The sequence below is a fragment of the Paenibacillus sp. 203 genome (genome assembly GCF_037027525.1).
Lineage (GTDB): Bacteria > Bacillota > Bacilli > Paenibacillales > Paenibacillaceae > Paenibacillus > Paenibacillus polymyxa_B.
Window position 1 is genome coordinate 576,716 of the sequence record NZ_JAXCHD010000002.1, and the last position, 90,097, is coordinate 666,812.

Consider the following 90,097-nt stretch of genomic DNA (forward strand, 5'->3'; position numbering starts at 1 on the left):
CCGTGATCCCCTGCATTCGCATCCACAATATCAATCGTATGAATTTCATCAAAGTAGTGCTTTTGAGCATAAGCCGTAAATACTCCAGTTACGCCTGGATCAAAACCGCTGCCCAGCAGAGCTGTAATTCCTGCTTTTTCGAATCTTTCTTTGTAGGCCCATTGCCAGCTGTATTCAAACTTCGGCGTATCCGGCGGTTCATAGTTCGCCGTATCAACGTAATGAACACCTGTCTCAAGGCAAGCATCCATTATCGTCAAATCCTGATAAGGGAGAGCCACATTGATAACTACATCCGGTTGAAAGCTTCGAATCAAGTCAATGACCATGTCGGTGTTGTCAGCATCAAGCTGAGCCGTTTGTATCTTCGTACGACCTCCACCCAGCTTCTCTTTAAGCGCATCGCATTTCTCAACAGTTCTACTTGCGATACAAATTTCTTCAAATACATCTGGGTTTTGGCAACATTTATGCACCACAACGCTGGCCACGCCACCGGCGCCAATAATCAATGCTTTTCCCAAAATAAATAACCTCCTTATTCCATACGCTAATCGCTAATCATTCTTGCAAACAAAATGATTATAAAGACATCCCACCAAATAATCAAGAAAAACGACAATTTGCTGTATCAAAATTCACAGGAACATGTCACAAAAACTTTACAAATCCCAAAATTAGGCATAAAAACTCCGTAAAGTGTGCAGAAAACCAACATTACCCCATACACTCCAGGGAAGTCAGAACGTATTTAACGGAAGTTTTTTTGAATCTAATGCTCATAGCCCTAAAGAGTTAATACTATCTTATTTCTAAACAAAAGACCACCCCTCCGCATCCTATGAAGAAGATTCATGGGGTGGTAAAATAATGGGCTGATAGCGTAATGCCTCATCTACGATCTCTGCTGGACTCAAGTCACGTTCATCCCAGTAGATCAAATTACTGATCCCCGGATGGGGCGTATTTTGCTTCACTATGGTCAGCATGCTGTCGATTTCCTCTTCTGTTCCCTCACCTCTGATGATTTTTCCCACTAACTCTATAAGCTCACTTCGGTCCAAATTTTGGAGTTCCTTTCTATCTCTATCCAGACTCATATAATTGCCCTCCTTTGTATTGAGTATGATCGGCATTGTGTGGGCCCATCCCTTCTTCTGTAAGCGCTATATGACCTATTATGGAGATTTAAGAAGTGTTTATGATAAATAAAGCCGCCCCCAGTATGGGAACGGCTCTATACAGTAATAAAGCTTGTTAAACCATGATTTTGCAAATATCGTTCGTGAATTCAACCGGATCTTGCAGTGGCAAGCCTTCGATCAGCAAAGCCTGATTATACAGTAATGCCGTATAGAGGTTTACCTTCTCCTTATCCTTGTCAAAAGCTTCTTTCAAAGAGTTGAACACCGCATGGTTTACGTTGATTTCCAGCACTTTATTCGCTTTGACATCGGCGTTATTAGGCATGGCGTTCAAGATTTTTTCCATCTCAATCGTCACTTCGCCGTCTGCGGACAGACATACCGGGTGTGTCTTCAAGCGCTTGGAGGCTTTAACACTGGATACCTTGCCTTCCAGCAAGCCCTTCATATACTCGAACAGCTCTTTGTTGTCGTTTTGTTCTGCTTCTGTTTCTTTCTCGTTTTCGTCAGGCTCAATGCCCAGATCGCCGCTCGATACAGATTTGAATTCTTTCTCTTTGTAGCTTAAGAGCATTTTAATAGCGAACTCATCAATATCATCGGTGAAATACAGAATTTCGTAGCCTTTGTCAGCCACCATTTCGGTTTGCGGCAGTTTTTCAATACGCTCATTGGACTCCCCGGAAGCATAATAAATATACTTCTGATCCTCTGGCATACGCGATACGTATTCGTCCAAAGTAACCTGCTTTTTCTCTGTAGAAGAGTAGAACATGAGCAGATCCTGGAGAGTTTCTTTATGTCTGCCGTAATCGTTGTAGACACCAAATTTTAATTGTCTGCCAAATGATTTGTAGAATTGATCATATTTCTCCCGGTCATTTTTGAGCAAGGTCAGCAATTGGCCTTTGATTTTACTTTCGATATTTTTAGCAATCAGCTTCAGCTGACGGTCATGCTGCAGCATTTCTCTGGAAATGTTGAGTGACAGGCTTTCGGAGTCAACCATACCTTTGACAAAGCTAAAATAATCCGGCAGCAGGTCAGGAGATTTTTCCATAATCAGCACACCGTTGGCATACAACTCCAGCCCTTTTTCATATTCCTTGGAGTAGAAATCAAACGGAATATTTTCAGGAATAAACAGAATAGCTTGGTACACTACCGCGCCATCCGCACTGACGTGGATATGCTGGAGCGGCTTGTCGTAGCCATAGCGTTTTTCCGCGTAGAAATTTTGATAATCCTCGTCGGTCAGCTCGCTTTTGTTTTTTCTCCAGATAGGAACCATGCTGTTAATACGCTGTTCTTCTTCGTAATCCTCGAACTCGTTGTCGCTTCCCTCTTTCAGACGCTTGCCTGTAATATCCATTTTAATCGGATAGCGGATAAAGTCGGAGTATTTTTTAATCAGTGCTTTTAAACGGTACTCGTCCAAATATTCATCGTAGGACTCATCTTCGGTGTTTGCCTTGATTTTCAGAACTATCTCGGTTCCGACCTCGTCCTTCTCAGCTGCCTCAATGGTATACCCGTCTGCACCTGTGGATTCCCATTTATATGCAGTATTGCTTCCCAAAGCCTTGGTAGTCACTGTAACCACATCTGCTACCATGAAAGCTGAATAGAAGCCAACGCCGAATTGACCGATGATGTCATGACCATCCTTGGATTCATTTTCATTTTTGAATGCCAATGAACCGCTTTTAGCAATAACACCCAGGTTATTTTCTAGTTCTTCCTTGGTCATACCAATCCCGGTATCACGCAGGGTTAGCGTTCTGTTATCCTTATCGGCAGTTACTTTGATATAATAATTTTCTTTGTCAAAGACCAGTTGTTCATCCGTCAATGCTTTGTAATAAATTTTGTCAATCGCATCACTTGCATTGGAGATCAGCTCTCTTAGGAAAATTTCCTTTTGCGTGTAAATCGAGTTAATCATCATTTCGAGCAGACGCTTGGACTCAGCCTGAAACTGTTTTTTCTCCATTCGGATATCTCCTTTCAAATATGAACCTATGTAAGGCCAGCCGATATGAGCTATGCAAACGATTCAACTTTGTTAGCACTCCCATCATTCGAGTGCTAGCCTACCTTTTTTATATCATTCCTCATTTTTTATGTCAATATCTCGGTCGGCTAAACATTAAAATTACATTTCAGGAAATCGCTAGTGTCTAATGTGCTTAAACATCACGTTAAACATTTCGACAGAAGATGGAAACAGCCCCTGTACATGGGGAAGCAGATTACTCCTGATCCGAAGCTCATCCTCATTCAAATGCTGTAGGTCTTCATGAAAGAACCAAACAATAGGATAATCGCCGTCCTTATGTCTGCTGCCTGCATTTAAACAAACGGGACCCTGGTCGTCCTCTGCTATTGCAAAAGGAATGTAGCCTGCTGACAGAAGAGGTGACCATTGATCAAGCAAATCATAAAATGCCTTTAAGCCTTGACCTACAGGCAGACGTGGGAACTCAACAAACGTACAATCGCTCCAGTATACTCCCGGGATGGACTCATTATCGAATTGTAAAGATACATAATGGTAGGACATGATAAAACTCCTCAACAGGGGCGGCAGCTCAAAATGGTATTTTTCCTCCATCTCCCGAACTTCCTGTTCAGTAATCTGTGAGAGGAGAGGCTTCCACTTGATCCACCCCTCCTCGTCAACATTCCCATCACGCATTTCCATCGGTACATTTTCTTCCACATCCATAAAAAAGGCTTCATCCATCTGAGCAAATAGTTCCTTCATGAATGTACGAATATCCGCTTTCTTGTCCATGTCTTCACACCTCTTTCCTCTCTATTCACATTTTGCATCATGGGTTAATGCCAAATGCCCTCTATCTGAAAATAGCATTGTAATCATGTGCTGCTACACTTTTTAAGTTCAGCTTATCAGAACTTGCTTTTATCACCATTTGCGGAATATTAGTATTACCAGCGCAAGGGCTCATAGTTCCGCCAGATCACCCAACGCGCTGTCTCGTGAATTGGAGCCGTGCCAATGCTATATTCCTCCTTCGTGCCGCTCTGCAAATCAATCAAATGAAGCATACCGCCATACGTTCCAACCGCCAACATACTTTCATCAGTTGTAACTGCCAGCCCGGATATCGTACTGCCGACAAAATAGTGCCAAAGTTCACGGCCCTCCCTGTCAACCAGACGGAGATAACCGTAGGCATCACCCAAAATAGATCCTTGTGTCAGCGCTGTTGAAGCGTATACTCGCATTTCTTCATTCATCATCGGCCATTCTTCCTTATTCTGAGCAAGACCCTGCTCCACCTCAGCAATCGACACTTAAATGGTGGCACCGTTGTAGAAATGACAGGCATTGTACCAGACGTCCAGATCATCTTTGGCAAATAGAGCATAATGCGGATAACTAGAACTTGGCTCCAATGTATGCACCGTCTTATCAGACAGATCCATAAGCATATGCTCACTCATCTGGCTACCGTAAGCAATCCAACGTCCATCCCTCGACACAGCTCCATGGGCCATATCCACAATCGTGTCTTCCAACTCTAGTTTTCTTCGTTCAGACGCCTTGGGATGGATCAAATCCACCTGATCATCAGCCAGCAAATAAACGCCGTAACCGCAAACCAGCAGAAGTCGCTGTCCATCGCCAAACGGAATCACTTCATCTAATATATCTTCAGGATGCTCCTCATCTCCCAAGCACTCCAGATCAGGAATGGATGCTTTTAAGCGGCCTTGTATATCCTTCCACTGAAAATGTGCTGTCTCTTCTCCTTGCAGATTTAAATCCGGTTGACGAACAATCCGAATCCCCTGTCCATCCACCAACGCAAAATAAGTCCCGTCCGGCGAACAGCCTACTCGATGCAGTCCGGGGATTTGCAAGATTCTATCTTTTCCCGTCACATAGATCGTCCCACGTTCCGGAGGATTGTCCGCATGTAGAATGACTTCATTGCCTCCATTCACAAAAGCTATCGGCCTAACGGCTTGCAAAGCCTCCTCGAACGCTGGTGTAAGCGGCCAAGACGCGGCTGGAATCTCTCGACGTAACTGCTCCATTTCACCAGCCTGATTCGCCTCCTGAATCATACGAAAAATATCTTTGGCCATCTTGGGGCGTTCGTCCTGGTTTGGCTCTGATTGCTCCTGCTGCCATTCACTTTCCATGCCGACTCTGACAAATTCATTCACATCTGCGGCATACCTTTTTCCTTCCTGTCGCCACTTTGCTGCCATTTCATGATTCAACCAACTCATTTGCTTCCCCCATCCAGTGTATGTATGCCCTGTTTGTTCTACAGGCTTTGTTCATTCTGTTAGGTGGTTTCTCGCCTTTGTCAGCACAGACCACAGGTCTGTCACTGCCTTCACCTCTTCATAGTCCAGAAAGGCATCTCGTTTGTCATAGTATTTTACCGCTATAATCACCATCTGAAGCGTCACTGGCTGTCCAGCAGCCTTAAGGACTTCCACAATACTTTCGAAGGTCGCCAACTCAAACCAGGTTTGAACCTGACGATCCGGCACCCACTTGGGAATATACTCGTCCTGTTCGTTGGTTACGACTGTACCCTCCTCTGCACATTCCTCTAGCCAATGCTCATCCCAATAATAAATCGGTGTGTGAACAGGGTCTTGATCCCATTGATCCACATTCACATATAACCAGTTATTATGCAGTTGCCCCACGCTACGCACCAATTCCTGTAATCCTTCAAATACACGATAAGACGGGCGCTCTCTGCGACGGTAATCCTCAAGTCTTGTCTCATACCTGCTCATCTCCAACCTCCCGCTTCCTATATCAGCTAAACACTCAAAATTCGCATAACATACATTTACAACTTATAAAACCCGATATAATTACAAGCACCTCGTAAAGTGTCAAGACTACATAAGGAGATTGATCTATTCATGAAAAGAATCACCGCACTTGTTATCCTGTCCTTGCTATTACTGGTATCCCCGATCTACGCTGCTGCCCCAGCACCTATGCTGGTCTATGTGGACCAGAGTAACCACTCCTTCATCCCGCTTCGTCTTCTGAACAGCTATGAAGGGATCACATTCAATTTAACGGCAGTGGACAAAAAAATAGAAATTGCGCAAGGCAATACTCGGATCACCCTATTTGCCGGGAAATCTACTGCCAAAGTGAATGATCAAACGGTCCATTTGCAAAATGCTCCTTTTACCGATAACGGTTCGACCTATGTCCCCTTGCAGTTCATCAGTCAATATCTAAACCTGCAAGTCTCATGGCAAAAGGAAACCTCAGCTGTACGCATTAAGCAAGGTGCAACGTCCGTCACGCTTCCGGTACATACTGGCAAGCTACCCGGAAACACTACACCCATTACGACAGCTCATAAAAGCTTCAAGGTCGGGTCTCGTACATTTTCCGCTAAGGTGGTCACCATCTCTATGCTCCATCCCAAGGTAAGCCTAGACGTGGCTCTAGCAGGCGATACCATTGGTAAAGTGGAAGACTTAAGCAGTCTCGCCAAACGTAATCAAGCGGTTGTAGCCATAAATGGTACATTCTTTGATGCCTATACCAAAAGCTCCTACAAAACGCCTTACGGCTACCTGGTCAGTCACGGAAAGATGTTGAAAAAAAGCTCCGGCGACCAACGGACGGTCTTCACCTACGATGCTAACCAATTATCTGAGCTGGTGTCAGGTTCTGCCTTTGAACAACGCTTAAGCCAAGGCAGCGTCGAAGGTGCCCTTCAAGCTGGGCCTCGTCTGGTCACCAACGGACAGGTTTCCCTAAATGTCAAAGCCGAAGGCTTCAAGGACCCTAAAATATTAACAGGCGGCGGCGCCCGCAGCGCACTCGGAATGAGTCGGGATCATAAGCTGATCCTTCTGACCACCAGCGGAGCGACTATTCCGCAGCTCGCCCAAATGATGAAGCAGGCTGGCGCTTATCAGGCCATGAATCTGGACGGCGGTGCTTCCAGCGGGCTGTATTACAACGGCTCCTACCTCACCACACCCGGCCGCCAAATCAGCAATGCCATTATTGTAAAGTATCAATAGAACGGATAAAGGGCTGTCTTCACGGATCTGTAAGCCGTGGGGATAGCCCTTTTCCATTTCCCCTGGCTTTGGTTGTTCCTGCTTCCACCTGTTCAGGCGGCATGTATGGCCATCACGTATTGGATCCTGCAATCTACAGTCGAATCAGACCTGTAAAGCTATTGCTGCCTTCGCTTCCATTTTTGATAGAAAGGTAAATACGGTTGTCTTCTCTGCTCGCCATGCATTCATAAAGTCCCGGTTGCACAGAAAGGAACGTCCCTCCCCATACGCATTCAGGCTCCAGTCCACCACTTGTGGCTTCCTCCCCTGCTCCAATAAATAGGTTGCCTGAGGGAACCTTCAAAAACAGTCGTACAGCAGGCTTGTCAATATGATCTGTCATCAAAACCTCATAGGTCCCGTCGGCTCCCAGATTCAAAAAAGCTACATTTCCCGCATTCAACTCGCCCAGCTCGTCCTCTTCGATGGACCACCAATCCGGATCATCGTCCAAACGATGCTTAAGAGCTTGCGTATCAAATAGGCAAAGAGTCGCCGTATCTGTTGTAAATTGAAATAGACTGCTTGCCATATTCATCATGCGATCCTCCTGATTTTGGTCAGCGAATTTCCGTTTTTCCACGTCTTACGCTATCCGTATTGCCATAGATTTGAGGGAAAATCTCCCTGTATGTAAAGTATAACAATGCTTGTAGGGCCAGACAACATATTGGGCTAACACCCATTCTGCATAAAAAGCCCTCCCTCACGATGTCGTGAAAGAAGGCCGATTTGTGGATTTAAGCGATGCTAACCTGCTGTTAGATCAGAAAAGACTTAGTAATAATTACCAACAAAATGAACAATACCAAAATCGCTCCTGTGGATGTCCATGCTCCACCGTAACCTACTTCACCCATGTCTGAATCCCTCCTTGCGTTAAAGCTTACTCTTATCGTATGAAGAAAAGCGGATAACGACAGGGCGAATCGGCAAGTTTATTTGCCATGGAAGGACTACTCAGAAAATGGACTGATACGTTTGAGATAGATCGCTAATGACTCTGGATGACAACTGGCAGAGAATGTCGTCCGTTCTTCGCAGTAGCCTGCTCACATCCTTGTACTTCATTTTTTGAAGGAGCGGGGTTTCTAACTGGGATGAAAGAAATTGAGTGGTGCCTATAAATACGACAACATCCAATCCGGGGTTGGTTTCGGTATGTAATAACTGCAGCAGGTCAGTCATGGACAGGAATCCGGGAGGGAAAAGGCTGTTGTTTTCTTTCATATATAGAGCTTTTAACATGGAGGTCAACGCCCAGTCACTTAGGATAATGCAACATTGGAGTTGGTTGTGCTTGTGCAGAATTCGGGCTAGTTTCATGTGGTATTGGGATAGAGTGTGGAAATCCGTTATTGAATTATGTAGGTGTTGTGAGGGTCTGGACGGTTGAGTGGGACTTGGTATAAAGGTAGAAGGAGCTTCTTTCATATCTATTCCTCCAGAGAATTTAAAGAATAGTCTTATTATACTTTAAAATAATACTTATAAATATTATTATTATTTATTATATTCATTATTCAATGTTTTCATTTGGATATCTTGTCTACACTTTTAGAATAGTGAGGTGTAGACGATGGAAGATAAAGAAGTTCTTAAATTAGTGGGTGCCAGAATACGTGCTTTGCGAAAAGAAAAAGGATTGTCTCAGGAGTCGCTTGGGGAAAAAGGCGGATTCCATTTTTCATACATAGGGCAGATTGAGCGTGGAGAAAAAAACGTATCTTTAATAAATATAGCTAAAATTGCTAATGCACTGGATGTTAATTTGATTCAGCTTTTTGCTTATGTAAATGAGGATATTAAGGTTACAAAACATGAAACTGATATACAAGAAATCGTAAAAATACTCCAAAAATCGAGTCCAGAGAAAGTACGCTTGGCGAGGAATGTGATACGGGAGATTACAAATTAAAAGGATTTTTTAGCAAAAATAAAGGAGCCACCTTTAGTTAACAAGGCAGTTCCTATTGCACTATTGTTTTACGTAAGTTCAATACCCTATCGAAAATTAAAATAATATATATATAGCCACTATTAACTTAATTTCAAGTTTCTTATATAAAAGCGCGAACTGAATTGAATACGAAATCACAAAGGATTCCCATCCATTAGGAAATTATTGGCTTCTAGGTGGTTTCTTGCGGTCATTCAATTTAGATTTTCTTTTTACCCTTTTTGTGGGCAATACCATACGAACATTTTTTAGCTTCGTTTTTCTTTGAGCATTATTTGTAATAAGGTTGACTGTAAAGTTCACGAAACCGCGTTGGATGTTAAGTGTTTTAAAACCAACTCTTCTACAATTATTGCATAGATTACCATTAATATTCCAGATCCAACATCCACTGAAATTATAATTAGGAACATGTATGGGGAAATTACCTGACCACACAAGATTTCTTGATACGCTCTCAGCGTAATAATATATTGTTCTATCCCCTACGTTGCCAGTAACAACTTCCCTCGTTTGACCAGGCGCCAAACGGTACCAGGTAGCCAATATACCAGTTTGTCCCACAAAGACAAACCCACACCTACTCGCGTGATAGAAAATGGCTACTTGTACGGTAGAATTGGTGCTGTTTCGAAAATAAAGACTCATTTTTTTTCACTCCCTCTTAATGCCATTCTACAATCCAGTGTATGCAAGAGTTGTAAAAGGGAAGTGGACAAACATAAAAGAGTCTTAACCTTTTTTTTAGGATATTCAGAAATTATGCTTTTTTAGAGTTTCCCGCCATCAGTTTGGCGAAACCATATGACCATATTGTTTATGTTATGGAATTCATTCAAAAGAATACTCCCACCTAATCTTGTAAAGATCAAAAAACACGTCCATATACGACGTGTTTTTTAATAAAATATCTTTAACTAATAAAACCTTTTAATTTCCCTAAACCCTTACTTCCAAATCTCGTCCGCAATCTCTTTAATGAAGGCAAGCTTTTTCCACTGCTGCTCTTCTGTCAGAATATTGCCCTCTTCTGTCGAAGCGAAGCCACATTGTGGGCTGAGGCAGATATGGTTGATGTCCACGAATTGAGTCGCTTCCTTAATGCGGTTAATGACCGTCTGCTTGTCTTCCAGTTCACCCGTTTTGGAGGAAACGAGGCCCAGTACGACCTGCTTTTGATCTTTCAGATGCTTAAGCGGTGTGAAATCACCTGCACGGTCGGTGTCGAATTCGAGATAGTAGCCGTCGATGTTGTCGATGCCGAACAGGGTTTCTGCTACAGGCTCATAGCCGCCAGAAGATGCCCAGGTGGAATGGTAGTTACCACGGCATACGTGGGTCGTTACGACCAAATCGGCTGGAAGATCCTTCACCGTTTCCTGATTCACACGGGCAAACAGCTTTTTGGTATCTTCCACATTTTCACCTGCATGCTGTCTAGCTTCCCAATAGTTTTTATCACAGAGCATCCCCCATGTGCAATCATCCAGTTGCAAGCTGCGGCAGCCCTCATTGTACAACGCTTGAATCACGGATTTGTAGGCTTTGGCGATATCCGTCACCAGTTCATCCAGATTGCTGTAATACGTGTCGGTTGTTTCTTTATTCTCTCCGCGCAACAGCTCGGCCAGGAATTGCGCAGGTGCCGGGATCGTTTGGCGCGCAATCGCATCCTCACCTGCTACTTGCTTCAGGAATTTGAAATCTTCAATGAAAGGATGACGGGAATGTCCGATTTTACCGGACAAGCGTGCGGTTTCCGCTCTTGTTTCCACACCTTGGAATTGGTAGCCGTTCGAAAGCTGTACCTTTTCCACACCGTCCAGACCCCACATAAAATCAAGATGCCACCAGGAGCGTCTGAATTCACCGTCCGTCACGGCTTGAAGTCCTACGGATTTTTGCTTTTCCACTAGCTTGATAATTTCGTTATCTTCAATCTTTCTCAGCTCGTCCGCAGAGATTTCATTATTTTGAAATTGAATTCTGGCGTCTTTAATCGCTTGCGGGCGCAGAAAGCTGCCGACCATATCGTGTCTAAAAGGGGTCACTTTACGTTGGGATGCATTATCAAGGATGCTGCTCATTAGGGTTATCTCCTTTTTCGCTTCTATAGTGAAGTTCTTGTAAGAAAGATAACATACATATTCAGTTATAAGGTAACTCCAATAAACTATAGCTAGTTATAGCCTAAGGCTATACCCAACCTATTATCCCCCTATCGCCTCATGCAGCGCTTCTACATAGACGGTGGCCAGCTTGGAGAGCGCAGCGTTTTTATGGCAAATCCATCCCACATTAATAGACTCATCACATTCCAGAGGGACGGAAATAATATCGTTACCGTTCAGATCCGCACTGATCACCCCGGTAGAAATCGTATAGCCGTTCAAGCCAATGAGTAGATTAAAGAGGGTCGCCCGGTCATGGACGCGAATGCTTTTGGGATGCGATAACGTACTGAGAATCTCCTCGGAAAAGTGAAAGGAATTGTACTCTCCTTGCTCAAAGGACAAATACGGATACGGATGAAGCTGGTCAATGGTCACGATAGACTGTCGGGATAGCGGATTATTGGCACTGATAAAAATATGTGGCTTAGCCGTAAACAGGCTGTTGAATTGCAGATTCGCATCTTTTAGCAGCTTGTTAATGACCTTGGCGTTAAATTCGTTCAGATACAGGATTCCGATCTCACTGCGCAGGCTTTTGACATCCTGTATGATTTCATGGGTTTTGGTCTCTCGCAAAGCCAATTCATACTCTTCTTGACCATATTGATTTACCAGATTTACGAATGCATTTACAGCAAAAGCGTAATGCTGCGTGGACACAGCAAAATGCTGTGGTGAAGGCTTGGCATCCAGATAGCGACTTTCCAGCAGCTCCGCCTGCTCAACGACCTGACGTGCATAACCGAGGAATTCCACGCCTTCCTTGGACAAAGAAATCCCCTTATTGGTACGCTCAAAAATGGTGATATGAATTTCTTCCTCCAGATCACGAATCGCGTTCGACAGACTGGGCTGGGAAATGAACAACCGCTTTGCCGCCTCATTCATGGAACCGCGATTGGCAACCTCAATGACATATTTTAATTGTTGTAAAGTCAATGCATGATGTCCTTTCCGTTTGTGTTTCTTCTATTATATAATACACGATCACACTTCTGGGAAAGGAGTAATTGGATGCTTGAATGAATTCAGACTCTCCCCAAGGCTATAAATACAAACACCCCCTCAAAATGGTAATATCCATTTTTCAAGGAGGTGCTTTTTCACGGCGGCTTTAATTAACGAATTTCACCGTTTGTGGAAATCAGCTTTTGATAACAATAGAAGCTTTGTTTACGAATACGACGCAGATCCTTGAGATCAAACTCCTCACGATCCACATAGATAAACCCGTAACGTTTGCTGAAGCCCTGATTAGTACTAACAAGGTCAATCGCAGACCACGGACAGAAGCCGAATACTTCTACACCGTCTGTAATTGCCAGTTGAATTATTTGGGTATCGCCTGCTTATCAGTAACAATGCAGAATAACAACACAATCATGCCAAAAAACTGCTAAACACTCGAATCCCTTGCGCTTAGCAGTTTTTAGGTTCATGCTTAACTCTCTTTCTCTTTGCAAAACACCTCTTTGGCAACCTGCATAGCTGAGGCTGCCCGGGGCCATCCTACATAAAAGGCAAGCTGCGTAATGACCTCAACCAGTTCTTCCTCCGAAATTCCGTTCTCCTTGGCCAGTTTCAGATGATAAGGAAGTTGATTTACATGCTCACACGCTACCAGAGCGGCAACGGTAATGAGACTCCGTTCCCTTAGAGATAGCTCACTTCTTCTCCATACATCTCCAAAAAGAACATCCTCCGTATAACCTACAAAAGCGGGAGCAAAATCACCGATGGTTTCCCTAACACTCGATCTGATCAATTTATGCTTCATACAATCATCTGGGCAAGTCCGTTGCCAAAGGACCAATCCTCTAATTCAGTCTCTACCAGTGTCACAAATACATCCTCCGGTCTAACCTTACATTCAATAGATAAGAGTTCCGCTAACTTTTGGTAGAAACTCTTTTTTAGTTCCGTAGTTCTACCCGATCCCATTGTAATTTGGATGTACAGCAGCTTGTCTGTTCTGGATACATTCAAATAATCAGGACTATAATAAAACTCACTTTGCTTATGAGCATGAAAAACCTGAAAGTAATCTTTTTCCGGAACCTGAAAATGTTCGATCAAAGCATTCATGATACAGCGACTAATCCAAGGCAACTCTTGCTCTGCGTATTGCTGCTCCATGTAGCCAATTCGTACAAATGGCATGTTCATCTCTCCTATTCGCTGGGATAAGATGATTGTACTCTCCTTACTTTCATCTGTATAATTGAAAATAATCATAAATATATTCAATTTTACCGATGGAGATGAACATGCGTGGATCTGAAAGAATTAACTACATTTCGTACCATAATCGAAGAAGGAACGTTTTCAAAAGCTGCTGCCAAATTAAACTACGCTCAGTCTACAGTCACGAACCAAATCCAGAGGCTAGAGAAAGAGCTGGGATTTCAGCTTTTTAAAAGGGGTTGGGATGCAGAGTTAACGTCCCCAGGCAAACTATATGCCGAGGAGATAGACGGGCTTATTCAGCATTGGAATTTTGTAATGGACCAGGCGAAGTCTCTGAAAAAGGAGGAGATTGGCACGCTCCATATCGGTGTGATTGAAACGGTGGCGGCTACCGTACTGCCCTTGGTTCTGCAGCAGTTTCGAGAGCATAAACCGAATATTACGTGCCATTTTACAGTTGGCAACACGGATGCACTCGCAAATGCTTTGGTGGACGGTAAGCTGGATTTTGCAATCTCCGGAGAACCTCACTCGATTCCTTCCTTACACTTTGAACCCGTATATCACGAACACATCGCCTTTATTGTGTCCCGTAATCACCCTTTTGCGGTAAAAAGTGAGCTTCATCTCAAAGATCTGTACGAGTACCCGCTTATCGTCGGAGGTAAGAACTGCTTTTACCATATACGACTGGAGAAAGAGCTTTCACGCTTTCCGTCGATGCCGTTTTTTTATACTGTCAGTCAAATTTCGTCGATCCCCATATTTGTAAAAACGATTCCATCAGTTGGAGTGGTTCTATCGTCAATGCCTTTGCCAGAGGAACTGGTCACCGTCCCCCTCCAGTTAACAGACCCGAATATCCCTATTGGACTGCTACAAAACAACCATCACCAGCAGTATATGTCTTCGGCCCGAAAGCTGTTTATACAGCTGGTTAAGGAGCTTTATAGGCTATAGCTCCAATGCAATAACTACTAATAAGCTACATCGGCAAAGCCGACACCTTTCCATAAAGAAAAAGCCGCCAAACACTCAGAGACCTGATGTTTAGCGGCTTTACTATTTTGATGGCCTAAGGAAAATGTGGCCCTCTTTTTATTTTTTCACTCTTGACATACCCGTTATTTCGCTTCGAGCGGTTTTTTCCACAGTCCTAGAATGAGCGCGGAAATCACGGAGCCAATCACGACTGCAAGCAAGAACAGCAAAGCATGATTGGCAAGAGCTGCTACAAAAATTCCGCCATGTGGAGCTGGAAGATTGATTTGCCAGAACTGCGTCAGACCACCAGCAATCGCTGAACCTACAATACAAGAGGTCAAGACACGCAGAGGATCGGCAGCTGCGAATGGAATGGCTCCTTCCGTAATGAAGGACAATCCAAGTACATAGTTCGTCAAGCCAGACTTGCGCTCTTGCTCAGTAAACTTATTTTTGAAGAACGTCGAAGCTAATGCGATCGCCAGCGGAGGTACCATACCACCCGCCATAACAGCCGCCATCATAGCACCGTTCGTGTTACCGCTGGAAGTAAAGACACCGATCGAAAATGCGTAAGCTGCTTTGTTAAAAGGACCACCCATGTCGATCGACATCATTCCGCCCAGGATCAGACCCAAAATAACTGCATTACCTGTTCCCAAATTGTTCAAAACATTAACAAGCCACGTATTAATACCACCGAAAATTGGATCGAACAGGTAGAACATAATCGCGCCTGAAATTAGAAGTCCAAATACAGGGTATAACAAGATTGGTTTTAAACCATCCAGTGCTTTCGGCAGACCTGCAAAAGCTTTACGCAGGAAGATCACCACATAACCAGCCATGAAACCAGCTGCCAGACCGCCAAGGAAGCCTGCATTAGAGTTTACAGCCATCAGACCCCCAACCATACCTGGCATCAGTGCCGGGCGGTCTCCAATGCTCATCGCGATAAATCCGGCCAGTATCGGAATCAGGAAGTGGAACGCACCTGTTCCACCGCCAATTGTCTGCAACAGTTGGAACAATGCATTGTCTTCTCCTGCCACTTGTTCAATCAAGAAGGAAATTGCTAACAAAATCCCCCCGCCTACAACGAATGGCAGCATATGAGAAATACCGTTCATTAAATCCTTATAGATTTTACTGCCCACGCTGCTCTTCTCCGCTTTCGACTCTTCAGCGCTGCTTTTACCTTCACTACGATAAATTGGGGCATCGCCGTTCAGCGCTTTGCGGATCAGTTCCTCAGATTTACGGATACCGTCGCTTACCGGTCTTTGCAATACAGGTTTACCGTCAAATCTGGCCATTTCAACCTTTTTGTCAGCGGCAACGATTACACCTTTGGCACGGCGAATTTCATCCGCTGTGAGTACGTTTTGCGCACCTTCCGAGCCATTCGTTTCTACCCGGATGTTAACACCCATTTCTGTCGCTTTCTTAATGAGAGCGTCTTCAGCCATAAACGTATGCGCAATGCCTGTAGGGCAGGCAGTCACCGCAACCACAAACTCGTCTGAATTCGGGTTACCAACGATAACATCCGGCGTTTTCTGTGCTTTGGCAGCCTCTTTCTTTGCTTCTTTTGCTTTCTTGGCTGCTTCTTCTTCCGCCTGCTTGGTATCAAACAGCTCGGATACTTCATCCGGTGTTTGCGTATTCATCAGTTTGTCAATGAAATCGGTATCAATTAGAAGCCGGGAAAGAGCCGCTAGTGTGCGAAGATGCGTATTTGCTGCTCCCTCTGGAGCGGCAATCATAAAGAACACTTTTGCCGGCTCACCGTCCAACGATTCGAATTCTACGCCTTTACTGCTTTTGGCGAAAACGACAGTCGCTTCATTCACGGCTTTAGTCTTGGCATGCGGCATCGCAATGCCGCCGCCGATTCCAGTGCTAGACTCTGCTTCACGTTTGTAAATCATTTCTTTAAACAAGGCACGGTCATTAATACGTCCACTTGCTTCGAGACTAGCGATAAGCTCCTCTATCGCCTCGTCTTTTGTCGTCGCCCGGAGGTCCATGATCATCGTTTCTTTAATCATCAGGTCTGTTATTCTCATTTTTCACACTCTCCTAAGTTCGATCAGCGTGTCGATACACGCATAATAAGCTCATGATGCAGCCGGATTACCGTTTTGAAATCGTGACTTGCGGTCGTAATTGTTCAATTTTCTCTCTAGTAGCCAGATCATCGGAAAACGCAGTTGCGCTTCCGGATGCCACTCCTGCACGGAATGCTTCGATCGGATCGCCATGAAGAGCCAGCGTACCCACGAATCCAGCAATCATTGAATCACCTGCGCCTACAGAATTTTTCACCGTACCTGCTGGTACATTTGCGTGATACACTTCATCTGCCGTAATGAACAAAGCCCCTTCTCCTGCCATGGAAATCAGTACATTTTTTGCACCTGCTTCCAGCAGCTTACGACCGTAAGTGACGATCTCCTCCTTTGAATGAATCGTTACGCCAAACAACTCAGCCAACTCGTGGTGATTCGGCTTGATGAGCAGCGGTTTATGAACCAGTGCCTTCATCAACGCCTCACCTGTGGTATCGATGACGAATTCAGCGCCAGTTTGCTGACATACGCTAATCAGCCGATCATAGAAGTCTCCTCCAAGTGACGGTGGAATACTTCCCGACAAGACGACAATGTCATTTTTCTGGAGCCCCGCCAGCTTTTGCACCAACGCATCGGCCTCTTGCTCACGAATCGCAGGTCCCAAACCATTAATTTCCGTTTCATCGCCATGCTTGAGCTTAATGTTAATCCGCGTGTCATCTTCGATCATTACAAAATCAGTTTTAATGGATTCTTCCCGCAATGTATTGTCGATAAACCTGCCTGTGAATCCTCCGAGAAAACCAATCGCCGTGCTATCTGCCCCCAACTGGTTCAGTACACGTGATACATTAATTCCCTTACCACCTGGCAGTTTTAAATCACGTTTCATCCGGTTCAAATCACCAAGCTTCAAATCATCAACTTCCACGATATAATCAATGGAAGGGTTCAGCGTTACTGTATATATCATTGTTATCCCTCGATTATCTTAGTTTTCTGAGCGATGGATCGGCGTGACCGTTCTGGCATCGATTCAGTAATAAGTATAGCTTCCTTGAGCTCGAACAGTTTGGCGAAGGTTACTTCTCCAATTTTGCTGGAATCGGCTAACACATACGTTTTGCCAGACAGCTGGTGAGCACGTCGCTTGATCAGCGCCTCTTCGGGATCAGGAGTTGTATACCCCATTTCCATATCCACCCCGTTCGTTCCTAGAAAGCACTTGTCGAATCGAAAATTGTCCAAATTTTGTAGGGCAATACTCCCGATTACGGCTTTGGTATGAATTTTCATCATCCCTCCCAGTAGATAGCTTCTGATTCTTTTGCTTACCAGTGCTTCTACGTGGGATAGTCCATTCGTCACGACCGTCACGTCTTTAGCTTCAATGTAAGGAATCATCGCCATCGTTGTTGTTCCCGCATCCAGATAAATACATTCGCCATCCAAAATTTCTTTGGCTGCTATACGGGCCACCGCGTTTTTTTCTTGAACGTTTTTGAATGTTTTTTCTTCCATGCCAGGTTCCTGACTTTTCTGATTCAGCAAGGTTGCCCCGCCATGAATCCGCTTGAGCAACTGACGGCTCTCAAGATCTATCAAATCACGCCGAATCGTTGACTCAGAAGCTCCCAACAGATCAGCCAATTCTTGCAACTTTACAACACCACATTCTTGTAAGCGCTGTATTATTAACTTGTATCTTTCTTCCGTCAGCATCATCATTCCCCCAACTGTTCATATCGTACCACAAACTTGACAAAAAACAATCACTTTTCTTCAAAAAGATTCAAAAAAATTCATTTCTAATTCATTTTTTTACAAAATGGTGAATTCCTGCTCCAATCATCATGATTGCGTTTACATTTTAAAGAAAATACATCTACTTTTATGTAAATTCATTCTTCTTACATAGGAATTCAGCAGTAAACGTTCAAAAACGTTCTAAAGCTTCCATCAATACTATTTTACCATTATGCGCACAATTCGTCCCCACCTTTTCTACTGCTCAGAAAAAGGCTAAACACGAGGACTGCTCCCCTTTGTGTTTAGCCAATCGAGACGCTTAGCGTTCAGCCCTTAACGATTCCAATGACGAAACCGTCATACCCCTTGCTCCCCACGGTTTGGATAGCTGTAGCTGTAATTCTTGATTCCTCAGCTAGCATATCATAAAACTTTCTTACTCCCTGCACACGAGGGTCTGTGCTATAAGCTTGAACCACTTCTCCTTCACGGATAACATTATCACCGATAATAACGGTGCCAGGATGTGAGAAGCGAAGTGCCCAATCCAGATAAAATGGATTATTGGGTTTATCCGCATCGATAAAAATAAGATCAAAGGGGGCAACTCTCTCCTCTTTCATCTGTGCTAACTGCTCTAAAGCGTCTCCCTCCCGAAGTTCCACTATTCCATCCAACTGAGCCAACGATATATTCGACCGGGCAATTTTAGCATGGATCGGATTGGCTTCCAGCGTAACGATTTCTCCATCCTCCGGCAACGCCCTTTCCAACCAGATTGTACTGTAGCCTCCCAAAGTACCGATCTCCAGCACACGTCGCGCTCCCTGCATTTGAGCAAGGATATTTAATAGCTTTCCCTGATTGGGGGCTACATCATGCGGAGGTAATCCCGCCTTTTGATTAGCAGCCAATACTTGTTCCAAGACAGCATCATGCGGAATCAGACACTCCGAGATATACTGGTCTACTTGTTCCCACGTATTCGTTGAATGCATTTGCTCCACTCTCCTTTGCCTTTAACTTACAATTTGATTGTAAATGAATTATTATTATAAAAATAATATATGTTTTTGCTTTATTCATAATTTAAATGTATGAGTCAATCGAAAAGAGAGGGAGTCTAGCCTTGAACCTGCATGCATTACGCTTATTTCACGTGGTCGCCTCTACAGGGAGTGTGACACGTGCCTCTGAACTTTTAAATATTAGCCAACCTGCGATTACCGCCCAGATTAAAAAATTTGAAAAAGAAATATCTCTCACACTGCTCATGCCGCAAGGAAGAGGGATTGCCTTAACGGATGCTGGTGAAAAACTTGCTGTACTCGCCAGACGGCTCTTTGCTGTCGAACAGCAAATCGAACAATTTTCACAAGATTATCGTGATGGAGCCCATGGTCATATCCGGCTAGCGGCTACTTATTTACCGGCTCATTTTCTCATTCCGGCCTGGATTGCAAAATTCAAACAACAATATGAACATGTTGAAATGACGATTAACACTACAAATTCCAACGATGCTTTGCAGCAGCTATTAAATATAGAAGTGGATTTGGCTATCTACGGAGGACTGCCCGAGCAGTATCCCGATACGATTCAGACTGAAGAATTATTTCGTGATGAATTGTGGTTCGTGGTGGCTGCAGATCATCGGTATGCAAATCAGCAGGTTTCTTTATTGGAAATGATGCATGAACCCTTTGTTATGCGTGAAAAGGGGAGCTCAACACGGGAGAGATTATTTTCCTTATGTCGAACCTATAATGCCCCCGCCCCCCAGGTCACCCTAAACTTCACAGGGCTGCATGAGGCGATTACCGCAGTTATTGCCGGATATGGTGCCAACTTTGTGTCCTCACTGGTCGTGCGTGAATATGTAGAACGTGGCGAACTGTGCCGGGTATATGTAGAAGACATCCAGCTTCTCAATTCAATCGCCATCTGTACCCGTAAGAACGAACCCCTATCTACCGCTACTCTAAATCTCATTCAGCTCATACGTAACCATTCCTAATGAGCATTAGGCACTGTGTACACTAGCGCTGTATTTTAAAATAACAAGAGCCATGACTGCGTGCATACCGCATTCATGGCTCACCTTGTTATGATAAATATTCACCGTCAATAATCTTCTCCAGATAATCTTCCGGCCGTGCAAGAAACTCGGCAAAGCTGCACACATCCGCATATTCCTGATGCTCCTCGTCATAATAACCCAGGCACTTCTGCTTCGGATTCCACACCAATATAACATCCGAGTAATTATCTACGTTTAGAGACAGACGCAACAGCATTTGCCGACCTATCTTCATCTCAACCGTATCTATGAATGAGAAGAACTCAACAAATTGAATATCAAGATCATTTTCTGGCAGGTTCTCTATCTGGAAGCAGACAGTATCGTATCTGGAAACATTGCTATCACAACAAGCATCAATGTCACTCCAGCGGTTAATCGTTACACAGCTATTGTCGTGCTGGGTGATATATTAGGAGGAGTGACCACCATCCCGGCACAAAGTTTTACAAATGATAGTGGTATTTCAGTCGCGGCAAACAGTCTTGTGGTTCCGACTAGTAAGCGGATACTACAATGTATTTGTAAATGGGACGTTGCAGCGAGGCGGATTAACAACGCTTTCTGCTACAAATCTAATTATAAATACAGGCCTGATTGTTGGTGCAATAGTAGTCATTGAGGTTATTAATTTCAAATCTAGTGCTTCCTCAACCTCTGTCAACAATGTCACAGTAACGACTACCATAAGCGACTAAGCTACGTAAAACAGGACAAACGCCTCTTTTTTATAATTTTATAAAAGGGTAAAATTTCCTTTGTAAATATGAAAAAGAGGGAGTTATTTCCATGCAATTCAATTTTGCGCATTTCCGATTTTATGTTATTGCACTGATCGCAGTGCTCATGCTTACCAGCTGCACCTCAAATAATGCTGCAACTACAGTCCAAACAAATTCTGATGTAGACAATGCGACTCATAGTACAACAGTGGTAGACAAAGAAAGTCAGCCTGTTTTACCCGTCACAAAGCCGCTGGCTCATACCGTTACCTCGGATAAGGATCTTGTGGCTCTTACCATTCCCGCTGGCTGGCGTAAATTTAAACAGGGACAACTGGATTCGGTGCTTAGTGTTTGTGACAAAGAAAAAAAGAACGTAGGTCTAGTTTTCCGTGTCCCCAAGTCAGCTTTTGCAAATAATATGACGCTCGACGAATTCGTACAGCAACGTGAAGAAATCTCCGCATTGGGTCTAGAAAACTTTAAGGCTGTGGATACTACCCCAATCCAGATTGATTCCACAACCGCCAGAACAGCCGATTATAGCGGGAAATACAATGGCCAACAGGTCTATTACTTCAGTGCCATGTTAGAGAGTAAGCAGCACTATCTTCAAGTATTAATCTATTCAAGGGGAGGCTCTGCAGTAGAACAACATCACGAATTTGCAACTATAGCCAGCTCCTTGAAAGTCTTAAGCGACTCACAAGTTAAGCCAGACCTTCGCTCAACAACTATTTTGAAAACATTTAAAAGTGAAGATGCCAAGCAACAAATTCGTCTCCCTTATATATGGAAGACTGGTTTAATTCTTAATCCAGATGCGCTAATTCAAGCCTGGTATGAAAAAAACGATGCATACATGACGATCATCAAGGATTGGAAATCCGAACTGCCGTATGAGAAATCCTCAATGATCACATTAAAAGATTACGCTGAGTTTTCAGCTCAATTAGTACTCAAAAGGTCTGGAAAAGGGATTATTTCGACGGGACCAGTAAAGGTCAATATAAACGGGAATCAAGGCTTGCAATACGAAGTATGGGTAGAGAGTGATAAAGTAAAAATTGTATATTTAATCACTTATTTGGAACATTCCGACTCATTCTCTCAAATTATTTTTTGGACGAGAGCTGATTATTACGATAATCAAAAATCTGAATTTCAAAGATACACCAAAACATACAGAGAAGAAGAAATATAGACATAATAAAATCCGCCAAACACTTAGGAATCTTTGTGTTAAGCGGATTTTGTCTATATGACTATCACAGCTTGAAATTCTAAAAGATTCCCCTTGTTTAGATAGGAGATGTTACTGTACATCCTTTTATTTTTTGTGGGCTAATAAGAGATTAACTATCGTATCCAATTGAAGTTCCAATGAATAAGGATCTTCCATCACAAACTCATCCTCTTTATCGCTGAATGAACCGTACATATAAACCTGTCCTTTTTTTACAGCCGGAAGGCCTTTCCATAGCTCACTATGCAGAATCTGGTTAGCCCCTTCATCTTCTGAACCGTATACAAAGATGTGATCTCCCATATACTCGGGTAAAACCTCAAGCGAAATATTTTCAAAACCTTCTTTCATGTTCAATGCCTTTTTGGTAGGTGGCAGCTTTAGCATCTGATAAATGGTCGGACTTCCGTAATTGCCGCCTTTCGCTGCCAAAACATATATCGATTTATTGGCGACTTGTACAATTGGAACCGTCTCTCCGTCTTTAACGATACCTTGAATTTTCGTTCCGGCCTCTGCAGCTTTCTTCTCATATTCAGTAATCCACTGCTCGGCTTCTTTCTGCTTGCCAAAGATTTCACTGATTCTGCGGAATTTATCCAGTGGCCCCGCTGTAGATTCGCCCTCCCAATACGGCAAGAACACAGTCGTTCCTACCTTTTGGTAGCTGTCGATGTTCTTTTCGATTGAACCGATAATTAAATCCGGTTGCAGAACGGTCAGTTCCTCTAAATCCATAGGAAAATCACCGAGATCCTTGATTCCGGCCAACTTCTCTTTGGGATATCCCGATTGATCAATCCAAGCCTCATTCAGCATATAGCTTCTGACCCCCACCGGAATAATCCCCAGTTTTAAAAGATGACCCATATACTGATCCGATGCCACTCGTTTCGGGTTTGCAGGTACTTCCACATCGCCTTTTAATGTCTTAACCGTTCTTGTCTGTGCTTGCACTGCCGCTTGTCCATCGCTGTTGGATGATGTCGCTGTATGATTAGCCTTCGTTTGCGAGCTTCCATTTGTATTCGTCGAAGCCGAGCAAGCTCCCAGCATCAATGATAAACACAACATAATCATCATGGCCGTTATTTTGACTCTTCCGTGCATGAATAAAAGTGGCGTCCGTCTGCATTAGCAGTTCTGCTGCTCGATCTGCTCTTACTTGGCCCAAGTAATGAATCGGACTGGTATGCATTTTACTTTTGAACAACCTTGATAAATGTCCAGTACAGCATTGTAGCTCCTCCGCAATGGACTCAAGTGTCATAGGCCGACTAAAATGCTCACGCATATAGGCTACAGCCTGCGATACAAGGTCGGACTTAAGAGGTTCGATGTCCTGCCCATACAACTGCTGCAACAACTCATATACAAATTGATGAAATAAGGCTTTAACATGCAGTTTGCCAAGTCCAGAAGCTTCACGCCATTCTTGCTCCAACAGCTTCACTTATCGTACAGGGGCAGCGGGTAATGAGGTGCAAAAGCATACTGATTCTGAAAAGGATTTTCCTTTTCAAGCATGCAGTACATGGAAACGCTCTACCCTGTGAATACTGTTATCCAACCGTACCCGTGCGCTTCCACGCACAGCATACAAGAACGCACTAACAGGAAGTCGATAGGTTCGTAGCTCCTCCCCTTTTTCCATCTTCTTATGACGAACATCCATCACCTGTATAAAAACATGATTCCACAGCAAAATGTGATCGCTCAACTTCATTACTACCGCTCAACCTCCATCCAAACCGTTCCTTCAGTTCTTATTCCGCCCTATCAGAATTAAATTCATTATAATTGATAATCATTCTCACAAGCAATCGATTGTATCTAACTTCCTCTGAACAGTTCAAATCCATTGATTATATATATGTATACATCAAAATATATGCAAAAAAAGCCCTGCAAAAGGGCTATCTTTCTTGCAATTCATTCTACTATCGATTGGAGCTCTACCTGTATGATTATGTTCCAAATCGTTTGCGGTACCCGCATTTTCGGCATAACTCTTCTACCGCTTCTCTCTTGGAGAATCCGAAGTACAGACGGTTTGCACGCTCCCCTTCCACAATGTCGGAAAAAGATTGTTCGTGGACGTTACCTAAATTAATGACACCTTCTCCATCAAGACAGCAAGGGACCACTGTTCCATCCACCAATACCGCCGCCTGGCTACGGAGTGCATGGCAAAAGCCTTTTCCGTCATCTTCCGGGGCACTGAGGCTCGGCCATTCAAATTCATGGTCCTGATTCAAATAAACATTTGGTGCGATTTTGACCCCACTGCCTGGTATCACCTTTTCCTCAATCCGATAGTCCAGTCCAAACTCTTGCTCCAGTCGTTCAAGTGTTTCCCGGTTGCGCTGACGCTGCACATTAGTCAAATTATCTTCAGTCAAGTTCCAGAGACGGAACGAAATAATGACATTGTGTTTCACCGCTTCTCTTACAAACCTGAAAATATTACCCAAATATCCTTCTCGATCCACGGAGCCTTCATGCCCGTCAAAACTGTGGAGAGAGAAGTTCATCTGACGCAGCGCTGGTTGCCCAAGCAGCTTATGTCCGGTCTTCGGCAGCAAGGTACCATTGGTGGTTATATTGACCTTCAAGCCTTTCTCATGAGCACTTTCCAGCAAAAGATCAATTTTCGGATGGAGCAACGGCTCTCCTTTTACATGCAAATAGATGTAATCCGTATGTGGTTTGACCTGATCAAGCACATTTCGAAAGACTTCCGGATCAATAAATTTTTTGACACGCTGTGTTTGAGGACAAAAGCTGCATGCGAGATTGCAAATGCTCGTTATCTCAATGTATACCTTTTTAAAAGTTTTCAACATGATTTCCCCATTCTAACCTTCATCCTGATTATCTTGTTTATGCTCACTAATCTTATGATTATAACGGGTTATCACCGACAGGTAAACTCTCCAGCCTCCCCTTGGTATGGGCATCAAATACTCGACACCTACGCCTATCTAAGATTTGATTTGATATTTTCTATTGACCCTAGGTCTGACCTAAGGTTTATAGTGGAGTTATTCAACTACCAGTAAGGAGTCCTGTCATTGAAAGAACACATTACGATCAGCCAGCTTGCTCAGCTCATGAATGTATCTGTACATCAACTGCGATATTTTGAAGAAAAGGGAATCCTGTATCCATCACATACAGAAGAAAATCAATATCGGATGTACGGGCTTCATGAGATTTATCAGCTTTCGCATATTTTATTATTACGCAAATTAAACGTCCCTGTCGGCCAGATTCTAGAATGTATGACTTCCTATGCTGCCGATGATTATAACCGGCTTTTAGAGCATTCGTTGCAGAAGGTACAGGCTGAAATAGCTAACTTGAAAATGCATGAACAGTTTATTCACAAAGTGCTAGAAGAACATGATAGCCTGACTCAGCGAAATGATGAATATCAGGTCAAACGATTAGGTCCCCGTCATTTAAAGCTATGGTTTGCATTGGAGAATGGTCAAGAGCTCACTGCCGGAAACTTATTTGAACACCGCCCTGCCCCACCTCGATTATTTGAAAATGACCTGCATTACTTGTCTGATGCCGGACAGGTAATGCTGTGTTATGAAACAGTGGATGTGGCTGACTATATTCTGGAAGAAGGCAACTATCTTTATAAGCATCTTTCCGTCATTGAAGAGCCTGAGATTGATTATGAAATTAAACAAATGGAACGATATGTAGCTCATCACCAATATAACTGGCAAAGCAGGATTGTCCTAGTAGAAAAATCTTATCTTTCGATGTTCGACAACAACAAGCTACAATACGAAATTCAGGTTAAAGTAGAATAAATCTTGGAGGGCGTTACATGAGTGCAAAATCCTTTGACATTGTTGCATACCAGAAACAAGACCATGAAGCTGTTTGCAGTCTTTTAGTCGAATCGTTTAAAGCAAAATTTCAATCTCTTGTTACACTGGAGGATCAAGCTATACAGCAGTTGTTAATGCAGGTTTGGGTTCAAAATCCTTATTCTACATCTATGAAACAATTTGTAGCCAAAGAAAACGAAGAAGTTATCGGTGTTCTTTCTCTTAAATGGAAACCCTCCTCCTCTTCACTTCCTGAAACAACCCCCATTTCTTTGGCTCCGCTCATAAAACAGTTTGGTTGCTTTAATATATTTAAATTTTTGACAGGTATGCATGCGCTGGAGTATCCCCCCGCTGCAGATGAGTGTTACATTGATCATCTGGCAATTCGTTCAAGTCATCGTAACCAGGGAATAGGACGCCGTCTTCTAGCTTTCGCACAGCAATTTACGGTTGAATCTGGTTTTCATACATTGACGCTTCATGTAGCGCATAAGAACCAAGGGGCTATCCGTTTGTATCACAAACTGGCGTTTGAAGCAGAACAATCCAAGTATAATGGGTTACGGCATTTTTGGTTCAAGGAGCCTGTATGGCATCTGATGAGTTGGAAAGGAACGAAATTGTAATCGAGGAGAGAGCACCATTGAAAAAAACATTCAAGCTTACTTTGGGTATTGCGGCAGCTCTGGCGGTTGCCTTAATACTCATCGTTCTATATCAAAATTCCTACAAGATGACAGAAGAAAAAATACAAATCACGACGCCTAAAGGGCTGTTAACAGGTACATTAGCTTTGCCTAAGAACTACTCGGAAAAGGTTGGATTGGTTGTTTTTGTGCATGGGGATGGTCCTATTAATGACACATATGATGATGGATACAAACCACTGTGGGAAAAGTTCGCCTCCAAGGGTTATGCCTCCCTGTCATTGAATAAGCCCGGTATTAATAGTGCCCCTGGCAATTGGCTGGGTCAAAGCATGGAGGACCGCGCACAGGAGATCCGATATGCAATAGACTGGGCGAGAACCTTGCCGATGATTGATAAGCAAAAAATCGGCCTATGGGGAGCCAGTCAAGCAGGATGGGTCATTCCGAAGATCGTTAAAGAGGAGCATGATATTGCATTCAGCATCCTTGTATCGCCTGCCGTGAACTGGATTTCCCAAGGACAATTTAATACCAGAAAAGAAATGGAAGAAGAAGGAGCTACTCCGCAAGAAATTCAAAAGATATTGAACTACGATCAAGAGATTCTACAGTTACTGAAAAAACATGCTTCTTATGAAGAATACCTAAGCATAGCCGATCCTGAGGATATGATCTCCAAAGAAAGATGGAGCTTTATAGGCAAAAATTTTCGGTCTGATTCCACCGAAGAATTAAGTCACTTCCATTCTCCTGTACTCTTGGTTCTGGCTGGCAAAGATATTAATGTAGATGTAAAGGATACCGAGCGAGTCTACCGCCAGAAAATACCCGCAGAGCTGCTGTCCGTTATTCATTTACCTGAAGCCGACCATTCCATGATGGATGAAAAAATCGCGCGTTCAAAATCTCTAACTTTTTTAACAGCCGTATTCGCCCCAAGAAAATTGGTGAATGACGAGTATCTCAAAATCCTTGCCGATTATGTCAATCAATGAAAACCCCATAACTGTTCTCGGTTAGACTGGGAATAGATCTATAAACAACAAAAAAACGGCATCTCTGCCGTTTTTTCTAAAGGATGGACTCTCAGGGACTCGAACCCTGGACCAATTGATTAAGAGTCAACTGCTCTACCAACTGAGCTAAGAGTCCATAATAAAAGTTTGGTGGAGCCTAGGGGGATCGAACCCCTGACCTCATCGCTGCCAGCGATGCGCTCTCCCAGCTGAGCTAAGGCCCCATCGTAAGTAAGTTAATCAACGTTTCAAGCGACTTCTATATCATATAAAATTTTTATTCCTGTGTCAATACTTTTATAAAAAAAATATAATCATCTTCCCACTTTGTCCCAAGAAAGATACAGTCAGCGATCAGTCGCTGGCTGTATCTTTAGATAATAGTGTTTTCAGTTCCTTCATAAACATATTGATGTCTTTAAACTGACGATAGACGGACGCAAAACGTACGTAGGCGACTTCATCCACTGGGTAAAGCTGTTCCATGACCAGCTCACCGATCTGCTGGCTATCCACTTCTGTGGCTGCTGTGTTGCGGATAGCATTCTCTACCTGGGATACGATCATATCCAGTTGCTCGACGGATACTGGGCGCTTCTCGCAGGCTCGAATGAGACCGCGCAGCATTTTATCACGACTAAACTCTTCACGGCTGCCGTCTTTTTTGATAACCATGAGCGGGGTTTCCTCCACCATTTCAAAGGTGGTAAAACGCCTGGCACACTGCTCACATTCACGGCGGCGACGGATGGACTTGTTATCATTCGCAGGTCGCGAATCCAACACTTTCGTGCCGTTGTAGGCACAATACGGACATTTCATAATCTCACCACTTTCTTTTTCCAATAAATTCCCGTAGATTTTTAGTAATAATTTTGTCAAAACAGATCATAATATGTTTACCATATCGCGAGGAGGTGAACAACAATGGCACAAGGAAACAATGGCAACTCCAACAATCTGGTAGTCAGCAGATCCTCCGGCGCTCTGGAGCAAATGAAATATGAAATCGCTCAAGAGCTGGGTATCAGCATTCCTCAAGATGGTTACCAAGGTAACATGACTTCCTATGAGAACGGTTCGATCGGGGGCTACATCACAAAACGCCTCGTAACGATCGCCGAACAACAATTGGCAGGTCAATACCAATAATCGCGGTAATAATGCAGAAATAACAAGATAAAGTGTATGGATGGGCTGCTAAAAACAGCCTGTCCTGCGCTTTTTTCATTTTAAAGCGAAAAGGCTCATCATGTCATTAACTTGTCATTTAAAAATCATTATAAATTTTCGTGTATTGCCTGTAGTAATAAATGACCCGCTGTACATAATGTCGTGTCTCACCAAAAGGGATTTGCTTAATGGACTCTTCTTTTCCATCCCACACTCCCTTATCCAGCCACTCTTGAACTTTACCCGGCCCTGCATTGTAAGCAGCTACGATTGCTACAGGATTATCCTGAAACTTTATGGATAGGTTATGCAAATACCAGGTTCCCAGCTCAATATTGGTGCCAGGCTCGTGCTTGACACTCTCCAGCGGAACCTTTTGAATCTGGGCGCTGTCCATAATCCAATTTGCCGTATTCGGCATAATCTGCATCAGGCCCAGTGCACCCTTATGCGACTGCTTGCTGGTTTTAAAATTGGTTTCTACGCGGATAATAGACGCCACCAAAAATGGGTCCACTTCATACGTTTGTGAATACTGCCGAATCTCATCCTTATATTGAATTGGATAGAACCAGGACATCCAATTTGAATTAAGGAACAGGATTAGGACAAACCCGACAAACAAAGTGAGCAGGACTCTTTTCTTTCGCAAAATGTTCATGCAAGTCCCTTCCGCTGCCAAAATTGATCAATTTGTCGTTTCGTCTCAGTCTGTGCTCCGCTATTATCGATAACGATATCGGCCAAGCTTTTCTTTTGTTCAATATCCATTTGTGCGGACAGCCTAAGTCCAGCTTGCTCCTCCGTCAGACCGTCTCTGAGCATCAGACGCTGGAGCTGAATATCACGCGGTACGTACACAACCATAATTTCCTCGTACAAGCTCTCCAGCCCGGACTCGTACAATAACGGGATATCTGCTAAAACAAGCTTGTCCGGCTGTTCCCGTTCATATGCTTCCATGCGCATACGCATTTCCTCACGAATAGCAGGATGGGTAATATCGTTAAGTGCCTGCCGTTGGGCAGGGTCTCCGAATACAATCTCACCCAGTTTTTTGCGGTGCAGGGTTCCGTCATTGTTCACTATAGCTTGTCCAAAATGCTCTATGACCGCCGCCAGCACCGGATGCCCCGGAAGCATGACTTCCCGGGCAATGGCATCTGCGTCGATCAGCAGCGCACCTTTGGCGACCAAAAGAGCCGACACGGTGCTTTTTCCGGTAGCAATACCTCCGGTTAATCCGATATTCATGCTCTTTCACCTCATAACAGCTTCAATATGCCCATCATAATCAGTAATAATGCCGGCAATACACCCAGCGCCTTCATAAATCGAAATGCTGATAGAAAGAAGCCTGCCTTCATCCCTGCAATCAAAAATGTTCCACTGAATAACGTAATAGCCAGCGCAGTAGACAGTGGCTGAAAACCAAGCATAGCTGCCCCGAGTCCCGCTCCGAACGCATCGACCGATAATGCAATGCCCAGCCAAACCGCTTCGGTAGCAGATATACTGCCGGAACGGTCCATATCCGCAGCAGACGGACTTCGAAGAATCCGAATAACAAGTCCCCATTTGCGGAACTCCAGAGAAAATAGCGTTCGCTCCTGCTGCTCCACAGAAGCTTCTGTCGACAGATCTTTTCTTGAACTGGGGAAAGACTCGGTATCAGCATCTTCTATACTCTTCTTCTCCCCAAGAACAAATCTGCTCACTGGATCAGTCTGTTCTGTAAGAAGCAGCCCCCGAGAGGCCTCCACTGAATCCTCTGACGAATCCTCTTTGTGGTGCAGAGCTTGAAACAAAGAGTAACAGCCGATACAGATCAGGATGACAGCGCCAAAAACGGTCGTATATACAGGAGACAGGACACGAGATAGTAATGCGCCCAATTGCATGGATATGCCAATCACCAAACCTGAACATACGGAGATGATAGCAATCGACAACAGTGGAATTTTCATTTTGCGCAAACCATATGTAACACCGACTCCGAAACTGTCCAAACTTAGCGCAAATGCCAGTAACAGCAGGCCTCCCCAATGATTAGCCACTCCAATTCCCTCCCATTGCGAAGGCAGGGCCTTATAACAACCGAAACCCTCCGCAGTATTGGTACTTGGAACAATATATGAGAGGGATGGGCTTGGGGTGACTGTGCAAGTCTTAACGCATAGGCTGACAGACCGGACAATGATGTGTGCCACGTCCGGCTACGACAGATTTTTCGATCAATGTGCCACATTTAACGCAAGGCTTTGCGTTACGTCCATAGATTTGCAATTGATGCTGGAAGTCGCCCGTTTTACCCTGTCCATTAACGAACGATTTAATGGACGAGCCTCCAACCTGAATCGACGCACCCAGCGTGGAGACAATAGCTTCATGCAAGACATGAAATTGGCTATCCGTTAGGCTTTTGGCTGGCTGTGCTGGATGAATCCCCGCCTTAAACAACGATTCATCTACATAAATATTCCCGATGCCCACCACATATGACTGGTTTAACAGCGCTGCCTTGATCGAAGTCGAACGAGTTCCAACAGCGACACGCAGCATTTCGGGTGTAAAGGCCTCGTCCATCGGTTCCAAACCGAGCTTGTTTAGCGGCTTTTCCAGCAAATCCTGTCCTGCCGGAAATAAGTGCATTGTGCCAAACTGGCGCACATCCTGATAACGCAGCTCCGTACCATCTTTAAAATGAAAGATGACATGGGTATGCTTTTCCACAGGATCATGTTGCGAATACAATCCATATCGCCCTTCCATTCGAAGATGGGAGACCAGCACCAGCCCGTCCAGCAAAATCCGCAGAAACTTCCCGCGTCTCTCAACCCCTGTAATCCGGTGATCGGCCAATTCCATCGCAAAAGCGTGGATATCATCGGGCCGTTGAATGATCCGCGGCAAATTAACGGTGACATGATCTATATGTTTATCAACGATAAGCTCGTTTAGCGTTCGTTTAATGGTTTCTACTTCCGGTAATTCCGGCATGATGTCTTCACCTCACCCTATATTATAACGGAAGCAGCGTCAAATTGGGACTATCTACTCATTGAAATATATTACTTGGCCTCATACCAATTGCTGCCATAGCTTACTTCGGCTTTGAGCGGCACAGCCAGCTTTAATGCGGCTTCCATGGTAGCCGGGACAAGCTCTTTCATCGTTTCCATTTCTTCAGGCGGAACCTCGAACACAAGCTCATCATGTACTTGGAGCAGCATTCTGCTGCGAAGTTTACGTTCACGTAAGACCTCATCCATCTGTACCATCGCCAACTTGATAATATCGGCTGCGGTACCTTGAATCGGCGTATTCATCGCTGTACGCTCAGCGAATGAACGCAGGTTGAAATTGCTGGCGTTAATCTCCGGTAAATAGCGTCTGCGTTCCAACAGCGTTTTTACGTAGCCGTCCCGCTTCGCATCCTTCACAATATCATCCATGTAACGGCGAACGCCTTGGAACACATCAAAATACTGGTCGATAAAACGAGCCGCTTCCTTCCGCGTAATATTCAAATTTTGTGACAGACCATAATCACTGATCCCATAGACAATCCCAAAGTTGACTGCCTTCGCAGAACGCCGCATATTAGAGTCCACATCTTCCGCTGCTACCCCAAACACATCGGATGCGGTCTTGGTATGGATGTCCATATCGTGGACAAAGGCCTCCTTCAAACGTTCATCATCCGAAATATCAGCCAGCACCCGCAGCTCGATCTGTGAGTAGTCTGCCGCCAAAATAGACCAGCCCGGTTCGGACGGAACAAATACTTTGCGGATTTTGCGTCCTTCTTCGAGACGAATCGGGATGTTTTGCAAATTCGGAAATTGACTGCTCAAGCGTCCAGTTGCTGCAACGGTCTGCCGGAAATACGTATGCACCTTACCTGTTTTCTCCGAAATTTCTTTCAACAATCCTTCGACATACGTCGATTGGAGTTTGGCAATGGTGCGGTACTGCAAAATATTTTGCACAATATCATGATAGGGGGCCAGCTTTTCCAATACCTCCGCATCGGTCGAGTACCCCGTTTTCGTCTTTTTAATGACAGGCAAACCCAGTTTATCAAACAAAATCTCACCCAACTGCTTGGGCGAATTCAGATTGAACTCTACTCCGGCAATGCTGTAGATTTCACCCACCAACGTTGCAATCTGGGCTTCAAATTCTTTCCCCAAAGCGCGCAGTTCTTCTACGTTCACCAAAATGCCCTGCTTCTCCATATCCGCCAAAATGCGGGACAACGGCATCTCCAGCTCATGAAACAGCTTGTGCATTTCCGTTTTTTCCAGCTCCGCCTGCTGTACAGGCACCAAAGCTTCAATCACCGCTGCCTTACGCGCCACATGATCGGAAAGTACAGCCACGTCAGGGACTTTATATTTAGCTCCTTTACCGAACACTTCTTCGTCTGGACGGATCGAAGACAAACCATATTTGGCTGCCAATCCGCTCAATGTCTGGTTTGCATCGGTCGGGTCCAACAAGTACCCTGCCAGTTGCACATCAAACTCGGCCCCTGCAAACTCAATTCCATGCCAGTGTAAAGCCAAATCCGTACGATGCAGATCATGACCACGTTTTTTTCGTTCAGGGTCAGCAAGCCATTCGCGAATAGGTGTAGCTGCACCGCTTTGCAGTACATCCAGCGTCATAAAATACTGCTGCCCCGTTGCGGCAAATATCAGACCTACGATGTCAGCATGATGCGGATTATCACCATGCGTCTCAACATGCAGCACATCCACATGATCCAACACTTCTACCAATTCGCTAATCCGCTGCTCATCCAGCACTGTTACGTCAGCCGCGGCTTCCTCTACGTCTACCCCAGTACTGCCAACCTCACCTGAAAAGGATAAACGCTCCAGCAAGGACTTGAACTCTAGCTTCGCCAGAGCTGGCCCGGCCGTTTCTGCTTGCAGCCCGCCAAAAGCCACATCTTCTAGCTGCTTGTCCAACGTTACATCCCGATAAATGGTCGCCAAATCTTTGCTCATTCGCGCATCATCGGCATGTGTCTCTACGCGTTCTTTCATTTTGCCCTTCAGCTCATTCGTGTGCGCCAGCACTTCTTCGACTGAACCGTATTGATGCAGCAGCTTGAGCGCTGTTTTTTCACCCACGCCGGGAATACCAGGAATATTGTCCGACGTATCGCCCATCAGACCCTTAAGGTCAATAATTTGCAGCGGCTTCAGGCCATATCGTTCCTGAATTTGCTCAGGTCCATACGTCTCCACCTCAGTAACCCCTTTGCGGGTCAAGCCGACTGTGACATGATCTGAAGCCAATTGAAGCATATCCTTGTCCCCGGTCACGACCAGCACATTGAAACCGGCTTCGTCCGCTGTCTTGGAGAGGGTGCCTATAATATCGTCCGCCTCATAGCCATCCAGTTCAAACTGAGCAATGCCGAAAGCGGTCAATAGCTCTTTCAGCAACGGAAATTGCTGGGACAGCTCTGGCGGTGTTTTCTCCCGTCCACCTTTGTAATCCTCGTATCCTTTATGGCGAAACGTTATTTTACCAGCATCGAAGGCAACCAGAATATGTGTTGGTTTGTGCTCCTCCAAGAGCCGCAATAACATCGTCGTAAATCCGTACACCGCGTTCGTCTGCTGCCCGCTCGAATTCGTTAACGGTGGCATAGCAAAAAACGCCCGGTAAATGATACTGTTACCATCTATAAGCATGAGTTTATCCATTTAGCACCTCGCAAGTTCATCAATGCATTCGTAACGTTCTTACGTTTTACGCATTTCTCTTCCTATCTTAACATACAAGACTCCTTTTTCAGAAAAAAACGGCTGCTTCCTAACCAAATTTGCCTTTTGCTCAAAGACAAGTCTGGGTCAGAAACAACCGCTATATACCTGAAAGCTCTACTGGTTCAAATCTGGTCTCTCCCCTGTCACGAGATATACAGTGCTTTCACCGATATTCGTAGCATGGTCACCAATTCGTTCAATGTATCGTCCTACAAGCAGTTGCAGCATGGCTTGTGAAGCCTCTGCCGGCTTTTCTACCATAAAGGCGTACAAATCGCTGATCATATGGCTATACATGGAATCTACTCGATCATCCTCTTTGGCCATTTTGTAGGCCAGATCTGTATTTTCATCCAAATAGGATTTGATCGCATCATCTATCATTTCTTTAACAATGGAAGCCATGTGCGGAATATCCACCAGCGGCTTAATGATCTGCTGCCCTTCCAAGCGAAGTGTCACCTTGGCAATATCAAGCGCCAAATCGCCCATTCGTTCCAGATCACTGGAAATTTTAAATGCAACAATGATCCGGCGCAAATCCTTTGCTACCGGCTGCTGGGTAATAATGAGCTTGGAACCCATATCGAGAATATTCTCTTCCAGCGTATTAAGGGATGCATCATTTTTGACCACCTGCTGAGCCAATTCTGTATTTTTGGTCTGCAAACATTCAATGGCCTGATCGAGCGCCTTCGAAACGTGTGCACCCATTTCGCGCAGTACGGCTCTCAGTTCATCTAACCCTTCATCAAAACCTTTTCTACGTATCATTTCGAAGTCACCCCTTCTGGCATATTCATCTGTAGGCTTTAGCCAAATCGCCCTGAAATATAATCTTCTGTACGTGAATCTTGCGGCGTGGAAAACATCGTCTGCGTATCCGCCGCTTCCACCACAACACCATTCAAAAAGAACGCAGTTCGACCGGACACACGCGCTGCCTGATGCATGTTATGCGTCACCATGACAATGGTATACGTGTCTCGCAATTCCTGAACCAGTTCTTCAATTTTCATCGTGGAGATCGGATCCAGCGCAGATGTCGCCTCGTCCATAAGCAAAATATCTGGCTGTACAGCAAGCGCCCGGGCAATGCACAACCGTTGCTGTTGTCCACCGGATAAACTCAGAGCAGAACGCTTCAGAAAATCCTTGACCTCTTCCCAAAGTGCCGCCTGCCGCAGGCTTTGCTCAACCAATTCGTCCAACTTGTCCTTTTGCCGAACTCCATGCAGACGCGGGCCGTAGGCCACGTTATCATAAATCGATTTGGGAAATGGGTTAGGCTGTTGAAAAACCATTCCCACCTGCTTACGCAGAGTTTCTACTTCCATAGTATCGCCGTATATATCCTGACCTGCGATACTCACAGTGCCTTCAATACGCGTTCCCGGTATCATATCATTCATCCGGTTCAGCGTACGCAGCAGGGTTGATTTGCCGCAGCCGGACGGGCCGATGAAGGCAGTTACCGTTTTTTCAGGAATATCGAGGTTTATATGTTTCAGCGCGTGAAATTTCTCATAATATAAATTCAGCTTATCGATCCGGATTACGGAATCATTCATGGATTTATGATCTCCTTCGTGTTGCAGTTATGATCCTCAAGCATTGCACCTGATTTGCACAATATGAAGATTATATAAGCTGTGTGTAAATTTAGTGTGGTGGATTTGTTAACGGTATGTAAAATGATCAAGAACTTAACATGAGCTCTAGCTCATGCGCTATTTCGGCTGCATTCAAAGCCGCTTCCTCTGCGGAACGGGACATTTCACTGTTTTTGGCTTCAATTTCATTGACAGCCTGCAGTAGTTTGGCAAAAGTTTGTGTTCCGGCAGAAATATATTGAGAGCCTGTATGAATCTGCTGCATACTCGTATCCGTCAGTTCAGCGGTGTCACGCAGCATTTGCTCGATATGGGTGAGTAAGCCTGTAATCTGCGTGGAAAAGGCTTTCGTCTGGAGTGACATATTCCGCACCTCTTGAGACACAATCTGAAAGCCTCGTCCGTGTTCGCCAGCATGCGCCGCTTCAATGGACGCGTTGATCGCCAGCAGTCCGCTATGATCTGCCAGTGCACGAATGGATGAGGTCATGCCCGCAATGTCATTCAGCGATTGGGTCAACGCCGTCATCTGCTCATGCTGGCGCTTCATTTGCTCCGTGACTGCACGATAGGAGAGCAAAACATCTTCCAGTTCTACTTTGCCACGGCGGGATAACTCACTCATTGACCGGGTTAGCCGCACACTGTCATCGGCCTCTTTAGCTGCATCCAGCACAGTCAGCTGAATACGCTGGACTCCGTCATAGCTATGCCGAATCACATCGCCCCGCTCTTCGTCCGCTTCTCTTTGCATTCGCTGCACAACCGACAGGATATCACGAATTGTGAGTACGCCGAGTAACCGTGTTCCTTCCTTAATCAACACACAATCGTAAAAACGCTGATCTTCACGCAACATCGCCAGTTCCACAATGTCCGATGCCTGGCTTTTCAGATCCACAATTAATGTATTGGGATCGGCAAATATGGCCGCAGGCTTGTCATAGAACAACGCCGCAGCAAATCTGCCCGTAAAATGGCGATTGTACGCATCTCTCATAATAATGCCCAATGGGAGATCATTTTTATCCACAACAATGACACAAGGTATATCCTCCTGTGTTTTCATAAGTCCTAACAGTTCTTTACAAGACATATCCGTACCAATGATCGGAACCTCCCGGCATGACACATAGGTAGTAATCGGCTTGTATGCTTCACGTTCAATCACGGCAGTGGAACTCGGCTGGGTCTTTGGTTCCGTTATCATCGTTCTGAAGTCCCCTTTTTTTAACTACTTGGAGTGACGGGAACATCATATCGGTCATTTGTTGATTCTAGCGTCTATTTTTGTTAATGAAATGTAAAATCACGAAATGGACACAAAAGTCGTCGGACACTTCCCTGGATAAAGAAAAACGCTCCTCATTTATAATAAATGAGAAGCGCTTCTTTTTTTATTTACAACCAGCTTGTACCCCACTCCACGGATCGAATCGATATGAACCGAGTCGGGATCCAGCTCCAGCTTTTTACGTAAGGAACTGACGTGCACATCCACGGTTCGTTGACCACCAATGTAGTCAAAACCCCAAACAGCATTCATCAGATCATCCCGGGTCAGGACCACACCCGGCTTGCGGGACAAATAAAGAAGTACCTCAAATTCCTTTGGTCTGAGGCTGATAGACTGACCTCCAAGAATGACTTCATATTTCTCAGGATAAATCTCCAGCTCGCCCAGTTGAATTTTGGAGCTATCTTTCTGATCAGACAGCACTCCTTCATCCCCGCCGGAAGTTCTTCGCAGCACAGCCGTTACACGTGCCAACAGCTCAGAAACGCCAAAAGGCTTCGTGATGTAATCATCTGCACCCGACTTCAGCCCTTGGACAACCTCGGCCTCGCCGTTTTTGGCCGTTAAAATAATGATAGGCGTTGTCAGCCCCTGATGGCGAAGTCTGCTCAGAATGTCCAGACCGTTCATTCCCGGCAGCATCAAATCCAGCAGGATCAAATCGTAGGATTCTCTGGAGGCTTTTTCAAACCCTGCACTGCCATGATCCTCCGTGTCCACTTCGAAGCCTTCTTGTATCAAATTGTAGGATAGCAATCTGGCAAGCGTTGGTTCATCCTCAATAACCAGCAAGCGTTGTCCCATAAATAACTTCATCTCCTGTTTACCTATTAAAGGCGCATTGGTCAAAATCCAGAAATCTTTTCCATACTCATGCGACACCCGTTTATTTTATCACGGCATTGTTAACAGAATGTAAAAAAGGTTATAGTTCATTCTTCCTGTTGCAATAGCGGTAATTCAACTGTAAATGTGGTACCCAATCCAAGCTCACTTTCCACCGAAAGGGTGCCATGATGCAAATCGACCAAGTGTTTGACGATCGACAATCCCAGTCCCGTTCCGCCAGAGTTGCGCGAGCGTCCTTTGTCCACCCGGTAAAAGCGTTCAAAGATACGTGGCAGGTCCTTCTTTGGAATTCCAATACCTGTATCACTGACTGTAAATACGACCTTTTCCGTGCCATTCTCCCGCTGGATCGTTAAAACCTTAATCTTTACCTTGCCACCATCAAGTGTATAGTTAATACCATTAGACAAAAGGTTCAGGAAAATCTGCTGAAGCTTATCTTCATCCGCCTCCATAAACAGCTCATCCGGGATATCCATGTGTAGCGTAATTCTTTTTTTGGCAGCTACATTGTTCAGTTTTTCCAGCAATGATTCTATGAACGACGAAACGTGCACCGGCGAGCAATCCAGCGGAGAACGCTTGGATTCAATTTTGGATAGCTCCAAAATGTCACCGATCAGCCGATTCAATCGTTCGCTTTCATCATATATAATTTGCAAAAATGAACGGGCCGTCTCCTCATCTTTAACCCCGCCACCGAGTAACGTCTCGGCAAAACCCTTGACTGCGGCAATTGGTGTTTTTAGCTCATGAGAAACGTTTGCCACAAATTCGCTCCGCATATTTTCCAACCGTCGAATAGCCGTAATATCCTGTAAAAGGAACAGCATCCCCCGGTATCCGCCTTCATCCTCATACATCGGAACACCATCCAGCAACACGAGTCTTTCCTCGGGATTGTACAAATGAACCTCACCATGCAGCCTTTCTCGGCTTTGTATGCTGCCCTCAATTAGCTTTGTGAGCTCATAGTGCTTCTTCAGCTCATGATACGGCTTGTCCGTCACCCGTTTACCCACGACACCGAGCATTCGCTCAGACTCACGGTTTACAAGCGCAATAGACTCACTTGCATCAATCATTAGAATCCCGCCTGTCATATTACTCATGACGCTCTGGAGTAGATCCTCATTGTCACGTATCGTTTTCATTTGGTTTTGAAGACTGTCAGCCATACGATTAATGGCTTCCCCCAGTTGCCCTACTTCGTCCCGGCGCTGCACACCAACCCTTGCGTCATAATCCAGTCCTGAAATGCGGTTGGCTACCCCTGTAATATGCTCAATAGGCGAGGTCAGACTGCGGGCAATACGATAGCTCACCAATCCAGCAGCAAGAAATAGCAACACGAGTCCAATCCCGATAGCCGTCCAGCCGCGGCGTACTCCCTCCTCCACCGCTTTCAGACTCATGGACAAACGGATATATCCGTCAAAGCCCTTGCCCGATACAACAGGCTCTGCAACGTATAGCATGTTCCGCTGCAAGGTTTCGCTGTAACGAATCGTGCGTCCGATTCTCTCTGTTGAGGCTTGCTGAATTTCTTCACGAGATGCGTGGTTTTCCATCTTACGCGGATCGCTTAACGAATCGCCAACCACCGTCCCGTCCTTGCGAATGAAGGTCACCCGCGATTCCGTCAAACGGGCAATTTCCTTCGCCTTTTGAGAATAATAAGAGACATAATCCGTACTGGACAGGGCATCTGCATTCACAAAAGGGAATGTAGCACGAAGCAGGTCTATCTCCCGTCCCATGTTCTCCTCTAGCACCTTCATATTCGAATTTTTAAAGATTTGTCCCATCGTGATTCCAGCAGCAAGGACAGATACGCCAATCAAAATCAGCATGATCAGGGTAAGCCTGAAACGAAACGATTTCATAGAAATTTGCCCATCCTTTTATGTAAGTTAATCTCATTCTACAGGCTGCCTACATTATGTTCCACTGTGAAAAGAAAAAAAGGCCGGAGCATAAGACTGCCCCAACCTTTTCCTTATCCTCTTATCCGTTTACAACTTCACCGCCATTGATATGAATAACCTGCCCGCTTACATAAGACGAATCGTCTGAAGCAAGGTACACATAAGCTGGCGCCAATTCTTCCGGCTGACCCGGGCGCTTCATAGGCTGTGCTCCTCCAAATTCGCTGACTGTCTTGGCATCAAAGGTAGACGGGATTAACGGTGTCCAGATCGGTCCTGGTGCTACAGCGTTCACCCGAATACCTTGATCCGCCAAATTGAGCGAAAGGGAACGAGTGAATGATGTGATTGCCCCTTTGGTGGAGGAATAATCAATGAGTGTCTTATTCCCAGCATACGCGGTAATCGATGTTGTATTGACAATTGTGCTCCCTTTCTTCAAATGCGGCAATGCTGCTTGCGTCAGGAAGAACATACCGAAAATATTCGTACGGAACGTGCGCTCCAACTGTTCTTTGGTGATATCCTCCAGCTTTTGTTGTGGATGCTGCTCTGCCGCATTGTTCACGACAATGTCGAGCTTGCCCAACTCATTAACCGTCTGTTGAACCGCTTTTTTGGCAAATTGATCATCTCCGATATCACCAGGAATCAATACGCATTTGCGCCCCTCCTGCTCTACCTGACGTTTTGTTTCTTCCGCATCCTTATGCTCATTCAAGTAGATGATAGCTACGTCCGCACCTTCTTTGGCATATGTGACAGCTACAGCCCGTCCAATTCCACTGTCCCCACCAGTAATAAGTGCAACTTTACCTGTTAGCTTGCCAGCGGCTTTATAAGTTGGTTTTTCAAACTGAGGTGCAGGCGACATTTTGGACTCAATCCCCGGTTGTTGGTCTTGATGCTGTGGGGGCAAAGTTTGCTGAGGTTGATTACTTTTAGGCATTGTACATTCTCCCTTCAAAATTAGATATTTTTTAGGATGCAACATTTGCATCCACTCTACTCCTGATTTACCACGCTAAGTTATTCGTTAAACGAAAAAAGAAAAATGTAGTTATTTGAGCACACAAAAAAACGGCCTATGCTTATTCAGCACAGACCGTTTTTTTCAATTTAGCATTTGTCATCATTGGATTATAGGCTCTCACCAAATGCATAATTAAATAATATGGCTGTATACCATTAAAATCGTAATTAGAATCATGAAGACAGCCAGCAGCGTGCTGAACATCCGCATTTTACCAGCGTATTGCGTAATCGGCTGTTGGTTACGAACCGCTTCCAGTGACAAGCGTAATGGCTTACCCATAGCACCAGCAATACCAGAAATGGCAAGAAACAACACCAACACAACAACGATCCATGCTACCGAATAAGAATCCCAAACAAAAATCATATAGATGCCGCTAATAAGTACAAGAATCAGTGCAAATTGAGCCAGACGGTTTAATAGCTGTACAGCCGATATCGTCCCTTCCTGCGCACTTGGAGCCAATTTGTCGATTTTGCCCACAACGAAGGGGAGCAATAAATAAAAACCCATCGCCAGTGATCCAATAATGTGAATAAAAAACATTCTTTATAACCTCCATTTCTTTGTTTTCTCACAAACTATTTTTCCATAGAACGATCATATTCCAACGAATGACTACCATCTTTTCAGTGTTTTGGGACATGCTTTTCTATGTAAGGATTTTTGAAAAATCCTCATGTAACTATCAATGCATATGAACTCTATTATACCGGGGAAGTGGTCCAAAGCAAAGGAAATAAGAAAGAAAACGAATAGATTCCTTATATTCCGTTTAAAAGTAAAAGAGGTGTCCGATGGCCATGACTATGGCTTGGGAACACCTCTTCAAGTAAAAGTATACCGTTTTAGTAGAAAATTGAATCTATACAGTAACTATTTTAATCACACTGCGGACCGATTCGGCGGATTGATCGAGCGCTGCTTTTTCTTCGGCTGTCAATTCCAACTCGAACACTTTTTCGATACCATTACCGCCAAGAAGTGTCGGTACGCCAAGGAACAAATCCTGATAGCCGTACTCTCCCTCCAGATAGGCAATGACCGGGATAATCCGTTTTTTATCTTTTACAATCGCTTCTGTCATCTGTGCAAGCGAAGCTGCCGGTGCATAATATGCGCTACCATTACCCAACAGGTTGACGATCTCACCGCCACCACCGCGTGTCCGTTGTACGATTGCTTCGATACGTTCCTGCGAAATCAGGGTTTCGATAGGTATACCTCCAACGCTGGAATAGCGTACCAGGGGCACCATATCATCACCGTGACCACCCATAACGAAGCCGCGTACGTCTTCGACGGAAACGTTCAGTTCTTGTGCAATAAAGGTACAATATCGCGCTGTATCCAGCACACCTGATTGGCCAATAACCCGATTTTTCGGGAATCCAAGCGTTTGATAAGCAGTATAGGTCATAGCATCTACCGGATTACTCAGAATAATGACGATAGAATCCGGCGCATACTTCTTCACGTTCTCACAAACGGATTTTACAATTCCTGCGTTCGTATTTACCAAATCATCACGGCTCATACCCGGCTTGCGTGCAATCCCGGCTGTAATAATGACGATATCCGAGTTAGCTGCATCCTCGTAACTGGAAGTGCCCGTGATCTGGCTGTCAAATCCCTGTACCGGACCGGCCTCCAAAATATCAAGCGCCTTGCCTTTGGTCGGATTCTCTAGTTGCGGAATATCGATCAGTACGATATCACCCAGCTCCTTTTGAGCCAGCAGCAATGCGGTAGTGGCACCGGTAAAACCGGCGCCAACAATGGATATTTTTTTACGTTGAATGGACAAGTGGTATTCCCCTTCCTTACAGGTTGCTAATAATGGTATCTGCGAACTCGGAGCATTTCACTTGTGTAGCACCATCCATCAGACGAGCAAAGTCATAAGTTACAATCTTCTTATTAATGGACGTCTCCAGCCCTTTATAAATCAGGTCAGCCGCTTCTTTCCAACCCAAGTGTTCAAGCAACATTACGCCCGACAGAATTACGGAACCAGGGTTCACTACGTCTTTGTCGGCGTATTTTGGAGCTGTACCATGTGTAGCTTCAAAGATAGCATGCCCTGTTACATAGTTAATGTTTGCACCTGGCGCAATACCAATTCCACCAACTTGGGCAGCAAGAGCATCGGACAGATAGTCCCCGTTCAGGTTGAGCGTAGCAATTACATCAAATTCAGAAGGACGAGTCAGTACTTGCTGAAGTGCAATATCAGCAATCGCATCCTTAATAATGATTTTGCCTGCATCTTCAGCCGCTTTTTGAGCTGCATTTGCCGCATCCTCACCGTCTTTTTCCTTGATTACATCATATTGGGCCCAAGTAAATACTTTATCTGCAAATTCTTCCTCAGCCACTTCATAACCCCAGTTTTTGAAGGCGCCCTCGGTAAATTTCATAATGTTACCTTTGTGTACGAGCGTGACACTCTTGCGTCCGTGGTCAACAGCATACTGAATGGCTGCCCGTACCAGACGCTTTGAACCCTCGGAAGAAACTGGCTTAATGCCAATACCAGAGGTTTCAGGGAAACGAATTTTGTTCACACCCAGCTCTTGTTGGAGGAACTGAATAACCTTTTTCACGTCTTCGGACCCTTCAGCATACTCGATCCCCGCGTAAATATCTTCTGTGTTCTCACGGAAAATAACCATGTCTACCAATTCAGGACGTTTCACTGGAGAAGGAACACCGTTAAAATAACGAACAGGACGCAGACATACGTATAAATCCAGTTCTTGCCGCAATGCCACATTCAACGAACGGATACCACCGCCAATAGGTGTTGTAAGTGGACCTTTGATGGCTACAATATACTCACGGATGGCTTCCAAAGTATCGTTAGGGAGCCATTCGCCGTATGTATTGAAAGCTTTCTCACCAGCGAATACTTCATACCAGGCAATCTTTTTGCTGCCGTTATATGCTTTTTCTACAGCTGCGTCCAGTACGCGCTTGGAAGCTTTCCAGATATCGCGACCTGTGCCGTCACCTTCGATAAACGGAATTACCGGATGGTTCGGAACCCGTAGTTGACCGTTATCAATCGTAATTTTTTCGCCTTCAGTTGGGAGCTCAAACTTTTCAAATTTCGCCATAAGTTCCTTTTCCTCCTCAGATATGAATGGGTACAGGACGAAAGACATGATCTTTATCACAGACAAAAACGTACATCTCTCGCCGTCCCCTCTATTGTACCTTATTTTTTAAATTCAGGGTATACAACCTCAATCTTCCTTCAACAAAGGGTTAGCGCAACTCTGGTGATACATATTTTTGATCCATTGGACCTGTATATTCGGCGCGAGGACGAATCAGGCGGTTATTTTCATACTGTTCTAAAATGTGTGCGGTCCACCCAGATACACGACTCACAGCAAAAATAGGTGTAAACAGGTCTCTCTTGATACCTAACTGGGTATACACAGAGGCAGAATAAAAATCCACATTGGGCTTCAAGCCTTTTTGCCCTGTTACAATTCCCTCAATTCGAACTGACATATCAAACAACGTTGTGTCGCCGTTCATTTCCCCCAGCTCGCGGGACATTTTGTGCAAATGCTTGGCACGCGGATCACCGTTTTTATAGACTCGGTGTCCAAAGCCCATAATTTTTTCGCGGTTATCCAGTTTCGCCTGAATATAGGAGTCCACCTGATCCAAGCCACCAATCTCCTCCAGCGTTTTGGCCACAGCCTCATTGGCCCCACCATGCAGTGGTCCTTTTAAAGCTCCAATAGCAGACGTGATTCCGGAATAAATATCCGACAATGTGGCTACCGTTACACGCGCAGCAAAGGTAGACGCATTTAATTCATGATCGGCGTGCAACACGAGAGCCTGATTGAACGCTTTAATAGCCGTCTCCTCTGGATCCTTGCCAGTCAGCTGATACAAAAAGTTTTCAGCGATGGAAATACCTTTTTTAGGCGCAATCGGCTCCAAGCCCTCGCGTATACGTGCTATAGCTGCCACAATGGTAGGCAATTGCGCCTGAAGCTTGACGGTTTTGGTCACATTAGATTCTCTCGACATATCATCCGCCTCTGGGTCATACAAAGCGAGAGACGATACGGCTGACCTCAAGGCAGCCATCGTGCTCAAATTTTTCGGATATAACTTTAATTGAGTAACAATTTCATCCGGAATAGCAGCGTATTCGCTTAACTGGTTGCGAAGCTCCTGCAATTGCTCTTTATCAGGTAATTTTCCAAACCACAACAAATAAGCTACCTCTTCAAAATCGGCGTTAACAGCCAAATCATCAATGTTATAACCCCGGTACGTGAGAACGCCATCTACGATAGAGCTTATGGAGGAAGTGGTCGCTACGATCCCTTCCAGACCTTTAGTCGCTGTCATCGTTACATCTCTCCTTTGTAAAAACATTGTGAACGGACTTGCAATGTAAACATTTTCAAAAGTAAGATATGTCTTTTAAATAGCTGAGTAATGTTAACGCCATATGTCAATATTTAAACCTTCTTTCACTATACTGGATTTTGTCGTTTATGTGAACATTGAGGGCTATTCCAACACATTCAAATGTTTTATCGCTTCCATAAATAAATTTTTGAAACCCCTTACAAAAAATATTGATTCATTTGCACTTTTTTACACAGGTCTTGTCTCCCCCCTTTCCCGCATATGTATAGTAGAGCATTTATTTTATGAAAAACTATCGTAAAAGAAAGGAGCCGTGAGAGCTTGAGCCGGTTAATCCTGAATCGCATATTTCGTGCTCTATGGGTGGCAATCGTGATTGTAGCTCTGTTACTGGGCATATATGTGCTTTTCCCTCTCGTCTATCCTTTCCTATTCGCCTGGCTTGTGGCTTATGCCATGAATCCACTGGTTAGTTTTCTGCGTAGCAAAGCCCGTATGCCACGTTGGACGGCTGTCACGGTCTCATTATTTGTATATTTAGGTGGAATTGCAATTATCCTATCTGCTGCAATCACCCGCATGGTCCGTGAAGTTATAAAGTTGGCCATGACTTTTGACGGACATATTGAGCGTTTTAAAAGTCTATTTATCGATTGGACACAAAGCGATTTGATTCAAAATGTAATTATTGAAATTAACCATTTCATCCGGGATAATCCAGATTACCAACATACCATTAACAGTAATATTGATAAGACAACTCAAACTGTCAGTTCGGCTGTCACTACGCTAGTCGCTCAATTTTTTAATGGAGTTTTGAACTTGCTGACCTCTCTGCCTAATATGGGAGCAGTTCTAATGGTTATTGTATTAGCAGCCTTTTTTATTAGTAAGGATTGGGACCGACATAGTCGGATGCTCTCAAACACGATTCCTGATACGATTCGCAAGCCATTGTCGGATATATGGCACGATTTGCGTAAAGCACTGTACGGCTATTTGCGCGCACAGTTCATTATCATATCCATTACGGCATTAACGGTCATTGTTGGGCTGTTCATATTGCGTGTGGAATCCGCCTTTACCATCGGTTTGATGATCGGGCTGGTGGACTTGCTACCTTATTTGGGGGTTGGCATTGTGATGATTCCGTGGATACTGTATGCGTATATGTCTGGTAATTTGGCACTAGGAGTAGGATTGTCGATCCTTTATATCATCCTGTTGATTGGACGACAGATCGTGGAGCCTAAGGTGCTGGCCAGCAGCGTGGGCTTGAACCCGCTTCCCACCCTCATCGGTATGTTCATCGGGCTCAAGCTGTTTGGCGTTTTAGGACTAATTATCGGACCTGTATCACTCATTGTCGTTGATGCACTGAATCGCGCGAATGTCATTCAGGACTTGCGCAACTATATTCTCGCTGGAAGAGTCCGCTAAATCAGGGATAGGAAAAACGGCAGCTCACGTCAAAACCGCCGAAACGTAATACTGCCGTTCTTCATTTTTTTCTCCAGCCACTTCAATAAAAACCGTCGGTACAACGCTCGTGTTAAAGGAAACACCAACGTAAAACCAATAATATCTGTTAAAAATCCAGGGATAAGCAGCAAACTCCCACCGAAAAAGACACATAATCCATCCAGCATTTTACGGCCGGGCATTTGTCCCCGGTTCATTTCATTTTTCGCATCGGCAATCACCTTACGACCTTCAAATTGCATCATGGCAGCCCCGATTAGGGTCGTCAGAATGATGAGTAAAATCGTTTTGCCCGCTCCAATCCAGTGACTTACCCATATAAACCCGTACAGCTCCGCCAAAGGAATGAGCAGCAGCAACAGCCACAGACGTTTACGCATCATCATGACTTCTGTCCCTCCCCGCCTGTAAAAGCAAACCTTAATGCAGTGTACAGCTCAGGTAGCGCCTGATCCAGTCGAACGGGCTTCCATTCGGTGTTCAACCATACGTGCCGTGTCATCCCTGTGACAAGCAATTCTCCCGGCAGCGTGTCTGCCTGGGTCCATACCTTTCCCATATACCTTTGATGCTCATCTTCCGTTACCCGTCGAACCTCATAGATATAGTTTAGACGTAATCTGGAGAAGTCCGTAATTGCAGTATAAATGGTAATTAAATCATCATATCGAGCAGGACTCGCATATTTCGCATTGATTTCAATAACTGGCAGCAAGACTCCTCGTTCCTCCATACTCCGATAGTTAAAACCCGCCTGTCGGATCATTTCGGTGCGCCCGATCTCAAACCAGTTCAAATAATTCGCATGATATACGACCCCCATCTGGTCGCTTTCCTGATAACGGACGCGTAGCGGTGCGCCATACCAGCGTAATTCCGTTTGTTTCTCCTCTTGAGTCATACAAGCTCTCCTATCTTTGTGCATCTTTATCTCTATTTTGCCCTCTCTCCATTAAACCATATTTACAGCCCGGGAACAAAAAGAGGGCAGACCGAACGGTCCGCCCTCTCCAATCATATATAATAATGCCTTTATTATTGTGGCAACGGCTTGGACAGTTTATAATATCCGCTATCCGAAGCCAGCTTGAGCAAGCTCTTAGCCTGGCTTCCCGCCCAGGCGTAACCAAGTCGTCTTTCCTCACTAATTTTCATGATGTCGGTATACTTTTTGCCATCCCGGTCTGAAAAGAAATATTTATTGTCTTCCACGTTATAGAACCGATACCACATTACGCTCGATGCGTCCTTTTGGAAAAACTCCGGACCTTGACGATTGTATTTGATACCGTCGATTCGGTTCGCGTCAAACCATTTCAAAGCACTCTGAGCCGCTTTTTTCACTTCAGCGGTTTGCGGCTGGGACATGAGAAAAGCAGTAATGCCTACTGATTCTGTAGTTGTTTTGGAAGGTAACTCAAATGCCCGGGCTTCAACAGATGCATAAGTAGCCGGATCGTGCTGTGCCCCCCAAATTGTTGGTGTACCATTATTTACAATTTGAGATTTAATTGTGTACTGGATACCTTTGTTTAGCGCTTGCTGAAGTCTGGAGCGGTAAGAGTTATCCAGAATATCGCTATCAAACGGCTGCTTCTTGTTCACAATATCGTCAGCCAAAACCATAACTCTGACCATCGCATCATCATTATAAGTTACAGCATCGGAATAATTACCACGTTTAGGGTATACTTGAGGCCAGCCACCTGAGGAATATTGAGAGGTTAGTACGAAGTCGACTGCTTTTTGTACACTGTTCTTAATATCTTTATTTTTGGTTTTTTTGTATACATCCGCTAAAAAACGAATCTCGGTTGTCGTGGCCTCGTTATCAAACGTTCCGAGTTCAACACCATCCTTGCTTTTCCATGTGGAGCGTGCAGCTTTGCCATCCCATTTAGATTTATAATTCTTTTCCATAGCTTTGAAGAATCCGCCATGCGGCAATTGCCAGGATACAATATTTAAGGCAAGCGTCGTATCCTTGGATATATTCCCCGTAGAAAACTTGCTAAAGTCGCGCATTTTGTTCAGGAGGCTGTCTGTATTCACAACAGCGGTTGGCTTCGCCACAGCCGACAGCCCAAATAATGGCTCACGATCCAAAACACCTGAATTTACATCACCACCATAAACGTCCCGTCGCACAGCTGAATCTGTGGTAAGTTCATAAGAAGCAGTCGCCGATTCACGTCCTGAATCATATGTAGTCGGCACCATCTCCTGTGCCGCAGCCCATGAGGGACTTAGGAGTCCTGACGTTACTGTAATTACCAAACTTGAAAGCGCTATCATCTTTACGGTTGGACACATCTTCTTCTTCATTTGAACCCTCTCCCTTATTTTGATTTGGGTAATTGTGTTCAGTTTAACCCTATTTACTCTTGCAGAAGATTCTTTTTGATAGCGAGGGGAACTAAACCACTATTTATGCATGATAAATAGTTAGTTGTATTATATGAAAATATACCCAAACGATCAATATATTTTAATTTACTAATAGATTAAAAAAGTTACAAAATGTTGAACACAATAAAAATCCTCTTACTAATGCTGGATTAGTAAGAGGATTTTACGTGCAGCTCATATATAGTAGGTCGATGAGCAACATCGCTTAACCAAATCGACCCATGATGTACTCCTGAGTAAGCTCATTTTCAGGATTCGTGAAAATATCGTTCGTTTTCCCATGTTCAACCAGACTTCCAATATAAAAATAAGCAGTATAATCGGAAATTCGTGCAGCCTGCTGCATATTGTGCGTCACAATAACGATGCGCAGTTCTTTTTTTAATTCGGTGATGAGCTCTTCTACCTTGCCTGTAGACACAGGGTCCAGCGCGGAAGCTGGCTCGTCAAGCAATAGAATTTTCGGCTGAACGGATAGTGCACGTGCAATGCAAAGCCGCTGCTGTTGCCCGCCAGACAGCGCCAGAGCGGAATCGTGAAGGCGATCCTTGACCTCATCCCATAATGCTGCTTTACGCAGGCTGCTTTCGACGATTTCATCAAGCTGTTTCTTCTTGCGCACCCCACGGTATTTGGGGCCGAAGGCGATATTATTGTAAATGGATTTGTAAAAAGGATTGGGACGTTGCCACACCATGCCAATTTGCTGACGCAGCTTGATCACGTCCGTTTCCGGTGCCGTCAAATCCTGTCCATCCATCCAGATATGTCCCGTTGTAGAGGAAGACGCAATCTCATCATTCATCCGATTAAGGGAGCGCAAAAAGGTCGATTTACCGCAGCCGGAAGGCCCGATCAGGGCAGTCACTGTCTGTTCCGGAAAGGCCAGATTCACTTTTTTCACAGCCTCAAAGCTGCCATAATAAATACTCAAATCCTCAGTACTGAACGGATGCGGCGGTTGCCCCGCAAGCTGTTCCGAACGCGTAGACTGAACGGATGTTGCTGGTGCGGCGGTTTTTACCGTTCGCGTAATCACATGTTCCATTGTTCTCCATCCCCTTTCTAATCCATACGTTTGGCAGCTGTCAGACGGCGGTATACAACTCTTCCGAACCATCTTGCACTCAAGTTGAATGCAAGCACAAGCAGCACCAGTACGGCAGAAGCGCCTGCAGCAATATCTTTGGAGTCGGGAGCAATCCCCTCACTGTTGACCTTCCAAATATGGACAGCCAATGTCTCAGCAGGTCGCATCGGGTTAATAGGCGATCTGGCATGCAATGGATTCCAATCAGTAAAATCAAGCGGCGGCGTACTCATCCCTGCTGTAAACAGCAATGCTGCGGCTTCCCCGAAAATACGGCCTGCGGCCAAAATGGTACCCGTAATCAAGCTTGGCAGCGCAGCTGGCAACAAAATGGAGGTGATGATTTTCCACTTGGACAGTCCAAGCGCAAGTCCAGCTTCCTTTTGCTCCTTCGGCACAGCTCGGAAAGCCTGCTCCGTTGTGCGAACCATCAGCGGCAGGTTAAATACGGCCAAAGCCAAGGCTCCTGATAAGAGGGAAAAGCCAAAATCAAACGTATTTACGATAAGTAGTAGTCCAAACAATCCGATGACGATAGACGGGAAGGAGGACAATACTTCGACGACAAGTCGTATAAAGTCCGTAATTTTCCCCGGCTTTGCATATTGCGCCATGTAAATACCTGCGCCCCAGCCAATCGGAATGGTGATAATCAAAGTTAAGATTAACAAAAATACGGAATTAAATAGTTGCGGGCCAATACCACCGCCTGCACGTAATGTTTGGGGAGCACTGGTTAAAAAGTCAAAAGAAATATGACTGACTCCGCGGGCTAAAATGAAGCCCAGTAATCCAACCAAAAGTGCAACAATGAACAAGGCGAAGAAACAGATTACAAATGTAGCGATCTTGTCGGTCGTTTTAGCTTTCATCAAACCCGGTTTCTCCTTTCAAGCAGCCTTACCAGCAGCACGAAAATGAATGTCATGAGCAGAAGAACAAGCGCCATGCTCCAGAGAGCATTGTTATGAACGGAGCCCATCGCTGTATTGCCCATGCTTAGTGTAATGACGCTGGTCAAGGTCGAAGCGGATTCCAGCAAGGAATGCGGTATGTGCGGAGCATTCCCGATTACCATCTGTACAGCCAACGCTTCTCCGAAGGCACGAGCCATACCGAGAATAATTCCTGTTAAAAGAGCAGGCAACAGCGTCGGAATAATAACACGGGCAATTGTCTGCCAGCGAGTAGCACCCAAAGCATAAGAGGATTCACGCAGCCCCCCCGGCAAGGAAGACAACGCATCTGCCATAATACTCGTTATCGTCGGCAAAATCATGACTGACAACACTAGGCAGCCTGCCAGAATGCCGATGCCTTGTCCTCCAAACACGTTCCGCAGCAGCGGGACGATCACGGTCAAGCCGACAAAGCCATATACAACAGACGGAATACCGGATAATAATTCAATCGCAGGTTGAAGGATACGTTTACCCGATTTCGGCACGATTTCCGTCATAAATAAAGCCGCACATAAGCTGAGTGGACTGGCAATTAAAGCCGCCAGTATGGTTACTGCAAAAGAACCCGTAATAAACGGAAGCGCGCCGAAGGACTTAGGTTCGCCATCCGGGCTCCATTTGGTTCCAAAGAAAAACTCTCGCAGACTGACTCCATTCACCGCAAATGTAGCTACACCTTTGGAGGCAACAAAATATACGATGGAGACAATGACTGCAACTAAAAAAACGACACAAACCGACGTATATATGCGGCCGGTCCATTCTTCCCAGTAATGTCTTTCTTTCATAACTCGGGATCGTTTATTCTGTTCCATGTATGCCTTCCCTTCAATTGGTTCCATACTGTAACTCCTTTAACCGAAGAATAGAGGCCGGACGCTAGTCCGCCTCTTCTTCGTGAATATACTCGCGTTAGCTGCGTTCATCGAACAGGAGGTGTGACTCTCCTTATTTCGTGATATTACCGTCAGCATCACGTTTCACTTGCATACCTGCTACTGGAATGTATCCCAAGTCTACGACATCCGTTTTTTGGATTTCATCTGACAGAATGTAGTCCAGGAATGCTTTCACATGCTCTTTTGGCTCACCTTTAGTGTACATATGCTCGTAAGCCCATACTGGATATTTACCTTGTTCTACATTTTCAACGTTAGCTTCAACGCCATCGTATTTCAAAGCAGTTACTGTGTTGTCGATGTAGGACAGAGCCAGATAACCAATCGCACCCGGTGTTTCAGCAATCAGCTTTTTCACAGTACCGGAGGAATCTTCTTGAATGGAGCCCGGCAGATCTTCCGTTTTTTGTCCCAATGCGTATTTTTCAAATGTTGCACGAGTACCGGAGCTGCTTGGACGGTTTACGATAACGATTTTTTGATCTGCACCGCCAACTTCTTTCCAGTTCGTGATTTTACCTGTAAAGATTTGTACCAATTGATCTTTTTTCAGGTCTGTAACGCCTACTTTAGGATTCGCTACCGCTGACATGGCTACAACAGCTACTTGGTGATCGACCAGCTCATCTGCGCCGCTCTCCAGTTTTTCTTTTGCAAACACGTCGGAGTTACCGATGTCCGCTTGTCCGCCGGAAACCTGAGTCAAGCCAGTACCGCTACCGCCGCCCTGCACTTGAACTGCAATGCCTTTATATTTATCGACAGCCATAAATTTTTGTCCCGCTTGCTCTACCAATGGTTGAAGTGCAGTGGAGCCAACAGCCAGAATGTTCCCTGTCAGTTCAGCAGCTGCTTTATTGTCTGTTCCTGTAGCAGCTTCTCCTTGTGGTGCAGCATTGTTACCTGATCCGCAAGCTGCAAGTGCAAATACCATGGTGAGAGTCATCAGAATGAACGGCCATTTTTTCAACATTTTTTATTGTCCTCCCCTTAGTTAAGTGACGGTTTTTTATTTATGACCATCAACACTTTTACATTGTAGGCCTGGAATGTTAGACGAACGACGTGGTTTTGTAAAACAAATATAAAATATTGATAGATAAATTATTTTTCGGTATATAATTAATCTATAGTTTGAAATTCACATATGAATGACATATAAGGAGAGCTGTTGAATTCCATGAATATTCTAAAATTGCGTATTTTGATGCTGATCGACAAATTCCATAAGGCGACGGATGTGGCCGAAGCTTTGCAAGTCAAACAACCTACTGTCAGCTTTCATATGAAAAGCTTGGAAAAGGAAATGGGTGTTTCCCTATTCTCTCTTCAACAAGGCAGGATTATACTAACGGAAGCTGGAAAAAAATTATTACCTTACGCAAAGCAGATCATCTCTCTGGAACAAGAAGCTAGACAAGCTGTAGATGAACTGACAAAAGAGTCACAGGCACAATTACATCTGAGTGCAGAGTCGATATCAGGTACGTATCTCCTCCCCACTTTGATGACTAAGTTTGCTCAACGATATCCAGATTGTCGTATTCAGTTGGAGATTCAATCCCCGGATGCAATTAAGCAGCTACTGAAACAGGGGGAAATTGATTTTGCTTTTCTCGACGATAGAGATTCTCTTCCAGAGTATACGGTGGCAGAGCCAGTGGCTTCTGATCAAGTAGGAGTTATCCGTTCTGCATCTGCACTTGCACCTGCATTCAAATTTGAGGAGGTCGATGGACCCGATGTGCTGGACAAGCACACATGGGTAAAATATAGCGGTTCATCAGTTGTAGATCAGTATTCCTCGCTAGTTAAGCCTCATCTGGAAATCAACTCTTGGGAAGCGGTAAAGCAAGTCGTAAGCGGCGGAGAAGCGCTTGCCTTCTTTCCTGCAAGCGGAGTGGATAATAATGAAAATGCTGCTCCCTCGGTGGAATGGCTCCCTTATCCCGAGGCTGATAACCAAAGGAGCCATTATCAAATAAACATCGTGTATCAACAAGATACACACATGAACTTGATGCAACAGGCATTTCTTGATTTCATACGACGAGAAGGCTGGAAATGAAAAGCTAGAGAACATAAAAAAAAGAGCATCCAAGTCTTATTGACTTGAATGCTCTTTTGCTTGTTGTAACAATACAGCCTCGGTATTATGTCATGGAGACTTTAATTACGCTTGTGCTGGAACGCAGCTAATTTTGATCAGGTTCGTAGAACCGGAATCACCAAGAGGTACGCCCGCAGTAATTACAACCAAATCGCCCTCTTTAACGAGGCCAGATTTGCGACCGCCTTCCAGTGCGTTGTCAAACAGACTATCTGTTGTGTCAACGACTGGTCTGCCTTGTACTGCATGTACGCCCCAGATCAGAGCCAAACGGCGAACTGTTCTTTCCTGTGTTGTCACAGCAACAATCGGAGCTTCAGGACGGTATTTAGAAATCATACGCGCCGTTGTTCCGCTTTGTGTGGACGTCAGGATCGCTTTGGCATGCAGGTCAAGTGCAGAAATAGAAACAGATTGACTGATTGCTTCTGTAATACTAATTTCTTGAGCCGTTCTTTGTTTCTTGAACAAATCACGGTAGTTCAGAGAGGACTCAGCTTTTTCTGCAATACGTGACATCGTCAGTACGGATTCTACCGGATATTTACCCGCAGCTGTTTCGCCGGACAGCATAATTGCGTCTGTTCCGTCAAAAATAGCATTCGCCACGTCACTTGCTTCCGCACGAGTCGGACGCGGGTTACGTTGCATGGAATCCAGCATTTGTGTTGCCGTAATAACAGGCTTGCCAGCTACATTACATTTGTTAATCATCAATTTTTGCGCCAGAGGCACTTCTTCAGCAGGAATTTCCACACCGAGATCACCACGAGCAACCATCAGGCCATCCGAAGCTTCCAAAATTTCATCCAGGTTGTCAACACCTTGCTGATTTTCTATTTTGGAAATGATTTGGATATGACTTGCGTTGTGTTTCGCCAGCAATTCACGGATTTCCAGAACGTCACTTGCTTTACGAACAAAAGAAGCCGCGATGAAATCAATGTCCTGCTCAATACCGAAAATGATATCATTAGCATCTTTTTCGGTAATACCAGGCAAAGAAATAGCAACGCCTGGAACGTTAACGCCCTTCTTGCTTTTGATCGTTCCGCCATTAACAATGCGGCATTTGATTTCAGTGCCTGATACTTCAATAACGGTGAGTCCGATCAGACCATCGTCGATCAGAATGGTGGAGCCGGGCTCCACGTCCGAGGGAAGATCTTTGTACGTAATGGAAATACGATCTTGCGTACCGAGAATTTCTTCCGTTGTCAGCGTAATGAACTCGTCCTGAACAAGCTCAATAGGTTCAACTTCGAGCTTTCCTGTCCGGATTTCCGGCCCCTTCGTATCGAGCAAAATAGCAACGTTTTTGTTAAGCTCCTTACAAGCTTGACGGATGTTTTTAATCCGGTTGCCATGCTCCTCGAAATCACCGTGAGAGAAATTCAGGCGGGCTACGTTCATACCAGCCAAAATCAGTTTCTTCACATTTTCCAATGACTCACTGGAAGGACCGATGGTACATACAATCTTAGTTTTGCGCATTTGGGTTTTTCCTCCGTTTTCAAAGGTGCTACTCTTTATATCTTTTTCCAACAATTAAATCTACTACACTTTTTCCTATTTGTATAGGAAGTTCGTCATATTTATTGTTACCCGTTTACAACGTATTACAACATAGGTTCAGATTCCGCAGGTTTCAAGAAGGTGTATTGACCTATTTTTCGGAATTTTTGATACCGATCTTCCCTCAATTCATCGCAGCTCATATTCGTAAGGTCTGCCAAATGACGTTCCAATAGCTCCTTGATTGCGGCAGCAGTCACTTCATAGTTACGATGCGCGCCCCCTTTCGGCTCCGGCACAATATCCTCGATAATTTCCATGCGCAGGAGGTCATTAGCCGTAATCTTCATGGCTTCAGCTGCCTGATCCGCCTTGGAAGCATCTTTCCATAGAATCGAGGCTGCGCCGTTTGGAGAAATGGCCGAATAAATGGCATGTTCCAGCATCAGCACACGGTTACCGACTGCAAACGCAAGCGCACCGCCGCTTCCACCCTCGCCGATGACCACACAAATAACAGGCACCGAAAGCTTTGCCATCTCCCGCAAGTTACGGGCAATCGCTTCCGATTGACCTCTCTCCTCTGCTGTATTACCCGGATAAGCGCCCTTCGTATCAATAAATGTAATGATAGGGCGTTTGAATTTGTCAGCCTGCTGCATAAGACGCAAGCCTTTACGGAATCCTTCCGGGTGGGCACTACCGAAAAAACGTGCAATGTTATCTTTCGTATCCTTACCACGCTGCTGGCCAATGACGGTCACCGGAATACCATTTAGCTTGGCAATCCCGCCCACAACCGCCAGATCGTCTCCAAACAAGCGGTCGCCGTGCAATTCAATAAAGTCCGTAAACACCTGCTCAATCAGATCAAGAGACGTTGGTCTTTGATGATGACGGGCCAAATGCATTTTTTGTGGTGCTGTAATGTTCGAATATATTTCTTCTTCCATCTCGAGATAACGTTCCTCGAGACGGTTGATTTCATCTGTAAAATCAATTTGCTTATCCTGTCCGAATTGCTTGAGTTCTTCGATCTTCTGTCGCATCTCGACCAGGGGCTTTTCATAAGACAATTCACCAGCCATCTATTCCACCCCTTTCACACTGTGCAGATCAAGCAGTTGCCCGAGGGTATCACGCAGTTCCTTGCGGTGTACAACCATATCCAATTGTCCATGCTGCAAATTAAATTCGGATGTTTGAAAATCATCCGGCAATTTCTGTCTGATTGTCTGTTCAATTACAATACGCCCTGCAAAGCCGAATACAGCTCCTGGCTCCGCGATATTAATATCTCCAAGCGTAGCAAAGCTGGCGGACACTCCACCTGTAGTCGGGTCGGTGATAACAGAAATATACAGCAAGCCCTGCTCATCCAGACGAGCAAGAGCAGCACTTGTTTTGGCCATCTGCATCAAGCTTAAAATACTTTCCTGCATACGTGCCCCGCCGGAAGTTGAGAAAATAATTAGCGGCAGACGCTTGTCTATTGCTTGCTCAATGGCGCGGGTAATTTTCTCTCCTACGACCGAACCCATACTGCCAGTAAAAAAGTCAAAGCTCATCACAGCAACGACAACAGGATGTCCATAAATAAGGCCGTCGCCCGTAACGACAGCCTCTCGCAAGCCAGATTTCAGGGTCTGTTGCTCCAGCTTGCTCGCATATCCCGGAAAGTCCAGCGGGTCAACCGAAATCATATCGGCATCATATTCCGTAAACGTGTCTTCGTCGAGCACCATGCGAATGCGATCCATAGCATTCAAACGCATATGGTATCCGCACACCGGACACACTTTCAAATTTTTCTCTAGTTCTTTGCTGTATTGAATACTTCCACACTTGCCACATTTGGTCATAAGACCTTCGGGAATTTCCCGTTTGGGACGATCCGGCATGTCCGCTTGATCGCCGCTCAGCGCCCGTTCCGAAGGGATGGTCGCGTATTTACGCTTCTTTTGGAATAAATCTTTAAACACAACTACACCTCTCCAGCCGTTTATTTGTCAGCCGTAACCGATACAAGGTCCTCTGCCGTCTATGCGGCACCTTTAAGCATTATGTTCATACACACGTCAACGCCTGTTACTAAAACATTACCGCCGATCGTGCATCCTTTGTTCCACTCATGCTGCTGTATCACTTCCGCCGTTCCGGACTCAAGGGCGCAAAATCGAATTAAGCACTTCCTGAATTTCTTCGACTTCACCCGAAGGCACAAGTATCTCAAACTGTTGCTTGGACGCGCTGATGGCCCGGGCCTGCACCATAAAACCTTCTTCAGACAGTTTGAGCTTAATCATGTCAGCCAGTCTGGCCGTCGGTGCAATATAAATCACCGTCCACATGCCTTGTTTCTACCCCCTAAGCCTCAAGTTTTGAGCCCATATAATAGACTCATGATAACATACCTTACTTTTTTCCCGCAACAAAAGCCCTCCTGATCATTCAAGTTCCGTCGGAGGGCCTAGAAAATCATCAACTCTGTCTACACAAGTCAATTAAGCGTCCAATGATGCAGGATAATGCTTGGCATGGAGGCTCCGATGTGCAATGCGCGAAGAAGCAGCGGCAGCTAGTCCGGCGACAAGATCGTCTAAAAACACATGAATACCATTGCCTTTTTGGTTCAGTTGTTCAATAATGCCCGTCTTTTCCTTATCCAGATAACCAAAACTGGTTAAGCCGATCATGCCGTACACACTCGTAATTCCAAGAGCCAGTGTCTCGTCCACTCCGAACAGCGGTTCGTCAGCCTCCATAATGGCTTGCAATGGCTGGGGGAGAAGTTTTTTTTCGGCCAGCTCATCGAGCGCAATACCTGTGAGCAACGTATATTGAACCTCACGCTTTTGCAAAACCGCTTTGACACTGTCTATACATTCTTCCATCGTCAAATGAGGATAATATTTTAGCTGAAGCTGAAAAACAATGTCCGCAATGGACTCGATACGAATGCCTCTGCGATTTAACAAAGTTTCTGCATATTCATAGGACATAATTTCCCTCCCGCTTTCACCGTGCAGTTCTATTCTTTCACCGTACGGGATCTTATGGTGCAGGGGACGTGTTGAATCTCCTGTTTCGCCAGTTTTCCAAGTGTATGCGGGAAGGAAGGAAAATGTTCATTAAACCGTTACAATAAGGGCGGTTTGCTGTGTGCCTATCATTTGACTTTCACCGTGCCTTCACCCAACATCGACTCCATTTGATCAAAAAGCTGAGGAGAAGGCTTAATGCTGTAAGCATCGCTCAAAGCCAGCAGACGCTGGTTGCTCTCATAAAAAAGTACGGTAGGCATAGCACCGGGATGCTCCTGTAGCAGTGCCTTGAGACTGACCAGCAAGCTGGCGTCCTCCTCGGCCTGGCGGGTGATTTTGACAAACACCCGCTGACGGACGGTCGACTCCGAGCTGCGCGGGAGCGGTACCTGCTCACCGCGAGCCGTTTCAGCTCCACGCGGTGAAGCAGCCGCCACGGGACGAGCCGCCTTCGGTTGAGGCGAAGCAGATGCATTGGCTGCCGAAGGCGGGGGCGACACGCGCGACGCTCTCCCGCCCGGGCCGCCAGCAGCAGAGCCAGCAGCTGGCACGGATGTTCCAGCGGCGGACGAGCGCGTACTGGCACGTCGGCGCTGGAGGAGCCGGGCCAGCGAGTCTTCTGCCAGCGGGGCGGTCTCATCCGCAAGGAGCTTGAAGTGCTCGTCCTGCTGCTGCATCTTGGCTCGAAGCGTAAGCAAAGCTCCCTTTTCAATCCACTGCTGGCTTCGCTTCCATACCTCAGGAAACAGCACAACCTCACAGCGCTCAATCTGATCCTCCAGCTCAATGAAGGCCATGGCCTTACCCTGCTTGGTCGTAATCGTTTTGAGTGACACTACCATGCCTGCGGTCACAACAACCGTTTCATCTGGCACATCGCCCAGTTCCATCAAACGATCCGCCTCGCTGCTTTCCAACAGCGACTCAAAATCATCCAACGGGTGCCCGGATAAATACAGTCCCAGTAGTTCACGTTCCAGCTCTAACTGCTGGCTGGCACTGAATTTGGGTACATTGGGATATTCGATATCCCAATTGGGCATTTCCACAAAACCAAACATATCAATTTGCAAGTCATCCCGTTCCTTGCGCCACTTGACGGCTGCATCGACCGTTTCATCCAGCATGGCAAGCAATTGTGCCCGATGACCCGTCAAAGAATCAAAGGCTCCTGCCTGAATAAGCGATTCAATCACTCTTTTATTACATACCCGCAAATCGACACGTCGACAAAAATCGAGCAGGCTGTCGAAAGGCCGATCCTTGCGAACAGCGAGAATGCTCTCCATCGCCTGTGTGCCGACATTTTTAATCGCTGCTAGGCCGAAGCGGATGCCTCCCTGCTGTAAAGGAGTAAACAACACTCCGCTCTCATTCACATCAGGCGGCAACACTGCGATATCCATACGACGGCATTCGACGACATATTCAGCCACTTTCCGATGACTTCCCATCACGGCTGTCAGCATTGAAGCCATAAATTGCACCGGATAATGGGCCTTTAGATAAGCCGTCTGAAATGCTAGCACACCATAAGCAGCTGCATGAGCACGCGGGAAGCCGTAGTCAGCAAAACGGACAATCATATCGTAAACCCTTCCGGCCTCCTCCTCCGTGTATCCCTGCTTGATACTGCCTTCGACAAAATGCCCGCGCTCCAGATCCAACACTTCGCGCTTTTTCTTGGACACAGCCCGGCGCAACAGATCGGCTTCTCCCAGGGAAAAGCCCGCCATGCGTGAAGCAATCTGCATGATTTGCTCCTGATACACAATAATACCGTACGTATCCTTTAAGATCGGTTCCAGGTCAGGATGCGGATAAGAAACCTCAATTTGACCATGCTTGGCCTGTATAAAGTTAGGAATAAAGCCCATCGGGCCCGGACGATACAAAGCCAGGACAGAAATGATATCCTCGAATACACTCGGCTTCAAATCCTTGAGTACCCGGCGTACACCGGCCGACTCCAGCTGGAATACGCCTCCTGTATCTCCTTTGCCCAGCAAGTCATAGGTATGCGGATCGTTATCGGGAATACGATTAAAATCAGGCGTTTCTCCATGCTCTTCCGCAATCCAGTGTATGCACCGTTCAATAATGGAGAGCGTACGCAACCCAAGGAAATCCATTTTAAGCAAACCAATGCGCTCTAGATTTTCCATCGAGTACTGCGTCAAAGGAACCCCTTCGCTCCCCTCTTGAAGCGGAACCGCATCGGTCAATGGAGTCCGCGAAATGACAACACCTGCTGCATGTGTCGAAGCATGACGAGGCATTCCTTCAACCTTGATCGCCATATCCAGCAGTTCACGTGTCTTGGGCTTCGTTTCATATAGCGTTTTTAGCTCCGGGGTGATTTCCAGCGCATGACGGATATTAATGCCTAACTGCGCCGGAATCAGCTTGGCTGCCTTGTCCACCTCGCCATACGGCACGTTCAATGCACGACCGACATCACGAACAGCGGCTCTTGCCGCCAGCGTTCCAAAGGTAATAATTTGCGCTACATGCTCATTTCCGTACTTCTGTACTACATAGTCGATAACCTCGTCACGCCGTTCATCACTAAAATCAATATCTATATCTGGCATACTAATTCGTTCTGGATTCAGAAACCGTTCAAAGAGCAGGTTGTATTTCATCGGATCGACATTCGTGATGTTAAGCACATAGGCAACCAAACTGCCTGCTGAGGAACCCCGCCCCGGTCCCGTTGCAATCTTATGCTTATGAGCGAAGGCAATAAAATCCCATACAATCAGGAAATAATCGCTGAAACCCATACTGTCAATGGTATTCAACTCATAGTTTAGCCGTTGGTTCAGCCTTTCCCGTTCCTCCGGTTGCTCCCATCCGGGATCGCTTCCATAGCGACGCTCCAGCCCTTGCACGCACAGATTGCGTAAATAGGGCGAAGAGGTCATTCCTTCCGGCAGCGGGCGATATTCAGGCAAAATGGATTGACCGAATTCCAGCTCTAGTTCGCATTTTTCAGCAATACGCACCGTGTTGGCGATGGCTTCTGCCACATGCGGGAATAAACGAGCCATATCCTCCTGACTTTTCAGATACAACTGACGTGTTGGTATACGCAAGCGTTCCTCATCGTCAACTGTCTTCCCTGTCCCGATACAGATCAGAACGTCTTGCACGTCTGCATCTGGCTCAGTCAAGTAATGCACGTCATTCGTCGCCACCAGTGGAATATTCAGTTCCTTCGCCAGTGCGATCAAGAGAGGATTTACACGTTTTTGCTCCGAAAGACCATGGTCCTGAAGTTCCAGATAAAAATCATCGCCAAAAATGTTACGATACCGTTCCGCTGCTCGTCGTGCTTCGGCTTCCCGACCATGCAGTAAATGCTGTGGCACTTCACCGCCCAAACAAGCGCTCAGGCATATGATGCCTTCATGATGGGCAGCCAAAGCCTCCATGTCGATGCGCGGCTTGTAGTGAAAGCCCTCCAAATGGCCGATGGAGCACAACTTCATCAGATTTTGATAGCCTGTTTTATTTTTGGCGAGCAAAATCAAATGATATATGGGCTGATCCTTCCGGCTGCCACGCTCCTTGCGCGATCCTGCCGTCATATAGGCCTCACACCCGATAATCGGCTTAATGCCGTTCTCTACACACGCTCTATAAAAAGGAATGGCACCGTACATAACCCCGTGGTCTGTAAGGGCCAGCGCCTTCATTCCGTAAGCTGATGCCTGTTTGACCAACTCCGCGGTACGAGCCGCGCCGTCCAGCAGGCTGTACTCGCTATGAACATGCAAATGCACAAATGAACTCATGCGCTTCTCTTCCTTTCACCGCTTGATTTTCTTCAAACTATTTTATCATATCCGCGTTAGTAGCGCCCATAGAATAAAAGTACAGACCTCGGCGGACAAGCGCGGTCCTGATTCGTATACCTAGGAGGAAAAGAGCATGAGCACTTTTATATCCAAAGCGATTCTCGACTTCTTCATTGCCTTCGGCATCGTGCTCGGGGGAGCCATGCTCGGCGGAATGGGAGCTGTGGTATCGCTTCAGCCGCCAACCCAGACGATGCTGGAGGTTGCCGGAAGAATTAAAATATGGGCGCTTGCCGCCGCTGTGGGGGGAACGATGGACCCGATCCGGGTCATTGAAAGCAATATGTTGGATGGTAATTTGTCACCTGCCATTAAGCAGATATTGTATTTGATTTTCGCCTTTTTAGGCGCTCATATGGGTGCAGAGCTGGTCAAGTGGGTATGCGGCAACGGACGACCGTGAGGTGAAACGACTATGAGAGTCCCCCCTTTTGAGCGCCTGCGCCCTTTTATGCAATTATCCTCTGTCTTTGTACTCGGTATGATTACGGGAGGAATGATCTACAATGCCATCTGGCATGCCAGCTTCAATCAGCTGTGGACGAACAACCAGGATCTTCAATTCCAGCTCCAGCAAGCCGAGGAAGACAACAAAACATTGCGCAAATACAGCAAGCGCCAAACCGTTGTCAAAGAAATTAAGCTGATCGCGGAGGAAGCTTCGGCCGAAAAAATTGATTCTATCAACCTGAAGGAACTTCTTCGCCGTGTCAGTCGTGATCTGGAGGTGCTGCGCGGCAGAGATATGTTCGAAATTGACTCTGACAGCAAGCTGGTACGTATGTTGCTGCACCAAAAAAAATACACCGTTCGTGACAAGGAGTATACGATCCAGGTCAAAACGATGCTTGTAATGGAAGGGGTGCTGCAAATTTGGCTGGAAGCAAAAGAAAGACTGCCTGAAAGCCACTAAGTCGATCTATTCGACTTCACACCCTGCTCTGATTCATAGGTAGCCACAGGTAGACTAACCATGTTCAATGGATTGAAGTGTCATCACTGCTTTGCATACCAAATGGTTTTCCCGTGAAATTGCAATTTCTAGCTTGCAAGTGCGGCGACTCAGCTCGAGCAGCAACGGACGAAGAACGACAGCATCCTCTATCTGTACGGGTCTAATAAAATAAGTCGTCAAATTGTCCAGCACATAATCCTTGCCGGTCATGTCTCTAGCTGCCCGGTAGCCCGCTTGTGTCATCACGTTGACCAGTACGCCTTCCGAGATCGTACCTAAATTGGTCGCCATCTGCGGAATAATAAAACCGCGAAAAAATAACGATCCGTCCTCATTACGCTCTTCAGCAAACCCGTTCCAGATCAACTGGTCGAACGTCTCGCCAAGTTGTGGCTGCTTTTGGGCGTTACGCAGCGCCTCCAGCACCTCACGCCGTGTAACGGACCCAAGCAGCTTGCGGTTACGGTCCACGACCGGCAAATAATCTACACCTTCCCACGCCATCATTTGCGCGGCAGAAGCCAGCGAGGTCTGGTAGGTGACCGTTATCGGATTGCGGATCAGACATTTATCCATCGTATGCTCAGGTAGAAGCCCCTCCACATCTTTGCGGCTGACGATACCAATTAAACGATTCCATTCATCCACTATTGCAAAATGATGATGTCCGGTCGTCACCGAAAGTTCTTCAAACTCGGTAAGCGTGCTGTTGATTTTCAAGGTCAACGTTTTCGGTTTGCCTGCCGCAATGTCTTCAATCAGCATAATTTTCTTTTTGATCAAGCGGTCAAATATGGCTCTATTAATCATAGATGCCACTGTAAAAGTATCATGGCGTGAGGAAATAATCGGCAGACTAATCTGATCTGCGAGCTGCTTAACCTCTCGGCTCGTACCGAAGCCCCCTGTAATCAGCACACCTGCCCCCTGCTCCAATGCAAGTGAATGCGCATCCTCACGGTTACCTACGATTAGCAAACTACCTGCGTCAATATAACGGGCCATAGCTTCCTCGCGCATCGCTCCGATCACATACTTGTGCAAGGGCTTCTCCAGCCCCTCACTTCCGCCCAGCACATGTCCCTCTACAATATTTACGACATCTGCAAAGGTCAGCTGCTCGGACAAGCCGCGCGGTCGCTTCTCCACTCGTACTGTTCCGATCCGTTCCTTGGTAATGACGATTCCCAGGTTCTCGGCTTCTTTCACGGCCCGATAGGCCGTTCCTTCGCTGACACTCATTTCTTTAGCCAACCTGCGCACAGAAATTTTGGAGCCTATTTTCAACTGCTCGATATGTCGCAATAGCTGCTCATGCTTCGTAACTGTTTCATCTAGCCCGTCCAACTCTGTTACACCCCCAACGTTCAATCTGTATCATTCTGTATCTATTATAGCACAATATCCCTATATTTTAGACCCTTGTTCATTTTGACTTCTCCGCTTCGCAAATAGCAAAAAAAGCGATCCCCTCTTTTACAAGGGATCGCTTCTTACTATGATTGATTTGTCATCTGGGAGACAAGCCCAGGACAAGCTGAAAAAACTCACTACATGCTGCCTTTGTCAGCTTTTTTATCCCATTTCATCTGCCACTGCTGCATTTTGGCCCGTCGCACACGCTCCAGCGTTTTGCGCTTTTCCTCATCCACACCCAGCAAAAAATGCATGTTTGCTCCGATGACTAGCAGCGCAAAAAGTACCCATACCATTCCAAAGCCGTTGACCCAGTTCAAACCGCCTGCAAGCGAGATGCGTGGTAACGCGATCAAAACCATAGCCAATGCAATGAGTGTGTACAAACCGTGTTTCCATTTTTTGAAAGAACCCAATCGTATCCCTTCCTCTCCCTGTGACTCTATGTATCTAGTCTATGAGAGGACAGGAAGGAATATGAGACAAACTTACAGAGATGAACCGTACAAATGTTGAAGGCTGTCTGCAATAATCTTGTTAACGTCCTCAATAATCACGCTCAGGCGACGTTCAGCGTCGAACAGGCGACGGATGTTGAGGTTCAAGCTAAGTACCTCAAACAGCTTCTCCATCTTTTCCATCTCTTCCTGTGCTGGCATATCGCCGCTCATCATGCGTTGCTGTACTTCCATTTGGCGTTCACGGAAATCGTCGAGCATTTTCTTAGCTTCTGGATCGGTTTCGATCAGCTTCATCGCTGACGTAATTTCCTCTACCTCTTTGCTTTCCTTCAATGCTTTCGCTAAATCATGGGCTTTGTCATAGATGTTCATGATTGTTTATTCCTCCAATACAAGTTTAGTGTCAACATTTCACATTGTCCGTCAATCACCAAGGGATATATGTCCTCATATGATGAATCAGTGCTATTACAGCCCATTCACGTTTCCCGTTACTTTCAAGACATCAAGTTGCTGCCCGGAAGGAGATCCACGATGTCCATCAAAAAAACAACGATTCAAATCATCGGATCGGGCATCTTGCAGGATGACGTACTCATGGTCGGCGAGTCCCTGCTTCGCAAATGGAAAATATCCGCTGGCCACCCCGTTCAGCTCGCCTTCGGTTCGTTCCGCCAAGAGGTTACCGTCATATCGGTGCCCCGCTACAGCGGCCTACGTGTGGGAAGCGTGCTAGCCCGAAAAATGGGGCTTCATGCCAATTGTGATCTGCGAGTAACCTACAGCCGAGGTCGCCGGACACTTCGAGTGGGCCCACTTATTAGCGTGCTGGTCAGTCGGGACTATCCCGAACAGCCCGACAAGCCTTTCGGGCCGATCACCCTGTTCTGCCGTGAACTAGTCGGGGAATGCCGCAGACAAGGAGCATATGTGTATTTTTTCACCCCGGAGCATATCGGAAGTCAGCCCGGGCGAGTTCAGGGATGGGTGTATGACGGAGGCTGGAAAAAGACGGTCATGCCCGCCGGCGATGTCGTCAATAATCGTCTTACCTCCCGTAAACTCGAGAACAGAACTAGCGTACAGCATTTCATGAAAGAAGTAAAATCGCAGTACGGCACAACCATTTTTAACGAAAAGTTTCTGGATAAAAATGAAGTATTTGATGCGCTTAAATCAAATTCTTCCCTGCGCAAGTATTTACCCGAGTCCCACTTGCTGCAAACCTTTGCTGTTTTCAAAAAAATGTGCAACCAGTATCCCGCTGTTTTTCTCAAGCCAGTGCGCGGAAGCCTAGGTAAAGGCATAATGCGCATTAACAAACAAACGGATGGTACCTTTTCGGTGCTATCCACAACAGCGGGCACACCCCGCAAGCAAATGTATGCCAACGTCGATAAACTGTACAAAAGCTTAGCGGGAAAAATGAAAACAACACGCTTTCAACTCCAACAGGGACTTACCTTGATTGATCACGGTAAGCGTCCGGTCGACTTTCGTGCGCTTGTACAGAAAAATTCGTCCGGGACTTGGACCGTAACATCCATTGTCGCCCGGATCGCCGGAGGCAGCCACTTTGTGTCCAATCTGGCAAGAGGCGGCACGCTGAGTACAGTCAAGGAAGCACTTGCCAAAACCACGCTGCCCGCAACCGTTAAATCGAATGGGCATACCTCTCTCAAAACAGCAGCACTGGATATCGCAAGCGGAGTAGAAAAAGCGATTCCCGCCCATTTCGCAGAATTTGGTATAGATCTGGCAATAGACAGCACGGGGCGCATCTGGTTGCTGGAGGTCAATTCGAAGCCATCGAAGAATGACAACACGCCGTTAAATGATCAGAAAACTCGCCCGTCCGTAAAAAAAATGATTGAATACTGCTGTTATTCAGCCGGCTTCAAATGAATTCACCTCTTCCAGAGTCTGGCTGTCAAAGGAGCTGTTGTCGGTGTCTCTTGTTGTGCCAGGCACGCTGGGCGTGCTTGTTAGCCGGAATCAGGCTGCCACTCCCCCTATTACTGAAGCCGATTTTTGCCGCAGGCTAAGTCTGTTGGGCAGGCGCTCTGGTCTTAGCGTAATGGCGTTTACCGCCGAAGGAGTTTCATTTGAAGATCACTCCATACGAGGTTATGTTTACCGTAAAGGAGTATGGACATCCGGCCGCTTTCCGTTGCCGGATATTGTGTATAACCGCTGTCTCCATGCTCACGAGAGCCAGAATGTCAGGCGCACACTGGAAGATATGGCGGAGCAAAAATCGCGCAAGCTCATCTACTGGTCGCGTAACTTACCTGGCAAATGGCAGGTGTATCGCGCTTTGCATACGGTAGATAAAGTGCGTCCCTTTGTGCCGCCTACGGCGCCATACCGGGACACGATCCAGCTTGTGGAATGGCTACGACGCCATTCGGAGCTGTTTATGAAGCCACAGACCGGAACACATGGCAAGAGCACACTGTATCTCCGGCTGGCAGAAGGAGGCCAGGGACTACTTGTACAGGGTAGAGACTCCCGTAACCGCCCGTTCCGGCGCTTGTTTTCCGAATTGGATGCAGGATTGTCATGGGTCCACGGAATTGCACACAAACGCGCTTATATCGTGCAGCCTTATTTGAAATTAACAAGCCAAAGCAATCATCCCTTTGATGTTCGCGCACTCATGCAAAAGGATGGCAACGGCTATTGGCGCCTGACGGGCTTTGCCGTAAGAGAAGGCAGACAAGGAACTCTGACTTCTAATCTTCACGGTGGGGGCGAAGCCCATCCAGCTGAGCCTTACCTTCGTGAACAATTTGGCGCGGACACCACGCGTCTCATCATCGGGCAGATGATGGCGCTGTCCTTGACCATTACCAGGGCGCTGGAGGAACGTTATGGCCGCCTTGGCGAGTTGGGAATTGATTACGGTATTGACCGGAGCGGGAACATCTGGCTATTGGAGGTTAATTCCCGACCTGGCCGGGCCTCCTTTTTTCAGACCCGTCAGCCCGAGTGCGCTTTCCAGTCGGTCAACCGCCCGCTCGAATATGCTCGATATTTAATGACCCATTCCAAAGCGACAGGGCCAAAGGGCGCGGGCGCCTCCCTTGAACATACGGTATAGGAGGATAAACAGATGAGTTTAACGCATTGCAATGTGCATTTCTCACAGCAGCCCGACAAGGTGGCGTATATATCCACTTCCTTGTTGAAAAGCCTTAAATTATCCGGAGCCAAGTCCGTACGTCTGCGGCTCGGTAAGGATCAGATTCCCGCTACAGTAAAACCCATTCAGAAGGCGGGACGCCATCTATACTTGACCTCCGGCTTACGTAATGCAATCCGTGTTCCCAAAAGCGGGGCCATCTATTTGCGAAATCTGGATGGGGATATACAGCTAGGGCCGTTGATTGGCGTGCTGTCTGACGGTACCAACTCCACCACTCGCCCTTTCGGATCACGCACAGGCTTTATTAAGCAACTGCTGAAGGAAGGCAGCAAAAAATCTTATATTTTCGCCTTCACCCCTCGGGATATTAACTGGCAAAATGATACGATTAACGGCTATTTTCTGTCTTCCAGCGGGGAATTCACACGTAAACTTGTACCTCTGCCGGACGTAATTTATAATCGTTTGCCGAGCCGACGCTCTGATTTTTCCCCGGCGATCAATCAACTACGCGAACGCTTTTCCCGCAGACGAATTCCCTTTTTTAACTGGAGCTTTTTCAATAAGTCCGATATTTATAATCTGCTGGAGAATAACCCAGATGTTAACCGCTATGTCCCTGAATCATATATGAATCCCAGCTCTGAACGTATCCGAGGTATGTTGGAGCGACATCAATTTGCTTATTACAAGCCAAGTGGAGGCAGCCTCGGTAAAGGAATCTACCGTCTGTCCCATGTTCCCAAACAAGGCTATTTTGTGAGGTACCGTAAGAAAAATAGCAATGTATTGCTAAAATTCGCCTCTTTTAACTCCATGCTCAGGATGCTTCACTCCAATCAGGGACAGATGTTAAAGGGTTACGTCATTCAACAGGGTATCCAGCTGATCGAGATTGACAATTGCCCGATTGATTTCCGATTTCACATGCATAAAAATGGAAATAATCAATGGGTCGTCGTCGGCATTGGAGCCAAAAAAGCCGGACGCGGCAGTGTCACGACCCACATCAAAAACGGTGGCTCCCTTATGACACCTGAACAGGCGTTAAACCGGGTATTCGGAGACCGGGCAGGTGAAGTGCTCCAGCGTGCCAAGAACGTAGCAGTTACGCTCGCAGAAGCCATTGAATACCATCACCAGCATCTACTGGGTGAAATCGGCTTTGATCTGGGTATTGATCAGGATGAAAAGGTATGGATGTTTGAAGCCAACTCCAAGCCAGGCCGATCCATTTTTCAGCATCCATCGTTGCGTGCGGAGGGTAAAGCATCCGTGGAGCATATTTTGGACCACTGTCTTTACCTCAGTAAATTCCGCAGAAAAGAGGAACTATGAATACCCGGGCGGAGCATAAGCCAGTCGTTGCTGTATTGACAGTGCACGACGAAGAACAATTCTTCAAGGGCAATCAGCGCAATTTCAGGGATATTCTTGAAACGGGAACACGGATGGGCTATCAGGTGTACATTGTTACCGTCAGGGACCTGAAACTGGCAGACGAAACGGTTAAGGGCTACGTTTTCAACAAGAGTTTACAGACGTGGGAGGAACAGAATTTTCCACCTCCACAGGTCATTTATAATCGCATCCCCAATCGTAATTATGAACTTAAAACCTCTGTGCGCACAAAGTTGGATGAAATTTCACATGCTTCAGACATTGAGCTGTACAATCCAGGCTTTTTTAACAAATGGGAACTGTTCAAGTGGTTGCGTACCTCGGAAACCACTCGTCAGCTTGTTCCGGCAACCAAACGGTTAAGCAACCTGTCTTCCTTAGGAAAAATGCTGTCTGCGTATCCATACCTGTATCTCAAACCGGAAAACGGTAAGGCCGGAAAAGGGATTATGATTCTTAAATTCCGCCCAGAACATCTAATGGCTTACAGACTGACCATTCAGCATGACAAAAAAAGTGTAACCTACAGATCTGTATCGCTATCCCGGCTGTGGGGACGTATCCGCCGGGAAGCGGGCAACTCGCCTTATATCATTCAACAGGGTATCGATCTGGCAACTTATCAGAAAAAACCCTTCGACCTGCGTATCCTGGTACAAAAAAATATCCGTGGCTCCTGGAGTATAACCGGGGTCGGTGCCAGACTGGCGGGTAAAGGGAGCATTACCACACATGTCCCGCGTGGCGGGAGTGTAGAGGACCCGTTCAAGCTACTGTCCTCACTGTTTGGGCCTGAAGACAGCACGGATCTACTGAACAAAGTTAAAAGTACGGCCATACAGATTGCACGTCAGATTGAACGCGCATCCGGTCTTTCTCATGGCGAAATGTCCATGGATTTGGGCGTGGATACGCTCGGAACCCTCTGGTTTTTTGAGGCCAATGCCAAACCGATGAAATTTGACGAGCCGGAAATCCGCCAAAAGTCGCTTAGACGCATATTCCAGTACAGCTCCTTTTTGGCCGGACGAATGAAATCATGATCAAGGAAGTGGAATCATGCCGCAAATTAGCGATGTTCAACATTTGCCTGCCCGGAGCTGGCTGCTGAGACGACGACAGTTACTGTTTCTGGCCCGCAGCTCAGGGGGCATGCGCATTACTCGTAATGCTCTGCGGCAGTTGGCTGTTTTGACGCCGGAGCAATTGAACACCCCTGGTTCCTCTCTCCTGTGCGCATATGTGCGCACGGAGAAGGGGCTGCGGATTGCGGGATTTTCCCTCGCTCTGAATTACGGGAAGGATGCTTGCATCGTAATTGTTCGTCCGCTTTACCGGGGCCGCAGACTGGGCGCTAGACTGCTGTCCGCCCAGCTCAAACAGCTGCGCCGTCTGACGTGCAGCGTAGCCGCCGACAATATGGCCAGTCTCAAAACCTGTTTCCGTGCTGGACTGGTTGCGCATGAAATGACGACTGGACCGACCGGGAAACCCACGCTGATATTTCACGGGGAGTTATCCCAAGATAAGCAGACGGCAGAGGAAGGTGGAATGCTGTGCCAAAACCTGTCCTAGGCATCATGACCTTGTATTTAAATAACAAGAAGCAATTGGAGGAACGTGATATATATGAGCGCATGATTGCAGAAGGGAAAAGACTGGGACTGGATATGTATGTATTCACTCCAGCAGATGTCCATAAGGATCGCAGGCTGCTCCTTGCCCAAATCTATGATCCACACAGCGGAAAATGGAGCCGAAAGTGGCGAGAGTTCCCAGATATGATTTTCGACCGTTGCCGAGTACAGCGCAGTGAACGATATCGTCAGTTGAAGCAGTTTCGATCGCAGTATACAGACCTTGTATATTTAAACCGACCGCTGAGTAACAAGTGGGTCATTCATCAGCAGCTTGCGAGAAGGTCTGCCTTTCGCCCCCATTTGCCTGCAACAGAGCTGTTCAATGGATTTCATAGTGTAAAACGGATGCTCAAACAGAATTCATTAGTGTACCTCAAGCCGATTAACGGTACGGGAGGACGCGGCATTTTACGTATTGAGCCTGTTAACAAGCAAGGGGGCCTGTATCTGATTGAAGGCCGCAATCGCAAACGCCATATTATTCCCCAGCAGCGGGTACGTCTAGACCGTCTGGAGCCGCGTCTGAGCAGCTGGAACATGGATAACTACATTGTTCAGGAAGGCATTCCTGTGCAGTTGCCCAATGGCAGGGTCCATGATTACCGTATGCTGGTGCAGAAAAATAGCCAAGGAGTATGGGAGCTAACCGGATGCGCCGGGCGAATCGGGGCACATCGGAGTGTCACTTCCAACCTGCATGGTGGAGGCAAGGCGGTACCGATGAACCAATTGCTGACGCAATGGATTCGTGATGAGGGCCGTAGAGAGAAAATCATCAAGCAGGGGGAAAAACTCGGACTGGACATCGCTGCGTATCTGGAGGAAAGCTACGGGGCATTGTGCGAGCTTGCGCTCGATTTGGCAATTAATAAGGACGGTCATATATACGTGCTGGAAGTCAACCCGAAACCAGCCCGCGAGGTATTTTCACGTATTGGAGAAAAAGATACCTATCGCCGTTCTATCGCCAAGCCCATGGAATATGCCTTGTGGGTCTACCACACACAAATTAATCCAAAGCCTCAGACGGACTACAAAGCAGAAGATAAAACAGAAGATAAAGCAGAGAGTAAGACTGAGAATAAGACAAAGGAAGGCTCCGCGTAAAGTGGCTGCCTTCCTTTCTTTTTCGTCTGCCCGACAGTGCTAGCATGTTTTATTTATATGGTACGTCAAGCCTATTTATAACCATTAACCTGTGTTTCACAGTTACTCGGCGTTTTTATAAAGTGTAAGCAGTTGCGTAAAGTCCGTAATAATCGCATCAGACCCCTTCAATTCATCGTTCACGCCAAATCCAGCATAAGCACAACCGATCACCGTCTGTCCGTTCTTTTTGCCTGCTTCCACATCTGAGGAGCGATCTCCTACCATCCATACATTCGAAATATCGTGCTTGCTCAACAGAATTTCCAGCAAATTCACTTTGGAAAGCGTGCTGTACTCCCCAGCGCTGTACAGTCCTTCAAAAATGGGAACCATTTCATACGCAGCAGCGATCCCTTTTACATAATCCTCCAGGCCGTTACTGGCTACGAACAATCGGACACCTTGCTCATGAAGGGACTGGAGTGTTTCTTTTACATGTGGATACAGGGCATGACTTCCGCTCTTCAATCCCTCCAGCTCCAGCTGAAGCAGCAGCTCGTCCGCTCTTCTGTGGGCCGCTTCGCTGGCTTCCGGCATCACTCTTCTCCAGATTTCATCCAGCAACATACCCAAACTATTCAAAATAAGCTCCTCGGGAGGAGTCTCTCCTTCATAAAGCCCTTCAGCGCGCAGCGTATCAAACAGCTTGTGGTACGCAGGAAGCAATAGCGTCTCCGTCTGAAAAAGTGTACCGTCCATATCAAATACCATAGCCTCAGGTTTCTTCAACACAGGTGCATTGTTCATGTAGTTATCAGTCATTCCTTTCCTATGTAGGTTTACAACTCTAACCCCTCTCATGATAAGCAATAAGAGAGGTCCGTGTAAACCTCATTGCGCATACCGCTAACTCTTATATTTTTTTAAAACAGTCCTAAAACAATGCAGACCGCCCCACATAACCGTGTGTAAAGCACCCCGTGGAAGCTTGATATCCACACCATTCCAATACGAAAATCCCGCCTGCTCTATCCATTGCTCCATCGCTGATAAGTCCACTGTAGGATAATCAAACGTCAGCAGAAGCATTCCGTCATCCCGTAAAGTCCGGTGAAATTCACGTAAGGCTGCCAAAGATTCATCAGGCGTTAAATGCTCCAGTACCGAGATACATACAATTTTGTCAAAACTGGCATCCTCATAGGGGAGAGCCGTCAGATTGGCATGTGCGGAGTGGAGACGAACTGGTAAAATCTCCTGAATGCGCTCGGCAGCCTCCTCTCCGATATCCCGCCGCACCTCGGCCAAAATGGCATCCACGGAAACGATCCGTATATCCAGGTCGCAGGCATAGACCTGAGCGCAACGGCGGGCCAACTCAAATTTGAATGGATGAGGGATTCCACATGCTGCGTCCAGTACTGTATCTTGCCCAGACATAAATTGGAGACACCACTCATACTCATAGGGGCGACTCCACCAGCTTTGGGGGAGTCTGTAAATCATGTTGGAGGAGTTGGGGTCAGAATATACAAAAAAGCGAGACAGATACGGATCAGACATGTTCATGGATACTGCCTCCTTTTGGGGATGACTAAATTACCTTTGCGACACAGCACAGTTCATGACCCCGTTTCTCGCCTTGAAGTTTGGCCAACAATGCCCTTTGCTCCGTAAGGGTAAGCTCACCGTACAAAGGATGGGCTTGCAGCAAGGCATCTAAACCAGAGGGAAGCTGGCGGGTGAACAAAGCCACCGGGCGCAAGCCGGACTTTGCCAGTAAGAGCGCAAGCGTATGCTCAGAATAATGATACAAATGATCTTCCTCCGTAAATAAAGGCGAGTAAACGCCATAAGCCTCATTGGTGAACGAATTTTTGTTGGGCACCGTAATATAGATCGTCCCGTCAGGTTGAAGCTGTTCGCGTAAATCTGTCAAAAATGCAACTGGGTCCGCAATATGCTCCAGCACATGCCAGCATGCTACGGCCTCGTATTTGTGATCCAGTGGTAAATCAGTATCTTCTTCGGCTTCTTCTACTTCATTCAATTCCTGTATTTCATGTGCTTCTTGGGTTTGAGTATCTTCTTCGGCTTCATCGCCCCAGTAACCCGGCAATAAATCCACGTCATATTTGTATTTGGCGTAAGCACGCGAGTCTATGGAAGGTTCAATGCCCACTGCATCCCAGCCGGCTTGAAGGGCAGCATGGATAAATTCTCCGGTACCTGATCCAATCTCAAGCAATTTCCCTTTACCGGTACTGAACATATCCAGCAGCATGAGTCCAAAAAGGGCATGATCTCCATAAGTTGATGCTGCTGCACTATCCCGCATAGCAACCCATTTGGCATTATAAATCTCTGCAATCATATCTTCAGGCTGTATATGATCCACATCATTACGAAAAACCAATCCGCAGGAACCGCATCCCATCAAGGTAAAGCGTTCATAGCTATGAAATACTGCCGTGTCAGATGAGCCACACAGTTTGCATTTACTATAAAGTAAGTCCTTGGTTTCACTTTTTATTTGCAGATCGGAATTATCAATAACCTGGACACTCGAAATCTCGGCAACATCCATGTCGTTTACCTGGTGGGCAGCTTCATATTCTGGTGCAGTTTTTTCTTCTACATTTATGTTGTCCTGATTCACCCAGAGCGTGAGTCGGGGGTTCGGGTCCAAAATAGATTCATATTGCTCTTTCCAGCCATAACGAGCACTTGGATCAAGCAACTGGTAACGCTGAAATTTGGCCATGCGAATAGCAGGTGTATACCATCCCCAATGCTGGATGCGGTAGTTGCTGATTTCACTGGGAAGGTCAAGCACATTTTCGGGAAATCTCCCACAGTGCAAGGACTGCTCCTTCCATTTATAAGAGAACTCTTCCTTATATCGATACAAAAAAGGACGGTAATACCGATGAGCCTGCCAATAATCATCATCGCGGTAATGCGTGGGAGACCACATATCAAACAACCTGAAACAAATCGTATCGGCTTTCGTTCCCGCTAACAACGAATGTACCCCTTGAGCAAAACGGGATTCAAACATTTCGTCAGCGTCCATGTTTAATATCCATTCGGGAGAGGAAGCCAACGTCTCTCTCCACTGCTGCTTACGCAGCTCTAATTCATTGGTAAAAGAAGCTGTTTCATTGCGTATTAAACGCAGTGGGATTCCCTTTAGGATCTCACGGCACAACTCTCCGCTATCATCCTGACTGCCATCATCAATAATGACCGCTTCATCAATATATTCCCGATGACTCCGCAGCACGTCAATGAGCTTGCGATCTGCCTCATTGTATACCGTCATAGTCAGCGTCAATTTGGGTTTGGTGACAGGTGGCGTATGAAGTTCACTTTGTCGTGGACCAGAGAATGTTTGTGGTACAGTAAAAGAATCTGCAGTGTACTTGGCAAAGACAGCTGACTCACGGAGATCATACGGTATAACAGGAGGTTCAGGGAACTTAGAGGGACTTGATGATGCAGAACGATTGAAGGCAGGAGAATTAGTAGAAGTATCGGAGTGATCCAGATATGCTAAATGTTCTGAAGGGTCCGTATGAACACCACTCGTTGTAAAATACTTTAGGGCGAATAGTAGCTGCTCTGCTTTCATTCGGTCCGCTTCCCGGTACAGATGCATCGCCGGATAGTGTGTATCCACAAAAAGTGGAAATCCATATGCAGCTGCCCGAATACAGAAATGTCGATCTTCTCCCCAATAGGAAACGTTTTTGATTTTACCAAAGTGAATCCCTGCTTCCAGTGCACGTCTGCGGATTAGGGTGCAAGCGCCTAGACCACCCACCTCGTACAAACCAGGAACATGCAATTGGTGTATGAAATGCAACTCGCGTTGCGCTCTCTCCTCTGCCGACAACACTTCGCCTTCTTCACGATGGAACAAATTATATTCATCACTAACCCACACCTGAGGCAATAGAGGCCCCTCCGGCTGCCAGCGTGTCCAGAAAATCTCAGATACAATATCCTTCTCCGCCTCCACCAGCTTACATAAGGTACGGGAATGGAGAATCAGGTCAGAATCGACCAAAAACAGCGCGTCATAATTATGCTGAAGTGCATAATCAATAAGACGATTTTTAAAGCCAGCCACTTTCCAGACGAGGGCAGGCGGCCAATAATGAGTGTGCTCATCACTTCGGTTCTCTACTTGCTGTGAGCCTGTCAACAAGGGTAAAACCCTGCCCGGCAGCCGATTGGAAAAATCGGCAAGCCATTGGCTTGAAGTCGGATTGTCATTATCATCGACAAATAAATAATCCGGCAGCACATCAGGTGCCTCCAGTCGCTCCAAAGCTTGAAGAAATAAAGACAATATTTCCGGCTTCTGGTGCACCGGGCTACCGATTAGTATACGCATGATTCAACGCCTCCATCAGGTAGAAGCCTCATAAACCGTTCTCCCTCCATGTCCTAAGACATACCGTAATTGCGGCCAAGCGATATGGGAGTGAGCGTGGTATGAATGGACTTACACCTGGAAATATCAATGAAAACGACATCAATACAAAAATACAATCTTACCCTCCAGTTAACTGCCTTTTTTTCTGTTACCGGTTTTCTAACTACATTTAGCCATCAAATTTATTTCCCGGTCGCACTTGATAATATCGAATTTTGCACAATCTCCTCCTCTTCATATCAGACTTTGATTTTCTAATTTATTAGAGCAAGATTGAATTTATGATCATCACACATCCTCTAAACGATCCATAGGAATTACTACATAATGAGCAAGCTATCCTAATAAAATGGAGATTATACCAAGTTTTTTGGGGGGACAAAGAGCATGGTAACTGTCAGCTTATGTATGATTGTCAAAAATGAAGAAGAAGCCCTTCATACCTGTCTGAAATCAGTCCATGACCTAGTAGATGAAATCATTATCGTTGATACTGGTTCTACCGACAGAACCCAAGAGGTCGCTGCATCGTTCAATGCTCGGGTATACAATTTTGAATGGTGCGATGATTTCTCCGCAGCCCGCAATTATGCGTTTGATCAGGCAACACAGGAATATCAATTTTGGCTGGATGCTGATGACATCCTAGAGGAGCAAGATCGACTGGCATTTCTCGACTGGAAAAAACAAGCCACCGTCTCGTATGACAGCATTACGATGGATTATGTGCTATCTGTAGATGAACAGGGGCAGCCGCTGCATAAGCTCAAAAGAAACCGAATTGTGCGGCGTGATCGTAGATTCAGATGGATCGGCTTTGTGCACGAATTCCTGAATGTGACTGGCAGCACCTTTCACAGCAATATGGCAGTGACTCATAAAAAGACACGTGCCTACACTGACCGTAATTTACATATTTATCTCCAGCACCGGGAGAAAGGCACTGCATTTTCTGAGCGAGATCACTATTACTTCGCTAATGAACTATATGATAACGGACGCATACTAGAAGCCATCCAGCAGTACGAACACTACCTGGGGCTCAATCAAGGATGGATTGAGGATCGGATTGCTGCTTGCTTTAAGCTAGCAGATTGCTACGCTCACCAGGGTCAAAAACAGGAGCAGCGTATGGCACTGCTTCGCACACTCAACCTCGATGTACCACGCGCCCAGTTCTGCTGTGCCTTTGGCAATTTGTTCATTGAAGATGAGCAGTATACTCAAGCCATATATTGGCTTCGTCAGGCGACGCTGATTGAGCCCCCACAAGATGTGATGGCCTTAACCAATTCGTCGTACTATACCTGGTTTCCACACTTGCAATTATGCCTGTGTTACGACCGAATCGGCGACATTGAAAAGGCAAAATCGCATCATCGCATAGCTCTGTTGCACCATCCTACTCATCCAAGCGTCTTATACAACGAGCAGTATTTTGCACAGCTAGAACAGAAATAAGTTTTCTGTCGGTGGTTATGGAATTTTCTCCTTTGATGTGGCTGCCTATTTAAATATTGAGGAAGGCTATCCTCTGCTTTGTATTAAAACACAGTTTCTAGTCTAGACGTCCAAAAAATCTATTGTTCCAAGCCATTAATATTAGGGGATAGGTGAATGTAAAAAAAATAAAAAAGGGCCACCTGCACTTGAGGCTTGCAGATGGCCTTTCCTATTTGTAATAATATATAGAACAAGCTAACAATTTAAACCGTTGATGGTATAAAACTTTCTCAGAACACTTTCTTCCGGTCTCTTTCCCCCTTCAAAATTTCCACTGACTCACGGAAACGCAGCGAATGAATCACTTCACGTTCACGCAGAAACTTCAGACTATCCTGCAAATCCACATCGTCTGTCAGATCAATCAGCCACTGATATGTAGCTCGAGCCTTTTCCTCTGCCGCTATGTCCTCATATAGATCGGCAATCGGGTCCCCTTTGGCTTGAATATAGGCCGCCGTAAAAGGAACACCGCCGGCGTTTTGATAATATAGCGCATGATCGTGCGCCGCGTAATATTCCCCTAGCCCAGCTGCCTTCATTTGCTCCACGCTCGCATCCTTGGTCAGCTTATAGATCATAGTCGCAATCATCTCGAGATGCGCAAATTCCTCCGTGCCTATGTCGTTCAGTACGCCAATTACCTTATCGGGAATCGTATAGCGCTGATTCAGATAGCGCAATGCCGCTGCCAGCTCGCCATCCGCTCCACCATACTGCTCCATAAGCAGTTTGGCCATATGAGGATCACATTTGCTGACACGTACGGGATATTGCAGTTTTTTCTCATATACCCACATTCATGTTCCTCCTTTATAAAAGGTTATACCTACCTAGACCTGCCACGGCCAAGGGGATTGACTCCACTCCCAAGGATACTTGGAATAAGCACGGCCAAAATTTTGTAAAGGCCCATATAGCATCTGATACTCGTTAGCAATCGCCGTTCTTTCCTGCGTCAGCTTATTGAACTGTTCGATAGCCTGTAAATCATCTGGGTGCGTATCCAGATACAAATTCAGCTCCACCAACACAAAATCCACCGCTTGGAGCTTCTCCAGCAACGCATAAAACTGAGCATCAACTGGCTTGGTTTGGGGCGTGTAGCCTTGGGCCGGGTTTCCGGCTTGACTATAGCCCTGAGTTTGGTTCTGATACTGGTTCTGGTATGGATACGGATTTGAATAAGGGCTTTGATATGGATTCGGCTGTTGCTGCCCGCTCTCATGCTGATTTTGCTGCTGGAATTGGAATGGGGACTGACCCTGATTTGGATTCTCCATTCTATTCGCCTCCCCCCTGGTTTCTCCTAGGCTCATAAGGGCTGTAAAGCAAAGGCCATAGCGTTCCCTTCGTCAGTGCCTCATCTGGACTGAATTGTGGTAGACCAGGGGGCTGAAATTGTATAAACAAGTTTGGCGGAAGCACATAAGTCTTACACAGAACGGGCGGACACGGATCGAATGGGCCGACAAACGGGGCATACTCACCTTGCTGTGGAAATTTCACGGGCCGGAACCTCCTTTGATTGATCCATCTGTTTTACTATTCAACATATGCCGCATCGCCCAAGTCTCGAACAAAAAATCACAGATAAAAATAATTGTTCAAGAAAATAACCATAGAACTATTTCTAATCAAAAAAGAGCCTTTAAAACCACGGTACGTGGATCTAAAAGCTCTTTCTTCAGCACTCTATAATAACTTACATACCTGAAAGCTAATCTTCAATCACAGGCTCAGGCTTGCGGTGAATCTTCACTCTCATTATGCGAAGCCTTGTTGCTTCCTCCACCTCAAAGGTAAGGTTATAAAACTCAATTCTCTTCCCTTTCACCGGAATGCCCTCCAATTCCTTGAACAGCCATCCCCCGATGGAATCCACCTCGTCATCTTCAATGTTCACTCCAGTTAAATCATTGACATCCTCAATGAGCATACGACCGTCCACAGAGATGAAGTTCTCCTTCATTTCCACACTCGGGCGTTCATCCTCAAATTCATCATAGAGATCCCCGACGATTTCCTCCAAAATTTCCTCCGCTGTCAGCAGCCCGGCCGTTCCGCCGTACTCATCTACCACGAGAGTCATTTGGGAATGTTTTTTCTGCATAAGGCGTAGCACGTGACTCACTTCCATGGACTCCGGCACATTCAAAATAGGACGTACCACCGAAGCCAGATCCAATTGATCTCCCTGCTCAGCTAGCAGAAGATCTGTAATATGGACAAAACCGATAATCTGGTCTTTATCCTCAACCGCCACCGGGTAGCGGGAATGCTTGGTCTCGCTGATGATCTTGAGATTTTCCTTAAACGACAAATTCGTATATAAACAATCCATATCTGTACGCGGCAGCATGATTTCACGGGCAAGCAAGTCGGAAAAATCAAAAATATTATCCATCAGCTTAATTTCGTCCTTATCAATCACACCGCTTTTGGCGCTCTGATTCATCAATATACGAATCTCTTCCTCCGAATGAGCCGCTTCGGCTTCACTAGCCGGCTGAATGCCGAATGCGCGCAACAGCAAGTTTGCCGCAGCATTCAATACCCAGATCACAGGCAGAAAGACCTTATAAAAAAGCAGCAAAGGCGCCGATAAAAACAACGCCACACCTTCGGTCTTCTGAATCGCTAAGGACTTTGGCGCCAGTTCCCCCAATACGATATGCAAAAAGGTAATTACGCAAAATCCGACGATAACAGATACCGTTGTAATCAGTGTACCGTCAGTTACACCGAGTTTGTGCATGAGTGGCTCTATCAGGTAGCCGGATATTGCTGGCTCTCCAATCCAACCCAAGCCCAATGAAGCCAGCGTAATGCCTAATTGGGTGGCGGACAGATAAGCATCCAACTTTTGGTTCACCTTCAGCGCATAGCCTGCCAGGCGATGACCCTCGCTTTGGAGCTGCGTCAATCGGGATTGGCGCATTTTGACCAGCGAAAATTCTGCGGCCACAAATACACCATTTAGAAAGACAAGCAGCAGTACCAAGAGGAGATTCACAGCTAGCAATCCCCAATGAAACTCGGTATGACCATCCAATACGAACTCCCCATTTCTATAGTTGTAATGCTTTTCTTGATTTAAAGTCTATTCCTTTGTAATACATATCCGCCACGAGCAGATTTGGTCCACAACAGGCAGCGGCATCACAATGACAGTTCACAGTCTGATTCAGCGGATGCTCATTCAGCCATTCACCAAAAATATCGTCCAGACTATCTTCCTGAATATTTCCGAAAGCCGGTATGTCTGCAAAATCTGTCACATACACGCTACCCGTGAACATATTCACATTCACACGGTTTCTTCCATCCGGATCATTACGCACCGTAATATTCGGTTCCTGACGCAAGCGTCGAAGCAGTTTGCGGTCTTCTTCCCGATCCGAACAAGCAAAGAACGGCAATGTGCCAAACAACATCCACATGTCCTGATTACGTACATCCAGCAGCTTATGGATAGAGTTCCGCATGTCGTCGAGTGAAAGCACAGGCAAAGCAGAGGCAAAATTCGACGCGTACATTGGATGAACCTCATGCCGTCGGCATCCCATTTCGTTGATTAATTGATGAATGCCCTCCAGCTTCGTATGTGTCCGATAGTTAATCATGGATTCAGCTGAAATGAACATCCCCATTTCACTCAATCTGCGAGCATTTTCCATCATTTTTTCATACAGGCGAACAGCACCCGCACGTGGAGTCGGTCGGCCGGTATTTGCAAAACCCACTTCATAAAAATCGTCCGCATTCAAATAGTTAAATGAAATATGCATCACATCCAGATAAGGAAGCATCTTCTCATATCTGCGAATATCTAATGTCAGATTGGAGTTGATTTGCGAGCGAATACCGCGCTCCTTGGCATATTTCAGCAGTGGAACGATTACTTCATCCACTGTTTTATCAAGTAAAGCAGGTTCCCCACCTGTAATACTGATCGTCTCCAGATGCTCGACTTCATCCAAACGCTTCAGCATTAGGTCTAGCGGAAGGAAAGGGGCCTCCTTCATAACCAGCATATCGCCAACAGCGCAATGCTCACAGCGCATATTACATAGATGCGTTACGGTCATCTCCACACTCGTAAGCAAATGACGACCATGTGTACGCAGTGAGACAATCGGGTCCCACGGATCATAGGTTGGCGATATTTGGGGTAGCGTGTTATTTTGTAGAACTGTCATTATGTTTTCACCTTATTTCTGTTATTAACCTCAAAAGACGTATAATTATCATATCATGATGTGTAAAGTGTCTGCATACTTTCTTCTACATCATCTGCTAATCTACGTGTACTCCTCCGAAAGGGGCTACAGTAGCACCCAATGTGTTTGTAATCATAACCGAGAGGGATACGGACAAATCCACATCATAAGGTGCCTTCACTTCCTGCCCATCCCGGTCCCTTACAATGCGAATGACGGGTCTTTGCGGGATTTTGGGATGTATACGCACCACGACCCCCTCTTCCCCCGTGTTGAGCACCACAGAGAGTCCCAGGGGGTAAATAGCTACACAGTCACGAAAGGCTTCCAGCATTCGCTGCTCATATAACGTTCCTGCCCCGGCGTACAGCACTTCCATCGCTTCATAGGGCAACAAAGCCTGTTTGTATATCCGACTTGCTGTCATTGCGTCGTACGAGTCGGCCAGACCGATCCATTTCGCATATTCGTGGATCTGGTCCTTTTTCCAACCGTGTGGGTATCCACTGCCGTCGATACGCTCATGGTGCTGTAATGCACAATGAGCCGACAATAAGGGAATGCCAGGTTCGTCTTTGAGCAGCTTGTAGCCGATCACCGTGTGTGTTTTCATATGCTCATATTCCTCATCCGTCAATTTACCCGGCTTATAGAGTACTTGAGGTGAAATTTTCATTTTACCAATATCGTGCAGTAGTGAACCTATCCCCAGCTCCATGAGCTGGTTATTATCGTAGCCATTGGATATCCCAAGTACTAGTGAATACAAACATACGTTCAAAGAATGATGATACAAATCCTGATCCGCGGCCCCGATATCCATCAACATAATGACGGCGTCCTGACGGCCTCCAATATCGTCCAGAATGGATTCCATCACCTTATAAAATGACTTGCCAAAATATTTGTGCTTATGATCTACGGAGTAGGATGATAACCCTTGAAACTGCTTTTTGATTTCCTGTAGCGCCGCGGCCCTTGTCTGTTCATGAATCATCTCAGGAATGACGATATCTTCTGTCACAGCATCCTCAATGTATACATATCCAATACCGACTTGGCCTAGACGTTCAATCAATCGCGAAGTAAGCTCAACACCTTCCGAGAGCAGCACCATTCCGTTTTCATTGTAAATTTTCTTGCCAAGCTTCATGCCGGCTCTCAATAATGTAACAGGTACCAGTCGCAGCTTAATCCTCTCCCGATTGTTTTGATACCTGAAGCCACCTAGCTGCAAAACATTCTTCCATCGCGCCCGGACGCTTCAACTCCATTTCAATCATATCCCGTAAAAATTCTGGAAGCATAAATCGGAGATCTGTTCCGTTCGCAAGCACCTCATAACCTGCTTTGAAAGTGAACATATCCAACGTGCCCACTGTGTATTCCTCATACTCTTCCAAAGGTTGACCCGCTACACGAATGTCCGTCACTTTTTCATAAGGAGCACGGCCAGGGTCATACTGAATGGCCAAGCCTTCCACACACATCGTGCCAAGCACTTTGCCTCTGAAGCCAAAACCCGTCATGGGCTTGTCTGTAAATTCAGGTAGCAAGGACTGCTCCAGCGCCAACCGAATATCTCTTCCCCGCAACTTCATAACACAGGCATTAATCGGCGAAGGGCATAAGGAATGTAGGATTCCTTTGCTGATATCCCCTTGAGGTAATGGGCCGAGCAGTTGTCCCGCATTGACGAGGGCAATTTCTGTTCCTGTAAAATGGGACACCGCTTGTGCCAGCATATTCCCGAAAGGGGATTCCTGATCATATGCGATCTCCAGTTTTCGATCCGCCACCGCAACTGTGCTCTCCATGGCGCGTTCTGCTTGTCTGCGATGCACCACAATGGCCGATGCCACTTTTTCGTCCAGTAGTGTCTGATCCACAGGAACTACGCCGCCCGACGTGACTCGAAACGGTTCGAGGCTATTGTTACGACTTAGTGTCACTTCACCCAGCAGCGTTCCGAACTTACCCGCCCCACATAAAGCTGTTTTTCCGATCCAAAGCGGTTCTTCCAGCACATGATGGGTGTGACCTCCAAGGATAACGTCAATTTCAGGAAACTGCGACGCTAATTTTTTATCGGAAGGTAGACCCAGGTGCGACATCACAACCAAAACATCAACCTGCTTTCTCAGTGCCGCGATCTGCTTCCCCAGCACCTCAAACGGATTGAGCACATCCCAACCCAGCAATTGATAAAACTCTACAAAAGGAGCCGTCACACCAAGTAAACCCACCTTAATTCCTGCTTTATCTACGATAAGGGATTCCTTCATCCACGAAGGGCTCATCCCCGTGGCACGCTCTGTCATATTGCCGCATACGACCGGACAATGAATCCCCGCATATGCCTGTTCAATCATATCCGGAGTAAAAGTCAGTCCCTCATTGTTACCGATCGTAATTGCATCGTATCCTGTTAGATTAATCACATCCACATTTGCCCCACCGAGCGTTCCTTCCGTTTCGGGGGCCATCCGGTCCATGTGGTCTCCTATGTCGAGCACAAGCAGCGCATCCCGTGATGCGGCTCTTCGTTCATCGATCATCGCGGCTATCGAAGGCATACTGCCAAAATGACTATGGATATCATTGGTATGCAAAATGGTCAACGTTTGCCGAGTCGTCATCTCCATAACCGCCCTCCTCTATACTTTATATATATCGACTTTGGAGCTTCTAATGTTTAAGCATACCATGTTATTTAGCAATATGGTACATATGAGTGGACATAGTCCTTAAGCTTCGCTGTACTCTCTGGGCAATCTCATATCCTAAACATAGTGAAAGGTATTGACGTTATCTACTGTAGGTATCTGATAGGAAACGGGTTCCTGGGACCTATTTTACAGCTTGGAATAATAGTAAATTAGTCGTTGTCATACCATTTAATTCTTGATATATTAAGTTTGTTTCGTATTTTCGACAAATTTACGACAATAAGGAGGTTAGCGCATGAGAGTACACGTTACCGATGCCAAGCCGGGAGATCGCCTCAAATCCGATACATACAATGGGCACGGTGTACCTGTCATGATTCAGGGCACCGAGCTACAGCATGACGATATTTCCAAACTCATTATGCACGGTGTCGATTATATCGACATTGATGCCGGTTCAGCGAGCATTCCGGTTGACTTTGCCCCCGATGTCCCAGCTTCCCCCGAGTCCCTCAAACGTGCCGTTCCTCTCATGGAGCAGACGATCAGTGGCTTTGAAAGCATGTTTCTCAAAGCCTCCTCAACTGGAAAATTTGATGAATATCGAGTCGATGAGCTGTTCGGCCCTCTTGTTTCAGAGCTGGCTCGTCAAAAAGATGTCGTATCTCTGCTATTAATTATGGAACGGGGAGATCACTATACCTATAATCATTCTCTCCAAGTAGGTGTACTGTCATATTACATTGCCACATGGCTTGGATATACGGAAGAAGAAGCATATGCCGCTGGTAAAGCTGGGTACTTACATGATATAGGCAAGTCCATGATACCGGATGAAATTTTGAACAAACCGGATAAACTGACACCCGAAGAATTCCATGAGATGAAAAAACATTCGCTATATGGCTATGATATTATCCGCAATTCAACCAGCGATGAGATTTCTGCAATTGTCGCCTTGCAGCATCACGAGCGTGAAGATGGAAGTGGATATCCCCATGGACTGTTCAAGGAAGATATTCATCCTTTTGCCAGCATAACAGCTATTGCCGACGTGTATAGCGCGATGATTTCCAATCGTGTGTACCAGACGAAGCAGGAACTGCTCACCGTATTACGTGAGCTGCACAGCATGAGTTTTGGACATCTAAACCCAGAAGCTACCCAAGTGTTCATCAGACACATGCTTCCTAATTTCATTAATAAGCAGGTTCTGCTGACTACAGGTCAGACAGGAACGATTATTCTGAACAATCCTGCTGATTACTTCAGACCCTTAGTGAGAATTACCGATAATGAATATGTAGATTTGTCTAGAGAACGCCATGTATCCATTGATGAAATTTATTTGGAATCCTGATCCGCTACTACTGCCTCCCGGCGTTACTTCGGTAGAACGAAATGTTATGCCGAATTACAGGCTACGCGAATAAAAAAAGAGACTGTCCTTGATTCGTAGGTTCTTTACGAAGGACAGCCTCTTTTTATGTTACGGACATTAACCTAGTTACTATCCTTACTTATTTGTTTAAACCTAAGTGTTAAGATCATGCAGACCTGGGCTATGTTCATTAGGCAATTCAGGCATATACGGAAGAGGAAAACCTTCTGGAGGATCCATTACACTCAAATCCCCACCGTTTCTGCTTGGAGTTTGCCCATTGAATATTTCTCCAATACGGGTAGAATCCAATCGAAAATTAAACTGTGCATTGTGAAAGCCCATTTCAACATACTTCCGGCATTCTGGATACTTGTTAATATCGTAGTTTGGAACCGGGAACAATTTTCCCCAATCAACTCCAAGTGTCTCTAAAGCTTTGGCAAACGCATTCTGATGAGCATTATCCCGCACAATCAAAAAAGCCAACGTTTCCCGGAATGTTTTGTTCGAGCTCATTTCGTAAATTCGGGATTTTTGCAGAACCCCTGTAGATTCGAGTACGAGATTGTCAAGCAAATCACTAATCAGATTGCCGTGGGAATAAACATAACTGCCTAGCCAAGGGTTTCCACTTGCATCAACAGGTAAGGAACTTTGAGCTCCCATAATAAAATGATGAGGATTTGCGTGTTTTATCGCCTCATCTAAAGGAGCATGATCAATTCCAGCATCGCCGGCTTGGTCTGCGCCTGAGCCAGTCAGAAGTTGATTAATAGTATGTTGGACCAGTTCAACATGACTAAGCTCCTCTAGAAAAACTCCGCGTATCAAATCCCTAAACTGCACAGCATTACCACGAAAATTATTACTTTGAAAGAAAAACTGCATCATGGTACGCATTTCTCCGAATCGACCACCTAATACTTCTTGAATCACTTTAGCAGCAGCCGGGTCGGGCTTATCGGGTACTATTATGTTAATTAGATCTTCTTTATAAAAATACAATGTAAAAAAACCTCCTTAAACTTTTTTTAAAACGTGAACATATGCTTCCCTCCTTAATAATTTTTATACAAACCAAACAAACAGATAGTTAAATGTAAAGACTCCTATCAGATTGTTGTTATGCTGATCCTCGTTTTATTACATCTTGAAAAGGTTAAATACAGTTAGAATTTACTAAGCTGCTTAACTATAGGAGGAGTAATTATGTTTAGACATCAAAAAGAGTTGCAGTTTGAAGTGAAAGTGGAGCGTCCTGATCCTCTTTTTGCCCGGCAGGTACAAGAAGTTTTGGGGGGGCAATTTGGAGAAATGACCGTGATGATGCAATATTTATTTCAAGGGTTTAACTGTCGCGGTGAGGAAAAATATAAAGATATGCTAATGGACATTGGAACTGAAGAAGTGGGGCATGTGGAGATGCTGTGTGCTTTAATTAGTCAACTACTTGATGGAGCTAAACCAGAAGATCAAGAACAAGCTGCAAAAGACCCTGTTACGGCTGCCATTATGGGGGGAATTAACCCGCAGCACTTGCTGGTCAGCGGTCTTGGTGGATTACCTAGTAATTCAAATGGAGTTCCATGGAACGGCTCTTATATCGTCGCAAGTGGCAACCTATTGGCGGATATGCGGTCCAATTTGCACGCAGAGAGTCAGGGTCGGTTGCAGGTAGCAAGGCTATATCATATGACACAAGATGAAAGCGTCAGAGCTACACTACGGAAAATGCTAGCACGTGACCGCTATCACCAATATCAATGGATGGCGGCAATCCAAGAATTGGAAGAAAAAAACGGTGTTGTGGTCCCCGCTTCTTTTCCTCCTGAAGCAGAGCAAGAGTCTCAGCCTGAAGCTTATGAGTTTTGGAATTTGTCTGAAGGCGAAGAATCCAGTGAAGGTTTGTGGGCAACAGGAAGTGCGCCGGATGGAAGCGGGAGCTATGTATACATCTCTAACCCTGTTGCCAAAGGTCAAATCTATAGTGCCAAAATACCAGCAACCGAATTACATCATGACTTAGACCATAAAACTTCAGATAAATAAACAAGTAGCAGACGAGCTGTCCCAACATTAAAGATTGCTAATTGGTGACACTGACCATAAAAATGAAACAAAAAATATATACTTAAAATTCGAATAAGGCAGCTTATCATAAGGCATAAAATCATAGCCGGTCATAATCAAGAAGTACAGAATCAATGTAAGACTAAAAAGCCCTGCCGACCATGGGACTGACCCCCGTTTGTGAGACAGGGATCAAAACACCTTTCAAGTTTAAGCAGCCAGTCGCCTGTAATCTACCGGCGACTGGTTATTTAGTTTCGTTTGAATCCGAATTGAGTTATAGTAGGTGA

The 90,097-nt window shown here is 45.8% G+C and carries 88 protein-coding genes, 2 tRNA genes and 3 pseudogenes (1 of these 93 only partly in view); 23 read left to right on the top strand and 70 right to left on the bottom strand.

All coding sequences use genetic code 11. The annotated features are described in order from the left end of the window. The 6 genes and pseudogenes from WA407_RS05875 to WA407_RS05900 all read right to left on the bottom strand — a co-directional run. Window positions 1-524, bottom strand: the 5' portion of a protein-coding gene (locus WA407_RS05875; RefSeq protein WP_013309649.1) for a saccharopine dehydrogenase family protein. It extends 676 nt beyond the left edge of the window; only the first 524 of its 1,200 coding nucleotides appear in the window; it begins with the start codon at window positions 522-524; its stop codon lies beyond the left edge, outside the window. A gap of 315 nt (window positions 525-839) precedes the next feature. Then, window positions 840-1,100, bottom strand: a complete 261-nt coding sequence (locus WA407_RS05880; protein WP_235308000.1) for a bacteriocin immunity protein — start codon at window positions 1,098-1,100, stop codon at window positions 840-842. Between the two features lie 157 nt (window positions 1,101-1,257). After that, on the bottom strand, window positions 1,258-3,138 hold the full coding sequence (htpG, locus tag WA407_RS05885; protein ID WP_336076956.1) for a molecular chaperone HtpG: 1,881 nt from the start codon (window positions 3,136-3,138) through the stop codon (window positions 1,258-1,260). Window positions 3,139-3,318: 180 nt separating this feature from the next. Next, entirely contained in the window at window positions 3,319-3,942 is a 624-nt protein-coding gene (locus WA407_RS05890; RefSeq protein ID WP_235307998.1) for an SMI1/KNR4 family protein, read from the bottom strand. A gap of 155 nt (window positions 3,943-4,097) precedes the next feature. Beyond that, window positions 4,098-5,411, bottom strand: a pseudogene (locus WA407_RS05895) (hypothetical protein). Between the two features lie 51 nt (window positions 5,412-5,462). Further along, window positions 5,463-5,936: a DUF7716 domain-containing protein gene (locus WA407_RS05900; RefSeq protein ID WP_235307997.1), complete on the bottom strand. Its 474-nt coding sequence runs from the start codon at window positions 5,934-5,936 to the stop codon at window positions 5,463-5,465. A gap of 132 nt (window positions 5,937-6,068) precedes the next feature. Here WA407_RS05900 and WA407_RS05905 point away from each other — a divergent pair, with 132 nt between their 5' ends. Next, window positions 6,069-7,199: a phosphodiester glycosidase family protein gene (locus tag WA407_RS05905; RefSeq protein ID WP_336076957.1), complete on the top strand. Its 1,131-nt coding sequence runs from the start codon at window positions 6,069-6,071 to the stop codon at window positions 7,197-7,199. Window positions 7,200-7,332: 133 nt separating this feature from the next. Here the strand turns inward: WA407_RS05905 and WA407_RS05910 are convergent, their stop codons facing one another. The 3 genes from WA407_RS05910 to WA407_RS05920 all read right to left on the bottom strand — a co-directional run bounded on the left by WA407_RS05910 (window position 7,333) and on the right by WA407_RS05920 (window position 8,429). Continuing rightward, window positions 7,333-7,779: a DUF6386 family protein gene (locus WA407_RS05910; protein WP_336076958.1), complete on the bottom strand. Its 447-nt coding sequence runs from the start codon at window positions 7,777-7,779 to the stop codon at window positions 7,333-7,335. A gap of 223 nt (window positions 7,780-8,002) precedes the next feature. Further along, complete coding sequence (locus WA407_RS05915; RefSeq protein WP_014599622.1) at window positions 8,003-8,101, bottom strand: hypothetical protein; 99 nt, start codon at window positions 8,099-8,101, stop codon at window positions 8,003-8,005. Window positions 8,102-8,201: 100 nt separating this feature from the next. Further along, on the bottom strand, window positions 8,202-8,429 hold the full coding sequence (locus tag WA407_RS05920) for a hypothetical protein (RefSeq protein ID WP_336076959.1): 228 nt from the start codon (window positions 8,427-8,429) through the stop codon (window positions 8,202-8,204). Between the two features lie 391 nt (window positions 8,430-8,820). Between WA407_RS05920 and WA407_RS05925 the strand changes: the two genes are divergently transcribed. Continuing rightward, on the top strand, window positions 8,821-9,159 hold the full coding sequence (locus WA407_RS05925) for a helix-turn-helix domain-containing protein (RefSeq protein ID WP_165175930.1): 339 nt from the start codon (window positions 8,821-8,823) through the stop codon (window positions 9,157-9,159). 204 nt (window positions 9,160-9,363) lie between these two features. Here WA407_RS05925 and WA407_RS26710 read toward each other — a convergent pair whose 3' ends face one another. From WA407_RS26710 to WA407_RS05950, 6 genes and pseudogenes are all read right to left on the bottom strand, one after another. Next, a complete protein-coding gene (locus WA407_RS26710) occupies window positions 9,364-9,849 on the bottom strand; it encodes a DUF1036 domain-containing protein (RefSeq protein ID WP_416381843.1) in 486 nt (161 codons plus the stop codon). Window positions 9,850-10,148: 299 nt separating this feature from the next. Continuing rightward, window positions 10,149-11,288, bottom strand: a complete 1,140-nt coding sequence (locus WA407_RS05930) for a 5-methyltetrahydropteroyltriglutamate--homocysteine S-methyltransferase (RefSeq protein ID WP_025719664.1) — start codon at window positions 11,286-11,288, stop codon at window positions 10,149-10,151. A gap of 123 nt (window positions 11,289-11,411) precedes the next feature. Further along, the gene (locus WA407_RS05935; protein WP_250261831.1) at window positions 11,412-12,314 is read right to left on the bottom strand and encodes a LysR family transcriptional regulator; all 903 of its coding nucleotides are present in this window, start codon (window positions 12,312-12,314) and stop codon (window positions 11,412-11,414) included. Window positions 12,315-12,493: 179 nt separating this feature from the next. Continuing rightward, window positions 12,494-12,706 (bottom strand): annotated as a pseudogene (locus WA407_RS05940) (family 1 glycosylhydrolase); the annotation flags it as partial. 110 nt (window positions 12,707-12,816) lie between these two features. Next, window positions 12,817-13,152, bottom strand: coding sequence for a carboxymuconolactone decarboxylase family protein (locus WA407_RS05945; RefSeq protein WP_336076960.1), 336 nt, complete (start codon window positions 13,150-13,152; stop codon window positions 12,817-12,819). Then, window positions 13,149-13,535, bottom strand: coding sequence for a tautomerase family protein (locus WA407_RS05950; RefSeq protein WP_336076961.1), 387 nt, complete (start codon window positions 13,533-13,535; stop codon window positions 13,149-13,151). Before WA407_RS05950 ends, WA407_RS05945 begins: the two co-directional genes overlap by 4 nt. Before the next feature lie 111 nt (window positions 13,536-13,646). Between WA407_RS05950 and WA407_RS05955 the strand changes: the two genes are divergently transcribed. After that, on the top strand, window positions 13,647-14,522 hold the full coding sequence (locus WA407_RS05955) for a LysR family transcriptional regulator (RefSeq protein ID WP_336076962.1): 876 nt from the start codon (window positions 13,647-13,649) through the stop codon (window positions 14,520-14,522). Window positions 14,523-14,686: 164 nt separating this feature from the next. Here the strand turns inward: WA407_RS05955 and WA407_RS05960 are convergent, their stop codons facing one another. The 4 genes from WA407_RS05960 to WA407_RS05975 form a co-directional block, all read right to left on the bottom strand. Then, complete coding sequence (locus tag WA407_RS05960) at window positions 14,687-16,615, bottom strand: PTS fructose transporter subunit IIABC (protein WP_336076963.1); 1,929 nt, start codon at window positions 16,613-16,615, stop codon at window positions 14,687-14,689. 67 nt (window positions 16,616-16,682) lie between these two features. After that, window positions 16,683-17,594 carry a 1-phosphofructokinase gene (gene pfkB / locus WA407_RS05965; RefSeq protein WP_336076964.1) on the bottom strand — a complete coding sequence of 304 codons (912 nt, stop codon included), beginning with the start codon at window positions 17,592-17,594 and terminating at the stop codon, window positions 16,683-16,685. Between the two features lie 2 nt (window positions 17,595-17,596). Beyond that, the gene (locus WA407_RS05970) at window positions 17,597-18,343 is read right to left on the bottom strand and encodes a DeoR/GlpR family DNA-binding transcription regulator (protein WP_061828662.1); all 747 of its coding nucleotides are present in this window, start codon (window positions 18,341-18,343) and stop codon (window positions 17,597-17,599) included. A gap of 353 nt (window positions 18,344-18,696) precedes the next feature. Continuing rightward, window positions 18,697-19,368: an O-methyltransferase gene (locus WA407_RS05975; protein ID WP_336076965.1), complete on the bottom strand. Its 672-nt coding sequence runs from the start codon at window positions 19,366-19,368 to the stop codon at window positions 18,697-18,699. 131 nt (window positions 19,369-19,499) lie between these two features. Here WA407_RS05975 and WA407_RS05980 point away from each other — a divergent pair, with 131 nt between their 5' ends. Further along, window positions 19,500-20,387, top strand: a complete 888-nt coding sequence (locus WA407_RS05980; protein WP_254327794.1) for a LysR family transcriptional regulator — start codon at window positions 19,500-19,502, stop codon at window positions 20,385-20,387. Between the two features lie 88 nt (window positions 20,388-20,475). Here the strand turns inward: WA407_RS05980 and WA407_RS05985 are convergent. After that, a pseudogene (locus WA407_RS05985) lies at window positions 20,476-20,751 on the bottom strand (ankyrin repeat domain-containing protein); the annotation flags it as partial. Between the two features lie 151 nt (window positions 20,752-20,902). On the opposite strand from WA407_RS05985, the gene WA407_RS05990 reads away from it, so the two are divergent. Both WA407_RS05990 and WA407_RS05995 read left to right on the top strand, forming a co-directional pair. Then, window positions 20,903-21,148 (top strand): DUF4183 domain-containing protein, encoded by a 246-nt coding sequence (locus WA407_RS05990; RefSeq protein WP_336076966.1) that lies wholly within the window; start codon window positions 20,903-20,905, stop codon window positions 21,146-21,148. 91 nt (window positions 21,149-21,239) lie between these two features. Next, window positions 21,240-22,376 carry a hypothetical protein gene (locus WA407_RS05995; RefSeq protein WP_336076967.1) on the top strand — a complete coding sequence of 379 codons (1,137 nt, stop codon included), beginning with the start codon at window positions 21,240-21,242 and terminating at the stop codon, window positions 22,374-22,376. 126 nt (window positions 22,377-22,502) lie between these two features. Here WA407_RS05995 and WA407_RS06000 read toward each other — a convergent pair whose 3' ends face one another. From WA407_RS06000 to WA407_RS06015, 4 genes are all read right to left on the bottom strand, one after another. After that, window positions 22,503-23,489 (bottom strand): ABC transporter substrate-binding protein, encoded by a 987-nt coding sequence (locus tag WA407_RS06000; RefSeq protein WP_336076968.1) that lies wholly within the window; start codon window positions 23,487-23,489, stop codon window positions 22,503-22,505. Beyond that, a complete protein-coding gene (locus tag WA407_RS06005; RefSeq protein ID WP_336076969.1) occupies window positions 23,416-23,862 on the bottom strand; it encodes a hypothetical protein in 447 nt (148 codons plus the stop codon). Before WA407_RS06005 ends, WA407_RS06000 begins: the two co-directional genes overlap by 74 nt. Before the next feature lie 75 nt (window positions 23,863-23,937). Continuing rightward, entirely contained in the window at window positions 23,938-24,138 is a 201-nt protein-coding gene (locus WA407_RS06010) for a hypothetical protein (RefSeq protein WP_336076970.1), read from the bottom strand. Between the two features lie 247 nt (window positions 24,139-24,385). Further along, window positions 24,386-25,264: a radical SAM/SPASM domain-containing protein gene (locus WA407_RS06015; RefSeq protein WP_336076971.1), complete on the bottom strand. Its 879-nt coding sequence runs from the start codon at window positions 25,262-25,264 to the stop codon at window positions 24,386-24,388. Between the two features lie 228 nt (window positions 25,265-25,492). On the opposite strand from WA407_RS06015, the gene WA407_RS06020 reads away from it, so the two are divergent. From WA407_RS06020 to WA407_RS06030, 3 genes are read left to right on the top strand one after another with little or no spacing between them, the layout of a single operon-like run. After that, window positions 25,493-26,248, top strand: coding sequence for a helix-turn-helix domain-containing protein (locus WA407_RS06020; RefSeq protein ID WP_336076972.1), 756 nt, complete (start codon window positions 25,493-25,495; stop codon window positions 26,246-26,248). Window positions 26,249-26,265: 17 nt separating this feature from the next. After that, window positions 26,266-26,898 (top strand): GNAT family N-acetyltransferase, encoded by a 633-nt coding sequence (locus WA407_RS06025; RefSeq protein WP_336076973.1) that lies wholly within the window; start codon window positions 26,266-26,268, stop codon window positions 26,896-26,898. Window positions 26,899-26,915: 17 nt separating this feature from the next. Beyond that, window positions 26,916-27,917 carry an alpha/beta hydrolase family protein gene (locus WA407_RS06030; RefSeq protein ID WP_061828668.1) on the top strand — a complete coding sequence of 334 codons (1,002 nt, stop codon included), beginning with the start codon at window positions 26,916-26,918 and terminating at the stop codon, window positions 27,915-27,917. 84 nt (window positions 27,918-28,001) lie between these two features. Here WA407_RS06030 and WA407_RS06035 read toward each other — a convergent pair. The 3 genes from WA407_RS06035 to nrdR form a co-directional block, all read right to left on the bottom strand. Continuing rightward, window positions 28,002-28,074 (bottom strand) — tRNA-Lys (locus tag WA407_RS06035). A gap of 12 nt (window positions 28,075-28,086) precedes the next feature. Further along, window positions 28,087-28,162, bottom strand: a tRNA-Ala gene (locus WA407_RS06040). A 130-nt stretch (window positions 28,163-28,292) separates the two neighbouring features. Next, window positions 28,293-28,760, bottom strand: coding sequence for a transcriptional regulator NrdR (gene nrdR / locus WA407_RS06045; RefSeq protein ID WP_013309614.1), 468 nt, complete (start codon window positions 28,758-28,760; stop codon window positions 28,293-28,295). Window positions 28,761-28,865: 105 nt separating this feature from the next. On the opposite strand from nrdR, the gene WA407_RS06050 reads away from it, so the two are divergent. Then, window positions 28,866-29,090 carry an alpha/beta-type small acid-soluble spore protein gene (locus WA407_RS06050; RefSeq protein WP_013309613.1) on the top strand — a complete coding sequence of 75 codons (225 nt, stop codon included), beginning with the start codon at window positions 28,866-28,868 and terminating at the stop codon, window positions 29,088-29,090. A 118-nt stretch (window positions 29,091-29,208) separates the two neighbouring features. Here WA407_RS06050 and WA407_RS06055 read toward each other — a convergent pair whose 3' ends face one another. From WA407_RS06055 to citZ, 15 genes are all read right to left on the bottom strand, one after another. Beyond that, window positions 29,209-29,772: a lytic transglycosylase domain-containing protein gene (locus tag WA407_RS06055; RefSeq protein WP_336076974.1), complete on the bottom strand. Its 564-nt coding sequence runs from the start codon at window positions 29,770-29,772 to the stop codon at window positions 29,209-29,211. After that, window positions 29,769-30,365, bottom strand: a complete 597-nt coding sequence (coaE, locus tag WA407_RS06060; protein WP_336076975.1) for a dephospho-CoA kinase — start codon at window positions 30,363-30,365, stop codon at window positions 29,769-29,771. The genes WA407_RS06055 and coaE overlap by 4 nt, the downstream gene beginning before the upstream one ends. An 11-nt stretch (window positions 30,366-30,376) precedes the next feature. Then, complete coding sequence (locus WA407_RS06065; protein WP_254327784.1) at window positions 30,377-31,168, bottom strand: MntP/YtaF family protein; 792 nt, start codon at window positions 31,166-31,168, stop codon at window positions 30,377-30,379. Between the two features lie 112 nt (window positions 31,169-31,280). Then, window positions 31,281-32,111, bottom strand: coding sequence for a DNA-formamidopyrimidine glycosylase (gene mutM / locus WA407_RS06070; protein ID WP_322159199.1), 831 nt, complete (start codon window positions 32,109-32,111; stop codon window positions 31,281-31,283). A gap of 71 nt (window positions 32,112-32,182) precedes the next feature. After that, a complete protein-coding gene (gene polA / locus WA407_RS06075) occupies window positions 32,183-34,837 on the bottom strand; it encodes a DNA polymerase I (RefSeq protein WP_336076976.1) in 2,655 nt (884 codons plus the stop codon). Window positions 34,838-35,014: 177 nt separating this feature from the next. Continuing rightward, complete coding sequence (gene phoU / locus WA407_RS06080; protein WP_025721993.1) at window positions 35,015-35,674, bottom strand: phosphate signaling complex protein PhoU; 660 nt, start codon at window positions 35,672-35,674, stop codon at window positions 35,015-35,017. Window positions 35,675-35,712: 38 nt separating this feature from the next. Next, a complete protein-coding gene (gene pstB, locus WA407_RS06085) occupies window positions 35,713-36,471 on the bottom strand; it encodes a phosphate ABC transporter ATP-binding protein PstB (RefSeq protein WP_029516628.1) in 759 nt (252 codons plus the stop codon). 127 nt (window positions 36,472-36,598) lie between these two features. Continuing rightward, window positions 36,599-37,723: a methyl-accepting chemotaxis protein gene (locus WA407_RS06090; protein WP_254327782.1), complete on the bottom strand. Its 1,125-nt coding sequence runs from the start codon at window positions 37,721-37,723 to the stop codon at window positions 36,599-36,601. Window positions 37,724-37,882: 159 nt separating this feature from the next. Continuing rightward, the gene (locus tag WA407_RS06095) at window positions 37,883-38,614 is read right to left on the bottom strand and encodes a response regulator transcription factor (protein WP_013309604.1); all 732 of its coding nucleotides are present in this window, start codon (window positions 38,612-38,614) and stop codon (window positions 37,883-37,885) included. Window positions 38,615-38,742: 128 nt separating this feature from the next. Beyond that, the gene (gene pnpS / locus WA407_RS06100) at window positions 38,743-40,545 is read right to left on the bottom strand and encodes a two-component system histidine kinase PnpS (protein ID WP_336076977.1); all 1,803 of its coding nucleotides are present in this window, start codon (window positions 40,543-40,545) and stop codon (window positions 38,743-38,745) included. A 121-nt stretch (window positions 40,546-40,666) separates the two neighbouring features. Further along, entirely contained in the window at window positions 40,667-41,536 is an 870-nt protein-coding gene (locus WA407_RS06105; RefSeq protein ID WP_165175973.1) for an SDR family oxidoreductase, read from the bottom strand. A gap of 216 nt (window positions 41,537-41,752) precedes the next feature. Continuing rightward, the gene (locus WA407_RS06110; protein WP_013370353.1) at window positions 41,753-42,169 is read right to left on the bottom strand and encodes a hypothetical protein; all 417 of its coding nucleotides are present in this window, start codon (window positions 42,167-42,169) and stop codon (window positions 41,753-41,755) included. Window positions 42,170-42,488: 319 nt separating this feature from the next. Continuing rightward, window positions 42,489-43,430, bottom strand: coding sequence for a malate dehydrogenase (gene mdh / locus WA407_RS06115; RefSeq protein ID WP_061828678.1), 942 nt, complete (start codon window positions 43,428-43,430; stop codon window positions 42,489-42,491). 16 nt (window positions 43,431-43,446) lie between these two features. Continuing rightward, a complete protein-coding gene (gene icd / locus WA407_RS06120) occupies window positions 43,447-44,742 on the bottom strand; it encodes an NADP-dependent isocitrate dehydrogenase (RefSeq protein ID WP_069291602.1) in 1,296 nt (431 codons plus the stop codon). A 151-nt stretch (window positions 44,743-44,893) separates the two neighbouring features. Continuing rightward, window positions 44,894-46,006 carry a citrate synthase gene (citZ, locus tag WA407_RS06125; RefSeq protein WP_028542893.1) on the bottom strand — a complete coding sequence of 371 codons (1,113 nt, stop codon included), beginning with the start codon at window positions 46,004-46,006 and terminating at the stop codon, window positions 44,894-44,896. Window positions 46,007-46,351: 345 nt separating this feature from the next. Here citZ and ytvI point away from each other — a divergent pair, with 345 nt between their 5' ends. Continuing rightward, window positions 46,352-47,470 carry a sporulation integral membrane protein YtvI gene (gene ytvI / locus WA407_RS06130; protein ID WP_235307972.1) on the top strand — a complete coding sequence of 373 codons (1,119 nt, stop codon included), beginning with the start codon at window positions 46,352-46,354 and terminating at the stop codon, window positions 47,468-47,470. A 29-nt stretch (window positions 47,471-47,499) separates the two neighbouring features. Here the strand turns inward: ytvI and WA407_RS06135 are convergent, their stop codons facing one another. The 7 genes from WA407_RS06135 to WA407_RS06165 all read right to left on the bottom strand — a co-directional run bounded on the left by WA407_RS06135 (window position 47,500) and on the right by WA407_RS06165 (window position 53,845). Then, window positions 47,500-47,898, bottom strand: coding sequence for an FxsA family protein (locus WA407_RS06135; RefSeq protein WP_013309596.1), 399 nt, complete (start codon window positions 47,896-47,898; stop codon window positions 47,500-47,502). Next, window positions 47,895-48,413 (bottom strand): acyl-CoA thioesterase, encoded by a 519-nt coding sequence (locus tag WA407_RS06140; RefSeq protein ID WP_235307971.1) that lies wholly within the window; start codon window positions 48,411-48,413, stop codon window positions 47,895-47,897. The genes WA407_RS06135 and WA407_RS06140 overlap by 4 nt, the downstream gene beginning before the upstream one ends. Before the next feature lie 134 nt (window positions 48,414-48,547). Continuing rightward, window positions 48,548-49,837, bottom strand: coding sequence for a pectate lyase (gene pelA / locus WA407_RS06145; protein WP_336076978.1), 1,290 nt, complete (start codon window positions 49,835-49,837; stop codon window positions 48,548-48,550). A gap of 289 nt (window positions 49,838-50,126) precedes the next feature. Then, window positions 50,127-50,969, bottom strand: a complete 843-nt coding sequence (pstB, locus tag WA407_RS06150; RefSeq protein WP_061828683.1) for a phosphate ABC transporter ATP-binding protein PstB — start codon at window positions 50,967-50,969, stop codon at window positions 50,127-50,129. A 17-nt stretch (window positions 50,970-50,986) separates the two neighbouring features. Further along, window positions 50,987-51,883 carry a phosphate ABC transporter permease PstA gene (gene pstA, locus WA407_RS06155; protein ID WP_023987910.1) on the bottom strand — a complete coding sequence of 299 codons (897 nt, stop codon included), beginning with the start codon at window positions 51,881-51,883 and terminating at the stop codon, window positions 50,987-50,989. Next, window positions 51,883-52,815: a phosphate ABC transporter permease subunit PstC gene (pstC, locus tag WA407_RS06160; RefSeq protein ID WP_013370343.1), complete on the bottom strand. Its 933-nt coding sequence runs from the start codon at window positions 52,813-52,815 to the stop codon at window positions 51,883-51,885. The genes pstA and pstC overlap by 1 nt, the downstream gene beginning before the upstream one ends. 106 nt (window positions 52,816-52,921) lie before the next feature. Then, the gene (locus tag WA407_RS06165; RefSeq protein ID WP_039269889.1) at window positions 52,922-53,845 is read right to left on the bottom strand and encodes a phosphate ABC transporter substrate-binding protein; all 924 of its coding nucleotides are present in this window, start codon (window positions 53,843-53,845) and stop codon (window positions 52,922-52,924) included. Between the two features lie 207 nt (window positions 53,846-54,052). Between WA407_RS06165 and WA407_RS06170 the strand changes: the two genes are divergently transcribed. Next, complete coding sequence (locus WA407_RS06170; RefSeq protein ID WP_336076979.1) at window positions 54,053-54,940, top strand: LysR family transcriptional regulator; 888 nt, start codon at window positions 54,053-54,055, stop codon at window positions 54,938-54,940. 105 nt (window positions 54,941-55,045) lie between these two features. Here WA407_RS06170 and pyk read toward each other — a convergent pair whose 3' ends face one another. The 6 genes from pyk to WA407_RS06200 form a co-directional block, all read right to left on the bottom strand. Continuing rightward, window positions 55,046-56,476 carry a pyruvate kinase gene (pyk, locus tag WA407_RS06175; RefSeq protein ID WP_023987907.1) on the bottom strand — a complete coding sequence of 477 codons (1,431 nt, stop codon included), beginning with the start codon at window positions 56,474-56,476 and terminating at the stop codon, window positions 55,046-55,048. Between the two features lie 125 nt (window positions 56,477-56,601). Beyond that, window positions 56,602-57,585, bottom strand: coding sequence for an acetyl-CoA carboxylase carboxyltransferase subunit alpha (locus WA407_RS06180; protein ID WP_336076980.1), 984 nt, complete (start codon window positions 57,583-57,585; stop codon window positions 56,602-56,604). Next, a complete protein-coding gene (gene accD / locus WA407_RS06185) occupies window positions 57,586-58,479 on the bottom strand; it encodes an acetyl-CoA carboxylase, carboxyltransferase subunit beta (RefSeq protein WP_013309586.1) in 894 nt (297 codons plus the stop codon). 180 nt (window positions 58,480-58,659) lie between these two features. Beyond that, entirely contained in the window at window positions 58,660-58,848 is a 189-nt protein-coding gene (locus WA407_RS06190; protein ID WP_013309585.1) for a hypothetical protein, read from the bottom strand. A gap of 153 nt (window positions 58,849-59,001) precedes the next feature. After that, a complete protein-coding gene (locus WA407_RS06195) occupies window positions 59,002-59,499 on the bottom strand; it encodes a phosphatidylglycerophosphatase A family protein (protein ID WP_336076981.1) in 498 nt (165 codons plus the stop codon). A 167-nt stretch (window positions 59,500-59,666) separates the two neighbouring features. Then, window positions 59,667-63,341, bottom strand: a complete 3,675-nt coding sequence (locus WA407_RS06200) for a DNA polymerase III subunit alpha (RefSeq protein ID WP_336076982.1) — start codon at window positions 63,339-63,341, stop codon at window positions 59,667-59,669. 136 nt (window positions 63,342-63,477) lie between these two features. Here WA407_RS06200 and WA407_RS06205 point away from each other — a divergent pair, with 136 nt between their 5' ends. Together WA407_RS06205 and WA407_RS06210 are read left to right on the top strand one after the other, a co-directional pair. Beyond that, window positions 63,478-63,807 carry a YtrH family sporulation protein gene (locus tag WA407_RS06205; RefSeq protein ID WP_013309582.1) on the top strand — a complete coding sequence of 110 codons (330 nt, stop codon included), beginning with the start codon at window positions 63,478-63,480 and terminating at the stop codon, window positions 63,805-63,807. Between the two features lie 12 nt (window positions 63,808-63,819). Beyond that, the gene (locus WA407_RS06210) at window positions 63,820-64,317 is read left to right on the top strand and encodes a hypothetical protein (protein ID WP_061831708.1); all 498 of its coding nucleotides are present in this window, start codon (window positions 63,820-63,822) and stop codon (window positions 64,315-64,317) included. Between the two features lie 54 nt (window positions 64,318-64,371). On the opposite strand, the gene WA407_RS06215 is transcribed toward WA407_RS06210, so the two are convergent. The 3 genes from WA407_RS06215 to WA407_RS06225 form a co-directional block, all read right to left on the bottom strand. Continuing rightward, window positions 64,372-65,706, bottom strand: coding sequence for a DRTGG domain-containing protein (locus tag WA407_RS06215; protein ID WP_061831707.1), 1,335 nt, complete (start codon window positions 65,704-65,706; stop codon window positions 64,372-64,374). 203 nt (window positions 65,707-65,909) lie between these two features. Further along, window positions 65,910-66,191, bottom strand: a complete 282-nt coding sequence (locus tag WA407_RS06220) for a hypothetical protein (protein WP_235307965.1) — start codon at window positions 66,189-66,191, stop codon at window positions 65,910-65,912. 72 nt (window positions 66,192-66,263) lie between these two features. Continuing rightward, window positions 66,264-66,608 carry a YlbF family regulator gene (locus WA407_RS06225; protein ID WP_025685398.1) on the bottom strand — a complete coding sequence of 115 codons (345 nt, stop codon included), beginning with the start codon at window positions 66,606-66,608 and terminating at the stop codon, window positions 66,264-66,266. Between the two features lie 162 nt (window positions 66,609-66,770). Here WA407_RS06225 and WA407_RS06230 point away from each other — a divergent pair, with 162 nt between their 5' ends. From WA407_RS06230 to WA407_RS06255, 6 genes are read left to right on the top strand one after another with little or no spacing between them, the layout of a single operon-like run. Further along, complete coding sequence (locus tag WA407_RS06230; RefSeq protein ID WP_254327778.1) at window positions 66,771-68,141, top strand: YheC/YheD family endospore coat-associated protein; 1,371 nt, start codon at window positions 66,771-66,773, stop codon at window positions 68,139-68,141. Window positions 68,142-68,184: 43 nt separating this feature from the next. Then, window positions 68,185-69,339, top strand: a complete 1,155-nt coding sequence (locus WA407_RS06235; RefSeq protein WP_254327777.1) for a YheC/YheD family endospore coat-associated protein — start codon at window positions 68,185-68,187, stop codon at window positions 69,337-69,339. 12 nt (window positions 69,340-69,351) lie between these two features. Next, entirely contained in the window at window positions 69,352-70,722 is a 1,371-nt protein-coding gene (locus WA407_RS06240) for a YheC/YheD family endospore coat-associated protein (protein WP_235307962.1), read from the top strand. Continuing rightward, window positions 70,719-71,828 carry a YheC/YheD family endospore coat-associated protein gene (locus WA407_RS06245; RefSeq protein WP_235307961.1) on the top strand — a complete coding sequence of 370 codons (1,110 nt, stop codon included), beginning with the start codon at window positions 70,719-70,721 and terminating at the stop codon, window positions 71,826-71,828. The genes WA407_RS06240 and WA407_RS06245 overlap by 4 nt, the downstream gene beginning before the upstream one ends. A gap of 16 nt (window positions 71,829-71,844) precedes the next feature. Beyond that, window positions 71,845-72,360 (top strand): GNAT family N-acetyltransferase, encoded by a 516-nt coding sequence (locus tag WA407_RS06250; protein ID WP_061831701.1) that lies wholly within the window; start codon window positions 71,845-71,847, stop codon window positions 72,358-72,360. Continuing rightward, entirely contained in the window at window positions 72,342-73,532 is a 1,191-nt protein-coding gene (locus WA407_RS06255; protein WP_250261858.1) for a YheC/YheD family endospore coat-associated protein, read from the top strand. The genes WA407_RS06250 and WA407_RS06255 overlap by 19 nt, the downstream gene beginning before the upstream one ends. Before the next feature lie 102 nt (window positions 73,533-73,634). Here the strand turns inward: WA407_RS06255 and WA407_RS06260 are convergent, their stop codons facing one another. From WA407_RS06260 to WA407_RS06270, 3 genes are all read right to left on the bottom strand, one after another. Then, window positions 73,635-74,336, bottom strand: a complete 702-nt coding sequence (locus WA407_RS06260; RefSeq protein WP_081112510.1) for an HAD hydrolase-like protein — start codon at window positions 74,334-74,336, stop codon at window positions 73,635-73,637. Window positions 74,337-74,420: 84 nt separating this feature from the next. Then, a complete protein-coding gene (locus WA407_RS06265; protein WP_336076983.1) occupies window positions 74,421-75,083 on the bottom strand; it encodes a class I SAM-dependent methyltransferase in 663 nt (220 codons plus the stop codon). A gap of 25 nt (window positions 75,084-75,108) precedes the next feature. Continuing rightward, window positions 75,109-77,916 (bottom strand): bifunctional glycosyltransferase/class I SAM-dependent methyltransferase, encoded by a 2,808-nt coding sequence (locus WA407_RS06270; protein ID WP_336076984.1) that lies wholly within the window; start codon window positions 77,914-77,916, stop codon window positions 75,109-75,111. Between the two features lie 429 nt (window positions 77,917-78,345). Here WA407_RS06270 and WA407_RS06275 point away from each other — a divergent pair, with 429 nt between their 5' ends. After that, the gene (locus tag WA407_RS06275) at window positions 78,346-79,419 is read left to right on the top strand and encodes a glycosyltransferase (protein ID WP_336076985.1); all 1,074 of its coding nucleotides are present in this window, start codon (window positions 78,346-78,348) and stop codon (window positions 79,417-79,419) included. A gap of 272 nt (window positions 79,420-79,691) precedes the next feature. Here WA407_RS06275 and WA407_RS06280 read toward each other — a convergent pair whose 3' ends face one another. The 7 genes from WA407_RS06280 to WA407_RS06310 form a co-directional block, all read right to left on the bottom strand. Continuing rightward, on the bottom strand, window positions 79,692-80,261 hold the full coding sequence (locus tag WA407_RS06280) for a manganese catalase family protein (RefSeq protein WP_061831696.1): 570 nt from the start codon (window positions 80,259-80,261) through the stop codon (window positions 79,692-79,694). A gap of 33 nt (window positions 80,262-80,294) precedes the next feature. Next, window positions 80,295-80,744 (bottom strand): spore coat protein CotJB, encoded by a 450-nt coding sequence (locus WA407_RS06285; RefSeq protein ID WP_323873151.1) that lies wholly within the window; start codon window positions 80,742-80,744, stop codon window positions 80,295-80,297. A 1-nt stretch (window position 80,745) separates the two neighbouring features. After that, window positions 80,746-80,970, bottom strand: a complete 225-nt coding sequence (locus WA407_RS06290) for a spore coat associated protein CotJA (protein WP_061831695.1) — start codon at window positions 80,968-80,970, stop codon at window positions 80,746-80,748. A gap of 211 nt (window positions 80,971-81,181) precedes the next feature. Further along, window positions 81,182-82,516 (bottom strand): hemolysin family protein, encoded by a 1,335-nt coding sequence (locus tag WA407_RS06295; protein WP_336076986.1) that lies wholly within the window; start codon window positions 82,514-82,516, stop codon window positions 81,182-81,184. Between the two features lie 16 nt (window positions 82,517-82,532). Then, the gene (gene yfkAB / locus WA407_RS06300) at window positions 82,533-83,663 is read right to left on the bottom strand and encodes a radical SAM/CxCxxxxC motif protein YfkAB (RefSeq protein WP_023987890.1); all 1,131 of its coding nucleotides are present in this window, start codon (window positions 83,661-83,663) and stop codon (window positions 82,533-82,535) included. A gap of 97 nt (window positions 83,664-83,760) precedes the next feature. Further along, a complete protein-coding gene (locus tag WA407_RS06305) occupies window positions 83,761-84,921 on the bottom strand; it encodes an HD-GYP domain-containing protein (protein WP_061831692.1) in 1,161 nt (386 codons plus the stop codon). Continuing rightward, window positions 84,875-86,329: a bifunctional metallophosphatase/5'-nucleotidase gene (locus tag WA407_RS06310; RefSeq protein ID WP_336076987.1), complete on the bottom strand. Its 1,455-nt coding sequence runs from the start codon at window positions 86,327-86,329 to the stop codon at window positions 84,875-84,877. Before WA407_RS06310 ends, WA407_RS06305 begins: the two co-directional genes overlap by 47 nt. Window positions 86,330-86,648: 319 nt before the next feature. Here WA407_RS06310 and WA407_RS06315 point away from each other — a divergent pair, with 319 nt between their 5' ends. After that, on the top strand, window positions 86,649-87,713 hold the full coding sequence (locus tag WA407_RS06315) for an HD-GYP domain-containing protein (protein ID WP_235307953.1): 1,065 nt from the start codon (window positions 86,649-86,651) through the stop codon (window positions 87,711-87,713). A 174-nt stretch (window positions 87,714-87,887) separates the two neighbouring features. On the opposite strand, the gene WA407_RS06320 is transcribed toward WA407_RS06315, so the two are convergent. Then, entirely contained in the window at window positions 87,888-88,742 is an 855-nt protein-coding gene (locus WA407_RS06320; protein ID WP_235307952.1) for a manganese catalase family protein, read from the bottom strand. Window positions 88,743-88,946: 204 nt separating this feature from the next. Here WA407_RS06320 and WA407_RS06325 point away from each other — a divergent pair, with 204 nt between their 5' ends. After that, window positions 88,947-89,786: a manganese catalase family protein gene (locus WA407_RS06325; RefSeq protein WP_165176021.1), complete on the top strand. Its 840-nt coding sequence runs from the start codon at window positions 88,947-88,949 to the stop codon at window positions 89,784-89,786. Window positions 89,787-90,017: 231 nt separating this feature from the next. On the opposite strand, the gene WA407_RS26715 is transcribed toward WA407_RS06325, so the two are convergent. Next, window positions 90,018-90,080 (bottom strand): hypothetical protein, encoded by a 63-nt coding sequence (locus WA407_RS26715; RefSeq protein ID WP_442952024.1) that lies wholly within the window; start codon window positions 90,078-90,080, stop codon window positions 90,018-90,020. Window positions 90,081-90,097 lie beyond the last annotated feature (17 nt).

What these genes read in the sequence shown, in the direction of transcription:
- WA407_RS05880 (WP_235308000.1), bottom strand. Translation starts at nt 1,100, where the DNA reads ATGAGTCTGGATAGAGATAGAAAGGAACTCCAAAATTTGGACCGAAGT.
- htpG (WP_336076956.1), bottom strand. Translation starts at nt 3,138, where the DNA reads ATGGAGAAAAAACAGTTTCAGGCTGAGTCCAAGCGTCTGCTCGAAATG.
- WA407_RS05890 (WP_235307998.1), bottom strand. Translation starts at nt 3,942, where the DNA reads ATGGACAAGAAAGCGGATATTCGTACATTCATGAAGGAACTATTTGCT.
- WA407_RS05900 (WP_235307997.1), bottom strand. Translation starts at nt 5,936, where the DNA reads ATGAGCAGGTATGAGACAAGACTTGAGGATTACCGTCGCAGAGAGCGC.
- WA407_RS05905 (WP_336076957.1), top strand. Translation starts at nt 6,069, where the DNA reads ATGAAAAGAATCACCGCACTTGTTATCCTGTCCTTGCTATTACTGGTA.
- WA407_RS05910 (WP_336076958.1), bottom strand. Translation starts at nt 7,779, where the DNA reads ATGAATATGGCAAGCAGTCTATTTCAATTTACAACAGATACGGCGACT.
- WA407_RS05915 (WP_014599622.1), bottom strand. Translation starts at nt 8,101, where the DNA reads ATGGGTGAAGTAGGTTACGGTGGAGCATGGACATCCACAGGAGCGATT.
- WA407_RS05920 (WP_336076959.1), bottom strand. Translation starts at nt 8,429, where the DNA reads ATGACTGACCTGCTGCAGTTATTACATACCGAAACCAACCCCGGATTG.
- WA407_RS05925 (WP_165175930.1), top strand. Translation starts at nt 8,821, where the DNA reads ATGGAAGATAAAGAAGTTCTTAAATTAGTGGGTGCCAGAATACGTGCT.
- WA407_RS26710 (WP_416381843.1), bottom strand. Translation starts at nt 9,849, where the DNA reads ATGAGTCTTTATTTTCGAAACAGCACCAATTCTACCGTACAAGTAGCC.
- WA407_RS05930 (WP_025719664.1), bottom strand. Translation starts at nt 11,288, where the DNA reads ATGAGCAGCATCCTTGATAATGCATCCCAACGTAAAGTGACCCCTTTT.
- WA407_RS05945 (WP_336076960.1), bottom strand. Translation starts at nt 13,152, where the DNA reads ATGAAGCATAAATTGATCAGATCGAGTGTTAGGGAAACCATCGGTGAT.
- WA407_RS05950 (WP_336076961.1), bottom strand. Translation starts at nt 13,535, where the DNA reads ATGCCATTTGTACGAATTGGCTACATGGAGCAGCAATACGCAGAGCAA.
- WA407_RS05960 (WP_336076963.1), bottom strand. Translation starts at nt 16,615, where the DNA reads ATGAGAATAACAGACCTGATGATTAAAGAAACGATGATCATGGACCTC.
- pfkB (WP_336076964.1), bottom strand. Translation starts at nt 17,594, where the DNA reads ATGATATATACAGTAACGCTGAACCCTTCCATTGATTATATCGTGGAA.
- WA407_RS05970 (WP_061828662.1), bottom strand. Translation starts at nt 18,343, where the DNA reads ATGCTGACGGAAGAAAGATACAAGTTAATAATACAGCGCTTACAAGAA.
- WA407_RS05975 (WP_336076965.1), bottom strand. Translation starts at nt 19,368, where the DNA reads ATGCATTCAACGAATACGTGGGAACAAGTAGACCAGTATATCTCGGAG.
- WA407_RS05990 (WP_336076966.1), top strand. Translation starts at nt 20,903, where the DNA reads ATGATAGTGGTATTTCAGTCGCGGCAAACAGTCTTGTGGTTCCGACTA.
- WA407_RS05995 (WP_336076967.1), top strand. Translation starts at nt 21,240, where the DNA reads ATGCAATTCAATTTTGCGCATTTCCGATTTTATGTTATTGCACTGATC.
- WA407_RS06015 (WP_336076971.1), bottom strand. Translation starts at nt 25,264, where the DNA reads ATGTTGAAAACTTTTAAAAAGGTATACATTGAGATAACGAGCATTTGC.
- WA407_RS06025 (WP_336076973.1), top strand. Translation starts at nt 26,266, where the DNA reads ATGAGTGCAAAATCCTTTGACATTGTTGCATACCAGAAACAAGACCAT.
- nrdR (WP_013309614.1), bottom strand. Translation starts at nt 28,760, where the DNA reads ATGAAATGTCCGTATTGTGCCTACAACGGCACGAAAGTGTTGGATTCG.
- WA407_RS06050 (WP_013309613.1), top strand. Translation starts at nt 28,866, where the DNA reads ATGGCACAAGGAAACAATGGCAACTCCAACAATCTGGTAGTCAGCAGA.
- WA407_RS06055 (WP_336076974.1), bottom strand. Translation starts at nt 29,772, where the DNA reads ATGAACATTTTGCGAAAGAAAAGAGTCCTGCTCACTTTGTTTGTCGGG.
- coaE (WP_336076975.1), bottom strand. Translation starts at nt 30,365, where the DNA reads ATGAATATCGGATTAACCGGAGGTATTGCTACCGGAAAAAGCACCGTG.
- mutM (WP_322159199.1), bottom strand. Translation starts at nt 32,111, where the DNA reads ATGCCGGAATTACCGGAAGTAGAAACCATTAAACGAACGCTAAACGAG.
- polA (WP_336076976.1), bottom strand. Translation starts at nt 34,837, where the DNA reads ATGGATAAACTCATGCTTATAGATGGTAACAGTATCATTTACCGGGCG.
- phoU (WP_025721993.1), bottom strand. Translation starts at nt 35,674, where the DNA reads ATGATACGTAGAAAAGGTTTTGATGAAGGGTTAGATGAACTGAGAGCC.
- pstB (WP_029516628.1), bottom strand. Translation starts at nt 36,471, where the DNA reads ATGAATGATTCCGTAATCCGGATCGATAAGCTGAATTTATATTATGAG.
- WA407_RS06090 (WP_254327782.1), bottom strand. Translation starts at nt 37,723, where the DNA reads ATGATAACGGAACCAAAGACCCAGCCGAGTTCCACTGCCGTGATTGAA.
- WA407_RS06095 (WP_013309604.1), bottom strand. Translation starts at nt 38,614, where the DNA reads ATGGGACAACGCTTGCTGGTTATTGAGGATGAACCAACGCTTGCCAGA.
- pnpS (WP_336076977.1), bottom strand. Translation starts at nt 40,545, where the DNA reads ATGAAATCGTTTCGTTTCAGGCTTACCCTGATCATGCTGATTTTGATT.
- WA407_RS06105 (WP_165175973.1), bottom strand. Translation starts at nt 41,536, where the DNA reads ATGCCTAAAAGTAATCAACCTCAGCAAACTTTGCCCCCACAGCATCAA.
- WA407_RS06110 (WP_013370353.1), bottom strand. Translation starts at nt 42,169, where the DNA reads ATGTTTTTTATTCACATTATTGGATCACTGGCGATGGGTTTTTATTTA.
- icd (WP_069291602.1), bottom strand. Translation starts at nt 44,742, where the DNA reads ATGGCGAAATTTGAAAAGTTTGAGCTCCCAACTGAAGGCGAAAAAATT.
- citZ (WP_028542893.1), bottom strand. Translation starts at nt 46,006, where the DNA reads ATGACAGCGACTAAAGGTCTGGAAGGGATCGTAGCGACCACTTCCTCC.
- WA407_RS06135 (WP_013309596.1), bottom strand. Translation starts at nt 47,898, where the DNA reads ATGATGATGCGTAAACGTCTGTGGCTGTTGCTGCTGCTCATTCCTTTG.
- WA407_RS06140 (WP_235307971.1), bottom strand. Translation starts at nt 48,413, where the DNA reads ATGACTCAAGAGGAGAAACAAACGGAATTACGCTGGTATGGCGCACCG.
- pelA (WP_336076978.1), bottom strand. Translation starts at nt 49,837, where the DNA reads ATGAAGAAGAAGATGTGTCCAACCGTAAAGATGATAGCGCTTTCAAGT.
- pstB (WP_061828683.1), bottom strand. Translation starts at nt 50,969, where the DNA reads ATGGAACATGTGATTACGCGAACGGTAAAAACCGCCGCACCAGCAACA.
- pstA (WP_023987910.1), bottom strand. Translation starts at nt 51,883, where the DNA reads ATGAAAGCTAAAACGACCGACAAGATCGCTACATTTGTAATCTGTTTC.
- pstC (WP_013370343.1), bottom strand. Translation starts at nt 52,815, where the DNA reads ATGGAACCAATTGAAGGGAAGGCATACATGGAACAGAATAAACGATCC.
- WA407_RS06165 (WP_039269889.1), bottom strand. Translation starts at nt 53,845, where the DNA reads ATGTTGAAAAAATGGCCGTTCATTCTGATGACTCTCACCATGGTATTT.
- WA407_RS06170 (WP_336076979.1), top strand. Translation starts at nt 54,053, where the DNA reads ATGAATATTCTAAAATTGCGTATTTTGATGCTGATCGACAAATTCCAT.
- pyk (WP_023987907.1), bottom strand. Translation starts at nt 56,476, where the DNA reads ATGCGCAAAACTAAGATTGTATGTACCATCGGTCCTTCCAGTGAGTCA.
- WA407_RS06180 (WP_336076980.1), bottom strand. Translation starts at nt 57,585, where the DNA reads ATGGCTGGTGAATTGTCTTATGAAAAGCCCCTGGTCGAGATGCGACAG.
- WA407_RS06190 (WP_013309585.1), bottom strand. Translation starts at nt 58,848, where the DNA reads ATGTGGACGGTGATTTATATTGCACCGACGGCCAGACTGGCTGACATG.
- WA407_RS06195 (WP_336076981.1), bottom strand. Translation starts at nt 59,499, where the DNA reads ATGTCCTATGAATATGCAGAAACTTTGTTAAATCGCAGAGGCATTCGT.
- WA407_RS06200 (WP_336076982.1), bottom strand. Translation starts at nt 63,341, where the DNA reads ATGAGTTCATTTGTGCATTTGCATGTTCATAGCGAGTACAGCCTGCTG.
- WA407_RS06205 (WP_013309582.1), top strand. Translation starts at nt 63,478, where the DNA reads ATGAGCACTTTTATATCCAAAGCGATTCTCGACTTCTTCATTGCCTTC.
- WA407_RS06210 (WP_061831708.1), top strand. Translation starts at nt 63,820, where the DNA reads ATGAGAGTCCCCCCTTTTGAGCGCCTGCGCCCTTTTATGCAATTATCC.
- WA407_RS06225 (WP_025685398.1), bottom strand. Translation starts at nt 66,608, where the DNA reads ATGAACATCTATGACAAAGCCCATGATTTAGCGAAAGCATTGAAGGAA.
- WA407_RS06230 (WP_254327778.1), top strand. Translation starts at nt 66,771, where the DNA reads ATGTCCATCAAAAAAACAACGATTCAAATCATCGGATCGGGCATCTTG.
- WA407_RS06240 (WP_235307962.1), top strand. Translation starts at nt 69,352, where the DNA reads ATGAGTTTAACGCATTGCAATGTGCATTTCTCACAGCAGCCCGACAAG.
- WA407_RS06245 (WP_235307961.1), top strand. Translation starts at nt 70,719, where the DNA reads ATGAATACCCGGGCGGAGCATAAGCCAGTCGTTGCTGTATTGACAGTG.
- WA407_RS06250 (WP_061831701.1), top strand. Translation starts at nt 71,845, where the DNA reads ATGCCGCAAATTAGCGATGTTCAACATTTGCCTGCCCGGAGCTGGCTG.
- WA407_RS06260 (WP_081112510.1), bottom strand. Translation starts at nt 74,336, where the DNA reads ATGACTGATAACTACATGAACAATGCACCTGTGTTGAAGAAACCTGAG.
- WA407_RS06265 (WP_336076983.1), bottom strand. Translation starts at nt 75,083, where the DNA reads ATGAACATGTCTGATCCGTATCTGTCTCGCTTTTTTGTATATTCTGAC.
- WA407_RS06270 (WP_336076984.1), bottom strand. Translation starts at nt 77,916, where the DNA reads ATGCGTATACTAATCGGTAGCCCGGTGCACCAGAAGCCGGAAATATTG.
- WA407_RS06275 (WP_336076985.1), top strand. Translation starts at nt 78,346, where the DNA reads ATGGTAACTGTCAGCTTATGTATGATTGTCAAAAATGAAGAAGAAGCC.
- WA407_RS06280 (WP_061831696.1), bottom strand. Translation starts at nt 80,261, where the DNA reads ATGTGGGTATATGAGAAAAAACTGCAATATCCCGTACGTGTCAGCAAA.
- WA407_RS06285 (WP_323873151.1), bottom strand. Translation starts at nt 80,744, where the DNA reads ATGGAGAATCCAAATCAGGGTCAGTCCCCATTCCAATTCCAGCAGCAA.
- yfkAB (WP_023987890.1), bottom strand. Translation starts at nt 83,663, where the DNA reads ATGACAGTTCTACAAAATAACACGCTACCCCAAATATCGCCAACCTAT.
- WA407_RS06310 (WP_336076987.1), bottom strand. Translation starts at nt 86,329, where the DNA reads ATGGAGATGACGACTCGGCAAACGTTGACCATTTTGCATACCAATGAT.
- WA407_RS06315 (WP_235307953.1), top strand. Translation starts at nt 86,649, where the DNA reads ATGAGAGTACACGTTACCGATGCCAAGCCGGGAGATCGCCTCAAATCC.
- WA407_RS06325 (WP_165176021.1), top strand. Translation starts at nt 88,947, where the DNA reads ATGTTTAGACATCAAAAAGAGTTGCAGTTTGAAGTGAAAGTGGAGCGT.